The sequence below is a fragment of the Nevskia soli DSM 19509 genome (assembly GCF_000711955.1).
GTDB classification, from domain to species: domain Bacteria; phylum Pseudomonadota; class Gammaproteobacteria; order Nevskiales; family Nevskiaceae; genus Nevskia; species Nevskia soli.
Genome location: NZ_JONR01000009.1, coordinates 1 through 114479, shown reverse-complemented (window position 1 = coordinate 114479; position 114479 = coordinate 1). Strand labels below are relative to the sequence as shown.

The 114479-nt window shown below is 65.9% G+C and carries 104 protein-coding genes (1 of these 104 running past the window's edge); 66 read left to right on the top strand and 38 right to left on the bottom strand.

Annotation, left to right across the window (positions count from 1 at the left end):
- On the bottom strand, positions 1-141 hold the start of the coding sequence (locus BP26_RS0105880; RefSeq protein ID WP_029919647.1) for a tetratricopeptide repeat protein. The gene continues 1593 nt to the left of window position 1, outside the view; 141 of the gene's 1734 nt are visible here — the first part of the coding sequence; the start codon lies at positions 139-141; its stop codon lies beyond the left edge, outside the window.
- A 96-nt stretch (positions 142-237) separates the two neighbouring features.
- Here BP26_RS0105880 and hemA point away from each other — a divergent pair, with 96 nt between their 5' ends.
- The 5 genes from hemA (at position 238) to BP26_RS0105855 (ending at position 4621) form a co-directional block, all read left to right on the top strand.
- Entirely contained in the window at positions 238-1497 is a 1260-nt protein-coding gene (hemA, locus tag BP26_RS0105875; protein ID WP_029919646.1) for a glutamyl-tRNA reductase, read from the top strand.
- Positions 1498-1519: 22 nt separating this feature from the next.
- On the top strand, positions 1520-2602 hold the full coding sequence (gene prfA / locus BP26_RS0105870; protein ID WP_029919645.1) for a peptide chain release factor 1: 1083 nt from the start codon (positions 1520-1522) through the stop codon (positions 2600-2602).
- 69 nt (positions 2603-2671) lie between these two features.
- Positions 2672-3493 (top strand): peptide chain release factor N(5)-glutamine methyltransferase, encoded by an 822-nt coding sequence (prmC, locus tag BP26_RS0105865; protein ID WP_029919644.1) that lies wholly within the window; start codon positions 2672-2674, stop codon positions 3491-3493.
- Complete coding sequence (locus BP26_RS0105860; protein WP_029919643.1) at positions 3490-4242, top strand: HesA/MoeB/ThiF family protein; 753 nt, start codon at positions 3490-3492, stop codon at positions 4240-4242. The genes prmC and BP26_RS0105860 overlap by 4 nt, the downstream gene beginning before the upstream one ends.
- Positions 4235-4621 carry a hypothetical protein gene (locus tag BP26_RS0105855; RefSeq protein ID WP_029919642.1) on the top strand — a complete coding sequence of 129 codons (387 nt, stop codon included), beginning with the start codon at positions 4235-4237 and terminating at the stop codon, positions 4619-4621. Before BP26_RS0105860 ends, BP26_RS0105855 begins: the two co-directional genes overlap by 8 nt.
- A 125-nt stretch (positions 4622-4746) precedes the next feature.
- Here BP26_RS0105855 and BP26_RS0105850 read toward each other — a convergent pair whose 3' ends face one another.
- Positions 4747-6750: an APC family permease gene (locus tag BP26_RS0105850; RefSeq protein ID WP_029919641.1), complete on the bottom strand. Its 2004-nt coding sequence runs from the start codon at positions 6748-6750 to the stop codon at positions 4747-4749.
- A 253-nt stretch (positions 6751-7003) separates the two neighbouring features.
- Here BP26_RS0105850 and BP26_RS0105845 point away from each other — a divergent pair, with 253 nt between their 5' ends.
- From BP26_RS0105845 to BP26_RS0105815, 7 genes are all read left to right on the top strand, one after another.
- Entirely contained in the window at positions 7004-8704 is a 1701-nt protein-coding gene (locus tag BP26_RS0105845; protein WP_029919640.1) for a proline--tRNA ligase, read from the top strand.
- Complete coding sequence (locus tag BP26_RS0105840) at positions 8701-9324, top strand: lytic transglycosylase domain-containing protein (RefSeq protein ID WP_245611722.1); 624 nt, start codon at positions 8701-8703, stop codon at positions 9322-9324. The genes BP26_RS0105845 and BP26_RS0105840 overlap by 4 nt, the downstream gene beginning before the upstream one ends.
- 251 nt (positions 9325-9575) lie before the next feature.
- The gene (locus tag BP26_RS0105835; RefSeq protein ID WP_029919638.1) at positions 9576-10301 is read left to right on the top strand and encodes a TetR/AcrR family transcriptional regulator; all 726 of its coding nucleotides are present in this window, start codon (positions 9576-9578) and stop codon (positions 10299-10301) included.
- Positions 10282-11796, top strand: a complete 1515-nt coding sequence (locus BP26_RS0105830; protein ID WP_029919637.1) for an efflux transporter outer membrane subunit — start codon at positions 10282-10284, stop codon at positions 11794-11796. The genes BP26_RS0105835 and BP26_RS0105830 overlap by 20 nt, the downstream gene beginning before the upstream one ends.
- A 52-nt stretch (positions 11797-11848) precedes the next feature.
- Complete coding sequence (locus BP26_RS0105825; protein ID WP_036516200.1) at positions 11849-13066, top strand: efflux RND transporter periplasmic adaptor subunit; 1218 nt, start codon at positions 11849-11851, stop codon at positions 13064-13066.
- A 15-nt stretch (positions 13067-13081) separates the two neighbouring features.
- On the top strand, positions 13082-16156 hold the full coding sequence (locus BP26_RS0105820) for an efflux RND transporter permease subunit (protein ID WP_029919635.1): 3075 nt from the start codon (positions 13082-13084) through the stop codon (positions 16154-16156).
- Positions 16157-16423: 267 nt separating this feature from the next.
- Positions 16424-17230 (top strand): aspartyl/asparaginyl beta-hydroxylase domain-containing protein, encoded by an 807-nt coding sequence (locus tag BP26_RS0105815; RefSeq protein WP_051748412.1) that lies wholly within the window; start codon positions 16424-16426, stop codon positions 17228-17230.
- A gap of 936 nt (positions 17231-18166) precedes the next feature.
- On the opposite strand, the gene BP26_RS0105810 is transcribed toward BP26_RS0105815, so the two are convergent.
- Positions 18167-19894, bottom strand: coding sequence for an alkaline phosphatase family protein (locus BP26_RS0105810; protein ID WP_029919633.1), 1728 nt, complete (start codon positions 19892-19894; stop codon positions 18167-18169).
- Between the two features lie 828 nt (positions 19895-20722).
- Between BP26_RS0105810 and BP26_RS29225 the strand changes: the two genes are divergently transcribed.
- Positions 20723-21136, top strand: coding sequence for a hypothetical protein (locus BP26_RS29225; RefSeq protein WP_157572382.1), 414 nt, complete (start codon positions 20723-20725; stop codon positions 21134-21136).
- A gap of 500 nt (positions 21137-21636) precedes the next feature.
- On the opposite strand, the gene BP26_RS0105800 is transcribed toward BP26_RS29225, so the two are convergent.
- Positions 21637-22476 carry an oxidoreductase gene (locus BP26_RS0105800; RefSeq protein ID WP_029919631.1) on the bottom strand — a complete coding sequence of 280 codons (840 nt, stop codon included), beginning with the start codon at positions 22474-22476 and terminating at the stop codon, positions 21637-21639.
- 39 nt (positions 22477-22515) lie between these two features.
- On the opposite strand from BP26_RS0105800, the gene BP26_RS0105795 reads away from it, so the two are divergent.
- Together BP26_RS0105795 and BP26_RS0105790 are read left to right on the top strand one after the other, a co-directional pair.
- Positions 22516-23193, top strand: coding sequence for a TetR/AcrR family transcriptional regulator (locus BP26_RS0105795; protein WP_036516199.1), 678 nt, complete (start codon positions 22516-22518; stop codon positions 23191-23193).
- 773 nt (positions 23194-23966) lie between these two features.
- On the top strand, positions 23967-25592 hold the full coding sequence (locus BP26_RS0105790; RefSeq protein WP_029919629.1) for a sulfatase family protein: 1626 nt from the start codon (positions 23967-23969) through the stop codon (positions 25590-25592).
- Positions 25593-25807: 215 nt separating this feature from the next.
- Here the strand turns inward: BP26_RS0105790 and BP26_RS0105785 are convergent, their stop codons facing one another.
- Both BP26_RS0105785 and BP26_RS0105780 read right to left on the bottom strand, forming a co-directional pair.
- Positions 25808-26665, bottom strand: coding sequence for a CE1 family esterase (locus tag BP26_RS0105785; RefSeq protein ID WP_051748410.1), 858 nt, complete (start codon positions 26663-26665; stop codon positions 25808-25810).
- Positions 26666-26761: 96 nt separating this feature from the next.
- The gene (locus tag BP26_RS0105780; protein WP_157572381.1) at positions 26762-27673 is read right to left on the bottom strand and encodes a LysM peptidoglycan-binding domain-containing protein; all 912 of its coding nucleotides are present in this window, start codon (positions 27671-27673) and stop codon (positions 26762-26764) included.
- Positions 27674-27803: 130 nt separating this feature from the next.
- On the opposite strand from BP26_RS0105780, the gene BP26_RS0105775 reads away from it, so the two are divergent.
- From BP26_RS0105775 to BP26_RS0105765, 3 genes are all read left to right on the top strand, one after another.
- A complete protein-coding gene (locus BP26_RS0105775; protein WP_029919626.1) occupies positions 27804-28397 on the top strand; it encodes a hypothetical protein in 594 nt (197 codons plus the stop codon).
- 329 nt (positions 28398-28726) lie between these two features.
- On the top strand, positions 28727-29323 hold the full coding sequence (gene wrbA, locus BP26_RS0105770; RefSeq protein ID WP_029919625.1) for an NAD(P)H:quinone oxidoreductase: 597 nt from the start codon (positions 28727-28729) through the stop codon (positions 29321-29323).
- Entirely contained in the window at positions 29320-29652 is a 333-nt protein-coding gene (locus BP26_RS0105765) for a DUF2069 domain-containing protein (RefSeq protein ID WP_029919624.1), read from the top strand. Before wrbA ends, BP26_RS0105765 begins: the two co-directional genes overlap by 4 nt.
- 17 nt (positions 29653-29669) lie before the next feature.
- Here BP26_RS0105765 and hda read toward each other — a convergent pair whose 3' ends face one another.
- Both hda and BP26_RS0105755 read right to left on the bottom strand, forming a co-directional pair.
- The gene (gene hda / locus BP26_RS0105760; protein WP_029919722.1) at positions 29670-30383 is read right to left on the bottom strand and encodes a DnaA regulatory inactivator Hda; all 714 of its coding nucleotides are present in this window, start codon (positions 30381-30383) and stop codon (positions 29670-29672) included.
- Positions 30380-31558, bottom strand: coding sequence for an AI-2E family transporter (locus BP26_RS0105755; RefSeq protein WP_084182845.1), 1179 nt, complete (start codon positions 31556-31558; stop codon positions 30380-30382). The genes hda and BP26_RS0105755 overlap by 4 nt, the downstream gene beginning before the upstream one ends.
- Before the next feature lie 66 nt (positions 31559-31624).
- Between BP26_RS0105755 and purM the strand changes: the two genes are divergently transcribed.
- The 3 genes from purM to BP26_RS0105735 are packed head-to-tail and all read left to right on the top strand — an operon-like array spanning position 31625 to position 34055.
- Positions 31625-32677, top strand: a complete 1053-nt coding sequence (purM, locus tag BP26_RS0105745; protein ID WP_029919622.1) for a phosphoribosylformylglycinamidine cyclo-ligase — start codon at positions 31625-31627, stop codon at positions 32675-32677.
- A complete protein-coding gene (gene purN, locus BP26_RS0105740; RefSeq protein WP_029919621.1) occupies positions 32674-33333 on the top strand; it encodes a phosphoribosylglycinamide formyltransferase in 660 nt (219 codons plus the stop codon). The genes purM and purN overlap by 4 nt, the downstream gene beginning before the upstream one ends.
- Positions 33330-34055 (top strand): DUF3108 domain-containing protein, encoded by a 726-nt coding sequence (locus BP26_RS0105735; protein ID WP_029919620.1) that lies wholly within the window; start codon positions 33330-33332, stop codon positions 34053-34055. The genes purN and BP26_RS0105735 overlap by 4 nt, the downstream gene beginning before the upstream one ends.
- Here BP26_RS0105735 and BP26_RS0105730 read toward each other — a convergent pair whose 3' ends face one another.
- The gene (locus BP26_RS0105730; RefSeq protein WP_029919619.1) at positions 34056-34661 is read right to left on the bottom strand and encodes a TetR/AcrR family transcriptional regulator; all 606 of its coding nucleotides are present in this window, start codon (positions 34659-34661) and stop codon (positions 34056-34058) included. It abuts the gene before it with no gap.
- Positions 34662-34757: 96 nt separating this feature from the next.
- Between BP26_RS0105730 and BP26_RS0105725 the strand changes: the two genes are divergently transcribed.
- Both BP26_RS0105725 and BP26_RS0105720 read left to right on the top strand, forming a co-directional pair.
- Positions 34758-36098: a cytochrome P450 gene (locus tag BP26_RS0105725; RefSeq protein WP_029919618.1), complete on the top strand. Its 1341-nt coding sequence runs from the start codon at positions 34758-34760 to the stop codon at positions 36096-36098.
- Between the two features lie 61 nt (positions 36099-36159).
- A complete protein-coding gene (locus BP26_RS0105720) occupies positions 36160-36669 on the top strand; it encodes a GNAT family N-acetyltransferase (protein WP_051748406.1) in 510 nt (169 codons plus the stop codon).
- Here the strand turns inward: BP26_RS0105720 and BP26_RS0105715 are convergent.
- From BP26_RS0105715 to BP26_RS0105685, 7 genes are all read right to left on the bottom strand, one after another.
- Positions 36666-38030: an MBL fold metallo-hydrolase gene (locus tag BP26_RS0105715; protein ID WP_029919616.1), complete on the bottom strand. Its 1365-nt coding sequence runs from the start codon at positions 38028-38030 to the stop codon at positions 36666-36668. The two genes, BP26_RS0105720 and BP26_RS0105715, sit on opposite strands and share 4 nt — an antisense overlap.
- A gap of 131 nt (positions 38031-38161) precedes the next feature.
- On the bottom strand, positions 38162-38440 hold the full coding sequence (locus BP26_RS0105710; protein WP_029919615.1) for a hypothetical protein: 279 nt from the start codon (positions 38438-38440) through the stop codon (positions 38162-38164).
- 78 nt (positions 38441-38518) lie between these two features.
- Positions 38519-38752, bottom strand: coding sequence for a hypothetical protein (locus tag BP26_RS0105705; RefSeq protein WP_051748404.1), 234 nt, complete (start codon positions 38750-38752; stop codon positions 38519-38521).
- A gap of 82 nt (positions 38753-38834) precedes the next feature.
- Positions 38835-39953 carry a trans-sulfuration enzyme family protein gene (locus BP26_RS0105700; protein WP_029919613.1) on the bottom strand — a complete coding sequence of 373 codons (1119 nt, stop codon included), beginning with the start codon at positions 39951-39953 and terminating at the stop codon, positions 38835-38837.
- 43 nt (positions 39954-39996) lie between these two features.
- A complete protein-coding gene (locus BP26_RS0105695; RefSeq protein ID WP_029919612.1) occupies positions 39997-40308 on the bottom strand; it encodes a hypothetical protein in 312 nt (103 codons plus the stop codon).
- Positions 40309-40388: 80 nt separating this feature from the next.
- Positions 40389-41897, bottom strand: coding sequence for a D-alanyl-D-alanine carboxypeptidase/D-alanyl-D-alanine endopeptidase (gene dacB / locus BP26_RS0105690; protein WP_051748402.1), 1509 nt, complete (start codon positions 41895-41897; stop codon positions 40389-40391).
- A 152-nt stretch (positions 41898-42049) separates the two neighbouring features.
- Complete coding sequence (locus tag BP26_RS0105685) at positions 42050-43471, bottom strand: short-chain fatty acid transporter (protein ID WP_245611721.1); 1422 nt, start codon at positions 43469-43471, stop codon at positions 42050-42052.
- Positions 43472-43540: 69 nt separating this feature from the next.
- Between BP26_RS0105685 and BP26_RS0105680 the strand changes: the two genes are divergently transcribed.
- Both BP26_RS0105680 and BP26_RS0105675 read left to right on the top strand, forming a co-directional pair.
- The gene (locus tag BP26_RS0105680; protein ID WP_029919609.1) at positions 43541-43933 is read left to right on the top strand and encodes a group II truncated hemoglobin; all 393 of its coding nucleotides are present in this window, start codon (positions 43541-43543) and stop codon (positions 43931-43933) included.
- 54 nt (positions 43934-43987) lie between these two features.
- On the top strand, positions 43988-44230 hold the full coding sequence (locus BP26_RS0105675) for a CDGSH iron-sulfur domain-containing protein (RefSeq protein WP_029919608.1): 243 nt from the start codon (positions 43988-43990) through the stop codon (positions 44228-44230).
- On the opposite strand, the gene BP26_RS0105670 is transcribed toward BP26_RS0105675, so the two are convergent.
- Positions 44227-44517, bottom strand: coding sequence for a hypothetical protein (locus BP26_RS0105670; RefSeq protein ID WP_036516197.1), 291 nt, complete (start codon positions 44515-44517; stop codon positions 44227-44229). The two genes, BP26_RS0105675 and BP26_RS0105670, sit on opposite strands and share 4 nt — an antisense overlap.
- A 280-nt stretch (positions 44518-44797) precedes the next feature.
- Here BP26_RS0105670 and BP26_RS27390 point away from each other — a divergent pair, with 280 nt between their 5' ends.
- The 5 genes from BP26_RS27390 (at position 44798) to BP26_RS0105645 (ending at position 49149) form a co-directional block, all read left to right on the top strand.
- Positions 44798-45295 (top strand): BON domain-containing protein, encoded by a 498-nt coding sequence (locus BP26_RS27390; RefSeq protein WP_084182844.1) that lies wholly within the window; start codon positions 44798-44800, stop codon positions 45293-45295.
- A gap of 187 nt (positions 45296-45482) precedes the next feature.
- The gene (locus BP26_RS0105660) at positions 45483-46415 is read left to right on the top strand and encodes a bifunctional helix-turn-helix transcriptional regulator/GNAT family N-acetyltransferase (RefSeq protein WP_029919605.1); all 933 of its coding nucleotides are present in this window, start codon (positions 45483-45485) and stop codon (positions 46413-46415) included.
- A gap of 67 nt (positions 46416-46482) precedes the next feature.
- Positions 46483-47355: an SDR family NAD(P)-dependent oxidoreductase gene (locus BP26_RS26455; RefSeq protein WP_029919604.1), complete on the top strand. Its 873-nt coding sequence runs from the start codon at positions 46483-46485 to the stop codon at positions 47353-47355.
- A 48-nt stretch (positions 47356-47403) separates the two neighbouring features.
- Entirely contained in the window at positions 47404-48198 is a 795-nt protein-coding gene (locus BP26_RS0105650; protein ID WP_029919603.1) for a thioesterase family protein, read from the top strand.
- Positions 48199-48294: 96 nt separating this feature from the next.
- Positions 48295-49149 (top strand): N-acyl homoserine lactonase family protein, encoded by an 855-nt coding sequence (locus tag BP26_RS0105645; RefSeq protein WP_029919602.1) that lies wholly within the window; start codon positions 48295-48297, stop codon positions 49147-49149.
- A 60-nt stretch (positions 49150-49209) separates the two neighbouring features.
- Here the strand turns inward: BP26_RS0105645 and BP26_RS0105640 are convergent, their stop codons facing one another.
- Together BP26_RS0105640 and BP26_RS0105635 are read right to left on the bottom strand one after the other, a co-directional pair.
- The gene (locus tag BP26_RS0105640) at positions 49210-49695 is read right to left on the bottom strand and encodes an acyl-CoA thioesterase (protein ID WP_029919601.1); all 486 of its coding nucleotides are present in this window, start codon (positions 49693-49695) and stop codon (positions 49210-49212) included.
- Positions 49696-49745: 50 nt separating this feature from the next.
- Positions 49746-50672: an oxidoreductase gene (locus tag BP26_RS0105635; protein WP_029919600.1), complete on the bottom strand. Its 927-nt coding sequence runs from the start codon at positions 50670-50672 to the stop codon at positions 49746-49748.
- Between the two features lie 143 nt (positions 50673-50815).
- Here BP26_RS0105635 and dinB point away from each other — a divergent pair, with 143 nt between their 5' ends.
- The 11 genes from dinB to BP26_RS27385 all read left to right on the top strand — a co-directional run bounded on the left by dinB (position 50816) and on the right by BP26_RS27385 (position 66645).
- Positions 50816-51889: a DNA polymerase IV gene (gene dinB / locus BP26_RS0105630; RefSeq protein ID WP_029919599.1), complete on the top strand. Its 1074-nt coding sequence runs from the start codon at positions 50816-50818 to the stop codon at positions 51887-51889.
- Between the two features lie 699 nt (positions 51890-52588).
- Positions 52589-53449 (top strand): MerR family transcriptional regulator, encoded by an 861-nt coding sequence (locus BP26_RS0105620; protein ID WP_029919598.1) that lies wholly within the window; start codon positions 52589-52591, stop codon positions 53447-53449.
- Positions 53450-53676: 227 nt separating this feature from the next.
- Positions 53677-54849 carry an alkane 1-monooxygenase gene (locus BP26_RS0105615; protein ID WP_029919597.1) on the top strand — a complete coding sequence of 391 codons (1173 nt, stop codon included), beginning with the start codon at positions 53677-53679 and terminating at the stop codon, positions 54847-54849.
- A gap of 9 nt (positions 54850-54858) precedes the next feature.
- Positions 54859-55044 carry a rubredoxin gene (locus tag BP26_RS30530; protein WP_245611719.1) on the top strand — a complete coding sequence of 62 codons (186 nt, stop codon included), beginning with the start codon at positions 54859-54861 and terminating at the stop codon, positions 55042-55044.
- Between the two features lie 73 nt (positions 55045-55117).
- Positions 55118-57685: a DUF1302 domain-containing protein gene (locus BP26_RS26450; RefSeq protein WP_084182842.1), complete on the top strand. Its 2568-nt coding sequence runs from the start codon at positions 55118-55120 to the stop codon at positions 57683-57685.
- Positions 57686-57746: 61 nt separating this feature from the next.
- Positions 57747-59096, top strand: a complete 1350-nt coding sequence (locus BP26_RS0105605) for a DUF1329 domain-containing protein (protein ID WP_029919595.1) — start codon at positions 57747-57749, stop codon at positions 59094-59096.
- Positions 59097-59250: 154 nt separating this feature from the next.
- Complete coding sequence (locus BP26_RS0105600) at positions 59251-61866, top strand: efflux RND transporter permease subunit (RefSeq protein WP_029919594.1); 2616 nt, start codon at positions 59251-59253, stop codon at positions 61864-61866.
- Positions 61863-62906 carry a YCF48-related protein gene (locus BP26_RS0105595; protein ID WP_051748396.1) on the top strand — a complete coding sequence of 348 codons (1044 nt, stop codon included), beginning with the start codon at positions 61863-61865 and terminating at the stop codon, positions 62904-62906. Before BP26_RS0105600 ends, BP26_RS0105595 begins: the two co-directional genes overlap by 4 nt.
- Positions 62907-63120: 214 nt before the next feature.
- Positions 63121-64176 carry an aldo/keto reductase gene (locus BP26_RS0105590; RefSeq protein WP_029919592.1) on the top strand — a complete coding sequence of 352 codons (1056 nt, stop codon included), beginning with the start codon at positions 63121-63123 and terminating at the stop codon, positions 64174-64176.
- A 339-nt stretch (positions 64177-64515) separates the two neighbouring features.
- Complete coding sequence (locus tag BP26_RS0105585; RefSeq protein ID WP_036516195.1) at positions 64516-65385, top strand: alpha/beta hydrolase; 870 nt, start codon at positions 64516-64518, stop codon at positions 65383-65385.
- A gap of 249 nt (positions 65386-65634) precedes the next feature.
- Entirely contained in the window at positions 65635-66645 is a 1011-nt protein-coding gene (locus tag BP26_RS27385; protein WP_029919590.1) for a transglycosylase SLT domain-containing protein, read from the top strand.
- A 50-nt stretch (positions 66646-66695) separates the two neighbouring features.
- Here the strand turns inward: BP26_RS27385 and BP26_RS0105575 are convergent, their stop codons facing one another.
- Both BP26_RS0105575 and BP26_RS0105570 read right to left on the bottom strand, forming a co-directional pair.
- Positions 66696-67586, bottom strand: a complete 891-nt coding sequence (locus tag BP26_RS0105575) for a fatty acid desaturase (protein WP_051748395.1) — start codon at positions 67584-67586, stop codon at positions 66696-66698.
- 217 nt (positions 67587-67803) lie between these two features.
- Positions 67804-68343: a YaeQ family protein gene (locus BP26_RS0105570; RefSeq protein ID WP_029919588.1), complete on the bottom strand. Its 540-nt coding sequence runs from the start codon at positions 68341-68343 to the stop codon at positions 67804-67806.
- A 105-nt stretch (positions 68344-68448) separates the two neighbouring features.
- Between BP26_RS0105570 and BP26_RS0105565 the strand changes: the two genes are divergently transcribed.
- On the top strand, positions 68449-69165 hold the full coding sequence (locus BP26_RS0105565; RefSeq protein ID WP_084182840.1) for a phosphatase PAP2 family protein: 717 nt from the start codon (positions 68449-68451) through the stop codon (positions 69163-69165).
- 7 nt (positions 69166-69172) lie between these two features.
- On the opposite strand, the gene BP26_RS0105560 is transcribed toward BP26_RS0105565, so the two are convergent.
- The 6 genes from BP26_RS0105560 to BP26_RS27380 form a co-directional block, all read right to left on the bottom strand.
- Positions 69173-70231 (bottom strand): sensor domain-containing diguanylate cyclase, encoded by a 1059-nt coding sequence (locus BP26_RS0105560; protein WP_036516194.1) that lies wholly within the window; start codon positions 70229-70231, stop codon positions 69173-69175.
- A 273-nt stretch (positions 70232-70504) separates the two neighbouring features.
- Positions 70505-71965, bottom strand: coding sequence for a class I adenylate-forming enzyme family protein (locus BP26_RS0105555; protein WP_029919585.1), 1461 nt, complete (start codon positions 71963-71965; stop codon positions 70505-70507).
- Positions 71966-72044: 79 nt separating this feature from the next.
- Positions 72045-72848 (bottom strand): sulfite exporter TauE/SafE family protein, encoded by an 804-nt coding sequence (locus BP26_RS0105550; protein ID WP_029919584.1) that lies wholly within the window; start codon positions 72846-72848, stop codon positions 72045-72047.
- A gap of 42 nt (positions 72849-72890) precedes the next feature.
- Positions 72891-76343 carry a methylmalonyl-CoA mutase family protein gene (locus BP26_RS0105545; protein WP_029919583.1) on the bottom strand — a complete coding sequence of 1151 codons (3453 nt, stop codon included), beginning with the start codon at positions 76341-76343 and terminating at the stop codon, positions 72891-72893.
- Positions 76344-76509: 166 nt separating this feature from the next.
- The gene (locus BP26_RS0105540) at positions 76510-77280 is read right to left on the bottom strand and encodes an ion transporter (RefSeq protein WP_084182837.1); all 771 of its coding nucleotides are present in this window, start codon (positions 77278-77280) and stop codon (positions 76510-76512) included.
- Positions 77277-78863, bottom strand: coding sequence for an EAL domain-containing protein (locus BP26_RS27380; protein WP_169740650.1), 1587 nt, complete (start codon positions 78861-78863; stop codon positions 77277-77279). Before BP26_RS27380 ends, BP26_RS0105540 begins: the two co-directional genes overlap by 4 nt.
- 175 nt (positions 78864-79038) lie before the next feature.
- Here BP26_RS27380 and BP26_RS0105530 point away from each other — a divergent pair, with 175 nt between their 5' ends.
- From BP26_RS0105530 to BP26_RS0105515, 4 genes are all read left to right on the top strand, one after another.
- Positions 79039-79725, top strand: coding sequence for an MBL fold metallo-hydrolase (locus BP26_RS0105530; protein WP_029919580.1), 687 nt, complete (start codon positions 79039-79041; stop codon positions 79723-79725).
- A 146-nt stretch (positions 79726-79871) separates the two neighbouring features.
- Positions 79872-81221 carry an OmpP1/FadL family transporter gene (locus tag BP26_RS0105525; protein WP_029919579.1) on the top strand — a complete coding sequence of 450 codons (1350 nt, stop codon included), beginning with the start codon at positions 79872-79874 and terminating at the stop codon, positions 81219-81221.
- 38 nt (positions 81222-81259) lie between these two features.
- Positions 81260-81667, top strand: coding sequence for a YeeE/YedE family protein (locus BP26_RS0105520; RefSeq protein ID WP_029919578.1), 408 nt, complete (start codon positions 81260-81262; stop codon positions 81665-81667).
- A 13-nt stretch (positions 81668-81680) separates the two neighbouring features.
- The gene (locus BP26_RS0105515; RefSeq protein WP_051748437.1) at positions 81681-82148 is read left to right on the top strand and encodes a DUF6691 family protein; all 468 of its coding nucleotides are present in this window, start codon (positions 81681-81683) and stop codon (positions 82146-82148) included.
- 45 nt (positions 82149-82193) lie between these two features.
- Here BP26_RS0105515 and BP26_RS0105510 read toward each other — a convergent pair whose 3' ends face one another.
- Positions 82194-83702: a protein adenylyltransferase SelO gene (locus tag BP26_RS0105510; protein WP_051748387.1), complete on the bottom strand. Its 1509-nt coding sequence runs from the start codon at positions 83700-83702 to the stop codon at positions 82194-82196.
- The gene (locus tag BP26_RS0105505; RefSeq protein ID WP_029919575.1) at positions 83699-84997 is read right to left on the bottom strand and encodes an NAD(P)/FAD-dependent oxidoreductase; all 1299 of its coding nucleotides are present in this window, start codon (positions 84995-84997) and stop codon (positions 83699-83701) included. The genes BP26_RS0105510 and BP26_RS0105505 overlap by 4 nt, the downstream gene beginning before the upstream one ends.
- Positions 84998-85423: 426 nt before the next feature.
- On the opposite strand from BP26_RS0105505, the gene BP26_RS0105500 reads away from it, so the two are divergent.
- From BP26_RS0105500 to BP26_RS0105485, 4 genes are all read left to right on the top strand, one after another.
- Positions 85424-85702, top strand: a complete 279-nt coding sequence (locus tag BP26_RS0105500) for a DUF1244 domain-containing protein (RefSeq protein ID WP_029919574.1) — start codon at positions 85424-85426, stop codon at positions 85700-85702.
- Between the two features lie 196 nt (positions 85703-85898).
- A complete protein-coding gene (locus tag BP26_RS0105495) occupies positions 85899-86690 on the top strand; it encodes an outer membrane lipoprotein-sorting protein (protein ID WP_029919573.1) in 792 nt (263 codons plus the stop codon).
- 28 nt (positions 86691-86718) lie between these two features.
- Entirely contained in the window at positions 86719-87513 is a 795-nt protein-coding gene (locus BP26_RS0105490; protein ID WP_084182835.1) for an outer membrane lipoprotein-sorting protein, read from the top strand.
- Positions 87514-87522: 9 nt separating this feature from the next.
- Positions 87523-90252 (top strand): MMPL family transporter, encoded by a 2730-nt coding sequence (locus BP26_RS0105485; protein ID WP_245611718.1) that lies wholly within the window; start codon positions 87523-87525, stop codon positions 90250-90252.
- Positions 90253-90329: 77 nt separating this feature from the next.
- On the opposite strand, the gene BP26_RS0105480 is transcribed toward BP26_RS0105485, so the two are convergent.
- Entirely contained in the window at positions 90330-90890 is a 561-nt protein-coding gene (locus tag BP26_RS0105480) for a hypothetical protein (protein WP_029919570.1), read from the bottom strand.
- Positions 90891-91052: 162 nt separating this feature from the next.
- Here BP26_RS0105480 and BP26_RS0105475 point away from each other — a divergent pair, with 162 nt between their 5' ends.
- Positions 91053-91916, top strand: coding sequence for an SDR family oxidoreductase (locus BP26_RS0105475; protein ID WP_029919569.1), 864 nt, complete (start codon positions 91053-91055; stop codon positions 91914-91916).
- 31 nt (positions 91917-91947) lie between these two features.
- Positions 91948-92421, top strand: coding sequence for a transcription elongation factor GreB (gene greB, locus BP26_RS0105470; RefSeq protein ID WP_029919568.1), 474 nt, complete (start codon positions 91948-91950; stop codon positions 92419-92421).
- A 63-nt stretch (positions 92422-92484) separates the two neighbouring features.
- Here the strand turns inward: greB and BP26_RS0105465 are convergent, their stop codons facing one another.
- Complete coding sequence (locus tag BP26_RS0105465) at positions 92485-92853, bottom strand: rhodanese-like domain-containing protein (RefSeq protein ID WP_029919567.1); 369 nt, start codon at positions 92851-92853, stop codon at positions 92485-92487.
- 149 nt (positions 92854-93002) lie between these two features.
- Here BP26_RS0105465 and BP26_RS0105460 point away from each other — a divergent pair, with 149 nt between their 5' ends.
- The 9 genes from BP26_RS0105460 (at position 93003) to BP26_RS0105420 (ending at position 102101) form a co-directional block, all read left to right on the top strand.
- Complete coding sequence (locus BP26_RS0105460; RefSeq protein WP_029919566.1) at positions 93003-93785, top strand: SDR family oxidoreductase; 783 nt, start codon at positions 93003-93005, stop codon at positions 93783-93785.
- A gap of 2 nt (positions 93786-93787) precedes the next feature.
- A complete protein-coding gene (locus BP26_RS0105455; protein WP_051748385.1) occupies positions 93788-94582 on the top strand; it encodes an alpha/beta hydrolase in 795 nt (264 codons plus the stop codon).
- 83 nt (positions 94583-94665) lie between these two features.
- Entirely contained in the window at positions 94666-96831 is a 2166-nt protein-coding gene (locus BP26_RS30525; RefSeq protein ID WP_084182834.1) for a DUF3450 family protein, read from the top strand.
- Complete coding sequence (locus BP26_RS0105445) at positions 96821-97372, top strand: MotA/TolQ/ExbB proton channel family protein (protein WP_084182833.1); 552 nt, start codon at positions 96821-96823, stop codon at positions 97370-97372. Before BP26_RS30525 ends, BP26_RS0105445 begins: the two co-directional genes overlap by 11 nt.
- A 13-nt stretch (positions 97373-97385) precedes the next feature.
- On the top strand, positions 97386-97808 hold the full coding sequence (locus BP26_RS0105440; protein ID WP_029919562.1) for an ExbD/TolR family protein: 423 nt from the start codon (positions 97386-97388) through the stop codon (positions 97806-97808).
- Positions 97809-97810: 2 nt separating this feature from the next.
- On the top strand, positions 97811-98584 hold the full coding sequence (locus BP26_RS0105435; RefSeq protein ID WP_029919561.1) for an energy transducer TonB: 774 nt from the start codon (positions 97811-97813) through the stop codon (positions 98582-98584).
- A gap of 138 nt (positions 98585-98722) precedes the next feature.
- Positions 98723-101272 carry a DUF1329 domain-containing protein gene (locus BP26_RS0105430; RefSeq protein WP_029919560.1) on the top strand — a complete coding sequence of 850 codons (2550 nt, stop codon included), beginning with the start codon at positions 98723-98725 and terminating at the stop codon, positions 101270-101272.
- Positions 101273-101319: 47 nt separating this feature from the next.
- The gene (locus BP26_RS0105425) at positions 101320-101787 is read left to right on the top strand and encodes a CoA-binding protein (protein WP_245611717.1); all 468 of its coding nucleotides are present in this window, start codon (positions 101320-101322) and stop codon (positions 101785-101787) included.
- A gap of 95 nt (positions 101788-101882) precedes the next feature.
- Positions 101883-102101 (top strand): hypothetical protein, encoded by a 219-nt coding sequence (locus BP26_RS0105420; protein ID WP_029919558.1) that lies wholly within the window; start codon positions 101883-101885, stop codon positions 102099-102101.
- Between the two features lie 152 nt (positions 102102-102253).
- On the opposite strand, the gene BP26_RS0105415 is transcribed toward BP26_RS0105420, so the two are convergent.
- A complete protein-coding gene (locus tag BP26_RS0105415) occupies positions 102254-103162 on the bottom strand; it encodes an NAD-dependent epimerase/dehydratase family protein (RefSeq protein ID WP_029919557.1) in 909 nt (302 codons plus the stop codon).
- A 149-nt stretch (positions 103163-103311) separates the two neighbouring features.
- A complete protein-coding gene (locus BP26_RS0105410; RefSeq protein ID WP_051748383.1) occupies positions 103312-103989 on the bottom strand; it encodes a TetR family transcriptional regulator in 678 nt (225 codons plus the stop codon).
- Between the two features lie 169 nt (positions 103990-104158).
- On the opposite strand from BP26_RS0105410, the gene BP26_RS0105405 reads away from it, so the two are divergent.
- Entirely contained in the window at positions 104159-105727 is a 1569-nt protein-coding gene (locus tag BP26_RS0105405) for a flavin-containing monooxygenase (protein ID WP_029919555.1), read from the top strand.
- A 96-nt stretch (positions 105728-105823) separates the two neighbouring features.
- Positions 105824-106657 carry an SDR family NAD(P)-dependent oxidoreductase gene (locus tag BP26_RS0105400; protein WP_029919554.1) on the top strand — a complete coding sequence of 278 codons (834 nt, stop codon included), beginning with the start codon at positions 105824-105826 and terminating at the stop codon, positions 106655-106657.
- Positions 106658-106729: 72 nt separating this feature from the next.
- On the opposite strand, the gene BP26_RS27375 is transcribed toward BP26_RS0105400, so the two are convergent.
- Positions 106730-107161: an ATP-binding protein gene (locus BP26_RS27375; RefSeq protein ID WP_084182832.1), complete on the bottom strand. Its 432-nt coding sequence runs from the start codon at positions 107159-107161 to the stop codon at positions 106730-106732.
- A 110-nt stretch (positions 107162-107271) separates the two neighbouring features.
- Between BP26_RS27375 and BP26_RS0105390 the strand changes: the two genes are divergently transcribed.
- Positions 107272-107721 (top strand): FecR family protein, encoded by a 450-nt coding sequence (locus BP26_RS0105390; RefSeq protein ID WP_029919552.1) that lies wholly within the window; start codon positions 107272-107274, stop codon positions 107719-107721.
- Positions 107718-108305: an OmpA family protein gene (locus BP26_RS0105385; protein ID WP_029919551.1), complete on the top strand. Its 588-nt coding sequence runs from the start codon at positions 107718-107720 to the stop codon at positions 108303-108305. The genes BP26_RS0105390 and BP26_RS0105385 overlap by 4 nt, the downstream gene beginning before the upstream one ends.
- A gap of 19 nt (positions 108306-108324) precedes the next feature.
- On the opposite strand, the gene BP26_RS0105380 is transcribed toward BP26_RS0105385, so the two are convergent.
- From BP26_RS0105380 to BP26_RS0105370, 3 genes are read right to left on the bottom strand one after another with little or no spacing between them, the layout of a single operon-like run.
- Positions 108325-110493 carry a CHASE2 domain-containing protein gene (locus BP26_RS0105380; RefSeq protein WP_051748379.1) on the bottom strand — a complete coding sequence of 723 codons (2169 nt, stop codon included), beginning with the start codon at positions 110491-110493 and terminating at the stop codon, positions 108325-108327.
- Between the two features lie 18 nt (positions 110494-110511).
- A complete protein-coding gene (locus BP26_RS0105375; protein WP_029919549.1) occupies positions 110512-111486 on the bottom strand; it encodes an MBL fold metallo-hydrolase in 975 nt (324 codons plus the stop codon).
- Positions 111487-111488: 2 nt separating this feature from the next.
- Complete coding sequence (locus BP26_RS0105370; RefSeq protein WP_211254834.1) at positions 111489-111881, bottom strand: STAS domain-containing protein; 393 nt, start codon at positions 111879-111881, stop codon at positions 111489-111491.
- Between the two features lie 146 nt (positions 111882-112027).
- Here BP26_RS0105370 and BP26_RS0105365 point away from each other — a divergent pair, with 146 nt between their 5' ends.
- Positions 112028-113059, top strand: coding sequence for an isocitrate/isopropylmalate dehydrogenase family protein (locus BP26_RS0105365; protein WP_029919547.1), 1032 nt, complete (start codon positions 112028-112030; stop codon positions 113057-113059).
- Positions 113060-113123: 64 nt separating this feature from the next.
- Here BP26_RS0105365 and aceF read toward each other — a convergent pair.
- On the bottom strand, positions 113124-114479 hold a 1356-nt coding region (aceF, locus tag BP26_RS0105360), incomplete at its 5' end, for a dihydrolipoyllysine-residue acetyltransferase (protein WP_029919546.1).

Sequence of the window (114479 nt, the reverse complement as noted above, 5' to 3'; positions counted from 1 at the left end):
CTGGTCGGCCGCGGAACCGGCCGGTTTGACCGGCGCATCATCCGCCGCCGTGGCCGGGCTGGAAGGCGTCAAGGCACAGCCGCACAGCAGAGCCAGGGTCAGGCTCAGCGACAGTCGCAACTGGGTGCGAGGCGAATACAAGGGTGGCAGCCGGTGGAAGGTGACGAAGTATTGTACGCCTTGGGCGGGTATGCGGCTTGTGTAGTTCCGTGCATTCCTTGAAAATTATAAGCAGCCATGGCCCTACTCACGCTCGGACTCAGCCACCACAGCGCTCCGCTGGATACACGCGAGCGGCTGGCTTTCACCGACGCCGAGTTGCCGGCGGCCCTGACCCGCCTGCGCGCCCTCCCCGGAGTGGAAGAGGCGGCGATCCTCTCCACCTGCAACCGCACCGAAATCCTGGCCGTCGCGGCGCCCGAGGATGAAGGTCGCCTGGTCGAATGGTGGCGGCGCGAGCGGCAGGCGCTCGCCGGCACCATCGAGCCCCACCTCTTCGTGCTGCGCGACCAGAGCAGTGTCCTGCACAGCCTGCGCGTCGCCTCCGGCCTGGATTCGATGGTGGTGGGTGAGCCGCAGATCCTCGGCCAGATGAAGCAGGCCTACGCCCAGGCGCGCGAGGTCAACACCCTCGGGCCGGTGCTGTCGCGCCTGTTCCAGCATACCTTCGCGGTGGCCAAGCTGGTGCGCAGCCGCACCCAGATCGGCGCCCACCCGGTCAGCATCGCCTACGCCGCGGTGCAGCTGGCGCAACACATCTTCTCCGACCTCAGCACCCAGACCGCCCTGCTGATCGGCGCCGGCGACACCGTGCAGCTGCTGGCGCGGCACCTGAAGACCCGTGGCGTCGGCCGCATCATCGTCGCCAACCGCAGCATCGAACGGGCGCAGACGCTGGCCGCTTCCCTGCAGGGCTACGCCATCGGCCTCAACGACCTGCCGATGCACCTGGCCGAAGCGGACCTGATCATTTCCGGCACCGCCAGCCGCGGCTACATGCTGACCCGCGAACTGGTCGCCGGCGCCATCGGCCGCCGCCGCCGCAAGCCGATGCTGATGATCGACCTGGCGGTACCGCGCGACTTCGACCCGGCCATCGCCAAGCTCGAAGACATCTACCTCTACTCGCTCGACGACCTGCGCGCCGTCATCGCCGAAAACCTCAAGGTGCGCGGCGCCGCGGCGGAGCAGGCCGAAGTGCTGGTCGGCGACTACGCCCGCGACTTCGAGAGATGGCTGGAAAGCCGCGATGCCGGCGCCACCATCCGCCGACTGCGCATGCGCGCCCGCGCCAGCCGCGACGAAGTGCTGGCCAAGGCCCAGCGCAAGCTGGCCAACGGCGAGTCGCCCGAGGCGGTGATGGCGTTCGTGGCCGATACCCTCGCCAACAAACTGCTGCATGCTCCCAGCGAACGCCTGCGCAATGCCGGCGCGGTGGAGCAGGCCATGCTGCTCGACGCAGCCCACAAACTGTTCGATCTCCCCGACGAACAATAAGCATCAACCAGATAATTAAGATATGAGAGACAACCTGCTGCGCCGCCTGGAGCAGATGGCGGCCCGGCGCGAGGAAGTTGCGCGCGAGCTGTCCTCCCCCGAAGTGCTCAGCGACAGCGACCGCTTCCGCCGCCTGTCCCAGGAATACGCCCAGCTCGGCCCCCTCACCGAGACTTTCGGCGCCTACCAGTCGGCGCTGAAGGAAATCGAAAACCTGGAACAGCTGCGCAACGACGCCGAGCTGAAATCCATCGCCGAGGCCGAGCTGCCGGCCCAGATCGCCAGCCGCGACAAGCTGGAGTCCGAGCTGCAGGGCTTCCTGGTGCCGAAGGACCCGCTCGACAGCAGCAACGTCTTCCTCGAAGTGCGCGCCGGCACCGGCGGCGACGAGGCGGCGATCTTCGCCGGCGACCTGTTCCGCATGTACTCGCGCTACGCCGAAACCCTGGGCTGGCAGATCGAAATCCTCTCCGAAAGCCCCGGCGAGCACGGCGGCTACAAGGAGATCATCGCCCGCATCGCCGGCTTCGGCGCCTACTCTCGCCTCAAGTTCGAGTCCGGCGCCCATCGCGTGCAGCGCGTGCCCGCCACCGAGGCGCAGGGCCGCATCCATACCTCCGCCGCCACCGTGGCCGTGCTGCCCGAGATCGAGGCGGCGCAGGCGCAGGAGATCAATCCTGCGGACCTGAAGATCGACACCTATCGCGCCAGCGGCGCCGGCGGCCAGCACGTCAACAAGACCGAGTCGGCCATCCGCATCACCCACATCCCCAGCGGCCTGGTGGTGGAATGCCAGGACGAGCGCTCGCAGCACAAGAACCGTGCCCGCGCCATGAGCCTGCTGTCCTCGCGCCTGCTCGACATGGAGCGCAGCAAGCAGGAAAAGGACATGGCCGCCACGCGCAAGAAGCTGGTCGGCAGCGGCGACCGCTCCGAGCGCATCCGCACCTACAATTTCCCGCAGGGCCGCGTCACCGACCACCGCATCAACCTCACCCTGTACCAGCTCGACCGCATCGTCCAGGGCGATCTCGATCCCGTGATCCAGCCGCTGCTGGCCGAGCACCAGGCAGAGCTGCTGGCCGAAGCGGGCGAAGCCGACTAGATCGCAAACGCCGTGCACGCGCCCGATAATCCGCCCGTACCTCCGCCGCAGGGCAACGCCCCGGGCCGCCTGGCCGACTGGCTCGGCTGGGCCGCGGGGGCCCTGTCGGGCGGCGACAGCCCGCGTCTCGACGCCGAGCTGCTGTTGTGCGAACTGCTCGGCTGCAACCGCACCGGCCTGCTGATCCGCGAAGACGACACGCTCACCGCTGAAACCGCCCTGCGCTACGCCGCCCTGATCGAGCGCCGCCAGCTGGGCGAACCGGTGGCCTACCTCATCGGCCGCCGCGAATTCTGGAGCCTGGACCTGCAGGTCAGCCCCGCCGTGCTGATCCCGCGCCCCGACACCGAGTTGCTGGTCGAATGGGCACTTGAGCGCCTGCGCGGACTGAGCGCGCCGCGCATCGCCGACCTCGGCACCGGCAGCGGCGCCATCGCCCTGGCCCTGGCCAGCGAACGGCCCGATGCGCAGGTGTGCGCCGTGGACGCCTCCGCCGACGCCCTGGCCCAGGCCGCCCACAACGCCCGCCTGCTCGGTCTTGAGCGCGTCGAATTCCGCCTCGGCGACTGGTTCGCGCCGTTGGCCGGTGAATGCTTCGACCTCATCGTGTCGAATCCCCCCTACGTCGCCGAGCAGGATCCGCACCTCGACGCCCTGCGCTTCGAACCCCGCCGCGCCCTCACCGCCGGTGCCGACGGCCTGGCCGACCTGCGCCGCATCAGCGCCGGCGCCCGCGGCCATCTGAAACCGGGTGCCGCCCTGCTGCTGGAACATGGCGCCGATCAGGGCGAAGCCGTGCGCGCCCTGCTGCATCAGCACGGCTATGGCGCAGTCGAGACGCGCCGCGATCTGAACGGCCTCGAGCGTGTCACACTGGGAACCTGCCCATGAGCGACTTTGCCCGTTATTCCCGCCAGATCGTGTTGCGCGAAGTCGGCGTCAACGGCCAGCAGCTATTGCGCGATTCCTCGGTCCTGATCGTCGGCGTCGGCGGCCTCGGCGCGCCGGCCGCGCTGTACCTTGCCGGCGCCGGTCTCGGCCGGCTCATCCTGACCGACCGCGACCGCGTCGAGCCCTCCAATCTCCAGCGCCAGATCGTCTACCGCGGCAGCGACGTCGGCCGCTCCAAGCTCGATGCCGCCGCTGAAGCCCTGCGCGCCCTCAACGCCGAGTGCGAAATCGAAACCCTGCCGGGTCCGCTGGACGAAGCGGGCATGGGCGCCGCCGTGCGCAATGCCGACCTCGTGCTCGATTGCAGCGACAACTTCCCCACGCGGGTCATGCTCAACGCGATCTGCGTCGCCGCCCGCAAGCCCCTGGTCTCCGGCGCCGCCATCCGCTTCGAAGGCCAGCTCGCCCTGTTCGACAGCGCGCGCGGCAGCGCCTGCTACGCCTGCCTCTATCCCGATACCGGCGAGACCCAGGAAACCTGCGAGGAAGCCGGCGTGCTCGGCCCCAGCGTCGGCGTGGTCGGCAGCCTGCAGGCCCTGCTCGCCATCAAGCGCCTGCTCGGCCTGGGCGACGACGCCGGCCGCCTGCACCTGTGGGACGCCTTGCGCATGAGCTGGCGCACCCTCAACATCCCACGCGATCCCAATTGCCCCGTCTGCGGGGCCCGACCCGGAGCAGCCCATGGATAAGCCCGCAAGCCGCGAAACGCCGCTGACGATGCCGCGCCGCTTCGCCATCCGCCTGCTGCACGAGGCGCAACTGGCCGGCGAACACCCCTTCACCGGCGTGGTCGGCACCGGTGCCGAACCGGACCTGTACGTCCCCCTGGTCGGCCCCGCCACCTTGAATGACGGCGTCGCCCACCTGGAAGAACGGAAGCGCGCGCTCTGGGCGATCTACCTGCACCGGCCCGGCCAGCCCACCGCGCTGACTCCGGAAGACTTCGCCGACCGCCCGCAAACCCTGCGCCTGACCAGCTCGCTCGCCACCAAAGGTGTCTTGCAGCTGCGCGCCTGGACCTGCACGGATGGCAAGGTGCGCGAGCGCGAGTTGCACCTCAATGACTGAAAAAGTGATTAGTGGTCAGTGACTAGTGATTAGTAAAAGCTCGAAGCAAAAGCGGCGATTCGTAATCTGATGGCAGGTGGCTTTTCTTTTTACCAGTCACTAACCACCAGTCACTGATCACTGCTTCACTTGATCGGCATCCGCGACTCCGGCAAGGCATCCGGCACATGCACCGGCACGATCAGCATTTCCTGCCCGGCCAGCTGCAAGCGCCGCTGCATCGCCAGCGGCATCTGGTTGTGCAGCAGCCGCCGCCACAGGTTTTCCTTGTCGAAGAACAGCTTGCTGGCGAAGCAGATGCTGTTCGGGAAATCCTTCAGCACCTTGTGCGTCAGCTGCGTCAGCTCTTCCAGCGGATCGCCGCCGTAAGCCTGGTACGAGGTGGCGGCATGGCCCAGGCTGACGCAATAGCTGCAGAAGTAGCGTAGCGAGTTGTCGATCCGCGCCTGCAGCGACTTGATCGAGCGGGCGCTGTCGAAGGCCTGCTTGTCCACTTCGCCCACGGCGACGAAAACGAAATTGTGGAAGCGCCCGGGGAACTGGCGCAGCACCCATTGCAGCATGTGCATGCCGGCGCCGCGGTTGCTGCCAACGAACAGCACCGCGGTCTCCTTGGCCGGGTCGGGCGGCTGCGAAGCGGCGTCGTCGTCCCAGGTCAGCGGCAGCGAATAGCTGTCGTCGACCCGCTCCATCGCCGCCTGCACATCCTCGTAGTGCTTGCGCACGCCGATGCACACCGCCACCACCGTGCTGGTGATGAGCAGGGTGATCCAGCCGCCTTCGGTGAACTTCTCGGCCACCGTCACCATCAGGATGAAGCCGGTGACCAGCAAGCCGAAGCCCGACAGCATCAGCCGGTGCCACCAGCCCTTGACGAAGCGGCGCTGCTCCCACCAGTGCTTGCTCAGGCCGAACAGCGACAACGAGAAGGTCAGGAACACATTGATGCTGTACAGCACCACCAGCAGCGATACCGCGCCGTGGCTCCACAGCAGGATCAGCAGCGCGCCGCCGCCCATCATCAGCACGCCGTTCTGCGTCACCATGCGGCTGGAAAGCTGGCGGAACTGGCGCGGCACCCAGCGATCCGCCGCCATGTTCGCCATTACCGCCGGGCCGCCGAGGAAGCCGGTATTCGCCGCCACCAGCAGCAGCCCGCCCTCCAGTGCCAAGGTCAGCGCCAGGATGCCGGCGTTGAGATGCGGCGATTCGAAGCCCACGCTTTCGATGATCTGCTTGAAGGTCACCGCGTTGAGCGTCTGGCCTTCCACCGGCACCGCCTGCCACAGCAGGTACAGCAGGATGATGCCGCCGGCAGTGAAGGCCAGCGAAGTCGCCATGTAGAACATGGTCAGATGGCCGGTGCGCACGCGCGGCTCGGCCAGCATGTTGATGTTGTTGGATACGGCCTCGATGCCGGTATAGGTGCCGCCGCCGAGCGAGTAGGCGCGCAGGAACAGCGACACCGTGAACACCCAGCCCGACTGGTCGAACAGTTCGTTGGTCTGGCGCAGGGTTTCCGGCATCAGCGTGTCGATCAACTCGGACTTGTGGGCGATGCCGTAGCCGATCAGCAGCGCGTGGCTGACGAAGAAACCGAGGAAGATCGGCAGCAGGATCTGGATCGACTCCTTCATGCCGCGCAGGTTGAGCACGATCAGCAGGCCCACCAGCGCCAGTTCCGTGACGAACTTGTACATCAGCCAGTCCGTCGGCAGCAGGCTGAACACCGCATCCGCCGCGCTGGCCACCGAGATGGTGATGGTCAGCACGTAATCCACGATCAGCGCCGAGCCCGACAGCAGGCCGGCGTAGGGGCCGATCAGGCGCGTCGAGGCCTTGTAGCCGCCGCCGCCGGAGGGGAACAGCTCGATCACCTGGTTGTAGGCCAGGGAAATGACGAATACCGTGATCGCCGTGGCGGCGGCCAGGTACAGCGCCAGGTGCGTGTGCACCCCCAGCGCCAGGAAGGCTTCCTCGGGACCGTAGCAGGCCGAGGACAGGCCGTCCGCCCCCAGCCCGATCCACGCCAGGAACGCCACCAGCACGATGTGCTGGCGCGTATGGGGATTGAGCGGGTCGAGTTTGGCGCCGAGCAGCAGGCGGCGCAGCGCGCGGAGAGAGTTCATGAGTTTGCGGGTTGCCCGCTCAGCGTGCCTGGCGAGGCCGTGAATAGGCTGGCATCTGGTCATTATATCGTCGCCGGCCCGCCGCCGTCGCTCCGGTTCCCCTCAGCGGACCGGCGGCGCCGGCGATCCGCCGTGCGGATTGGCCGCAAAGACAGGCCGCGGCAGCGCCTGCATAAGCTAAAATCCGGCCATACCACCACACCCCATCCGCCTCGCCGCGACCCCATCGCCGCGGGGCTCAACAGGACCCTACATGCGTCTTTCCAAGTATTTCCTCGTCACCACCAAGGAAACGCCGGCCGATGCCGAAGTGGTCAGCCACCAGCTGATGCTGCGCGCCGGCCTGGTGCGCAAGCTCGGCGCCGGGCTCTATACCTGGCTGCCGCTGGGCCTGCGCGTGCTGCAGAAGGTCGAAGCCGTCGTGCGCGAGGAAATGAACCGTGCCGGCGCCCTGGAAGTCCTGTTCCCGCCGCAGGTGCCGGCCGAGCTGTGGCAGGAATCCGGCCGCTACGAGAAATACGGCCCGGAACTGCTGCGCTTCAAGGACCGCCACCAGCGCGACTTCATCCTCGGCCCCACCCACGAGGAAGTGGTCACCGACATGGCGCGGCGCGACATCCGCAGCTACAAGCAGCTGCCGGTGAATTTCTACCAGATCCAGACCAAGTTCCGCGACGAGATCCGGCCGCGCTTTGGCGTCATGCGCGGGCGTGAATTCCTGATGAAGGACGCCTACTCCTTCCACGTCGACGAAGCCGACCTGGTGCGCGAATACCGCAACATGCGCGAGACCTATCGCCGCATCTTCACCCGCATCGGCATCGACTTCCGCATCGTCAAGGCCGACTCCGGCGCCATCGGCGGCGACCGCAGCGAGGAATTCCACGTGCTCGCCAATTCCGGCGAGGATCTGCTGGCGGTGTCCGACACCTCCGATTACGCGGCCAACATCGAGGCCGCGGACACCACGCCGCAGGGCAGCCGTCCCGCCGCCTCGGCGCAACTGGAGAAAGTCGCCACGCCGACGCAGAAGACCTGCGAGGACGTCGCGGCCCTGCTCGGCATCCCGCTGCAAAGCACCGTCAAGCTGATCGTGGCCAAGGGCCGCGACGGTGGACTGGTGGCCCTGGCCGTGCGCGGCGACCACTCGCTCAACGCGGTGAAGGCCGAGAAGCATCCGCAGATCGCCGCGCCCTTCACCCTGGCCAGCGATGCCGAGATCCGCGCCGCCTTCGGCTGCGAGCCGGGCTTCCTCGGCCCGGTCGGTGCCAAACTTACCGTCATCGCCGACCACGCCGCCGCGGTGCTGGCGGACTTCGTCTGCGGCGCCAACGAAGCCGGCTTCCATCTGCGCGGCGTCAACTGGGTGCGCGACGCGGCCGAACCGGAGAGCGCCGACCTGCGCAGCGTCGTTGCCGGCGATCCCAGCCCGGACGGGCAGGGCAAGCTGTCCCTGGTACGCGGCATCGAGGTCGGCCACATCTTCCAGCTCGGCCGCAAGTATTCCGACGCCATGCACCTGAGCGTGCTCGACGAAGCCGGCAAGGAACTGGTTCCGGAGATGGGCTGCTACGGCATCGGCGTCAGCCGCATCGTCGCCGCCGTGATCGAGCAGCGCAACGACGCCGGCGGCATCCTCTGGCCCGATGCCATCGCGCCGTTCCGCGTCATCATCTGCCCCATCGGCCTGGACAAGTCCGCCCCGGTGAAGGAAGCGGTGGAGAAGCTCTACGCCGAGCTCGGCGCCGCCGGCATCGACGTGCTGCTCGACGATCGCGGCCAGCGCCCCGGCTCGATGTTCGCCGACGCCGACCTGATCGGCATTCCGCACCGCATCGTCATCGGCGACAAGGGCCTGGCCAACGCCCAGTTCGAGTACAAGCGCCGCGGCGCCGCCGAAGCCCAGATGATTCCCGCCACGGCGGAAGCGGTGCTGGAAAAGCTGGCCGCGTGATCCGCGCGGGGCGCGCCATCGTCCGTGGCGCGGGCAGCCTCCTGCTGCCCGCGCTGCTGTGCCTGCCGGCCCTGCTGCTGAGCACGACCGCGCAGGCCGGTCCCACCGGCGAGCCGGAACCCGAGTTGCGCGCCCGCCTGGCCCAGGCGATCAAGGAAAGCGACGGCTTCGACGACCGCTACGCCGCCGAAGTCTGGTTCGCCGACATGTCCGGCCGCATGCAGCGCTTCGTGCCGAAAGCCATTCCGGATACCGCCAGGCGGCTCGAATTCCTGCGCCTGGTGCATGCCGAGGCCGCCAAGGCGAAACTCTCGCCGGAGCTGGTGCTGGCGGTGATCAATGTCGAAAGCGGCTTCGACCGCCTGGCCATCTCCAAGTCCGGCGCCTTCGGCTACATGCAGATCATGCCGTTCTGGCTGCAGGAGATCGGGCAGGGCGGCGACAACCTGTTCCAGGCCCGCACCAACCTGCGCATGGGCTGCACCATCCTGCGCTTCTACCTGGACAAGGAGCACAACAACTACAAGCGCGCGCTGGCGCGCTATAACGGCAGCTACGGACGTGCCGACTATTCCTTCCTGGTGCTGCACCTGCTCAACAAGCGCTGGTCGCCGAGCTGAAGCCTTCCGCTTCCGGCCAAGGCACGAACCGCCCCGGCTGTTCCACGGCTCGTCACAAAGCGGCCACAAACCTCATTCAGGCTGCTGAATAATACCGGTGGGTACAGGCCGGCCTCGGATGGCGTGAAGAGATTTCTTATCAGGTGATTGATTTTATTTACAAATATGTCATTGTGCGGAGCAATAAAATTTACTTGCTCAAAATTTGAATCTAGTTCAAAATCCGCCCCTGATTCGTTCGGAGCGAGATTTTGGGGACCAAGGAACGCCGGGTACGCGAGGTTGCAGGGCGCGAGCACCTGTTCCTGGATGCCGCCCGCGACCTGATCCGGCAGGATGGCCTGCTCAACCTGCAGATGGCCCGCATCGCGGAAAAATGTGATTACGCCGTCGGCACGCTGTACCAGCATTTCGCTTCGAAGGAAGACCTGCTGGTGGCGCTGTCCGCCGACAATTCACAACACCGCGTGGACCTGTTCCGCCGCGTCGGTGAATGGAAGGCCGGCACCCGCGACCGCATGGTCGGGATCGCCGTCGCCGACCTGATGTTCGTCAAGCTGTATCCCGAGCACTTCCGGCTGGCCCAGCTGGCCTTCACCGAAGTGGTGTGGAAGGCCGCATCGCCGGAGCGCCGGCGCATGGCGCTGGAAGCCGGCGAACCGCTCGGCCAGATTTGCGACAACATCGTCGAAGAGGCGGTGCGCTGCGGCGACCTCAGGCTCAAGGGCATGACGCCGCAGGAAGTAGGGCTGGGGCCGTGGGCCCTGACCATCGGCACGCACACCATCGTCCATGTCGATGGCGTGCTCGAACAGGGTGACATCGGCGACCCATACCGGCTGATGACGCGGCATCTGCACTACCTGCTGAACGGACTCGACTGGCAGCCGCTGTTCGATCCCTCCGACGAGGCGGCGCTGGACCGGATGATCAAGGGAATCTGCACCGAGGTATTCAATGACATCGTCTGCCAATAACGGCGCTTCGCGCACACTGCGTCGCCACGCCGCCTTGTCGCTGGCCGCGGCCCTGGCCGCCGGCTGCGCCGTCGGCCCCGACTTCAAGCGGCCGGATGCGCCCCAGGGCGACAGCTACACCGCCACGCCGCTGCCGCCGAAGACCGCCGCCAGCGAAGGGCCCGCCGGCGTATCGCAGGCCTACGCCAACGGCGCCGACATCCCGGCGCAGTGGTGGACCCTGTTCCACTCCGACAAGCTCAACGGCCTGGTCGAGCAGGCACTGAAGTCCAGCCCGGACGTGGTCGCGGCCCAGGCCGCCCTGCGCCAGGCCCACGAAAACCTGCTGGCCCAGGAAGGCAGCTTCTTCCCCTCGCTCGACGGCAACGGCTCCGCCGCCCGCCAGAAAGTCTCTGGCGCATCCTTCGGCCAGCCCGGCGGCGGCGGCTCGATCTACAGCCTGTTCAACGCCACCGTCAACGTCTCCTACACCCTCGACGTGTGGGGCGGCATCCGGCGCGGGGTCGAAGCGCAGCAGGCGCAGGCCGACTACCAGAACTTCCAGCTCGAAGCGACCTACCTGACCCTGTCCTCCAACGTCGTCACCACGGCGATCCAGGAAGCCTCGCTGCGCGCGCAGATCGAAGCCACCAACCAGATCATCGAAGCCGACCGCAAGCAGCTCGAAACAGTCAAGCGCCAGCTCAGCCTGGGCGGTGTGTCGCGGCTCGACGTGCTGACCCAGCAGACCCAGCTCGCCAACGAAGTGGCGACCCTGCCGCCGCTGCAGAAGCAGCTCCAGCAGAACCGCGACCTGCTGGCCACGTTGCTCGGCCAGTTGCCGAGCCAGCAGCCGGACGTGCAGTTCGTGCTCGACGACCTGCAATTGCCGCAGGACCTGCCGCTCAGCCTGCCGTCGCAGCTGGTGGCGCAGCGTCCCGACGTGCGCGCGCAGGAAGCCCTGCTGCACCAGGCCAGCGCCCAGATCGGCGTGGCCACCGCCAACATGCTGCCGCAGATCACCATCAGCGGCGAGTTCGGCGGCACCAGCACCAACATCTCGGACCTGCTCAAGAGCAGCAGCAATGTCTGGAGCCTGACCGGCGGCATCACCCAGCCGATCTTCCACGGCGGGGAACTGATCCACAAGAAGCGCGCCGCCGTCGCCGCCTACGACCAGGCCGCCGCGCAGTACCGCGGCACCGTGCTGACCGCCTTCCGCAACGTCGCCGACGCCCTGCATGCGCTGAACGCCGACGCCGATGCATTGCAGCAGCAGGACCTCGCCACGCAGGCCGCGGCCGATACCCTCAAGGTCAGCCGCAGCCGTTACCAGTCCGGCTCGATCAGCTCGCTCGACCTGCTGGTGGTCGAACGCACCTACCAGCAGGCGCGCATCGCCCAGCTGCAGGCGCAGGCGGCGCGTTACGCCGACACCGCGGCGCTGTTCCAGGCGCTCGGCGGCGGCTGGTGGAATCGCAACGACACCGTCGCCCAGGCCGCCCCCAAGCCCTGAAGCGTCCGGTTTTGAAAGACACGGAATTAAAAGTTTGAATACGGAGACAACCATGCAAGGCTGGTTTTCGCGCAATAAAGCCTGGTTCATCGTCATCGCCCTGATCCTCGGGCTGGTGCTCGTGCTCGGCGGCATCAAGGGCTACAGGATCTACAGCATGATCCAGGGCTTCAAGGCCCAGGGCGTGCCCAAGCAGACCGTGTCCAGCATGAAGGCCGCCTTCGAGGACTGGCGCCCGCAGCTGACCGCGGTCGGCAGCCTGCGCGCCGAGCGCGGGGCCGACCTCAGCGCCGAAGTGTCCGGCATCGTCGACAGCATCCAGTTCAAGTCCGGCGACGAGGTCAAGGCCGGCCAGCTGCTGATGCAGCTGCGCTCCGCCGACGATGTCGCCCACCTGGAGTCGCTCAAGGCTTCCGCCGCACTGGCCGAGACCGTCTACAACCGCGACAAGGCCCAGTTCCAGGCCGAGGCCATCAGCCAGGCCGTGCTCGACTCCGACGCCGCCAACCTGCGCAGCGCCAAGGCCCAGGTAGCCGAGCAGCAGGCCATCGTCGACAAGAAGTTCATCCGCGCGCCCTTCGGCGGCAAGCTCGGCATCCGCGCCGTCGATCTCGGCCAGTACCTTTCGCCGGGCACCAAGATCGTCAACCTGCAGCAGCTCGACCCGATCTTCGTCGACTTCTACCTGCCGCAGCAGGCCCTGGCCCAGATCGTCATCGGCCAGAAGGTCGCCACGGTCAGCGACACCTTCCCGGATCTGACCTTCAACGGCGAGATCGCCGCCATCGACCCGCAGGTCGATACCGACACCCGCAACGTGCAGGTGCGGGCCATGGTGAAGAACCCCGAGCACAAGCTGCTGCCCGGCATGTTCGCCAAGGTCACCATCGAGGTCGGGGAACAGCAGCGCTACCTGACGCTGCCGCAGAACGCCATCACCTTCAATCCCTACGGCGAAGCGGTGTTCATCGTCACCACCGCCGGCAAGCTGCAGCAGGAGAGCGACGCCAAGACCAAGGCCGAGGGCGGCAAGCCGGCCGCGGCGGCGCCGGGCGCGCCCGCCACCGATCCGCAGCAGCTGGTGGCCAAGCAGGTGTTCGTCACCGTCGGTCCGACGCGCGGCGACCAGATCGCCATCCTCAAGGGTGTCGAGGAAGGGCAGGAGGTCGTCACCAGCGGCCAGCTCAAGCTCAAGACCGGCACCGCCATCGTCATCAACAACGCGGTGCAGCCCGCCAACGACCCGAATCCCAAGCCGGTTGAAGAATAACCGGGGCGCCAGGACATGAAATTCACCGATATTTTCATCCGCAACCCGGTCCTCGCCACCGTCATCAGCCTGCTGATCCTGGTGCTGGGCCTGCGCGCGCTGTTCGGCCTGCCGGTGCGCCAGTTCCCCAAGTCGGAAATCGCCACCGTCACGGTGACGACCACCTACTACGGCGCCAACTCCGACGTCATCGCCGGCTTCATCACCACGCCGCTGGAAGCCGCCATCGCCCAGGCCCAGGGCATCGACTACCTCAGCTCCACCAGCCTCAGCGGCGTCAGCACCATCACCGCCAGCCTGCGCCTGAACTACGACGCCAACCGCGCGCTCAACGAGATCAACACCAAGGTCAGCTCGGTCCTCAACCAGCTGCCCTCGGGCACGCAGCAACCGCAGCTCACCGTGTCCACCGGCGAGACCACGGACTCGATGTACATCTCGTTCTCCAGCGAGGTGCTGCCGGCCAACAAGATCACCGACTACCTGATCCGCGTGGTGCAGCCCAAGCTGCAGACCGTCCCCGGCGTGCAGCAGGCGGAAATCGTCGGCACCAAGCAGTTCGCCCTGCGCGCCTGGCTCGACCCGGACCGCCTGGCCGCCATGGGCCTCACCGCGGCCGACGTCTACACCGCCCTGAGCAAGAACAACTACATCTCCGCCCTGGGCAGCAGCAAGGGCCAGATGGTCAGCGTCGACATCACCGCCGGCACCGACCTGCACTCTGTGCAGGAATTCAAGAACATGGTGGTGAAGAACAAGGGCGACTCCATCGTCCGCCTGCAGGACGTGGCCAACGTCGTGCTCGGCGCCGAGGACTACAACTTCAGCGCCCTCATGAACGGCAAGCCGGCCGTGTTCATCGGCATCAAGGTGGCGCCCGACGCCAACCTGCTCAGCGTCATCGGCGACGTGCGCAAGGCCTTCCCGGACATCAAGCAGCAGTTGCCGGACGGCCTCAACGGCAGCATCGTCTACGACGCCACCGACTACATCAACAGCTCGATCAAGGAAGTGGTCAAGACCCTGGCGGAGGCCCTGGTCATCGTCACCCTGGTGATCTTCCTGTTCCTCGGCGCGCCGCGCTCGGTGGTCATCCCCACCATCGCCATCCCACTGTCCCTGATCGGCGCCTTCTTCGTCATGCTGGCGCTGGGCTACTCCATCAACCTGCTGACCCTGCTGGCCCTGGTGCTGGCCATCGGCCTGGTGGTGGACGACGCCATCATCGTGGTGGAGAACGTCGACCGCCACATCAAGGAGGGCCTCAAGCCCTTCGACGCGGCGATCCAGGGCGCGCGCGAACTGGCCGGCCCCATCATCGCCATCTCGGTGGTGCTGATCGCGGTCTACGTGCCCATCGGCTTCCAGGGCGGCCTGACCGGTTCGCTGTTCTCCGAGTTTGCCTTCACCCTGGCCGGCGCCGTGGCCGTGTCCGCGGTGATCGCCCTGACCCTGTCGCCGATGATGGCCTCGCTGTTCCTGCGCGCCGACCAGCACGAGAGCAAGCTGGTGCAGCAGATCGACCGCAATTTCGACCGGGCCCGCGGCTTGTATGAACGGATGCTGGGTGGCGCACTGCGCACCTGGCCCGCAGTGGTGGTGTTCGGCTTCGTCATCATTGGCCTGATCTTCGTCATGTTCAAGTTCTCGCAGGAGGAACTGGCGCCGCAGGAAGACCAGAGCTTCATGATCGTCTACGGCTACGCCGAGCCCAACGCCACCGCGCAGCAGATGGACGCCTACGGCAAGCAGATCCGCGGCATGGTCGACAGCCACCCGGAAAAGCAGAACCTATTCCAGTTCACCGGCGCCAACGGCAACAACACCACCCTCAGCGGCCTCATCCTCAAGCCCTGGAGCGAGCGCAAGCTCAATGCCGACGCCCTGCAGAACGCCATCCAGCAGCAGGTCAACACGGTGTCGGGCGCCACCGTCTACGCCTCGCAGCCGGCACCGCTGCCCACCGGCACCGGCGGCGTCAACACCGCGGTGGCCTTCGTCATCGGCACCACCGAGCCGTTCAGCAATCTCGACGAAGTCGCAGGCTCCATCCTCGACGCCGCGCAGAAGAGCGGCAAGTTCTACTACATCGACACCGACCTCAAGCTGAACAAGCCGCAGGTGACGGTGGAAGTGCAGCGCGACAAGGTGGCCGCGCTGGGCCTGGCCATGCAGGACGTCGGCTCCGCCCTGGGCGCCATGCTCGGCGGCGGCTACGTCAACTACTTCAGCATTGCCGGCCGCTCCTACAAGGTCATCCCGCAGGTGGCGCAGGTCAACCGCATCAACCCGGACCAGCTCAACAACTACTACATCCGTGCCGCCAACGGCGCGGTGGTCCCGGCGTCGACGGTGATCTCGCTCAAGACCGAGACCATTCCCACCCGCGTCAGCCACTTCCAGCAGCTCAACTCCGCCACCTTCAGCGGCGTGCCCTCCGGCACCCTGGGCGAAGCCCTGGATTACCTGAAAGGCCTGGCCAAGCAGATGGCGCCGCGCGGCTACAGCGTCGACTTCGCCGGCCAGTCGCGCCAGTACGTGCAGGAAAGCAGCTCTTTCGCGGTGACCTTCATGTTCGCCGTCATCATCATCTTCCTGGCGCTGGCGGCGCAGTTCGGCAGCTTCCGCGACCCGCTGATCGTGATGATGTCGGTGCCGATGGCGATCTTCGGCGCCATGGTGTTCATCTTCCTCGGCTTCGAGAAAGCCACCTTGAACATCTACACCAAGGTCGGCCTCGTCACCCTGATCGGCCTCATCGCCAAGCACGGCATCCTCATCGTGCAGTTCGCCAACGACGAGCAGCGGCGCGGCAAGCCCAAGCTCGAGGCCATCATGAGCGCGGCCGGCGTGCGACTGCGCCCGATCCTGATGACCACCTTCTCCATGGTCCTGGGCGTGGTGCCCCTGGTCATCGCCAGCGGCGCCGGCGCCGTGGGCCGCAACCACATGGGTTTGGTGATCTTCACCGGCATCTCCATCGGCACCCTCTTCACCCTGTTCGTGGTGCCCGCCATGTACCTGTTCCTCGGTGCCGACCACCACGAAGACCGCAAGGAATCGGCGCCGGCCGAACCCGCCGCGCACTGAAGGCCGCGACGGCGGCGCGGAACCCCTCGCGCCGCCGTTTCCCGCTATCGGCCGAAACCGGCCAGGGCGGGCACTTCCGGCCCGTTTTCATGGTCAAATCAGGGTGCGTCGAAGCGTACTGCCGCAAGCCTGTGCAGCCGGAATGCGCTTTCGGCCGCAGGGGGCCGCCACGGTGCCGCGGCTTTGACTAAAATAACGTGACAGAGCCGTGACGGCGCAGCGCATCGAGCGCCGGCACCGGCAATAGGAACCAGGACCGGGACTCCGATGCAAACCGCTGTCGAGATCAAGCAGACCATCGAAGCGCAGGCCGCAAAGCCTGACCTGCACACGCGCGCGCATACCCTGGGCGGCAAGACCGCCTTCGGCCGCTTCGCCCTGCGCCTCCAGGACCGCCTCGAACGCGCCGTAGCGCGCGTCTCGGTGCTGCCGGATTCGGCCGTCTACAATCCCGCCGACTTCCCCTGGACGCGCAACTTCGAAGCCAACTGGCGCACCATCCGCGCCGAGCTGGACGAAGTGCTGCAATACCGCGACCAGATGCCCAGCTTCCACGAAATCATCAAGGAAGTCGGCACCATCACCTCCGACGACAGCTGGAAGACCTTCTTCCTGCTCGGCGCCGGCATGGACTGCAGCGGCAACGCGAAGCGCTGCCCCGAGACCATGCGCCTGCTGCAAGGCATCCCCGGCGCCAGCACCGCCTTCTTCAGCATCCTCTCCCCGGGCAAGCACATCCCGGCCCACCGCGGCGCCTACAACGGCGTCCTGCGCTTCCATCTCGGCCTGCTCGTGCCCGAGCCGCGCGAGCGTTGCCGCATCCGCATCGGCAACCAGATCCACTCCTGGAATGAAGGCGAATCGCTGATCTTCGACGACAGCTTCAACCACGAAGTGTGGAACGACACCGACGGCTGGCGCGTCGTCCTCTTCGTCGACTTCGCCCGCCCGCTGCGCCAACCCTGGCACTGGCTCAACCGCTCCTTCATCGGCATGGGTCCCCTGGCGCCGTTCCTGCGCGAAGCTGGGCAGAAGCAGAAGGCCTGGGAAAAGAAGTTCTATCCCAAGGGCTGAGTCGATCGCCTGAATTGCCGGGCAAGTACGCTCTGAAAACGCCATGGATGGAGGTCAGCCAGGCGATTTCAACGCGTGTATGGGGCTGCCGGCGGAAGAAATGTCCGCATTGGAGAACAGGTGCGTTCGTCTGCTACCGCAAAGCAGTCAATCCCCAACGACTGCTTTGGGATAGGCTAACTCTGCGCTAGGCTCCACATTCTATGCAGCCTTACCTACTTCATCTGAAAACCAGCATCACTCCCAGTTGACCGATGACTGGCTATCTCTCGGGGCCCACGTCGATCTGTTCTATGAGTCGTATTCCGCTAGCCTGTGCACGAGCGAGATCGTAAGGCGATCGTCGTTTTGATTCGTGGGCTGACATCTGGAGTTTCGTTGACGATGCCAGGTGGCGCCAAGAAGTTGAAGGGCGCACTCCTGGCGCCTCAGGGTGGAATCGGCCCGAAGCGGCTCTCGCGAACGACGGCTTTAGAATAGCCTTGTGAAATGGGAGTGCGAATGGATCAGATAGTAAAGACCATCTATAGCACTGACGTCGAACGCGTCGTTTAGATTTTCCGGCGCCCGGATGGGCTCTCGAGCTCCGCGGAAGTCAAGCAAAATGAGATTCCTACCTCGGGTCGCCAATGGCGCCGCGATCTGGCGGGTGGCAGCAGGCGGTGCGGCTCATTGTATGATTCTGCCGATATAGCTGAGCGAGAAGCTGGAGCGATCGTTCGATGGTGAGTAGCGGAAGGGTCGTAATATATTCGGCCGAGTTCTGCCCACGGCGCAGGAATGGACAAGTCTCAAAAGCAGCCGCTGAGCGGCCGGCGCACAGTTCAGTGTGCCAGACGGTGCAAGGGAGGTAGCGGCGACGATAGCCTGGTTAGGCCGGCTGCATGAAAGAGTCTCGCCGGCCAGACGGCCGGCGAGACTATCATGCGAAAAAGCTCAGAACAGGCTGGGCAGCACCGCGGTGCCTTCCTTCTGCACCGCCTGCAGCTGCGTCGGATCCAAGCCCAGGGCCTTGAGGATGGTCGGCGCGACCTGTGTGGTGCTGACCTGAGCGGCGACGTTGGTGCTCTTCAGTCCGGTCATCGACACCAGCAGCAGCACATTGGTGTCGTCCACCGTGCCGCCGCCGTGCTCGGCGATCTTCTTCGAGCTGCCCGAGTAGATCACGCCGGCATTTGGCTGGATCACCACGTTCGGTGCCCGCGCCGCAGCCACCGGATCGCTGGAGGTGGGATCGCCGTAGATCGCAGCCAGTGCGGAACCGGAGTTGATGCTATTGGCGAAGATGGTGCCAGTCGGCAGTTTGTCGGCGAAGATCTTGCTCGCATTGCTCTGCAGCTGCGCTACCACGTTGGCCGCATTCGACTGAGTCTCCAGCCACAACAGGCCGGTGTCATCGGTCTGGAAGTGGCCATTGGTCGAATAGACACTGCCGCTGTTGGGGTTGGTGAAGCTCGACGGCGAATCCACGGTGGCATCGGCCATGGCAATAAAGCCGGAGGGATCCTGCACCGTAGCATTGCCGCTGCCGCCGCTTTCCATCGCCAACGTGGTCTTGTCGATTGGCGACTGGCCGTGCTTGGCGCTGACGATGATCAGCGTTGAGTCGAGCAGACCCTTGGCCTTCAGCTCGGCCACCATCTTGCCGATCGAGGCGTCGGTATGGGCGATGGCGCCATTTAGCACACTGTTGGGCGTGGCTTTGGCATCGATGTAGCCACCCACCGGAAGCTTCTCCCCGACGCTGACCGTCTGGAAGTTCATACCGAACACCTGCGGTACGCCGGGCGTGCCGCTGCCGTCCGACTTCTTGCCGTCGATCTGGTTGATGATTGCCTGCACCTTGACGTCGTCATAGGCCTCCACCGCCGGTACGCAGGTGGTGTAGTCGCTCACCTTCTTCACCGGCAGCGAATTCGTACCATCGCACTGCGCCAGCGTGGCCGACAGGTTGACGCCATTGACGATGCCGCCGTTGGTGATCAGTGAGTTGATCTCCGGCGTGTAGAGGTCGGCGATGCCGCTGCCGGAAGGGCCGTTGAGCAGGTCGTAGGCCGGGTGCTTGTCAGACCAGGCGGTCAGACCGCCGGCGGCCTTGACCACTTCGAATAGGGTATTGACCTTGACGAAGCTGTGCGGGTAGACCGGCGTGCAGTTGCCGGCGGAGTCCTTTTGCAATGGCAGGTTGGCCGGGTTGATCACGCCGGCCCCGTTTCCGGTGCCGCTGAACAGCTTGCTGTCGTCGAAGTCGATGCTCTCGTCATACACCGCCTCGATACCGGTGGAAGTGCCGGCGCACTTGCTGCCAGGCGCATAAAGCGTGCGGTCGTAGCTGTCGTCGTAATACACACCGGTGGTCTTGGGCGTGCCGCCGGTGACCATTGACAACATGCCGGGGAAGGAGTCCGACGGCGTAGTGGTGTGGGCGTTGGCGTAGACCACACCGGTACCGACCAACTGCGCCAGCGTGGACATGGGATTGGCGCCGATCCAGTAGTTGAGATCGGCCTGGTGGAAGCCGTCAATGCTGATGAGCAGCACGCGCTTGGCGCTCAGGCTGGCGCTGCTGCCATTGTCGTTGTTGTTGCTGCACCCGACGACGGCGCCGAGAACCAGCATGGAAAACGCCAAGCCGAGCGCAAGCCCGGATTTCTTTTGCATCATAGTGTTTCGTGCTCCGTGGTGGTTGTCGCTTTGTTTTTCACCGGCAAGCCTAACCACGGCATATGACGTTGCCTTTACATTAATTTACATTTTGCTTTCAACGGGCTCGCGACGATGAAATGCGACGGCTGCGGGGCATTGATGCATGTGGAGGCACTGAGCCCTTCGGCTTGGCGCCTGAGTTGCCAGTGCGGAAAATACAATGACACTCTCAAGGGGCTTTAACGGCCCAATCCGGCCGTTCGCCAACGGCCGCTTTGGAGTAGGCTAAGGTCCATGTTTCCTTGGTTAGACGCCGGCATGACGCTTCTTGTGAGCGTAGGGCTTGTCGGGGTTATGAGGCGCGCTCGTTCCCAGTCAAGAGGGGCACCGATTCTTCTGTTTCTGGGGATCGGCGCAGCGTCCTTGGCTGCGGGCGTGACGATGGACCCGTTTGGTTCATGGCAGTGCATTCCACTTCGTTACAGGAATGGCGTATTTGAGGGCATCGTGATCTGGCAAGTGATCTTTGCGTCCGCGCTAAGCGCGGGAGCGGCTTACCTGCGCACGGGCAGCCATAGGCTGTGGGTTCCCATCTGTGTATCCGCTCTGTGTTTCGTCGTGTTGAGTGTTCGAATTCAGACTGCCGAAAAGTCTTCGGCAACCTTCGAGTTGGGCACCACGGTAGCCCGTGTAGGTTGAGGTGAGTACGAATCTCGATATAACAATCGGCACCAACCGGCCCCTACCGGCCAGTCATGAACGACAGGTTCCGGGTGGTCTACCAGAGCGATCAGCTTTCGCGGGGATAGAGGCAGATATGGGATTGTCAACGGCGGGCATAACCCTGTGAAGAACAATGCCCTGGTCACTTTGTTGGCGCCACTCTTCGCAAGCTACAAGAAGCCAATGATTCCGGCCAGCGATGCAGCACTACGCAAGTTCAAGGTCATGGCCGCCGAACGAAATGTCCCCGCGGATGTTGTAGAACAGCTAACAGATTTTTATTCAGTCGTTGATGGCGTCCCAGGGCTTGATTCTCTATCTATTCACAAGTGCGCAGACATTATTGTTTTTGAGTGGTGGAGTGACGGCGAGCTTTGGCTAGGCCAGCGTGATTTTTATATATTGCGTTGGCACAAAAACAAGTATTGCGTGGGAAGCGCTGGCACGATCAGCTTCTCGCCTGCGCATGAGTTCCATACGCTAGCAGAAGGAGTTGGTCATATGGTCGGTCTGTACGCGCAAGGAAGCGCAGGCTAGCAGTCCTAGCCCACGATCGGATTGGCTGCTCAGCGCCTAGCACCCTTTCCACGACTGCACCGCTCATCTGGCAGCTTTTCGGCGGCGAATCTTAGGGGCCGACCGGCGGCTCTTGGCACTAACCTGCCGGTCGCCCGTCCACGGCCGGTTTGTGGCGGAGTGAGACAAAGCAGAAAAAACAATAAGCGGACATCGTTTAAGCGCCTGAATAGCCAGTGCTTCCGGTGGCGTGTTGCATGCCCGAACCAAGCCCTGCCATTCGCATCATCGACAGATTGTGAGGCCGTGCTTGAGTCAATTTGGAGTTGCGCTGAGCTTCGCTTGATTCATCGCATGCCAAGTTACTGATTACATGGACGTGCTTGCGTCGATGTCTGCTTTGAGGAAATCGCTCGCATGTCGCTTGCCGCCACGAAGCTACCGTCGCGGATGACTGCTTTCAGGAAATTGAACCGATGGCGGCTAAGCGGCCCCTGAGCGCCCCCGAGCTTGGGAAACGATTAGACAAAACTCGTGGAGCGCGACAGCGCCTCCCACGCATCGATTTCCGAGCCGACGCGCTGCAGTTTCTGCCGCACCAGTTGCAGCGCATCCTCGCCAAGAAACAGGCGTGAGGGCGGATTTTCGGACTCGACCAGGGCGAGCAGGGCCGCGGCGGCCTTGTCCGGATCGCCGGGCTGCCGGCCGCTTTTGGCCTGACGCGCCGCCCGGATCGGGTCCATCACTTCGTCGTAATCCGGGATGCTCCGTGGCGTCCGCGCCATGGAGCGGCCGGCCCAGTCGGTACGAAATTGGCCCGGGGCCAGCGCCGTGACATGAATGCCAAAGCGCTCGACCTCTTTGCCGAGCGACTCGGAGATGCCTTCCAGGGCAAACTTGCTTCCGCAGTAGAAAGCGATGCCCGGCATGGTGATGAAGCCTCCCATCGAGGTTACATTCACGATATGGCCGCGCCGCCGCGCGCGCATGCTGGGGAGGACTGCCTTGATCATGGCGACGGGACCGAAGACATTGGCCGCGAACTGCCGCTCGAGATCTTGCATGGACGATTCTTCCAGCACCCCCTCGTGCCCGTATCCAGCGTTATTGACCAGGACCTCGACCGGGCCGGCCACTGCCTCGGTGGCGGCCACCGCGGCGGCAACGGCGGCATAGTTGGTGACGTCCAGCATCAAGGGATGGGCGCGGTGCGGATCCAGGGCCGCAAAACTGTCTGCGTCTTCCTGGCGGCGCACCGTCCCGATCACGGTATGGCCGGCGGACAGCGCGCCGGCGGCAAAGGCCCGGCCGAGCCCGGAACTGACGCCGGTGATGAGGAAGGTTTTGGATGGCGCGGTCATGAATACCTCCTGATTATTTATATCATGATATAATTCCTCATGACTTCACGCAAGACCGCGAGCAAAAGCTCCAGCAGCAACGTTGAGGCTCAGCCGGTGCCCACCAATCGGGAGCGTGTGTTGGCTGCTGCGGAACGGCTACTGGCCCGTGGCGAAGCTGAGTTTTCGATGCGGGAGCTTGCGGGCGAGGCTGACCTGAGCTTCGCCACGCCATTCAACCTGTTCGGCAGCAAGCTGGCGATCATGCGAGCGCTCTCGGCGGAGCGGATAGCAACGATGGATGCGCAGTATCGTGCTCTCCCTCTGCGGCCTACGGCATCCGCGCGCGTGCTTGCCGCCGTGGACGTCGCCGCGAAGGTCATGCTCGCCCTGCCGGAGGTGAATCGCGCCGTGATGGGCGCGATCGGTGCGCCTGCCCAGGACGCCGGCGCCGTCTTGGATCAGTCGCGCGCGTTGTGGGCCGCCGCCATCGGAGACGGGGAAGGGCTTGCGCCCCGGACCCGGAAGTTGGCGCTTGACGTGCTGCCGACCCAGCTCGCGCTGGGTTTTCGGGGCGTGCTTTCTTTTTGGACGGCCGGGGAGCTCTCGCATGCCGCATTGGCAGCGTCTGCCCGCGCCATGGCGGCGACGCTATTGCTTGGTTTCGTCGATGAACGTGAGCGGGCAACCCTGTTTGCCGAAGCCATAGATACCAGTGAGGCATACGTTGGCGATTGACCAACGCCCTAAACGGGTAGTCAGCTATGTGGCGCTTACAGACCTATCGATGTCCACGTACACCGATAGCAGACGTTCCGAAAGGGCGTGGCGGAGCCAGGCTGCGCTTCCGCCTCGGTCTGTTGGTGTCCGAACCGCGCGGGCGCTGCCGCATCAGCATGGCCCATCTGGCGCCTTTCCTGTGCGAAGCGGGGCGCAAGCGGAAGGCCTGGGAAAGGAAGTTCTACCCCGGAGCCCTGTGCAGTCACTCAATCAATCGCGCTTTTGGCATGTCATTGGATGACTCCATCCGCGCTTTGAGCCGCACGGCAATTTCGCAAAACCCGGCATGGCCCGGATTGCGGTCACGGTACAAAGCCGTGTTGCCGGGCGTTCTCCCGGCCTCCTGCGCGCTCCATCCCTGAAGCTCCACCCTTAGTACTAGTACGCTGGTACTAGTACTAGTTTCCAACTGTCCTGCGCCGCGCACAGGCCTAGTATCGACCGCAGGCAAAGCAGTGCTCATCGGAACGAAAAGTACTGATGGATTGCGCCGGCGATGCGACAACGCATCGCATCGGCCAGGGAGGAGAAGCATGGGCCATTCGCAACAACCCGGGGCGCCGGCATCGCCGGCCGCCTTGTCGTGCCGGAGTCCGGCACAGCCGCACATCCACGACCGCCGCCCTTCCTCCGCACACCGCCTGGACTTCGTGTCGCGTCCCCCGGACGCGGCATTACCGTGGTAAGGCGCTTCACCGCACACATCGCTGTTGCCCATGGAGGGTTTGAACATGAAAGCTTCCACCGATCTGAAGGCGCTGTACAAGCAGAAAGGTTTGCCGGAAAAGCCCGATATCATCGTCATCCTCACTGACCAGGAACGTTACCCGGCCCACTGGCCCACCGGTTTCGTCAACTCGCTCACCGCCTGGAACAAGCTCAAGGCCAACGGCCTCACCTTCGAGCGCGCCTATACCTCGGCCTGCATGTGCACACCCTCGCGCGGCGTGATGATCACCAGCAACTACGCCAACCTCACCGGATTGTCGATGACGCCGGGCGAGTTGTCCTATGCCGATCCGCGCATCCCGCAACTCGCCGCGATGATGCAGGCGGAGGGCTACGACGTGATCTGGAAGGGCAAATGGCATCTGTCGACGCCGGCCGACGTCATGCAATGGTCGCCGTACGACATCGGCAACATGCAGCGGCAGTACGGCTTCTCCGACTGGAACCCGCCGGACGCCGGCACGGTCACCGGCTTTTCGACCTATGAGTCCTGGGCCACCGCCGGCTCCGGCACCCCGGGCCACGCCAATCCGGCCAACGACAAGCGCTACCTGCGCAAGTACGCCGTAGGCGTGGACGCCCACGGCTTCGGCGAGGACGCCCACGAATTCCTGAGGAAGCGGGCCGAAGGCCGCAACAAACAGGACGTCGCCGCCCAGAAGCCGTTCCTGATGTTCATGTCGTTCGTGAACCCGCACGACATCAACTTCTTTCCCGACGGCTGGCAGAGCCTCGGCTACAGCGAGGCGGATATCTGCGACCTGCCCATCGAGCTGCCGCCCAATGCCCACGACAGCCTGCTGGACAAACCCACCATCCAGTCCCACATCCGCAACATCATGAACCGGGGCACGCCGCTCCGCGGCCAGGACACGCTGGCCGAAGGCACCACCTGGCCCTCCGCGCAGGTGGACAAGGCCGACACCATCGAAAACTACGTCAAGTTCTATGCCTTCATGACGCTGTTTGCCAACGGCTGCGTCAACGAGTTCCTGGGCTACCTCGACAAATACGGCTTCACCGAAAAGTCGCTGATCATCCGCACCGCGGACCACGGCGAGATGGGCATGTCCCACGGCATGCGCGAGAAGGTCTACAACGTCTACGAGGAGACCATCCACATTCCGTTCGTCATCTCCAATCCCTTGCTGTTTCCGAAGGCGCAGACCACCCAGGCCCTGTACGCCCACGTCGACTTCCTGCCCACCCTGATCAATCTCGCGGGCGGCCACGCGACCCGGCTGATGAAGGGCAAGAGCCTGGTACCGGCAATTCTCGACCCGAGCAAGGAAGTGCAGGACACGGTGCTGTTCTGCTACGACGACGAGTCCGCGATGATCAGCGACCTGCAATACCTCAGCCATATCCGCGCCATCCGGCATCGCCACCACACCTATGCCGTGTATTTCTCGCCCAACCTGCCGGGCCAGTACCAGTACGAGATGTACGATCTGGATACCGAGCCCAAGCAGCTGGTCAATCTCCTGGCCCACGCCAAGCCGGCCAACCCAGAGGTCGAAAAGCTCTGGCCCCAGTTGCAGGACCTGCTCAACGAGAAGTTGATCGAAGCCGGCCAGACACCGTTCCCGCCCATCGTCGATGGTGTGGGAATGAAAGCCACGGGCTGATCCGGCCGGAAAGAGTTGCATCCTGACGAGGATGGCGGAGCGTCGCGCTGCGACGCTCCGCCCGTATCAACCCGCTCCGCGGTAATGCCTCGTTCCGCCCCCGCCAATTCCGGCGCGCGCACCGCATGCATGCCAACAAACAACCTTGGCACGCATGGCACACATGGTGAATTCCGGGGGTTATTGCGCCCCGTAACCGGATTTACCCAGGTGCTTCAGGGTTTGGGATGTGCGGCGAAGAATTCCCAGATCAGGGACGTCGCATTCAATTCCTGCGAAGGCTCGTCCAGCATCGCCAGCATCCGCTCGCCGCCCGGCCAGGAATGTCCGCCGCCGTCGATCAGATAAAACGCCACTTCGCTGCCGTTCCTGCCGCCACCATAAATGCTTTTCGCTACCTTCCCGTCCTGCACCAGCTGCGCCGGGCCGCAGCCGTTGAACTTCGCCCAGAACTCGATCGCCTCCATCACCGGCGGCTTCGGCGTGCGATCCAGCGCCTTGGCGCCGATGCCGCCGGGCAGGGTCACGTTCTGGTCGGCGCTGCCGTGAATGTGGATCACCGACACCGGCTGCGTCGGCTTGCATTCGAACAGCGTCTGCGTCGCGGCGACCACGCCGATGGCGGCGAAGGTTTCGCCCATCTCGCCGGCCAGGCGATAGCTCATCATGCCGCCGTTGGACAGGCCGCTGGCATAGATGCGCCTGGCGTCGATCGCGTACTCGCGCCGCAGATCCGCCAGCATGGCGCGGATGAAGCCGACGTCGTCGACGTTCTGCTGCACCGCGTAGCCGCAGCAGGTGCCGGCGTTCCAGGTATGGAAATGGCCGCGCCCCAGGGCATTGAGCAAGGGGCGCTTTTCGCCGGTGCCGTCGGGATGGACCACGATGAAACCGGAGCGGTCGGCTTCCTCGTTGAAGCCGGTCTGCACCGCGTTGCTTCGCGCATTGCCGCCGCCGCCATGCAGTGCCACCACCAGGGGAATCGGCGTGCCGGACACATAGCCGGGCGGCACATGCACGGTATAGCTGCGCCGGCGTCCGCCCCAATCCAGTTCCTTGCTGATATCGCTCACGCTATCCGTCTCCGCTGGGCCGGGCTGTTGAAAGGTAGGTCCGTATCTGCGGCACTGGCCGGAGCCGGGCGCGCTGCAATCGTGCAGCCAGCTGCTTCAGTTGCTTGGCGCCGCGCCCGGTGCTGCGCTGGTGGGCTCTGCGGCGGGGGTAGCGGCAGGAGCGGCAGGAGTGGGAGCAGGCGTAGCAGCAGGAGTAGCAGGCGCAGGAGCAGGTGCAGGAGTAGTAGGAGCAGCAGCAGTGGAAGTGGATGCCTGCGGATCCGTCGCCGGACGCATGCCTTCACCGCCGTTGTTCTTCGAGTAGGCCAGCGCTTCGGATACTTCCTGCAAGGTCGGATGCGCCGGTATGGTCAGGCGCAAGCCCTTGTACAGCTGGTAAGGCTGCTTGACCTTGTGCTTGTTGGCCTGCCACACCAGCGGCCACAGGTAGGAATTGCCGTAGACCTCCTGCTGCCCCGCCACATGCCACAGGCTTTCGTTTTCCTGCACCACGTAACTGCGCGTCTCGGTTTGCAGCTGCATATTCAGTTCCTGCAGCAGCAGGAAAGCCGTGCCGCTATCGCCGGCCGCAAGCTTGTCCTGTGCCTGCTGCAATTGCCCCACCTGTGCATCCGACAGACCGGTGCGGTCCTGCGCCTTCCTCAATTCCGCCTGCGCCAGTTGCGCCTGGTCGCCGACAGGAGCTTGCCCCGCGGCAGGATCGCTGACATCGGCGCGCGCAATCTGGGTGTTCGCTGCCGAGGCATCGGCCGGCGGCGGCCCCGCCAGCGAGGGCAGGTTGGGCAGTGGCATGCCGGCCACGGAATTCGCGTCCGCGGCGGGCGGCGCATAGGCGCGCGCGGCAACCGCCTGCGAGGTATCCGGCGCCGGCGGCGGAACGACAGCGGGCGCCGTGATCGCGGGCGTCGCCGCGGAGACCGCCGCAGCCGGCGCCGTGGCCGCTGTCGTAGCGGATGGCGGCTGTTGGGTTTTCGAATCGGCCTGCGCTGCTGTCGCCGCAGCTTTCACCGGTTTTGCTGGCCGGTTGTCCCGCGCGGCGATCGCCATTGGTGATTTGGCATCGTATTGCGGGACCGGGGCGCTGGAAGCGGCGACGGCGGGCGCCGTTGCGCCGGTCGTTTGAGGCGCCTGCACCGTTGTGCTGGCCTTTGCCGCGCTCGCATCGATGTTCTGCGTTGCGGCCGTTGCGACGACCGGCGTCGTCGCGCCGGCGGCGGATGCCATCGCGCCGCCGCTCGGATTTGGAGTCGCGGGAGTCTTCGGCGCCGGCGCGTTGTCGTCGCCCGCACTGCGGATCCTGGTGGCGATCACCTCCGTGCTCGAGTTGAGCATGGCCAGCGCCCCTTCGTGCGGAGGGGGAGTGGTCGGATCGCTGCTTGCGGTGCTGGCCTGGCGCGGCGGGCTCGGGGGCTCCGCTGCCGGACTACTGCCCTGGGAGGCTGCAATTCTGGATGCATCGCTGGTGGACGCGGCGGAACTGGCGGGCGCCGACTTGCCGGCATCCTGGGCAGCCGGAGCGGACACCGGAGGCGATACCGGTCGGGACGGCGGCGGGTTCGTGGCTGAAGTTGCCGCGGCGTTCGCCGTCCGCGTCAGCGGTATGGCAGCGAATGCCTCGCTCGGCGGCGTGGCCTTTGGCGCGGTAGGCTGGGCTGCCGCGGCGGTCGTCGCTTGTGGTTTCGATGTCGATGCCGATGTCGGAGCAGGGGCAGGAGCCGCGGCCTTGGCCTGACGGGGCTGGCTCGCGGCCGCTGCTGCCCTGGGCGGAGGCGTCGCCGCCAGGCCAGCCGAGGCACTGAAGGCGCCATTGCTGCTGTGCGTATCCGAATCGATGCGGTGCGGCACGGCGTCGCATCCGACCAGGCTCAACACCGCAAGCAGGCAGGGCAGGGAACTCGCGGACAGGCGCAAGGGCAGAAGCTTGGCGTTTGGCATGGACCGCAGCCTAGCGAGGCGTGGCGAGGCGGTCAAACGGCTAAACTAGCCCCGCCTGCAACGATCCTGTCACCTTGGCCTGATCCCGCGGGCAAGCCCCTATGCTTCCTTGAAAGTTCCCGGCGCATGACCGAAATCCTCGTCCTCTATTACTCCCGCAACGGCTCCACCGCCGCCATGGCCCGCCAGGTCTGCCGCGGCGTCGAATCGGTGCGCGGCGTCCAGGCGCGCCTGCGCAGCGTGCCGCCGGTGGCCGCGGTGACCACCGTCGCCGCGCCGCCGGTGCCGGAAGAAGGCGCCCCCTATGTGGAATCGCGCGACCTGCGCGAATGCGCCGGCCTGATCCTGGGCAGCCCCACCCGCTTCGGCAACATGGCCGCCCCGCTCAAGTACTTCATCGACTCCACCTCGGACCTGTGGCTGTCCGGCGCCCTGGCCGGCAAGCCGGCCGCGGTCTTCACCTCCACCGGCACCCTGCACGGTGGCCAGGAGAGCACCCTGCTGTCGATGATGCTGCCGTTGCTGCACCACGGCATGCTGCTGCTGGGCCTGCCCTATACCGAGCAGGAACTCTCCACCACCACCGCCGGCGGCACCCCTTACGGCGCCAGCCATGTTTCCGGGGTGGGCGCCAAACCGCGCCCGCCGCTCAAGGAAGAACTGAATCTTTGCGTGGCCCTGGGCAAGCGCGTCGCCGAAGTTGCCTTGAAATTGCAGTCGTGAACCGCCTGAGCGAGTGGGCGCGTATTGCCGCGCTGGCGTTTCATTTCGGCCTGATCGCCGGCCTCATCGCCTGGTGCGGCTGGCTGCCCGGGATATTGTTGAGCCTGCCGCTGCTGGCGCCCATCCCGGGGCTGCTGCGCAAGCGCACCTACACCGCCGGCTGGGCCACCATGCTGGTGGTGTTCTACGTTGGCGGCCTGCTGGCGGAAGGCGTGGCAGTACCGGGCCGGCGCGGCATCGGCACCGCGTTGAGCATCGTGGCAGCCCTGGATTTCGTCAGCCTGGTGCTGTTCGTCCGGCTTGCGGCACGCGAGAGGGAGAGACGCTGATCGCGTTTTAGCAGGCGCTAAACGCGATCAGCGTCTCTCCCCAGCACTTGCTGCGCAAAAGGAATCGTCAGGCGCCGCTGCGTCGTAAGCGAATCCTGGTCCAGCAGGTCCAGCGCGGCGAGCAGCGCCGTCACCGAGCGCGGCAGGCGCCGCAGCAGGAATTCGGCCACCTCTTCCGGCAGGTCCAGGCCGCGCAAATGCGCGCGCTTGCGCAGCAGTGCGCGCAAGTCCGCGTCGCTCAGCGGCTTCAGGCCGAACACCGCGCAGGCGGCAAGCCGGGTGCGCAGGTCGGGCAGGGGTGCCAGCGGCAGGCTGTCCGGCGGCGCCGAGGCGCCGAGCACGCAGCGGCCGCCGTGGGCGTGGATCGCGTCGATCAACCGCAACAGGATCAGGGCCCAGCGGCGGTCGAGCAGGGCGCTGTCCACATCGTCCAGGCATAGCACGTCGAGTGTCTCGAAACCCTGCAGCGCCGCTGCATCCTCGCGGGTGAATTGCGCCAGCGGCAGGTAAGCCGCGCGGCGCCGCTGCTGCGCGGTGGCGCGCGCCACCGCCTGCAACAGGTGGGTCTTGCCGCTGCCGATGGCGCCATGCAGCAGGATCGAAGCCTTGCCGCCGCCCTCGGCCAGCTGGCGCAGCGCCGCCGCCGTGGCGGCATTCGGCCCGGCGTGGAAATTGTCGAAGCTGGCCGCGTCGGCCAGCTGCACCGACAGGGTCAGCTGTGTGCCGATCACGGTGCCGGCGGTGCTTCTGGTTTGGCTGGCTGCACTGCGGCGCCGACATAAAGCGGGCTGCGCAGCCAGTGCTGGCGCGCGTGGCGCAGCAGCACCGCGAGCACCGCCGCCACCGGCAGCGCCACCAGCACGCCGACGAAGCCGAACAGTTGCCCACCGGCCAGGATGGCGAAGATTACCGCCACCGGATGCAGGCCGATGCGGTCGCCCACCAGCATCGGCGTCAGCACGCCGCTCTCCAGCACCTGGCCGATGCCGAAGACGATCGCCACCCACAGCAGCGGCGTCACTTCCTGCGTCTGCACCAGCATGGCGATGCTGGCCGCGAGCAGGCCGCTGATGAAACCCAGGTAGGGAATGAAGCTGACCAGGCCGGCGCCGATGCCGATCAGCAGCGCCACCTTCAGCCCGGCCATGGTCAGGCCGATGCTGTAGATAGCGGCGAGGGCGGCCATCACCAGCAGCTGGCCGCGGATCAGGGCGCTGAGCACGCCGTCGGTCTCGCGCGCCAGTGCTTCCGCGTGCGGCCGCAGCCGCGGCGGGATCAGCTGGTCGATGCGCGCCACCAGCAGGTCCCAGTCGCGCAGCAGGTAGAAGCTGACGATGGGAATCAGCAAGGCGTTGGCGATGAACTCCAGCAGCACCGGCGTCGACTGCTTGACCCGGTCCAGCACGGTGCCGGCGATATCGCCGGCCTGCGACAGGTTGTGGGTGACGGCATCGCGCAGCCCGCCCGCGTCGAGCCGGATGCCGGCCGGCAGGTGTACGCCGATTTTCGGCAGTCCGACGTCCTGCACCCACTTCAGCCAGTCCGGGATGTTCTGAGCGAAGGTGATGATCTGTTCCTCCAGCATCGGCACCACCAGGATCAGCGCCGTGACCACCACCCCGAAAAACACCACGAAAACGATGCACACGCCCAGGGTGCGCGACAGGCCGAGCAGTTCCAGCCGGTCCACCAGCGGGTCGCCGAGGTAGGCCAGCCCGGCGCTGATCAGGAACGGCGCCAGGATCGGTCCCAGGAAATAGAGGAGCACCAGCCCCGCCGCAGCGGCGGCGAACCAGCCCCAGTTCTGCCGCAGCACGCTGGCGGCCTCGGTTCCCAGCGGGTTTTCGCCCTCGGTTCCGGCCGGAACCACTGGTTCGGCAACGGGTTCGACGTTGGATTCGGACATGCGCGTGCGAGCGGCCGGGGGAGGTAAGGTAAAATGATACTTCTTCAGTCCGCCCAGCACACAAACATGCCCGTCAACGGCAAGACCCAGCCTTCAGTCCCCCTCACCTACCGTGATGCCGGCGTCGATATCGATGTCGGGGATGCGCTGGTCGACGACATCAAGAAAATCGTCCGCTCCACCCGCCGCTCCGAGGTCCTGGCCGGCGTGGGCGGCTTCGGCGCGCTGGTCAGCCTGCCGAAGAAATACAGGCAGCCGATCCTGGTCTCCGGCACCGACGGCGTCGGCACCAAGCTGCGCCTGGGCATCGATTCAGGCCGCGTCGTCGGCCTGGGGCAGGACCTGGTCGGCATGTGCGTCAACGACGTGCTGGTTTCCGGCGCCGAGCCGCTGTTCTTCCTCGACTACTACGCCACCGGCAAGCTCGACCAGCGTGTCGCCGCCCAGGTCATCAAGGGCATCGCCCAGGGCTGCAAGCTGGCCGGCTGCGCCCTGGTCGGCGGCGAAACCGCGGAAATGCCCGGCATGTACAGCGAGGGCGACTTCGACCTCGCCGGTTTCTGCGTCGCCGTGGTGGAAAAGAAGAAGATCATCGACGGCAGCAAGATCCGGCCGGGCGACGTCATGATCGCCCTGCCGTCCTCCGGCCCGCATTCCAACGGTTACTCCCTGGTGCGCAAGATCCTCGAGCGCAGCGGCCAGCCGCTGGATACCCCTTTCGGCAAGGGCACCCTGGGTGACGCCCTGCTGGCGCCGACCAATATCTATGTGAAACCGATCCTCAAGCTGCTGGAGCTGGGTCTGCCGGTGCGCGGCATGGCCCACATCACCGGCGGCGGCATCACCGGCAATCTCACCCGCTGCTTCCCCAAGGGTTGCGCCGCCGCGGTGGACGTTTCCGGCTGGAAGCGTCCGGCCGTGTTCGACTGGCTGCAGCAGCAGGGCGCGGTGGAGCAGGACGAGATGTGGCGTGTGTTCAACAACGGCGTCGGCTTCGTCGTGGTGGTGCCGCGCCTCAAGGCCGACGAGACCCTGGCTGCCCTGAAGAAGCAGCGCATCGCCGCCTGGATGCTGGGCGAAGTGGTGAAGGGCAAGAACGACGTCGTCCACTACGCTTGAAACGCCTCGTTGTCCTGATTTCGGGCCGCGGCCGTAACCTCCAGGCCTTGATCGAGGCGCAGCGCGCCGGGCACATCCCGGCGCAGTTCGCCGCGGTGATCAGCAATCGCGCCGACGCCAGCGGGCTGACGCATGCCCGCGAAGCCGGCATTCCCACCGAGATCCTGCCGCATGCGCAGTTCCCGGACCGGGCCGCTTTCGACGCGGCCCTGGCCGGGCGCCTGCGCGCCCTGCGCGCCGACATCGTGGTGCTGGCCGGCTTCATGCGCATCCTGACCGACGGCTTCGTGCGCGAATTCGAAGGCCGCATGTTGAACATTCACCCCTCGTTGCTGCCCAAGTACGCGGGGCTGGATACGCACCGCCGCGCCCTGGAGGCGGGTGATGCCGAACACGGCGCCACCGTGCACTTCGTCACGCCCACCCTGGACAGCGGTCCGTCCGTGATTCAGGGCCGATTCAGCGTGAACGCGGAAGATGATGCGGCCAGCCTGGCGGAGCGCGTGATGGAGCGGATCGAGTTGAAGATCTACCCGCAGGCCGTGGCCTGGATGGCGCGGGGCGAATTGAAACTGCAGGACGGCGCCGCCGTGCTGCGCGGCAGGCGGCTGGCGCAACCGGCGACGCTTGCAGACCTGGAGGAGGCTTTCCGATGATGACTGCCGCAACCCGTATCGCAACCCTGGCGCTGCTGTGCGGCGCCGGCGCTGCTGCATCCGCACAAGCCGACTCTGCGGCGCCCACTTCGTTGCAGAACCTGGACTACAGCTACAGCGCCTCCTGGGGCGGCATGGGCGTCGGCCAGGTGGAAGTCTCGCTGCGGCCGGAAGGCGCGGCCGGCTGCTACAAGTACACCAATACCTCCAACCCCAGCGCCCTGGTACGCGTATTGTACGGATCGCCCAACCAGATCAGCCTGTTCTGTCTGAAGGATGGCCACATCCGTTCGCAGCACTTCGAATCGATCCTGCAGGGCGACGACAAGCAGAGCTACAAGCTGGACTTCGACTGGAACAAGCACACCGTCACCGACGAGAACGGCCAGGTGCGGCCCATCCCGGACGATGCCGTGGACAGTTTCGCGCTGCAGCAGGCGGTGCGCCTGTGGGTGCAGGCCCATGCCGCCGACAGCACGCCGCCCACCGCCGAATTCACCATGGTCGACAACAAGAACCTGACCCATTACCAGTTCAAGTTCAGCGGCCACCAGAAAGTCGACACCCCCGCCGGCAGCTTCGACGCCCTGCTGATGGAGCGCATCGACAACCCCGACAAGCAGGGGCGCTTCTGGCTGGCGCCGGATCGCGGCTACATGCCGGTGAAGATCGAGACCAAGAACGGCGGCAAGCCGATGGTGTCGATGGTGCTGGTGAAATAGCTAGGGGGCGGCCCTGCGTTGCAGGTAACCCGCTGCCATTTCGGTCAACTCATCCATCAGCGTTTCCCGCGTGCATGGTGCCTGCGGCAAGCTCAGGTACTGCAGGATGGTGAAGACCATGCTGTTGGTGACCACGAACACCGCCACCGGCAGGTTGTCGATGTGCATCTCGCGGTAGTGGCGCAACGCGTACAGGCGGAACACTTCCTGCAGGTGCCGCTCCAGCGTGCGCAGGAAGCGCTGCGTGCTGAGCTGGTCCCAGTTGCGGGCCAGTTCCAGGTACAGCTTCTCGTTGCCGCCGACGAAGGCGAATCCCGCCTGCAGCAGACCGCGCACGATGGTGCGCAGGTCCGCGTCCAGCAGCAGCGGCAGGCCCCGGTCCACGGCCTGCCCCAGATCGTTCACCAGCTTGTCCAGCAGCGCCCCGACCAGCTCTTCCTTGTTGCCGAAATACTGGTAGACCGAGCCGACACTCACCCCGGCCCGCGCCGCGATATGGTTGGTGGTGGTCTGCGCCAGGCCGCGCTGGGCAATGGTCTGGGCGGTGGCCTCGATCAGGGCCTCCACCACCTGCCGCGAGCGTTCCTGGCTGGGTTTCCTTCTCATGATTCAGACGCGAGTAGAACGTGAGCAAGTATTCATAATAAGCTGCGCCTGAGTCGAGTGTCACCATTCGCCGCTGCAATGCAGGAGGAGATCACCATGACCCTGTCGGCATCGACCGCGGGCGCGGCTGGCTTGCGCGAAATACCGGGAGAGGCCGGCTGGCCCCTGATCGGCCAGAGCCTCGACTATCTGTTCCGCCTGGATACGGCGATCCACGAACGTTACCGGCGCTTCGGCGAAGTGTCCTGGGGGCAGGCGTTCGGCACGCGCGCCATCGCCCTGCTGGGGCCGGACGCGAACCAGTTCGTGCTGCAGAACCGCGGCGATGTTTTCGCCAGCAGTGCCTGGGAACACTTCCTGGCCAACTTCTTCCACCGCGGCCTGATGCTGCTCGACTTCGACGAGCACCGCATGCATCGCCGCTTGATGCAGGGCGCCTTCCAGCGTGAAGCCCTGGCCGGCTACCTGGGACTGATGAATCCGCGCATCGAGGCCGGCATCGCCGCCTGGCAGCCGGGTACGAAATTCAGCGTCTATGACCATCTCAAGGCGTTGACGCTGGACATCGGCAGCGAGGCTTTCATCGGCCGCCTGCCGGGACCGGAGGCGGCGCGGCTGACCCGTGCCTTCCTCGATACGGTGCGCGCGCCCACCGATCTGATCCGTTTCCCCCTGCCGGGCACGCGCTGGCGCAAGGGTGTAGTGGGGCGGCGGGTACTGGAGGAATTCTTCCGCCGCGAGTTGCCGGCCAAGCGCGCTTCCGGCGCCAGCGACCTGTTTGCGCGCCTGTGCGAGGCGCGCACCGAGGATGGCCAGTCCTTCTCCGACGAAGACATCATCAACCACATCATCTTCGTGCTGATGGCGGCGCACGACACCAGCACCATCACCCTCACCAACATGATCTACCGCCTGGCCAAGAATCCGCAGTGGCAGGAGCGCCTGCGCGAGGAAAGCCGGGCGCTGGGCAAGCCGGTGCTGGACCTGGACGACCAGCACAAGCTCACCGGCATGACCTGGGTGATGAAGGAGGCGCTGCGCATCTGCGCGCCGGTGCCGGGGCTGCCGCGCCGCGCGGTACGCGACTGTGAGTACAAGGGTTTCCTGATTCCCGCCGGGCACATGGTGCAGATCAGCGTCTGGTTCACCCATACCAACCCGGAGTACTGGAGCGATCCTCTGCGCTTCGATCCGGAACGCTTCAGCGAGGCCCGCGCCGAGGACAAGGCCCACCCGTTCCTGTGGATACCCTTCGGCGGCGGCGCGCACAAGTGCATCGGCCTGCATTTCGGCGAGATGGAAGTGAAGGCGATCCTGCACCAGCTGTTGCTGCGCTATCGCTGGAGCGTGCCGGAGGACTACGAGATGCGCCAGGACTTCACCAGCCTGCCGATCCCGAAAGACCGCCTGCCGGTCACGCTCGAACGCCTGCACTGATTTGCGCGAAGGCCGCAATCCGCTACCGTAAGCATCCCCAAACGGCTGCGGAAGGCGATCGATGGCGCTCAGCGAAAAGCTCCAGGCGGCGGGCGTCACGGTGCGGCATCGCTTCGAGCCCGGCGACCTCGGCTACCTGATTCACATCCACGGCCTCCAGAACCTGCGCGACTACGGCTTCAACGAAATCCACGAAGCCTATTGCGCGCGCATCGCCACCGATTTCATGCTCAACAAGGATCCCGGCCGCTCCCGCGTCTGGCTCACCAGGATGGCGGGCGTCATCAACGGTTCGGTTTTCATCTGCGAGCTGCCGGGCGACGTGGCGCAGCTGCGTCTGCTGTTCGTCGACACCGCCGCGCGCGGCCTGGGGCTGGGACGCTGGCTGGTGGAGGAGGCGGTGCGGTACTGCCGCGAAGCCGGTTTCAAGAGCATGTTCCTGTGGACCGTGGAAGGCCTGGACCGCGCCCAAACCGTCTACACCAGCCTTGGGTTCACGTTGACCGAAACCAAGCCGAATCGGGACTGGCGCGACGAAGCACGCGAGGTGCGGTACGACCTGAAGTTCTAGGCGGGAATCACGCCATCCGCACGCAGCTTGGTCAGATGGCTTTCGATGTTGATCTGCGCCAGCGGCAGCAGGCGTGGATCGACGCCCTGGTACACCTCCGCCAGCATTTCGTCCATGCTGCGGCCGGCGGTGAACAGGCTGCGGATCTGTTCTTCGCGCATGCGGCGGTGCTGCAGCGCCTGTTCGAGATAGTGCACCCCGCCCAGCGCCAGGCCGTGCGAGGGATAGATGACGCGCGGCGCGAGCGCGATGATTCGCTCCAGCGAGGCGAAGTACTTGCGCATATCGCCTTCCGGCGGCGCGATCACCACCGTGCCGACGCCCTGGATCAGGTCGCCGACGATGCACCAGGCGCGGTTGTCCGGCATCAGCGCCAACTGGCCCTCGTCATGTCCCGGTACCGCCAACGCCCGCACCGGCTGGCCCAGCCAGCCGGTCACGATATCGCCGTCGGCGTAGGTCCTGATGTCCAGGCCCTCACCATAATCCGGGCCGGCGCTGTAGCGCGCTTCGGCGGAGCGCAGGTGCTGCAGCGTCCACGCGCTCATGCCCAGCGGCACGCCGGCGCGGCGCGCGATCTCGTCGGCGTACTGGCGATGATCGGGATGATGATGAGTCAGGAATACCTCATCGAATCCCGCTTCGCTGGCCACGGCATGGATGCGTTCCAGTTCCTCGCGCGAATTGGGCGAGGGGTCCACCAGGATGCGCCGTGAGTCCGCATCGCCGATGAGGAAGCAGTTGGTTTGCGTCGCCGGCGGCAGGGTGTTGGAGCGGACGAAGAACTGGCGCACGCCGTGCAAGGCCTCCACCGGATGCAGCACCCCCATCTGGTTGAAGTCGAGGAAGCCCGCATCCGCGGTGGCCGGCTTCGCTTCCAGGGCGCGCAGCACCGCCTTGGTGGGTGGCGCCAGCAACAACTCGCCTTCCTCGTACTGACTCATCCACTGCCGCGCGCTGGCCCAGCTGCCATCTTCGATTTCCGGTTCGCACAGCGTGAATTCCGGACGTCTGTGAAGATCGACTCGGAAGAAAAAGGTGTTGAAACGGACCGGAGCCGCCTCCGGCGTCAGGGCGATGCCCATCATCTGGATCGCTTCGACCTGTCCGGCATTGGCGATGAGGTCGAAACCCAGTTCTTCTTCCAGTTCGCGCGACAGCGCGCGCATCAGGCGTGCTTCATGACCGGCGAACACGGCGTCTGGCAGCGTATCGCCGCTGTCGGTGCGGTCCACCTTGCCGCCGGGAAAAGCATAGTAGCCGGGAAACGCGTTCAGCTTGCGGTGGCGCCGCGCGAGGTAAAGCTCATCCTGGTGGATCAGGATGGCGGTGACGGCATCGAAAATCGGAGCGGGCTTCATCCTGGAGTGCGGCACCGGCGGGAAGGGAAGCCCATCTTACCCAGGCCAGCCTAGTAAGAGGGGTTACCGCGTGTTGCATGCGCGGTAGCCAGCGGCACGCAACGAGGTGCGATTCATTGTGTTACAGGCTCCTAGCGGCAGACCCGGTAGCCGTTTTCCCACCAGCAGCGGTGGTGGTAATACGGACGGTAGCCGACCACGGGCGGTCCGTAGATCACCGGGGGCGCGGCGTAAACCACGGGCGGCGGCGGGGCATAGATATAAGCCGGCGGGGCCGCATACACCACCGGCGGCGGCGCGTAATAACCGGGGCCGCCGATGTTGATGCCGACCGATACATGTCCGGCGAAAGCGGTCGACGGGATCGCCAAGGCGGTCATCAGTGCTGCTGCGGTCAATATGCGTTTCATGTCCCAGCTCCTGATCTTGGGCGCATCATCCGCCGGCGCGGCTGAATTGCAGCTTAACCGGCAGACGCTGGCCTGGCGTTAGCGCCATCCGTGATGGCCGTAGCCACCATGGTGATGGTAGCCGTCGTCATGATAATAGCCGCCATAGCCGCCGTAGTAGGGGCCGGGAGCCACGTAAACAGCGCCGGGGGCGTCGTAGTAGCCGGGGCCGTAACCGTAGCCGTAGCCGGGATCCACCACGCAGGCGCTGGCCGCGAGGGCCACCACCGCGATCAGGCCCAGCCGCCAGAAATTCCTTGATAAGTGACGCATGGCGCAGCTCCATTCAGGATGCGCCGCCAGGGTGCGCCGGGACGACTGAATGAGGGCTTAACCACGCCGAAGCCGTGGCTGCTCAGACCAGCGCCTGGTGCAGGTCCGCAATCAAGTCGTCGGCGTGTTCCAGTCCTACCGATACGCGCAGCAGATTCTCCGGCGTGGTGCTGTAAGGGCCTTCCACCGAGGCGCGATGTTCGATCAGGCTTTCCACGCCGCCCAGGCTGGTGGCGCGGGTGAACAGCTTCACCCTGGCGCTGACCGCCAGCGCCTCATCTCGGCCACCGTGCACCTGGAACGACAGCATGGCGCCGCCGGAGCGCATCTGGCTGACGGCCAGCGCATGGTCGGGATGCCCGGCGAGGCCGGGGTAGTGCACCGCGGCGACGCGCGGCTGCGCGGCCAGGAATTCCGCCACCCGCTGCGCATTGGCGGCCTGCGCCCGCACCCGGTAGGGCAGCGTGGCGATGGAGCGTTGCAGCAGCCAGCAGTCGAACGGCGCGGGAACCGCGCCGGCCTTGGCCTGGAAGTCGCGCACGCGGGCGAAAAACGCATCGTCCTCGCGCGTGATCACCGCGCCGCCGAGCAGATCGCTGTGGCCGCCGAGGTATTTGGTGGTGGAGTGCATAACCAGATCGGCGCCCAGGGTCAGGGGTTGCTGCAACACCGGCGTGGCAAAGGTGTTGTCGACCACGCAGCGCGCGCCACCGGTACGCGCCAGCTGCGCCAGCGCGGCGATGTCGCTGACCTTGAGCAAGGGGTTCGACGGTGTCTCCACCCAGACCAACCTGGTGTGGGGCCGCAGTGCCGCGCGCACCGCGTCGAGGTCGGTCATGTCGACCACGCTGTACTCCAGTCCCCAGCGGTGCAGCAGGTCGCGCAGCTGGGTGCGGGTGCCGTGGTACATGTCGTCCGGCGCCAGCACATGGTCGCCAGGGGCGAGCGCCTGGAACACCGCCATCGAGGCCGCCGAACCGGAGGGGAAGGCGGTGGCCGCCGCGCCCTGTTCCAGCACCGCCAGACATTGCTCAAGGGCGGCGCGAGTGGGATTGCTGGCGCGGGTATAGATATGGCCGTGCGGGTAATTGCCGTCGGTACCGCGTTCGAAGGTGGTGGACAGCACCGGCGAGGCTGCGACCGCGCCGCTGCCGCTATCGACGGCGCGGCCGGCGTGGATCGCCAGCGTTTCCAGTTTCAGCGGGTCTGGATTATTTGTGCTCAGCGCACCGGCTCCGGAATGCTTACTGGCACTTGCACTCGGGCGCGGTGACGCAGGACGCGCCCGGCTGCGGATTGATGGCCAGCCCCGGTTTGCACATCGCCGCGTGGCCGGTGGGGCAGGTCACGGCACAGGAGCCGCAGTTGCCGACGGCGGGCGAGGAGCAGGCCGACCCGGTATTGGTCTGCAGGTTGATGTTGTTGTCGGTACTCTGCACGCTCGGTGTGGCGATCACCACGGGCGCGTGCTGCTGCTGGGCGGAGGCGGTGGCCACCAGGCCCAGCAACAGGACCGGAGCCAGCCAGCGGGCTATGGGACGGGCGATTGATTGCATGATCGTACTCCTCGGGGTTACATAGGCTTTCCGCACTATAGACCGGCCCCTGATCGGCGTGTTGTGAGACAGTCCCGGTTTCAGTACTTGGCCAGGATCGAATCCACGTCGGCGCGCGCCGCTTCCATGGCCTTGTACAGCGGCACATGGCGCATGCGCTGGCCGCCGTTGACGATGGCGGCGAAAGCGATCCAGCCGCCGTCCTTCTTGCGGATGTAGCCGGCGATGCCGCAGACCGAATGCGGATCGTCCATGGTGCCGGTTTTCAGCGCCACGCGGTCCAGCCAGGCCGGGCTGCCGACGCGCAAGAACTGGAATGGCGCCTGGCGCGGCACCACCAGACCGCCGTAGAAGGCGGGGAAGTTGCGCGTGTTGCGGTACTGCGCGGCGAGCAGGCTGGTCAGGTCTTCCGCCGACAGTTCGTTTTCCGGCGTCAGGCCGCTGCCGCTGAACAGCGGCGGCGGCGTGGCCTTGCCGCTCTTGGCCGCGGTCTTGATGCGCACGATGAAATCCGACAGCGACTTCGCCGCATCGGACAGCTGCGCCGGCGCCTGCGAGCGCTGCGCGGCCGCCAGGTTCAGGGTCAGCATGTCGGCGACGTAGTTGTTGGAGAAGCGCAGCATGCGGCCGAGTTGTTCCTTCAGCGACAGGCCTTCGTTCTGCGCCAGCGGATAGGCGTTGATCGGCGGCGGCGTGTGCACCACGTCCACCGAGCCGGTGACGACGATGCCGATCTCGCGCAGCACCTCGCGCATCATCAGGCCGGTGCCCAGGGCCGGATCGGACATGGCGCGGTAGACACTGATGTTGCCGCCCAGGGGAATGTCGCCGCCGACGCGCAGCATCTCGCCGCTGGCGGTGGTGACGCGCTCGGCCCAGAAGGTGGGCTTGGCCGAAGGGCCGACGGTCTTGATGGTGCCGTCGACCGGAATCGGCGCCTGCGCGGTGCCGCAAGTGCTGACCACGGCTGGCGAGCCGATGCCGGTGGGGCGGATGTCCACGCACCAGTTGCCGTAGTCCACCGCCACCGCGGACAGCGGTGCGTTGTAGGCGGTGTCGCTGCGCTGCAGGGCGTCGCAGCGGTCCTTGGTTTCACAGCCCAGCGGGCCGAAGGGCGCGGTATTCACCACCAGGCGGCCATTGATGGTGGTGACGCCGGTGCCCTTGAGCTGGGCCGCCAGCGACCATAACGCCAAGTGATCCAGCGTGGAGTCGCCCATGCCCTGCAGCACCAGATCGCCGTCGATGCGACCGTCCTTGAACGGGCCGACGCCGAGCAGCCGCGTCTGGAAGGTCTTGTCGGCCGGCCATACGTCGAGCGCGGTGGCGGCCACCGCCAGCTTGGTCAGCGAGGCCGGCGTCAGGCGGTCGGCGGCGTTGAGCTGCTCCAGCACTTCACCGCTATCCAGGTCGACCGCCGAGGCGGTGACCACGGCGCCGCTATTTTCCAGGGCGTGCAGGGCCTGCCAGTCGGCATGGGCGGGAAGGCTGAGACTGAGCAGAAGCGGGATGGCCGCGCCGGTCAGGCGAATGGATGTGCAGCGGCGCCGGAGTGCGCTGCTCGCGGACTCCAGGAATAAGCCGGTCATGTTTGTAAGGGAATCTCGGTTGCGTGCAGCGTCGAATCGGGCGCCGGCTTGCCGCGCGCATCGCAGCAGGAAAGCCGGGGTGGACACCTCACGGCCGGGCCGGAAGCGCTGCCTATCATCGCCCGAACCTGCCTGTTTCGACTAGCTTTTTTTCAATGCGCGGCGGACATCAGCGGCGGGTGGTAGTTCAGCGTCAGGCCCAACAGCCAGAGCAGGAACAGCACCAGCGGCAGGTGCACCGCGAACTGCAGGAAGCTGAAGCCGATCAGGTCGCGGGCCTTGAGGCCGAGGATGCCGAGCAGGGGCAGCATCCAGAACGGATTGATCAGGTTGGGCAGGGCCTCGGCGGCGTTGTAGACCTGCACCGCCCAGCCCAGGTGCGCGTGCAGCTCATTGGCCGCCTGCATCACGTAGGGCGCCTCGATCAGCCACTTGCCGCCGCCGGAGGGCACGAAGAAGCCGAGCACGGCGGAGTACAGGCCCATCAGCACCGGGAAGCTGCCGGGCGTGGCGATGTGGGTGAAGAATGCGGCTAGCTGCTGCGCCAGGCTTTGTCCGTCGGCGCCCTTGGCGGCGGTGAGGATCGAGGCGATGCCGCCGTAGAGCGGAAACTGGATCAGCACCCCGGTGGCGCTGGGCACCGCGCGCGCCACCGCGTCGAGGAAACGGCGCGGTCGCCAGTTCAGCAGCAGGCCCAGCATCAGGAACAGGAAGTTGTAGGTGTTGAGGCTGGAGATGGCCAGCGCCAGGCCTTTGCTCGCGATCTCGTGCGCCAGCCAGCCCGCGCCCAGCGCGGCCAGCAGCAGGTTCAGCGCTGGGCTGCGTTCCAGCCATTCACCGGGGCGTGACAGCGGCGGCAGCGTCGTAGGCGCGGCTTGGACATCCACGCCCAGGGTTTGCGCAGTGCTCGCAGCGGCGCCGGTGGGTGCCGAGAACCAGGCGATGCCGACCGACACCGTGACAAGGATCGCGGTCAGCAGCAGCGATTGCCACAGGAAGATGGTTTCGGCGAAAGGAATCACGCCGGTGATCGCGAGCAGTGCCGGCGTCATGCTGGCGGGATTGGCCTGCAACTGGGCTGCGGAGGAGGACAGGCCCAGAGCCCACACCGCCCCCAGCCCAAGGTAGGCCGCCGCGCCGGCGGCGCGGTAGTCCATGCGCAGTTCCTCGCGCCGCGCCAGGGCCCGCACCAGCAGGCCGCTGAAGATCAGGCTCAGGCCCCAGTGCAGCAGGGCCACCAGCATGCCCAGCAAGGCCACCATGCATACCGCGCCGCGTCCGCTGCGCGGCAGCCGCGCCAGGCGTTGGATGGCGCCCGCCACCGGCGGCGAAGCGGCCACGACATAGCCGCCGACGATGATGAAGCATATCTGCATGGTGAAGGGGATCAGGCTCCAGAAGCCGTCGCCGAAGGCCGCGGCCGCCGCCATCGGTGTCGCGCCGCGGGCCATGGCCGCCAGCGCGACGAGGACCACGGCCAGTGCGGCGAAGACATAGGCATCCGGAAACCAGCGCTCGGCCCAGGCGCAGCTGCGCAGCGCCAGGCGCGTCAGCCAGGATTGCTTTTCCATCATCTCCCCCAACATTGTTTGCGCGAAGCTTAGCGCGGCCCTTACCCTGGCGCCCCTGCCGAAGAGATCACGATGGACCTGCACCCCAAACCCGTATTTGAAGCCATTGGCGGCGAAGCGCCGCTGCGCCGCCTGGTCGATGCGTTCTACGACCGCATGGACAGCGCGCCCGAATACGCCGGCATCCGCGCCCTGCATCCGCCGAGCCTGTCCGGTTCGCGCGACAAGCTGTTCTGGTTCCTCTGCGGCTGGTCGGGCGGTCCGGATCACTATGTCGAGCGCTTCGGCCATCCGCGGCTGCGCGCGCGACACCTGCCGTTCGCCATCGCGACCAGCGAGCGCGACCAATGGCTCGGGTGCATGCAGTGGGCGCTGCGCGAATGCGCACTGCCGGAGGATTTGCAGAAGCGCTTGCTGACCGCTTTCTTCCAGACCGCCGACTGGATGCGCAATCAGGCGGAATAGGTTTGCGCAATTCCGGCGCATCTTCCAGTCCACCAAATCCGGTCAGCTCACGCCATGAGTGATGTCCCGATTGCCGGCGACATGCCGTTCGCCGTCGAAGTGGAGAAGGGCAAGACCTACAACTGGTGCGCCTGCGGCCGCAGCCGGGCGCAGCCCTGGTGCGACGGTTCGCATGAGGGCAGTGACATAGTTCCGCGGCAGTTCACGGCGAAATACAGCGAGAAGGTCTGGCTTTGCGGCTGCAGGCGCAGCCGGCATGCGCCGTTTTGCGACGGCGCTCACAACCGGCCCGGCTAGCGCCGGATCGTCACCGGAATGGGGCGATAGGTGTTGCGCGTCAGCAGCCAGACCAGCCCGGCAACCAGCAGCAGGGGGAAGGCCAGGGGCAGCATCATCAGTCCGAGCAATGGCAGCATGACCAGGCTCACCACGCCCAACACCAGCAGCACGATGCCGCCCGCCAGCAGCCCGAACAAGCCGCCGACAAACCAGAAGGTGAGCCGGAACATCAGCCACAGCGCCGCGAAGAACAGCCACAGGCCGCCGAATACCGCCAGCAGGCACAGCATCAACAGCACGGCCATGGTGAGCTCCTTGGTTGCCCAGCCCGTTCGATATCTGTTAGATGCAAACTATGGGCGGCCGGATTAAAGCCAAGCGACCTCGCCCCCTCAGGTCGGCAGCCTTGACCCTATTTGAAAAATCCGGCATATCTGCTTGAATAAGTGATGTAAATCCGATCCTTGGCCAGATTCTTGCCGGATTTCGGAGCGGATTTTCGCCAATTTTTTTGCGCCCGGCACGCCGAACCGGCGAGCTTTGGGCCGTTGCGCGCGGTCATAATGATGCAGGGTTCAGGTGCCGATGCCGTTCGGCGTGTTCGAAAAAGGGAGAATTCCAGTGAACGTTAAGCCGTTGATGCTCGCCACGATGATCGGAATGGGAGCCGTGTCGATCGCAGCGTTGTCCGGCTGCGCCGCTCAGCCGGCGGATGATGTGGACGCAAAGGCAGCCGTCGCCGCGCGCGCCTCCGCCGATGCGCCGCCCGCTCCGCCTGTGGAAACGAAGACCGAAGATATCGTGGACCCGGCCGCCCTTGCCGCGGCTACCGCTCCCCCACCGCCGCCGCCGGTCGAATCCGTGCCCGAAGTGGTGGTTCCGGATGCGATTCTGGTTCCCCGGGTCAAGGCCGCCCTGGCCAAGCACAACGCCGGCCTGGCGCACGTCAGCGTCAGTTCTCACGACGGCGTGGTGCGCCTGTCCGGGTTCGTGCCCTCCAGCGTTCAGATCGACCAGGCGCAGTATGTGACCAGCGAAATCCCGGGCGTGCGTGAAGTCGACAACCGTCTGAAGGTCAAGTAGGGCCATGCCATCGCGCCGCCGATCGGCTGTCTGAAGCGAGGCCGATCGGTTGCAACGCTACCCCGAGGGGGTAGCGCCGGGTTCAATCCCAAAAGCAGCGACGCAATGAAGTTCCTGTTTCCCATTCATATAGTTGACTTAGGCAAATATATATTTGACCATGTCAATTAAGTGACCGGGAGCGTGCATGACCGACAACACCAGCAACGCCGCAGGCATCGCCGCCGTCAGGAGATTCAACCGGTTCTATACCCGCCAGATCGGAGTGTTGCGCCAGGGCCTGCTGGACAGTCCGTTTTCCCTGGCCGAGGCGCGGGTGCTGTACGAGATCGCGCACCGGCAACAGCCTACGGCCACCGAACTGGCCCAGGATCTGCAACTCGATGCCGGGTATCTCAGCCGCATCTTGCGCGCCTTCGAAAAGGGCGGGCTGCTGCGCAAGCAGGCCTCACCCACGGATGCGCGGCAGAGCCTGCTTTCGCTCACGGCGGCGGGCCGTAAAGCCCAGTTGGCGCTGGAGGCGGGCTCCAACGCGGAAGTCGGAGCCATGCTGGCCGCATTGCCCGCCGATTCGCGGTCCCGCATCCTGCAGGCGATGCAAACCATCGAGCGGTTGCTCGGCGCCCCGCAAGCCGCGCATGAGCCCTATCTGCTGCGTACGCACCGACCGGGCGATATGGGCTGGATCGTGCACCGGCACGGCGCCTTGTATGCCCAGGAATACGGTTGGGACGAAACCTTCGAGGCCCTGGTGGCGGAGATCGTGGCGAAATTCGTCCAGAATTTCGATCCCCGGCGGGAGCGCTGCTGGATCGCCGAGCGCGACGGGGAAATCCTGGGCAGCGTGTTTCTGGTCAAGCACTCCGCCAGCACCGCGCAGCTGCGTCTGCTGCTGGTGGAGCCCTCGGCGCGCGGACTTGGCATCGGCCGCCGCCTGGTGGAGGAATGCATCCGGTTTGCCCGGCAGTCCGGCTATAGCGACATCACGCTGTGGACCAACGACATCCTGTCGGCGGCCAGGCACATTTATGAATCCGCTGGGTTCAGGCTCGTGGGGGAAAAGCCGCATCGCAGCTTCGGCCATGATTTGGTCGGGCAGACCTGGGAGCTGCGGCTGTAGGGCCAATCAGCAAGGGCCATACGCTTGAGTATGCTAGGGTGGTCGCCAACCACCGGATATTCGAGCGATGTCGAAGCAAGCGCGCGCTGTTGAAGGGTTGATCATCGTCATTACGGGCGCTTCCAGCGGCATCGGCGAGGAGGCGGCGAAGCAGCTCGCGCGGCAGGGCGCCACCGTCTGCCTGGTGGCGCGGCGCGAAGAGGAACTGGCGCGGGTCAAGCGTGAAATCGACGGAGCGGGCAGCAAGGCAGCCGGCGCCAAGGGCAGGGGCAGGGCGCGCAGCAAGGCCTTCGTCTATCCGGCGGACTTGTCCGACAATGCCTCCGTCGAGGCTTGCTGCGATGCCATCCTGGCGCAGCACAAGTGCGTCGACGTGCTGGTCAACAATGCGGGGCGCTCGATCCGCCGTCCGCTGCGCGAGTCGCTGGACCGGCCGCATGACTTCGAGCGGACCATGCAGCTCAATTACTTCGCCGCCATGCGCATGACGCTGCGCCTGCTGGGGCCGATGCTGGAGCGCGGCAGCGGCCAGATCATCAATGTGTCCAGCGTCGCGGCGCTGATGAGCACGCCGCGCTTTTCCGCCTATATCGCCAGCAAGGCGGCGCTCGATGCGTTCTCGCGTTCGCTGCGCATCGAGCTGAACGATTCCGGCATTGCCGTCACCACGCTGAACTATCCGCTGGTGAAGACGGCGATGACCGAGCCGACCAAGATCTACAAGTACCTGCCGCAGATGGATGTGGCGGATGCCGCCGGCTGGATCGTGGACGCGGTGAAGACACGCCCGGCGCGCCGCACCACGCACATGGCGCGGGCCTTCAACATCGCCACGGCGGCGGCGCCGGGTCCGTCGCTGCAGGTGCTCGGCCAGTTCTACTCGCGCATGCTGGGACTCTTGCAGAAGCGCATCACGCGGATCGAACAGAAAGGCAGCTGAAGTACCGAAGCTGCCGCAGGATTCCAGAAACATTCAAAGGTGAAACGCATGCTGTATTCGGAAGTCCTGGACTCGGTGAAGGAGCAGGCGGGCGGCGGTTGGAGCGCCATGGTTTCCGAGGATTGGCTGCAAGGGCGCAGCGTCTTCGGCGGGCTGCAGGCTGGGCTGGCGCTGCGCGCCATGCGCTTCGTGGTGCCGGGCGGCGTGCCTTTGCGCTCTTTGCAGACCACGTTCCTTGCGCCGGTGCCGGCCGGGCCGCTGCATCTACAGGCGCGGGTGCTGCGCGCGGGCAAGAGCGCCACCCATGTCGAAGCCCAGTTGACGGACGGGCAGCAGACCCTTTGTACGGCCATCGGCATCTTCGGCGCGGCGCGGCCTTCCGTGGTGCAGATCGCTCCGGTGCAGCCGGCGGTGGTGTGCGACAAGCCGCTGACTTTCCCCTACATCGCCGGGCTCACGCCCGCCTTTACCCAGCATTTCGACGTGCGCTGGCTGCGCGGCGGGCTGCCGTTCACCGGATCGAAGGAGACGCGCAACGTGCTGGAGATCGGTCTGCGCGATGCGGGCGGCAGCCTCGCCAGCGAGGAGCATGTGCTGGGGATCGCCGACTTCATCCCGCCGATCGCGCTGTCCCTGCTGAAGAAGCCCTCGGTCGGCAGTTCCATGACCTGGATGATCGAATTCCTCGGCAACTACACCGGCGGCCTGCCGCTGCAGGGCTGGCGCATGGATGCCGAGCTCGTCGCGGCCGGCGATGGCTACACCAGCCAGAGCGGCCTGCTGTGGGGGCCGGACGGCAGCCCGGTGGCGTTGAGCCGGCAGAACATGGTGGTGTTCGCCTGAGTCCGGATACGGCAACGATTTGTCACATCGTCTGCATCGGCCTGCCGCAACTCCGCTAGAATCCGCCGGCTTTTCCAACTAGCCAGGAGACATCAGATGTCACGTTCAAGCCTGCTGCGTTGCGCCAGCGGTTCCCTGCTGCTTGCGGCTTCGTCGTTTTTCGCCTCGACCCATGCGGCCGACGCCGTCCAGGAAGTCCGCCTGTACGCGCTCGATTGCGGCCGTATCCAGGTCAAGGACATGGGCATGTTTTCGGATACCGGGGAGTACAACGGCAAGTCAGGCGTGCTGTCCGATCCCTGCTTCGTCATCCGCCATCCCAAGGGCGTCCTGGTATGGGATACGGGTTTAGGCGACAAGCTGGCGGAGACCAAGGGCGGCATCGATATCCCCGTCGGTCACATGCAGGTGGATGTGACCCTGCTGGACCAACTCAAGGCCATCGGCCTGACCCCGGCCGACGTCAGCTACCTGTCGTTCTCGCATACTCACTTCGACCATACCGGGAACGCCAACGAGTTCCCGGGAGCCACCTGGATCCTTAGCAAGGCGGAAATCGCCTGGGCCGAGAGCAAGCCTGGCGCCTTCGTCAATATCGACACCTTCGGCGACTACAAGACCGCCAAGACGCAGATGATCGACGGCGACTATGATGTGTTCGGCGACGGCAGCGTGATGATCCTGAAGACGCCCGGCCACACGCCGGGGCACCAGTCGCTGGAACTGAAGCTGAAGAAATCCGGCGTGGTGATCCTGTCGGGCGACCTGTTCCACCAGCGCGACAACTACAGGTTCCGCCGCGTCCCGCCGTTCAATGTCGAGCGTGCCGACACGCTGGCCTCGATCGATCGCGTCAACACCATCCTGAAGAACACCAAGGGCCGGCTGGTGGTGCAGCACGACGCAAATGACTTCAAGTCGCTGCCGAAATTCCCGAAGTACCTGGATTGACGGTTTGAATTACGGCCCCTCTTGCGCGAAGAAGAGGGGCCTTTCTCCAGTCTGACGGCGTCAGGCCGGACCCGGCTCCAGGAAGCGCTTCACTTCCTCGTCCAGGCTGCTGCGCAGGCTCATCAGCTTGCGGGCATAGCTTTCCAGGCCCTGGTCGTCGTCCGTGGCCGGTTGCCAGGGCTGGACCTTGCACGGCTTGCCGTCCTCGCCCATGGCGACGAAAACGATGACGCAATGGGTGGTCTTCTGGAAGGCGCCGCCCTCGCGCGGGTCGCCGGCCAGTACGTCCACCGCGATGTGCATGCTGCTGTTGCCGGTGTAGATCACCTTGGCGTGTACTTCCACCACGTTGCCGATGTGGATCGGGCGGATGAAGCGGATGCCGCCGACGTAGACGGTGACGCAATACTTGCCGCTCCAGCCCACGGCGCAGGTGTAGCCGGCCTGGTCGATCCACTTCATCACCATGCCGCCATGCACCTTGCCGCCGAAATTCACGTCGCTCGGCTCCGCCAGGAAGCGCAGGCTGATTTCACGTTTGCCGATCTGGGCCAAAACTGGTTCCTCGTGTGCGGGCTGGATGCGGGGTTCGCCGCTTAAAGATACTTCACGCCGGTCAGTTTTTCCGAGAGCGCCCACCAACGGCCCTGCAAATCCGGGTCGCGGGCCAGCTTGCGGCAGCCGACCTTGGTCGGGTAGCCGCGCATCTGCTGCAGGCCGTCGGGACCGATGTAGTCGCCGCCGGCGACGTCCGGCGAGGCCGCGGCATAGAGCGAGGGCAGGGCGCCCATCTCGGCCGGCTGGGCGAAGAGGGCATTGCCGATGTTCATGGCCAGCTTGCCGATGGCGGACTTGTCCAGCGCCGGGCCGACATAGCCGAGATTGGTGGCGGAGTAGCCGGGATGGGCGGCGGTGGCGATGACCTTGGCGCCCGCCTTCTTCAGGCGCCGGTCCAGTTCGAAGGTGAACAGCAGGTTGGCCAGTTTGCTCTTGCCGTAGGCGTCCCAGCGCTTGTAGGGCTTGTGCTCGAAGAAGGGGTCTTCCAGGTCCATCGCCTTGGTCCACTTGTGGGCCATGCTGGCGACCGTGACCACCCGCGAGCCGGGGGTGCCCTTGAGCTTGTCGAGCAGCTGGCCGGTGAGGGCGAAGTGGCCGAAATGGTTGGTGCCGACCTGCATCTCGAAGCCGTCCTTCGTCTTCGCATAAGGCACCGCCATGACGCCGGCGTTATTGCACAGGATGTCGAGGTGCGGGTACTGGGCGGAGAAGGCGGCGGCGAACCTGGCTACCGATTCCAGGCTGGCGAGGTCCAGGGCCATCGTCTCGACCTTGCCCCTGGGCGCCTTCCGCTTCACTTCCTCCACCGCCTTCGCCGCCTTGGCCGGATCGCGGCAGGCCATCACTACCGTGGCGCCAGCGCCGGCCAGGCCGATGGTGGTGTACAGGCCCAGGCCGCTGTTGGCCCCGGTGACGATGGCGATCTTGCCCTTCAACGAAGGCATGTCTGCGGTGGTCCACTTCATGGATAGCTCTCCCGGATGGTGCGGCTTTTGATGTTGTCCCCGGCCCGGAGACTAGCAAGTTTGTGTGAAGCCGGGGTGTAGGCGCCCGCTTCGGGTTTCGGCGCGGCGCGCTACGATAGGGCCTTACTTTCCACTGGAACCGCGTGCGCAAGATCGTTCACATCGACATGGATGCGTTCTATGCCTCCGTCGAGCAGCGCGATGCGCCGGAACTGCGCGGCAAGCCGGTGGTGGTGGCCTGGCGCGGCGGGCGCTCGGTGGTCTGCGCCGCCTCGTACGAGGCGCGTCGATTCGGCATCCGTTCGGCCATGCCGGCACTGCGCGCGGCGCGGCTGTGCCCGGATGCGGTGTTCGTGCCGCCGGACTTCACCCGTTATCGCGCCGTGTCGCGCCAGGTGCGCGAGATCATGCTGACGCACACCGACCTAGTGGAGCCGCTGTCGCTGGACGAGGCCTACCTCGACGTCACCGAGAACAAGACCGGGCTGCCCACCGCGACCCGGGTGGCCAAGGCGATCCGCGACCGCATCCGCGAGGAACTGCACCTGACCGCCTCGGCCGGCATCGCCCCCAACAAGTTCCTGGCCAAGATCGCTTCCGACTGGCGCAAGCCGGATGGCCAGTTCGTGATCCAGCCGCAGGAGGTGGACGCCTTCCTGCTGCCGCTGCCGGTAGGGCGCCTGCCGGGAGTGGGCAAGGTGATGGGGGAGAAGCTGGCGGGCATGGGGGTGGAGACGGTGGCGCACCTGCGCGAAATCGAGCAGCCGCTGCTGGAGCAGCGCTTCGGCCGCTACGGCCTGCGGCTGTACCAGCTGGCGCGCGGCATCGATGATGGCGCGGTCAGTCCGGAGCGGCTGACCATGTCGGTCTCGGCCGAGGACACGTTCGCCGAGGACGTGCTGCTGGGTGAGCTGGCGCCGATGATCCGGCGACTGGCGGAGAAGACCTGGGCGGCCGCGGGCAAGCAGGAGCGCATCGGCCGCACCGTGGTGCTCAAGCTCAAGACTTCCGATTTCCGCATCCTGACCCGCAGCCATACGCCGCCAGTGCCGCCGGCTTCCTGCGAGGAGCTGACGCGCATCGCCCTGTCCCTGGTGGACCGGGTGGGGCAGGGCGCGGAGGTGCGCTACCGCCTGGTCGGGGTGGGCCTGAGCAACTTCCACGAGGCGGACGATCCGCAATTGCAGCCCGAGCTGTTCGAGCCGGAAAACGGCTGAAAAACACCATGCGTGCCATGCGTGCCAAGGTTTTTTGTTGGCACGCATACAGGTGAAGGGCTGCGCGAATGACTCAATGTCATTCGCGGGGCCTGACGAATTCGCCTGGAGCGAATTCGGACCGCCGGAGGCGGCCCCGAAGGGCGCGTCTCAGGGATGAGACGCGCAACGCCCGGCCAGGGATGGCCGGGCCGGGGGTGGGAAATCTGCTGAGGTCTCGCCAGGGATGGCCTGGCTGGTTCCTGTCAACGATGCGCGTGCGACGCGAAATTCCTCCGGCGGGGCGGCCTGCTAAAATGCCGCAACGTTGCCGATGCGACGTGACAGCCGTCCACCGGACGTTGCTGTTTCCCGCTCACCCAAGGAGAACGCGATGGGCAAGAACATGGACACCAAGAAGGACGTCAAGAAGAAGCCGGCCAAGACCATGAAGGAAAAGAAGCAGGCCAAGGCGGAGAAGAAAGCCGCCAAGCGCTAGACCTGCCCAGGTCAGGCCTGCAACCGGGATCGGGTGACCGTCCCGGTTTTTTTGTGCCTGGAATCTTTCGGCCGCCACGACATCCGCCGTGGCATCGCGTCCGATGGGATGGTGCCAAAGGCACTCTGGAAGCTGCACGTTTGCGAAGGGAATCGCCGCGAATGTTGTACGGCAAAGTCGATCAGACCTAAACTGAAGTTCACATCAGGAGAGAGCGGACGATGCCTCGCGGGCGAATAAAAACGAAAAGCAACGCGCCATACCGCATCAAGGATCTGACCGAGATTACGGGGATTTCGAAGGAAGCCGTCCGCTTTTACATCACCCAGGGCCTGCTGCCGCCCGCGGTGAAAACCGCGCACAACATGGGCTGGTATTCCGACCGGCACGTCGAGTTGTTGCGCTTCATCCAGAAGCTGCAGACCGAGCAGTTCCTGCCGCTCAAGGCGATCCGCGCCCTGCTCAACGGCGACCAGAACCTGGATTTCACCGACGCGCAGGGGCGCGCCTTCGAAGACATGCGACGCAAGATCGCCGCCGAAAACCGCGACCTGACGGTTTCCGACGATCCCGCAAGGCTGGCGCAGGAGCTGGGCCTGTCGCGCTGGGAGCAGAAGGAACTGCGCGCGCTCGGCATTGCGGCCGGCGGCACGGTGAGCATCAGCGATGTCGAGATCACCCGGCAGTGGATCGCGATACGCGACGCCGGGCTTTCGCTGGAGCGGGGCTTCAGCCCGGCCAATCTTGGTTACCTCAAGGATATCGTCGAGATCGCGCTGCGCAGCGAGCTGCAGCTCTTCGCCGATCGCATCCGCGAGCTGGACAGCGAGGAAGCGGCGAAGGTCATCGATATCGTGATTCCCGCCCTCAATCGGATTTTCGCGCTGTTCCACGAACGCCGCGTGGAATCCTTCCTGAAGGAGTTGTCCCTGGGCCGGCTGGCCGCCGCGACCGTGACCGAAAGGCGGAAGCCCAGGGCTGCCGCCACCAAGCAGGCGCCGTCCGCCGCGGCAAAGGCGCCCAAGCCGCGTCGCAAACCCGCCGGCGTGAAAGCGGCTCCCCGGGCATCCCGCAACGCCTGAGCGGCGCCCGCGGCGGCAAGCTCAATGGTTGCCGCCGCAATCTGCATCACTGCACCGCAATAACCACTTCTCCTGGGAAGCCGGAAGGACGCGTGCGCGCGTCGTCGCGCGTCCCCTGGATGACAATCCTGGTTGATTAAGTGCGTAGTGCGTAGTATAACTACGCACTATTAGCGATCCGCTACGCGCATGCAGCGCGAATGGCGGGCACATCAGGAGGAGAGACCATGACGACCGCAATGTTAGAAGCCGTTGCCTGGAAGGACGGCAAACGCCACGCCTGGCTGATGGGGCTGCTGATTCCCTCGTTGCCGCTGCTCGGCTGGGCGCTGGTCGCCGCCACCGGCCTGTCGGTGTTCTGGTGGACCGGGCCGATCTTCTACTTCCTGATCATCCCGCCGCTCGAGCTGCTGATCGGGGAGGACCGCAACAATCCTCCGGACGGCGCGGTCGAGCGGCTCGAGAACGATCGCTACTATCGCTACTGCACCTTTCTCTACCTGCCGCTGCAATACGCCAGCCTGATCGGTTCGGCTTACGTGGTGGCACGCGGCGGTTTGTCATGGCTGGACGTGCTGGGCATCGCCTTGACCACCGGGCTGTCCAGCGGTGTGGGCATCAATGCCGCGCACGAACTGGGGCACAAGAAGCCGGCACTGGAACGCTGGCTGGCGAAGGTCGCGCTGGCGCCGACGGCCTACGGGCATTTCTTCGTCGAGCACAACCGCGGCCATCATGTGCGGGTGGCGACGCCGGAAGATCCGGCCAGCTCGCGTCTCGGCGAAAGCTTCTGGGCGTTCCTGCCGCGCACCGTGGTCGGCAGCGCCCGCTCCGCCTGGAATCTCGAAAAGGAGCGGCTGGGACGTTCAGGCCTGGGCCCGTGGACGCTGCGCAACGACGTGCTCAATGCCTGGCTGATGAGCGTGGTGTTGTTCGGCGGACTGATCCTGTGGCTGGGCCCGGTGATCATCCCGTTCCTGCTGATCCAGGCGGCTTATGGCTTCATGCTGCTGGAAGTGGTGAATTACCTGGAGCATTACGGCCTGGTGCGGCAGAAGCAGGCGGACGGACGCTACGAGCGCTGCCAGCCGCAGCACAGCTGGAACAGCAACCACGTCGTCACCAATCTGCTGCTGTATCACCTGCAGCGCCATTCCGATCACCACACCAATCCGACCCGGCGTTACCAGGCGCTGCGGCACTTCGAGCAGTCGCCGCAGCTGCCCTCGGGCTACGCCAGCATGGTTGCGCTCGCCTATATACCGCCGCTGTGGCGCTGGGTCATGGACCGCCGCGTGCTGGCCCACTACCAGGGCGATGTGACGCGGGCCAATGTCTATCCGCCGCAGCGCCGGAAGATCCTTGCGCGCTATGGCGCCGGCGCCGGCCCGCGGGACTGAGCGCGCAGCATGAGCGCTTACCGCTGCCCCGGTTGCGGCTACGTCTACGACGAAGTGAAAGGCGAGCCCCGCGAGGGCTTCCGGGCCGGTACGCCCTGGCGCGCCATTCCGGTTACGTGGTGCTGTCCGGATTGCGGAGTGCGGGAGAAGCCGGACTTCGAGCTGGTGATGGAGCGCACGCCACGAGGCGCATAGCTGCAAGCAATAAAAATTGACAAAGAGCGGCGAAAAAAATGCCGCGTGGATATCGGGCTTGGGGACTTGTGACATGCATCCGAAAGGAACTGGAAGGAGTGGTCTTGGCGTTTTGCTTCTTGCGATCGGTGGACTTGCCGTCTTGCTGCCGGGCAGCGCGGGCGCGCTTGGATTCAAGATTCCCTTCGCCGACAGCGATATCGATGTCAATTCCAACACCACCCTGATCGCGGGCGCCGCGGTCAGGACCGAGTCCCAACGCACCAGCGCAATCGGCAAGAATAATCTGAATCCGAATGTGTGCGGCAGGACGCCCGAGGGTGCGGTGTTCTACCAGGACTGCCAGGGCCTGTTCACCGCGCAGTCCTTCATGGCGGCGCATCTGGCGGCGGCCCCCGGATCCTTCAGCGACAACTTCGACCAGGGCGACCTGAACTACAACCGGGGCGACCTGACCCAGGCCGAGCTGCGCTGGAACCAGGACCTCACGCTCAAGTATGAAGGCTGGACCCTGTTCGCGAAGACCATCGCCTTCTACGATCCGGTCAACTACAACTTCACCGAATACCATCCGAACGAGATCACCAGGGAGAACTACCAGCAGGTCGGCTACCTGTCGACGCCGGGTACGGAACTGCTGCGCGCGGGCCAGAACCTGTCCCTGCTGGCGCCGCTGATCTCGCAGCTGCCGCTGCCGCCCAACATCATCACGCAGCTGCTGGCCAATCCGACGGCCATCCCGCTGCTGGGGCCGCGCACCGATTCCACGCCGTGCCCCGCCAACCGCAACCCGAGCGGCCAGCCTTGCGGCATCGTCTACGGACCCGGCGGCGTGGTCTATTCGAAGCGCAAGGATGCGCAGACCCTGCATGAAATCGGCCTCGGCATCCAGCTGCTGGACCTGAACCTGTCCGGCTCGATTCCGCTGCCGGGCGACCGCGGCCTGCAGGTCAGGGTGGGGCGCCAGCAGGTCATCTGGGGCGAGGCCACGCTGGAATTCTTCGACTCCATCAACGTCCTCAACGCGCCCAACCTGAACAACTTCTTCCGCATCGGCGGCAACGGCCTCGACGATTTCTATCAGCCGGTCAATGCCATCTCTCTTGGCTCGACCATCACTGACGATATCAATGTGTCGGGCTGGTACGCGCTCGAGTTCGAACCGATCGAGCTGCCGGCCGAAGGCGGATTTTATTCGCCGGTCAACCTGGGGACGAAGAACGAGGGACCGGACTATCTGACCATCGGCTTCGCCAATACCACGCCGGACCCCGATGGCATGGGCCGCAACCTGGACAGTCCGCTGTCGCTGATCACCAACACGACTTCGCGCGCGCAGCGCTTGCCGGACGACCGGCCGCCGGGAACTTCCGGCAACTACGGCGTCAAGGTCAACTACAACGCGGAATGGCTGAACAACGGCACCAATCTCGGCTTCTATTTCGCCAACTACACCTCGCGCATCCCCATCGTCAGCTTCTATTCCACCGACGAGAGCTGCGCCAAGAACACCCGCAACACCGCCGAGTTCCTGCTGGCCTGTCTGAACATCCCGCTGGTTCATGGCGTGTTGAAGCCGAATGATCCGGCTGGCGCCACCAGCAGTGCGCTGTCGCTGGACGGCCTCAAGTTCGAGCTCGATTATCCGCGCGCGATCAAGATGCTCGGCTTCAGCTTCAACACCAGCTTCGGCGATGTTTCGATGCAGGGCGAGGTGGCCTACCGGCCCAACGATCCGCTGCAGGTCGATATCGTCGACCTCGCGTTCGCCGGCCTGGGTCCGACCCTGAACAACTGCGATCACCCGCCGGGCTGCTTCGGCAGCACGGTCGGCCTGGGCACCAAGGCCGACGGTTCCGTGGGGCTCTACGGCAACAGCAACTACACCACCAAGAACGGCCCGGGCGCCTTCAACGATACCTATGACCTGATCGTCGGGCAGCTGCCCGGCGCGGGGCGCTCCTTCCCCAACTTCATCATTCCCTATCGCGGCGGGGTGCTGGGCGAGAATCCGCCCAATTCCTACATCCGGGGCTGGGAGCGGTTCCAGACCCTGTCGCTGGATTTCGGCGCGACCTACGTCGAAGGCAATACCGATTTCACGCCGCGGCTGCTGCATGCCAGCCAGGTGATCTGGCTGCCGGAAATCGGCGCGCGCGGCATCCTCAACCTGCCGCCGCTGGACCGGCTGGCGCTGGCCGTGCCCGGAACCTACACCAGCCCGACCGCCGGCGCCGACGGCTCCGGCGCGGACGGCTCGCGCCAGGCCTGCTCGAGCAACGTCGCCTGCCAGTACGGACCGGACGGCTTGCGCTTCAGCCCGCACCAGGCGCCTCTGGGCCTGTATCCCACCAAGTGGTCCGGTGGCGTAGGCGCGGTGATCCTGATCCGCTGGGAAGACATCCTGCCGAACATCAGCCTCGATCCGCAGATCATCATCAAGCATGACTTCTTCGGTCATTCCCCCGGCTACCTGTCGAACTATGTCCAGGGCCGCACGCTGTGGGACACCAATATCGAGGTGCGTTACCGCGACTATCTGTCGATCAATGTGGGCTATCAGCTGTGGGCCGGCGGCGGCGACGCGAATCTGTTCAACGACCGCGATACGGCGAAGTTTTTCGTGAAGTATTCCTTCTGACCCGATGTAAGGCATTGCCCGCTCAGGGCAATCGTGAGTGACGAAACGGAGCTGGAGAATCATGGGCAAGCATCTTTCAAGAATCGCAGGAACGGCTGTACTGCTGTTGTTCGCGCACGCGGCGCAGGCCAGTGTGCCGGCCGACCAGGCGGCCAAGCTGGGCAAGGAACTCACCCCGATCGGCGCCGAGAAGGGCGCCAGCGCGGACGGCCTGGTGCCGGCGTGGACCCCGGCCCAGCAGCACGGCAAGCTCTCCGGCGAATATGCCAGCAGCCCGGAGATCGAGGGCGACAAGCCGATCGCCACCATCACCGCGGCCAATATGGACAAGTACGCGGCCCAGCTCAGCGAGGGCCACAAGTACCTGCTCAAGACCTTCCCGGACTACAAGATGGTGATGTATCCGAGTCACCGCACCGTGGCCTGGCCGGACTTCATCTACAAGGCGACCGCGGTGAACGCGGTGAACTGCACGCTCAGCGGCACCGACGACCCGGATAACTGCAAGCAGGGCTTCCCCTATCCGATCCCCACCGACGGCGCCCAGGTGATCTGGAATCACCGCGTGAAGTGGCGCGGCAACTCGGTGCAGCGCAACAACGATGAAATGATCGTCGACCAGAACGGGCATTCCCAGCTGGCGCAGCTGGTCGAGGACGTGCAGTTCCTCTACGCCAACGAAAAGAACCCGGTGCCGATGGTCAAGGGCAAGGGCCTGTTCCTGTATTACCTGTCGCGCATCATCGCGCCGGCGCGCACCGCGGGCACCATGATCCTGGTCAACGAGAGCGGCGGCACCGGCGCCACCGGCCGCGCGGCGTGGCTCTATGCGCCGGCTCTCAAGCGCATCCGCCGCGCGCCGGCGGTGTGCTGCGACAACCCCTATGAAGGCACCGACGGCCAGGAGTTCTACGACCAGGTCGACATGTTCAACGGCGTGCTGGAGCGCTACACCTGGAAGCTGGTCGGCAAGAAGGAAATGGTCATTCCCTACGACAACTTCAAGATCGCCCGCGCCAAGTACGACACGCTGGTCAGCCCCAACCACTTGAACCAGGATCTGCCCCGTTACGAGACCCATCGCGTCTGGGTGGTGGAAGCGACGCTGCGTCCGGACCAGCGGCATACCTATGCCAAGCGCGTGTTCTATGTCGACGAGGATTCCTGGGACATCGTCATGGTGGACTGCTACGACGCCCACGGCGGCCTGTTCAATTTCCAGGAGGGCATGTCGGCGCCGCAGTACAACGTGCTGACCGCCTTCACGGTGCCGGAAATCATCTATCACTTCGATTCGGGCCGGTACTTCATCACCGCCCTGCAGGCGCAGGGACATCCGAACGACTACAGCGTGCAGTATCCGGACGGGTATTTCACCGACAACGCCGTGCAGCAGCGCGCGTCCAAGTAGTGGCTTGCGGGCGGCGGGCGTGCAAGCGCCCGCCGCCCAGCCGGCGCCCATGCGCCGGCGCGGTACACGCGGCTTCGCGTCCGCTGGATGCGGCTATTTCAATGTTTAGAGCCGGCCGGGATCGTTCCCGTCCGGCTGCTCTGGAGCAAATGCGATGCACGGTGATCCACGCGGCTGGTTTTCGCAGTTCTTTGTCAAGATCACCGAGCCGCTGATCTTTTCCAAACGGCCGCTCACGCTCAGCGTGATCGCCCTGCTGACCCTGTTCCTCGGCTTCGAAGCCTCGCAGCTGCGGCTGGATTCCGGCTTCGAGAAACAGCTGCCGAAAAATCATCCCTACATCCAGGTGCTGAAGAAGTACCAGGACCAGTTCGGCGGCGGCAATACGGTGCTGCTGGCGGTGTCGGAGAAGCCCGGCAAAGGGGATATCTACAACGGCCGCTTCATGGATTCCCTCAAGGTCGCCACCGATGCGGTGTTCTTCCTGCCGGGCGTGGACCGTACCCGCATCAGTTCCCTGTTCACGCCCAATGTGCGCTTCATCGAGGCGGTGGAGGGCGGCTTCCGCGGCGGCAACGTGATTCCCTCGGGATATCAGCCGACGCCGGAAGTGTTGCAGCAGATCCGGGAAAACGTGGCCAAGGCCAATGTCGTCGGCCGCCTGGTTTCCAATGATTTGAGTTCCGCCATGGTGGTGTCGGAGCTGGTCGACCAGAATCCGCGCACCCACCAGAAGCTGGACTATATCCAGGCGGCGCACCTGTTCGAGAACATCCGCGGCAAGCTGACCAGCCCGGAGCTGTTCGAATACACCCTGAAGGCCGACGACGCCCCGTTCAAGGCCGGCGCCGTCATCACCACCGTCTACCAGGATCCGCGCGGGCCGCTGTTTTCGCTGAAGCGGGTCCATGCCACCCTGATCGGCCCGAGCGGCGAGACGGTGGACCGGGACTTCCGCGGCAGCCAGCTTCAGGTGAGCCAGCGCAAGAACCCGGACTACAACCCCGACATCGACGTCGAAGTCATCGGCTTCGCCAAGGTCATCGGCGATGTGGCGGATGCCTCGCTGCAGGTCATCAGTTTCTTCGCCCTGACCGTGTTCCTGGTGTGGCTGGTGCTGTCCTACTACATGGGGTCCTTCGTGGTGTCCCTGTATCCGCTCAGCTGCGGACTGCTCGCCGTGGTGTGGGAGCTGGGCATCCTGCACCTGGCCGGCTACGGGCTGGACCCGTTCGCCATCCTGGTGCCGTTCCTGGTGCTGGCGATCAGCGTCTCGCACGGCATCCAGATCACCAGTTTCTGGTTGCTCGAGGTGTCCGACCGCGGGCTGGATAGTTTCTCCGCCTCGCGCGCGACCTATCGCCGGCTGGTCATTCCGGGCATCACCGCCCTGGTCACCAACATCATCGGCTTCGGCACCATCCTGCTGATCCCCATCGGCATCGTGCGCGAGATGGCGATCAACGCCATGTTCGGACTGCTCGCCGTCATCGTCTGCAAGAAGGTGTTGCTGCCCTGCCTGTTGTCCTACGTGAAGCTGCGCAATCCGCAACGCTTCCGCGATTACCAGCACCGGCGCGACGCCAGGCTCAAGCCGATCTGGCACAAGCTGGCCCTGCTGACGCGCAAGCCGGTGGCGGCGGTGGTCATCGTGCTGGCGATGCTGGCCTGGGGCGGCGCGGAGTGGATCTCGCGCGACCTGCAGATCGGCGAGCTGCATCCCGGCGTGCCTGCGCTGCGGCCGGATTCGCGCTACAACCTGGATTCGGACTTCATCTCGAAGAACTACTCCATCGGCGTGGATATCCTTCAGGTCTATGCCGCCACCAAGAGCAATGGCTGCATCGACTACGACATCATGAACCGGATCAGCCGCTTCGGCTGGTACATGCAGAACACGCCCGGCGTGGTCTCGACCACTTCGATGGCCCTGCTCGATAAAGTGGTGTGGGCGCAATACAACGAGAGCAATCCGCGCTGGCAGCAATTGCCGCGGTCGCAGGACGGCCTGGTGCTGGCGGGTCAGCAGTTCACCACCTCGACCGGCCTGCTCAACGACGACTGCAGCGTGATGCCGACCTATGTCTTCATGAAGGATCACAAGGCGACGACCATCGACGGGGTGATAGCCGCGATCGACCGGTTCACCGCAGGGGGCAAGGGCGACGACGCAGTCACCTTCCAGCTCGCCGGCGGCAACGTCGGCGTGATGGCGGCGACCAATGCCGTGATCAAGAAGACCGAATTCTCGGTGCTGTTCTGGCTTTACGCCGCCATCACCCTCTGCGTGTTCGTCTCGTTCCGCGGCTTCACCAGCATCGTCTGCATCCTGGTGCCGCTGGCGGCGGTGTCGGTCTTCACCTACGCCATCATGGTGTTCCTCGGCATCGGCGAGACCGTGGCGACGCTGCCGGTCGCCGCCTTCGCCGCCGGCATCGGGGTGGACTACGGCATCTACATCTTCAGCGTGCTGGAAGAAAACGTGAAATCGAAAGGCATGAACCTGCGGGAGGCTTACGCCGATACCTTGCACCAGACCGGCAAGGCGGTGCTGGTCACCGGCGCGGCGCTGTCCGCAAGCGTCGCCACCTGGATGTTGTCCGGGCTGCAATTCCAGATCGACATGGGCATCCTGCTGACCGTGATGTTCCTCGCCAACGCCGTAGCCGCGCTGGTCATGCTGCCGGCGTTCGCCGCCTTCCTGATGAAGAATCCCGCCGCCGCTGTGTCCAGAGCGGCCGGCATCAATGCCACCGGGGCCAAACCGTGATCGCCAAACTTCGTTTCATCGATGGCGGTGCGGGTCGCCGCTGGATCGCCCCGGCGCTGCTTGGCCTCTTCGCCGCAAGCGGGGCCTGCCATGCGCAGGGTGCCGATTCCGCCGCGGGCGCGGCCGCCGTGGCCGTCCCGGACTCTCCCCAGGTCAAGCCGACCGCCGCGATGATGGCCGCCCATGCCGAGACCGGCCTGCTGCTCGGCATCGTCGATACCGGTCAGCACCTGGTGGCGGTGGGCGGCAACGGCGATATCGTCACCTCGCCCGACGGCGAGCGCTGGACGCAGGTGCAGACGCCGGTGGATGTGACCCTGACCGGGGTGGCGTTCGCCGACGAGCATCACGGCTGGGTAGTGGGACACGACGCCCTGATCCTGCATACCGCCGACGGCGGCCAGAGTTGGAGCGTGCAGAGCTTTCAGCCGGATCTCAATGCACCGCTGTTTTCGGTGCTGGCGCTGGACTCGCAGCGGGCGCTGGCGGTCGGCGCGTTCGGCACCCTCAAGGCCACCGAAGACGGCGGCGGGCACTGGAGCGATGTCGATGCGCCGGTACTGACCAAGGACAAGCTCCACCTCAATGCCATTACCCGTCTTGCCAACGGCGATCTGTTCATCGCCGGCGAGCACGGCCTGGCGGCGGTCTCCGCGGATGGCCGCGACTGGCACCGGCTGTCGCCGCCCTATGAAGGCTCCTTCTTCGGGGCGCTGCCCTGGGGGAACCGCGGGGCGATCGCCTTCGGGTTGCGCGGCAATGTCTATGTCTCGGACGACGTGCGCGCGGACCATTGGCAAAAAGTGGACGCCCACACCACCAGCAGCTTCTTCGGCGGCCTGGTGCTGCCGCAGGGCGAGGTGGCATTGATGGGCGGCGATGGGGAGATCGTGATTGTCGACGGCAAGGGTGCCGGACGAGTGGTTCGCGACAGCTCCAGCGGGCAGGGACAGGCGACTACCTATGCCGCGGGGATCGACTATCGCAATGCCTTGATCGTGGTCGGCGAGGGCGGGGTTGCCCGCGTTTCCCTCAAATAGGGGACCCGACCGGTTTACGCCAGGCGGGTGCGAGGGTGGGAGGCCGGCCCATGATTTTGCAGGCTTAGGCAAGAGTCCGCGAGGATCGGGTGCCCGTGCCCGGCGGCCGCGGCCCATAATGCGGCGGGCCGTGATTCCTTCCTGCCTCACCCCAGTTGCACTTCAGCAGGTACCGGCGAACCGGCATTCCCCCACGCAATCCAGGAGTCCACGCATGCGTTACAGGAAATTCGGCAGCACCGGCCTGTTCGTTTCGGAATTGTGCCTCGGCACCATGACCTTCGGCGGCGACGGCCAGGTCTGGAGCCAGATCGGCAAGCTGCAGCAGGATGAGGCCGACGCACTGGTCGGCCGCTCGCTCGACGCGGGCATCAATTTCATCGACACGGCCGACGTCTATTCCGAAGGGCGTTCGGAGGTCATCACCGGGCAGGCCCTGCGCAACCTCAAGGTGCCGCGCGAGAAGGTGGTGGTGGCGACCAAGGTGTTCGGCGAGACCGGCGCCAAGGACATCAACTCGCGCGGGCTGTCGCGCTTCCATATCGAGGACGGGGTGAAGGCGAGCCTCAAGCGCCTGCAGCTCGACCATATCGACCTGTACCAGGTGCACGGCTTCGACCCGGCCACGCCGCTGGAGGAGACGCTGCGCGCGCTCGACAACCTGGTGCAGCGCGGTCATGTGCGTTATATCGGCGTGTCGAACTGGGCGGCCTGGCAGATCATGAAGGCGCTGGGCATCTCCGCGCGCTTCGGACTGGCGCGTTTCGAGTCGCTGCAGGCTTATTACACCATCGCCGGCCGCGATCTCGAGCGCGAGCTGATCCCGGCCTTGCGCAGCGAGGGTGTGGGCCTGCTGGTGTGGAGTCCGCTGGCGGGTGGCCTGCTCAGCGGCAAGTACGGCCGCGATGCGCAGCCCGAGGCAGGCAGCCGCCGCACTACCTTTGATTTCCCGCCGGTCGACCTCGAACGCGGTTACGACTGCATCGACGCCATGCGCAAGATCGCGCAGGCAAGGGACGTGTCGGTGGCGCAGATCGCGCTGGCCTGGCTGCTGCACCAGCAGGCCGTCACCAGCGTCATCATCGGCGCCAAGCGGCTGGAGCAGCTGGAGGACAATATCGCCGCGACGGCGATCGTACTGAGCGAAGCGGAGCTTGCCGCGCTCGACGCGGTCAGCGCGCTGCCACCGGAATACCCGGGCTGGATGTTCGCCTTCCAGGGCGGCTATCGGCAGAAGCAGCTCACGGACTCGCTCGCTTCCCGCGGCTGAAGACAGGCCAGGCATGCACCGCGCCGCAACGGCCGGTGCATTCCTGATGTGGACGGCTATTTGTTGTAAATCCTGGTGACGTGCCCCGCCACCGCTTTCCACTCGCCGTTGCGGCGCACCAGGATATCGTGAAGCGTACGTCGAGCTTGAACGGCTTGCCGCCCCCAGTTCATCGCACAACGAAGTTGAGTGGAACTGGATCCCCGCCTTCGCGGGGACGACGACGGGGGCGTGGCGTGTCTGGAACTTGTGAGGGATGCAGGGCATCTGTATACGGCTCCCGGCCGTAAAGGAAGCCAGGCGGTACGATGCCTCCATTCACAGGATCCAGGGTCGACGATGTCCCAGATGAAGCATGGTTTTGTCCTGGCCCTGATCGCCGTGTTGTTCGTGCTCGGCGGCTGTTCGGGGGCGCAGTTCATCAATGCGGTCACTTCGGACCGCGGTTATACGCAGACGAGCGGCGTGGCCTTCGGCGACCATGGTTTGCAGCTGGATGTGTATGCACCGGATGGGGTGGTGAATGCGCCGGTGGTGGTGTTCTTCTACGGCGGCAGCTGGCAGGCCGGCGATTCGCGTAATCGGGCATCCTACAAGTTCGCGGGGCAGGCGCTGGCGGCGGCGGGCTACGTGGCGGTGATCCCGGATTACCGGCTGTATCCGCAGGTGAAGTATCCCGATTTCCTGGCCGACTGCGCGCAGGCGGTGAAGTGGGCGCACGACAACGCGGCGGCCTACGGCGGCAGTCCGGCGAAGCTGGTGGTGATGGGGCATTCGGCCGGCGCCTACAACGCGGCGATGCTGGCGCTGGACCCGGACTATCTCAAGGCGGCGGGTGGGGATCGGGCCTGGCTGCGCGGCATGGTGGGGCTGGCGGGGCCCTATGATTTCCTGCCCCTGACCGATCCGGTGCTGCAGACGATCTTCGGGCCGCGCGAGCAGTGGCCGCAGACGCAGCCGATCAATCATGTCGATGGACACGGGCCGCCGCTGTTGCTGATGGCGGGGGACAACGACGACGTGGTGTATGTGAAGAACACCAATAATCTCTACGACCGTATCCAGGCCAGCGGCGGCAAGGCGGAGCGGGTGACGTATCCGTCGATGAGCCATATCAAGATCATCGCGCTGATGTCGGCGCGGTTGCCGGGGCATGCGGAGTTGATGGGGCATGTCACGGATTTCGTGGGGCGGGTGACCGCGGATTAGCGGCGCAGCCGGCGGAATCGTCGGGTTGCAGGCCAGATTCTTCACTGTGCTCGGTATGACGGATGGCGAGCCACCGGCTTTTAAAGTGGCATATTCATTGCTGCATATATTGGGAGTTGAGCGGGTCGGAGACGATCGCTCTTCCGGACACAGGCGTCCACGCCGTCGGCATCCAGCCGGCCGCGTGGATTTTTTTTGTCCGCGGGATTTTCCGGGATGTGGGTTCGGGAGCAGTGGAGGCACGGGCGCATGCATGCACAGGAGATTTTCCGCGAGCCGGGGGTTTTGCCCGCGCCGTCCGGGTGGCGCCTGCCGTCCGTAGGGCTATGCCTGCTGGCCACGCTGCCGCTTTGGGCGGGACTGCTGCTGCCCTGGCTGCCGGAGCAGTCGGCAGCGCAGGGCAAGCCCGGGGTGCGTGATCCATTTGCGCTGGTGTTCACCGACGGACATCGGTTGGTTTGCGAAGGGTGCCGCGGCCTGATGGGGCGGTTGCGGCAATGGGCATTGCCGGTCGGCGCTAAGCCCGCGCTCACTGCGCGTGCGCCGGCGCGGAAGCCGGCGGCGGCTGTCGCATCCGTGGCCAGGCATGATGTCGCCACGCCGGCTGTCGCCACGCGTCATGTCGTATCGCACTATTTCGGTACGGGCAATTTCAGCGACGATGTCGACGCGGTGCTGCCGCAGTATCGCGGCAATTTCGAGGAGGCAGCGCGGCGCAACGGCCTGGACTGGCGCCTGCTCGCCGCCGTGGGCTACCAGGAATCACGCTGGAATCCCGCAGCGGAAAGTCCTACCGGGGTACGCGGCCTGATGATGCTGACCACGGATACGGCGCAGGATCTGGGCGTGGATCGCGAAGATGGGCCGCAGAGCATTCTCGGCGCCGGCCGTTTCCTGCAAGGCTTGTACGGGCAGTTGCCGCCGCAGATCCGTGAGCCGGACCGCACCGCCATGGCGCTCGCCGCCTACAACCAGGGCATTGGACACCTGATGGATGCGCGGGATGTGGTGATCAACCGCGGCGGCGATCCGGACCGCTGGACCGATGTACGCGCGGCCTTGCCCCTGCTCAGCGATGCGGACTGGCAGAAGACCACCAAGTACGGTCCCGCCCGGGGCGGCGAGGCGGTGGCCTTCGTCGATGGCGTGCGCCAGTACTACGCCCGGCTGAGCGCGCTGGCGCCGTCCGGTGCCAGGGGCAACGGTCTGCCAGCGGCGGATTCCCGTACAGCGCGGGTGGAGGGCGGTGGAAAAACCTAGGGTGTCGCGCCGCTCCCGGCAAGGGTGCGCCGGTTTGTTCCTCGTTGCCGCTACGGCGTTTCCGCCATCGCGTCGGCTGCTTCGGCCGGTTCCGGATGCAGGCCATACCAAGGCACGACGTTGGCACCCAGGCGAATGAAGTCGGCGCTGTTGCGCCGCCAGATCTTCTGATAGCGGTAGAACGGCACGCTGGGGAACAGGTGATGGATCAGATGGTAGTTCTGATACAGGAACAGCCATTTCATCAGCGGCTCGCCGCCGCGGCGCACGTTGGTGGCGGCGTAGGGGTTGTGGCGCTGCTCGACCTGGTGCGGATGGTGCGGCAGGTAATTGAAGGCGAAGGCCAGCCAGAGGATGGCTAGGCGCGCCGGCAGCAGCCAGTACAGCACCGCGTCCCAGCCGTGGCCGAGCGCCACGCAAGCGGCGAAGACGCCGATCAGCAGGAGGACGCCGGCGATCATCTGCCGCCGGTCTTTCACCGGTATGGTTTTCCAGTCGCGCAGGATCACGACGCCGTAGTACAGGTCGGCGGTGGCGCAGTGCAGCGGGCCGCGGCCGCTCCACTGGTCGGGATCGTCGGCCTCGTTGGTCACGCGGTGATGCTTGAAGTGGGCGTAGCGGAATGCGGCGCCGACACCGACCAGGCCGAGGAAGCTGCCGGCGATGCTGGTCAGAATTTCGTTGAGGCGCGGGTAGCCGCGCAGCAGGGAGCGGTGCACGCCGTCGTGCAGGACGGTGAACTGCATGAAGGCGGCCACGGTCTGCAGCAGGATCGCCGCCAGCGGCGGGATCAGGCCGTGCAGCACGGCGGCGAGGGCGCCGAGCCACAGGGCCAGCGCCAGGACGAAGAGCAGCAGGGTCGGCCACGCGATCGGCGGGGTCTGGTACACCGGTTCCTGCGGGATGCGCGGGCGCTTGGCGGCGGGCACGGCTACGGACATGGTGTGGCCTGGATGTATTGAACGATCGGTTAATTTAGGCTGGCGAGAGGGTCAAGGTCAAGCTTTTTTTGTCGGGGTTGCCGGAGTGGTGTCGTGTCGCGCCAAGGATTCCGGCATTGGGAAGTCCGCGCTGCGGAACCCTGGATACCGGCTTGCGCCGGTATGACGTCATTTTGTGTTGCTCGTGTTGCGCAGACGTAGTTCCGCGCAGGCGGAATCAGACCAGGCTATGTTGCTCGATGACGGCGCTGAAGCTTTTGCCGTTGATGTCGAGGTAGAGCTGGCGTTCGGTAACGGACAGCGAGACGGTATTCCGGCGCTCGATGGCCTTGGCGGCGTCTTCGGCGAAGCCGCGGCCGAAGGTGTAGAGCGGGATGGTTTCGGCGCGATGGATTTTCTTGCCGGCGAGCTGGGCCAGCAGGTTGGCGGGATCGCGGTGGGTATAGATGGCGGCGCGTCCGGCGTGCTTGCTGCCGCGATGCAGGCGTTCGGCGTCCGGCGCGCCGACTTCGATCCAGGCGGTGATGCGGCCGGTGAGATCGCGCACCAGCACGGCCGGCTCGTCGACGGCGGCGACGCCCTCGGTGAAGGCAATGCCTTCCTGGTACTCCAGGCAATAGGCGAGCAGCCGGGTCAGCATGAACTCGGCGGTCTCGGACGGGTGCCGCGCCAGGCGCAGTTCCAGGTCCTGGTAGACCGCGCGGTCGATGTCCGCCAGCTGGACGGTGAAGTTGTGGATGGTTGCGCTGAGTGCCATGGGGGCAGGAGCTTACACCGTCCGGCGATGGCTGTTCAGCGCGGCGGCACGGCGCGGGCTTGGCGGTATCATAGGGCGCGCCACGATGGCGGCCCCAGGGAAATCATGCGCGACGAGGTGAGCATCCGGGATTTGGTCTGGTACCGGCAGTTGCTGCCCCGGCTCGGCACTTATTGGGTGCACAAAGGCGTGGCGCTGACCGGCTTCATGACGGTCTTCTTCGTCGCGTATTTTCTCTTGCTGAATTTTCCGGCCTATCCGGTGACGCGGATGCCGGTGACCGCGCTGGATCGCGGCATCGGCTTTCATCCGCTGACTTTGGCAATGTATTTCTCCCTGTGGGTTTACGTCTCTCTGGCGCCCAGCTGGATGGTGCGCCGGGAGGAGTTGCTGGCCTATTTCTGGGGCGCCCTGGGCCTCGCCGTGAGCGGTTGTGCGGTGTTCTATTTCTGGCCTACGGCGACGCCGCCGCCCGATCTCGACTGGACGCAGTATCCCAGCTTCGGCTTCCTCAAGGCGGTGGACGATTCCGGCAATGCCTGTCCATCGTTGCATGTGGCCTTCGCGATATTTTCGGGGATCTGGGCGCACATCGGGCTGCGGCAGATGCGCAGCCCGGCTTGGGCGCTTGCCGTCAACTACATCTGGTGCCTGGGCATTGTCTACTCGACCTTGAGCACCAAGCAGCACGTGGTACTCGACGTGGCGGCGGGAGCGGCGCTGGGGGTGGCCTGGTTCTTCATGCACCGTTACCTGATCCTGCCGCTGGTGCGCGGCGGCCAGAGGGCGGTGGCGCTGGCCGAGTACGAGGGCGGCGTCTAGCTGTTGCTCAGCCGGTCTGTTTCAGTCGCTGCTCAGCGCCGACGACGCGGTTGCGTCCCAGCATCTTGGCCCGGTACAGGGCGGCGTCGGCCGAGGCGATCCAGTCGCGGCTGCCGTGCATGTCCGCCCCGGCCGCGGCGAGACCGATGCTGACGGTGGAATGCAGGCGGCCGTCCGCTCCGAACGCGCCGCTTTCCACCCCGCAGCGGATGCGTTCGGCGACGACCATGGCCTGCTGCACGTCGGCGTCGGGGAGGACGATGCCGAATTCGTCGCCGCCGTAACGGCCGGCGGTGTCGATGTCGCGCACGCAGCCCTGGATCAGGCCGGCGACGCCGCGGATGACCTCGTCGCCGACCGGGTGGCCATGCTGGTCGTTGATCGGCTTGAAGCGGTCGATGTCGACCATCAACAAGGTGGCGGGGCGGCCAAGGCGCTGATGGCGCTTCAACTCGCCCAGCAGCGCGTCTTCCCAGTGGCCGCGATTGAGCAGGCCGGTGAGGGAGTCGATGCGGTTCAGCTCTTCCAGCTGCTTGTTCTGGCGGCGTACCTTGCGCGCCAGGGCGAAGGTCAGGGTGGCTACGCCGATGGGATAGGCCATGAGGAAGGGCAGGCACAGCAGGATCTGGGTCAACGAGGTTGCCGGCTCGAAGCGCAAGCCGTACAGCGCCAGCGTGGCCGCCGCGGCGATCAACTGGGCCGTGGCGGTGCGCGCCAGGAAGCGCCAGCCGCCGACGCAGATCTTGTCCATCGACAGCATCGCGACCAGCAAGGCGCTGGGCAACAGGTTGAAATGCATCAGCACGATCCAGACGCCGGAGGTGGCCGAGTCGATCACCAGGTTGCGCCGTTCGGCGGCGTACGGCTCGGGGCTGCGCCGGGCCAGGTACCAGGCCAGGTGCGGCCATGCCACGGCGTTGAAAACCAGAGCGGCCCAGGCCAACGGGTTCGCGCCGTTGTTGTAGAAGACGCCGGCCACGCAGAAGAATGCCAAGGCCACGCCCAGGCTGCGCAGCCCGCGCATGCGGTCGATGAAACGCAGGTTTTCGGCAGGGGAACCCTTCAAGCTGTTCCTTGGCGGCGGGAGGGGTGAAATGATGCAGCGGACTTTGGCGAGCGCGGCAATCCGGGGACATCCAGGTCCGGCGGACTCCAGGCCGCCGCCGGGAAAAGGATATCCGCTTCCCTGGCGAACCGGGGACATTTCACGGCGGATCGGGCCGCGGCTCCGACATTTCCGGACAAATGGGTGGACGCGCCGCCGTGGACGGTTGGGGATCGGGGAGGCATGGCCCTGGGCGCCGTGCAGCGCCATGACCGCCCAGGGGTAAAAATCCGGTCAGCGCGCCTGTTTCACAGGGCGGCGTGCCATGACCATGCGGCGCAATTCACCGCGCAGAACCTTGCCCAGTTCGTTGCGCGGCAGCGCCGGCAGCAGCAATACGCGTTCGTCGTAAAAGCCCAGGTGCTGCCGGCACCAGGCCGCCAGTTCCTCCACTTCGCTTTTGGGATCCGGGACCAGGGCGGCGCCGAGCCGGGCGCTGCCGTCCGCCGCCGCGATCGAAAATAGGGCTGCCTGCTTCACGCCGGGATGCCGCAGCAGGATTTCCTCGATGGGCCCTGGCAGCACCTTGTGACCGCCGATATTGAGCAGGTCGTCGTTGCGGCCTTCGATCCGCAACAGCCCGTCGGCGGCAATGCTGCCGAGATCGCCGGTGTGGAACCAGCCGTCGCGGAAGCGCCGCCGGCTGAGCTCTGCGTCGCGGTAGTAGCCGTGCGGCATGGGCGTGGTGATGACGCGGATTTCCCCGGTGCTGCCGGGCGGCAGTACCTGGCCTGTTTCATCGACGATTTGCAGGCGGACCCAGCTTTGCACCCTGCCGGTACTGGCTGGCGCCTGTGCGAGGGTTTCGGGCGTCGCGATGGCGACCACACCGAGTTCGGTCAGCGCGTAGGTGACCTGGATCTGCAGTGTCAGGCGGCGCTGAAGGATGTCGAGCTGGGCGGCTGTAGGCATGCCGCCGACCAGACGCAGCTGCTTCAGGCCGGGCAGCCCGCCCTGAGGCCGCAGCGCGGCGAGGGCCAGGGCGCTGGCGGGCGACTGGATCAGGTGGGTCACCGCCTGCTGCCGCACGGCGGCGATGAGGTCGGGGAATTCGTTGCCCCGGGGAAAGACCACCGTGCCGCCGCGGCACAGGGTGCCGAGCAGGGCGGCGGTCGCCACCGTCAGATGCAGTCTCGGCGGCAGCAGGTGGGTGCTGCTGTCCCAACCCGCGGTGGTGCGCAAGGCACGTTCCAGCAGCTCGCCGTGCGTGTGCAGGATGGCCTTGGGTTCACCGGTGGTGCCGGAGGTCAGCGCCAGGCGCGCCGGGGTGGCGGCGGTCGGCCGGAAGCCGGTATCCGGCTCGGCTTCGTCGGCGCGTGCGCTGAGGCCGGCCAGGCGCAGCAGGGGGATGTCGCCGGCTGGTTCGGCCTGGTTGTCGGTCACCAGCAATTGCACGCCGTATTTGCGCGCCAGCCGCAATCGTTCCGCGGGCGGCAGCGCCGGGCCGAGCGGCACCACCAGGGCGCCAAGGCGGAGCAGGGCCAGCAGCACGGCGCAGTGCAGGGGCGTCTGTTCCATCACGACGCCGGTCACCGTGGCGGGATGGACGCCGTGGTGGTGCAGGCTGGCGGCGGCGCTATGCAGCAGCGCCAGCAACTGCCGGTAGCTGATGAGCTGGCCGTCGTGAACCAACGCGGGCGCAGCCGGGTGGCGCAGGGCGCTGTCGCGGAATGCCTCGACGATCGACGGACTCATGGCGGCATGTTGCCACGCCGGCCGGATGCAGTGGCGTGAACCGGGCCGCATCGCGTCCGCAGGCTCAGTCCGCGGCGGTTCAGATTGCGGCGAGGCTTTTGACCAGAAGTCCGCAGGCGACGAGAGCCAGCACCAGGGCGAAGCCGTATTGCACCTGGCGCGCCGACAGGGTTTTCACCAGCCGCCGTCCGAGCAGCATGCCGGCGGCGGTGGCGCCCGCGAACCAGGCGGTGGCCGGCAGCGGCAGCACGGCGCCGTGCAACAAGGCGATGGCGACGCCGCCGCTGCTGACCGCGGCGATGACCATGAGGGAGGTGGCGACAACGCCATGCATGCTGACGCCGCTGTAGCGGCGCAGCAGGGGCACGATGACGAAGCCGCCGCCGACGCCGAGCAGGCCGGTCATGAAGCCGGTGACGGCGCCAATTGCTGCGATCAGCGCTGCGGTGGGCCAGGTCCAGTGGATGCGGCCGGTTTTGGCGTCGATGCGCGCCAGGGCCATGGAGGATTCCGTAGCCGGCTCGGCATTGCGCCGCGCGCCGCCCAGCAGGCGGGCGGCGACCAGCAGCATCACCGCGGCGAAAATGCCGATCAGCCAGCGCTGCGGCAACTGGTGGGCACTGTGCACGCCGAGGAAGGTGCAGGGAAAGGCGGCTAGGGCCATCAGCAGGGCGGCGCGCCAGCGCACCAGGCGCTTGCGCAGGCCTTCGACGGCACCGACCGCGGCGCCGCCCGCCACCGCGATCAGGGCCACCGGCGTCGCCTGCTGCATGGTCCAGCCCATGCCGAAGACCAGGGCCGGCACCGCCAGGATGCCGCCCCCTGCGCCGGTGAGGCCGAGCACTACGCCGACGAGCAGGCCGAGGATGGAGGAGACGATCATCCGTCCAGTTTGCCGAATCCGCGCCGGCAGCGCGCAATGCGCTTACATATTGCGCCGGTATTCGCCGCCGACTTCGTAGAGGGCGTGGCTGATCTGGCCGAGCGAGTTGTATTTCACCGCCTCGATCAGGCTCTCGAAGATGTTGCGACGGTCGCGCGCGGTCTTCTGCAAGGACTTGAGGCCTTCGGGGGCGAGGGCGTTGCGGGCGGCGCGGTAGGCAGCGACGTTGTCGATCTGCTGGCCTTTCTCTTCCTCGGTGGAGCGGATCAGCTCGATGCTGGTGGCGATCTCGCCGCCGTGCTCCTTGGCCAGGAAGGTGTTGACGCCGATCAGGGGCAGGGAGCCGTCGTACTTCTTGTGCTCGTAGTAGAGGCTCTCTTCCTGGATCTTGCCGCGCTGGTACATGGTGTCCATGGCGCCGAGCACGCCGCCGCGCTCGCTGAGCGCCTCAAATTCCTTGTACACGGCTTCCTCCACCAGGTCGGTGAGGGCGTCGATGACGAAGCTGCCCTGCCAGGGGTTCTCGCAGAAGTTCAGGCCCAACTCGCGGTTGATGATGAGCTGGATGGCCACGGCGCGACGCACGGATTCTTCGGTCGGCGTGGTGATGGCTTCGTCGTAGGCATTGGTGTGCAGGCTGTTGCAGTTGTCGAACAGGGCGTACAGCGCCTGCAGGGTGGTGCGGATGTCGTTGAACTGGATCTCCTGGGCGTGCAGGGAGCGGCCGGAGGTCTGGATGTGGTACTTGAGCATCTGGCTGCGCGGGGCGGCGCCGTAGAGTTCACGCATGGCGCGGGCCCAGATGCGGCGGGCGACGCGGCCGATGACGCTGTACTCCGGGTCCATGCCGTTGCTGAAGAAGAACGACAGGTTGGGCGCGAAGTCGTCGATCTTCATGCCGCGCGCCAGGTAGTACTCGACGATGGTGAAGCCGTTGCTGAGGGTGAAGGCCAGCTGGCTGATCGGATTCGCCCCGGCTTCGGCGATGTGGTAACCGGAGATGGAAACCGAGTAGAAGTTGCGGACCTTGTGTTCGACGAAGTACTGCTGGATGTCGCCCATCATGCGCAGGGCGAACTCGGTGCTGAAGATGCAGGTGTTCTGCGCCTGGTCCTCTTTCAGGATGTCGGCTTGCACGGTGCCGCGCACGGTGGAGAGGGTTTCGGTCTTGATCTTCGCATAGGTCTCGGCATCGATCACTTCGACGCCGGAGACGCCGAGCAGGCCCAGGCCGAGGCCGTCGTTGGTCGGCGGCAGTTCGCCGGAGTAGGCGGGGCGCTTCTTACCCTTGTAGATCTCGGCGATCTTCTTTTCCGCGGCGGCCCAGCGCTTGGGATCGGCCTTGAGGTGTTTCTCCACCTGCTGGTCGATGGCGGTGTTCATGAACATGGCCAGGATCATCGGCGCCGGGCCGTTGATGGTCATGGAGACGGAGGTGGTCGGGGCGCACAGGTCGAAGCCGGAGTAGAGCTTCTTCATGTCGTCCAGCGTGGCGATGCTGACGCCGCTGTTGCCGATCTTGCCGTAGATGTCCGGGCGGGTGTGCGGGTCCTCGCCGTAGAGGGTGACGGAATCGAAGGCGGTGGACAGGCGCGCCGCCGGCTGGCCGTGGCTCAGGTAATGAAAGCGGCGGTTGGTGCGCTCCGGCGTGCCTTCGCCGGCGAACATGCGGATCGGGTCTTCACCGGTGCGGCGATACGGATATACGCCGCCGGTATAGGGGTAGTCGCCGGGCAGGTTTTCCTTGCACAGGAAACGCAGCAGTTCGCCGAAGCTCTTGTAGGTGGGCGCGGCGATCTTGGGGATTTTCTGGTGCGAGAGCGAGTCGCGGTAGTTCTCGACCTTGATGACCTTGCCGCGCACCTCGTAGCCGCCGTACTCGTCGGTGATGCCCTTGAGGCGGGTGGGCCACTCGCGCAGCAGGTTGAGGGAGTCGGTGGAGAGGGTCTTCACCGCGTCCTGGTAGCGCTGGCGCAGGGTGGCGAGGGTGCGGTCGCCGGCTTCGTTCAGGGCATCGGAGCCGTAGAGATCGAGCTGTTTGGGTAGTTTGGCGTCGCCGACTTCCTGCAGTGCCTGCCAGAAAGCCTGGGCGCGGTCGGCGGCCTCCGCCTGGCGCTCAATCTCGCTGTTGATACCGCGGCCGTTCTCGGCGATCTCGGCCAGGTAGCGCACGCGATTGCCGGGAATCAGCACGGTGGCGCGCGGTTCCTTCAGGCTGGTGTCGAGGTCCGGAGTCCATTTTTCCGCCGGCAGTCCGAGCTTTTCGCGCAGCAGGCGGCACAGGTTGGTGAACATCCAGGTCACGCCAGGATCGTTGAACTGGCTGGCGATGGTCGGGTAGACCGGCACGTCCTCGTCCTTCAGTTCGAACTTGACGCGGTTGCGCTTCCACTGCTTGCGCACGTCGCGCAGGGCGTCTTCGGCGCCGCGACGGTCGTACTTGTTGAGCACCACCAGTTCGGCGAAGTCGAGCATGTCGATCTTCTCCAGCTGGCTGGCGGCGCCGTAGTCGCTGGTCATGACGTACATGGGGAAGTCGACCAGGTCGACGATCTCGGAATCGGACTGGCCGATGCCGGCGGTTTCGACGATGACGAGGTCGTAACCCTGGGCCTTGAGGAAGCCGATGCAGTCTTTCAGCACGATGCTGGTGGCGGCGTGTTGGCGGCGCGTGGCCATGCTGCGCATGTACAGGCGCGGGCTGCGCAGGGAGTTCATGCGGATGCGGTCGCCCAGCAGGGCGCCGCCGCTGCGGCGGCGGGTGGGGTCCACCGCCAGCACGGCGACGCGGATTTCGGGGAAGGCCTGGAGGAAACGCAGCAGCAGTTCGTCGACCACGCTGGACTTGCCGGCGCCGCCGGTGCCGGTGAAGCCGAGCACCGGGGTTTTCTTGCCGGCGAGGGCCCACTGTTTGCGCAGCTTGGCCAATTCGGCTTCGCCGAACAGGCCTTCTTCGATGGCGGATAGCATCCTGCCGATGCTGATCTCGTCGTCGAGCGAGACCTGGGCCGGCTCGGCGGTGGCGACCCGCGCGCCTTCCGCGCGCTTGACCAGGTCCTCGATCATGCCGACCAGGCCCAGCTTGGCGCCGTCGTTGGGATGGTAGATGCGCTCGACGCCGTAGTCGTGCAGGTCCTTGATCTCTTCCGGGGTGATGGTGCCGCCGCCGCCGCCGAATACCTTGATGTGTCCGGCGCCGCGTTCGCGCAGCATGTCCACCATGTACTTGAAGAATTCCGTGTGGCCGCCCTGGTAGGAGGACAGGGCGATCGCGTCGGCATCCTCTTGCAGGGCGGCGCGCACGATGTCCTCGACCGAGCGGTTGTGGCCGAGGTGCACCAGTTCCGCGCCCTGGGCCTGGATCAGGCGGCGCATGACGTTGATGGCGGCGTCGTGGCCGTCGAACAGGCTGGCGGCGGTGATGAAGCGCAGCGGCGCGGTACGCGCGGCATCGCCGGCTTCGGCGGGCGGGGGAGTGGGGACAGGGCGGGACATGAAGCGTCTCCAGTAATGGGTCTTACGCAGTTGGCCCCGATTTTAACGCTTTGCGACGCTACCACGGGGTAATCGGGCTTGTTTCACAGGCTCGTCCAGGGTTCGCTGCGCGCCGCGGGATGCCGGGCTGCGGCCGCAGCGGCGGGGACCAGGCCAAGCCGCCATTTCACACCTGATTGCGCGCCACAGCCTCCCGCAACTGGGTGATATTTTCGCGCAGCATGTCGGCTACCAGCTCGTCGGTGCGGGGATCGCGCAGGACTTCCTGCACCACGTCGAGGCCGGCGTCGACCACGCTGGCGACGATGTCGTCGTAGAACGGCAGGCGCTTGAGCCGGCCGGTGCGCGGGTCGGCGCGCAGCTTGTCGGCGATCATGGCGCGCAGTTCGCGGTGGTTCTCGTCGAGGGCGCGGGCGATGTTGCGGGTGTAGGTACCCTTCTGCAGGACGTCGGCCACTTCTTCCAGCACCGCGATGGTGACGGGACCGCTGATGGCGTCGACGATGCTGGCGGAGAAGCGGTCGACCAGGCGGTAGGTGAATTCGGCGCCGAGGGCGCGGTCCGCCGCCATGCCGAAGCGCGACAGCAGGATGACGATGCGCAGCACCCGGAACAGGCGGAAGCCGCGCAGTGCCGGGTGGGCGATGGGGATCATGCCGAGGATGTCGTACCAGTTGTGTACCAGGTAGCGCCAGCGCCAGCCGGCCTGGCGCCAGCGCCACAGGAATTCGGCGGCGAAGATGGCGCAGATCAGGTAGTCGCCGCGGATGATCCACCAGCGGTCGGCGGCGCTGACCGGCCCCCAGGTTTCGTAACCCAGCAGGCCCACCGAAAGCAGCGCCAGCAGCAGCATCGACCAGTCGAGCCAGCCGATGCCGCGCAGCGCCTGCCGCAGAGAGTGTGTTTCCGCAGGCGCTGTCGGTGCCGGTTCAGTCATGACCGCGACGAGGCGGCGCCGAGCATGTAGGACTTGTTGGCGGCGAAAAAGGCGTGGAACTGGTCCGCCGGCAGGGCCTTGGAGAACAGCCAGCCCTGGACGTAGTCGACCTTCAGTTCGCGCAGGTAGGCGAGTTGGGCGGGGGTCTCAACGCCTTCCGCCACCGTTTTCAGCTTGAGCTGGTTGGCCATGCGCACGATGGTGTCGACCAGTCCGGCGGTGACCGACTCGGTGCCGATGGCGTCGATGAAGGCCTTGTCGATCTTCAGGTAGTCGAAGGGGAAGCGGCTCAGGTATTTGAGGCTGGAGTAGCCGCTGCCGAAATCGTCGATGGCGATGCGGGTGCCCATGGCGCGGATGTTCTTCAGCACCTCCAGCGCCTTGTTGTCCTCGTTCATGATCAGCTGGTGCTCGGTGACCTCGAACGTGATCTGCCCCGGGGCGATATGCGGGCCGAACACGGCCTTGATGTCGGCCAGCAGCCGCGGGTGCTCGAAGTGCTGCGGGCTGAGGTTGAGCGAGATGTGGAGTTGCGGGTTTTCCTTCAGCAGCGCCGCCATGTCGGTGACGATGCGCCGCATCAGCCACTTGGTCAGGTCGACGATGAAGCCGCTTTCCTCGGCGGCGGCGATGAAAGTGTCCGGCAGCAGGACGCCGAGTTGCGGGTGGTGCCAGCGCAGCAGCGATTCGGCGCCGATGCAGGCGCCGTTAACGGTATCGATCATCGGCTGGTAGTAGACTTGGAACTGGCCATCGGCCAGGGCGTCCTGCACGCTGGCGGCGGCGGAGAACTGGCGCCGGGCGACGAACAACAGCAGCACGAACAGCAGGGCCGAGGTGAGCAGGCCGAGGCTGCCGAAGATGAGGGCATTGCGCCGCCAGTTGTGCAGCAGCCAGGTGGGGGAGCCGATGGCGACGGCCTGGATCGGATAGCGCTTCGATTTGAGAATGACGCGGTCGCCGCCGATCCGCGTCTGCGGCAGATCGGCGTTGAGGCCGAATTGGGACAGCGTGGCGCCGTCGCTGCGCTGCAGGATCAGGGTGACCTGGTCTTCGGTGGCGTATTTGCGCATCGGCTCGCCCAGCAATACCGGGTTCAGGTGCAGGCCGAACATGGCATTCGCGGTCGCCCGGTAGTGGATGATGATCGAGACGATATTGTTCTCCCGCGCCAGGGTCACCGGCGGCGAGATATGCAGGCCATGGTCCGGCACCACGGTGTTTTCCCGGTAGGTGATGGGCTGGACGGCCTTGCCGGTGCGGCTGCTGCAGATCACGGCGCCGTTGGAAATCAGCGTCGCCTCCTGGAAATAGATCGATTCGAACGCGGTGCGACGCAATGCCTGGTAGGTGGTGTTGTTGCAATGGATCTCCAGGGATTGCGCCATCCCGGCCAGGGTGAATTCTGCCGTGCCGAAAATCTCGTCGGCGCGGTCGACCGCGGTCGAGGCATAGCGCTGCAGCCGGTTATTGGCATCCTGCACGGTCTGGAACCACGAGATCACCAGGAAAGCGACCGGCGGCAGCAGGCCGGCCAGGGCGACCAGGGCCAACAGTAGTGTCTTGCGGCGACGCCCCCTCAAACCAAGCTCTCCCATGGCAGCAATATCATATTGTTATTGCGTAAAGCTCCAGCATAACGACAGGTATCGTCAAGCGGTGAGAATGACTTCATACGCGAGTGTCGTATATTTGAACTATTGAAGTTCCTTTATGAGCGGTTGCCGTCCCGCGGCACCGCGCCGGCCCGGTGATCGCATGCTGTTCCGCCAACTGTTCGATGTGGAGTCCTCGACCTATACCTACCTGCTGGCTTCGCGGGTGGGCGGGGAGGCGTTGCTGATCGACCCGGTGCAGGAGAAGACCCCGCTCTACCTCCAGCTGATCGCGGAACTGGGCCTGAAGCTGGTGATCGCAGTGGATACCCACACTCACGCCGACCATATCACGGCGCTGGGCGACCTGCGTAGCGCCACCGCCTGCACCACGCTGATGGGCGAGCGCACCCGGGCCGAGTGCGTCTCGGCACAATTCCGCGACGGCGAGATGGTGGGCTTCGACGGCGTGCGGCTGCGTGCCCTGTATACGCCGGGACACACCAACGAGTCGTTCAGCCTGGTCGGCGACGATCGGGTCTTCACCGGCGACGTGCTGCTGATCCGCGGCACCGGGCGCACCGATTTCCAGAACGGCGATCCCCGCGAATCCTACGACTCGATCTTCAACAAGCTGCTGCGCCTGCCCGACGAGACCCTGGTCTACCCGGCGCACGACTATCGCGGCTGCACGGTTTCGACCATCGCCGAGGAGCGGCGGTGGAATCCCCGGCTGCAGGTGCGGTCGGTGGAGGAATACGTGGCGTTGATGAATGGCCTGCGCCTGCCCAGCCCGAAGCTGATGGACGTGGCGGTCCCGGCCAACCTGCGCTGTGGACAGGCTGCCTGAATTGCCCTGAGCGGAAGCAACAAGCGGCGGCGCTGTTATGCCGTAAACCGTCTATTCATATCCCTATAAAGTCTCGGCCGGCTGTATTCCGGCGCCCTGCACCGCACCTATGATTGCCGCCGGCGAATAAGCTGGCGGGGCGCAGGATGTTGAACAGGCGATATGCGGCAGGGGTGTTGGCGCTACTCGGTGCGGCGGCCTTGCCGGCCCAGGCCACCAACGGCTACTTCATGCATGGCTACGGCACCGCGTCCAAGGCGATGGGCGGCGTCGGTTATGCCCTGCCGCAGGACTCGCTCGTGGTTGCGAGCAATCCCGCCGGATTGACCCTGGTGGGGGATCGTTATGACCTGGGCGTGGACTGGTTCACGCCGCGCCGCTCCTCCGAAATCCAGGGCAATACCAGCATCGCGGTGTTGCTCAGCGGACGCAGCGCCAATGGTGAATACGACGGCAACGCCATCAAGAATTTCTATATCCCCGGCTTCGGCTACAGCCGGCAGATCAGCCAGCGCTTCAGCGCCGGCATCGCCATGTACGGCAACGGCGGGCTGAATACCGACTACAGCAACAATCCCTTCGCCGCGTTCCAGCTCAGCGGCACGCCGCGCAATGCCGGGGTGAACCTGGAGCAGCTGTTCATCACGCCTTCGGTGGCCTTCCGCATCACCGATCGCCAGTCGATTGGCGTGTCGGTGGATGTGGCATACCAGATGTTCAAGGCTTACGGCCTGCAGGCTTTCGCCATGACCGGGTTTCCGGGACCGCCGCCCTTGAATGTAGTGGGACCATTCTCGATCTCGCCGGGCAATGTTACCGACAAGGGCTATGCGCGCTCCTGGGGTGTGGGCTATCGCATCGGCTACCTGGCGGAGCCGGTCGACGGGCTCACCATCGGCGGCAGCTGGCAGCCGAAGATCCACATGCAGCGCTTCCGCCAGTACGAGGGGCTGTTCGCCGGCCACGGCAGCTTCGACGTCCCGGCCAACTTCGGCGGCGGCATCGCCTACCGCTGGCGCAAGACCATCGTCGTCTCCGCCGACGTGCAGCGCATCATCTACAGCAGCGTGGCCTCGGTGGGCGACAGCCTGCAGCCCTTCGTCGACGGGGTGAAGCTGGGCGCCGACGGCGGCCCGGGCTTCGGCTGGCGCAACATGACCGTGTACAAGTTCGGCGCCGGCTATCGCCCGTGGAAGCCGTTGGAGCTGATGGCCGGCTACAGCTACGGCAAGCAGCCGGTGCCGCAGGACCAGACCCTGTTCAACGTGCTTGCCCCCGGCGTGATCACGCGCCACTACACTGTGGGCGCCTCGCTCAGCCTGGGCCGCGGCTACGAGGCGAACGTGTATTACATGCGGGCGCCGGAGAGCCGGGTCTACGGCCAGGGCTCGATTCCCAACAACGGCCTGCTGCCGCCGGGCAGTTTCGGCGGCGGCGAGGCGAATATCCGGCTGAAGGAGCAGGCCATTGGCGCTTCATTGGCGGTACGCTTCTAGGGTTGTCGTGGCTCCGGCCCGTTTGAAAGAGAGGAATCATGTACCTGCACGCGCTTGAAGGTGGCTTGCTGATCGGTTTTGCGGCTTCGCTGCTGCTGCTCGGCAGTGGCCAGATTGCCGGCATCAGCGGGATCGTCGGCAATGTGGTCGAGCGATGGCCCGGTGCGTGGCGCTGGGCTTTTCTCGGCGGACTGGTGGCGGCGGTGCTGATCGTGCGCCTGGCGGGAGGGGTGGTGCCCGGGCAGTTGGAGATGGGTTGGCCGCTGATTCTCGGCTCGGGCCTGCTGGTGGGATTCGGCACGCGACTAGGCTCCGGCTGCACCAGCGGTCACGGCCTGTGCGGTCTGGGCAACCTGTCGACGCGTTCGCTGGCGGCGACGCTGATCTTCATGCTGGTGGCGATGGTCACGGTGTTCGTGGTGCGTCACCTGCTGGCGGGAGGCTGAGATGAATCCGAACTTGCGCAAGGCGATTCCCTTCGTGTCCGGGCTGATCTTCGGACTGGGCCTGATTCTCTCCGGCATGACCGATCCGCAACGCATCCTGGCTTTCCTGGATGTGTTCGGCGCCTGGAATCCCTCGATGGCACTGGTGATGGGCGGGGCCATCGCGGTCACGTTGCCGGCTTACACCTGGGTGCGGCTGCGCGGACACAGCGTGGCCGGTGTGGCGGTGACGCTGCCGGACCGCAAGACCATTACACCGCGGTTGCTGGTGGGCAGCGCTTTGTTCGGCGTTGGTTGGGGCTTGAGCGGTGTGTGTCCGGGGCCGAGCATTCTGATTGCGGCCAACGGGCTGCTGGCTGGGGTGTGGGCGCCGGTGCTGTTTCTGCTTAGCGTGATTGCGGGGATGCTGCTGTATGCGGCTTGGTCGCGGCGCGCGGCACCGACAACTCTGCCGGGGTCGGCGCAGGCGAGCGGGCTTTAGATCTGGTAGTGCTGCGCCCGGTAAACGGCGGGTCGCGGACCCGCCCTATGATGAGCAGCTGACTTCGATGTGCCGGGCCGAGGCGGGGGGCTCTTCGGCGTAGCGTTCCATCTCCGGCTGTTCGTCGAACGGCCGGTTGATCAGCTTGAATAGCGTGTCGATCTCTTCGTAACTACCGCCCTGCGCCTGTTCGATCGCGGCCTGCAATAAATGATTGCGCAGCACGTACTTCGGATTCACGGCGTTCATGCGCACGGCGCGTTCCGTGTCGTCGGATGATTCGGAGCGCAGGCGCGCGCGGTAGTCGATGACCCAGGCGTCGAAGGCTTCGAGGTCGGCGATTTCGTCGCGGATGCCATGGGCCGGCGCGTCGGTGTCTGTGCGCAGGCGGGCCAGGTGGCGGAAGCTGCGGCTGAAATCGGAATGGCCCTTGTGCAGGATGCCGAGGAAGCGGTTGACCAGTTCCGGATCGTCCAGGCGCAGATCGCGCAGGCCGAGCTTGGCGATCCACATCGGGGTCATCGCCTGGGTGTACGCGGGCGGGTAGCGCTCGAGGATGCTGTTGGCGATTTCCACCGCCTGTTCGGGCTGCTCGGACAGCAGCGGCAACGTTGCCTGTAACAGGCGCGAGCAGTTCCAGTGGCCGATCATGGGCTGCTGGTCGTAGGCGTAGCGGCCGCCCTCGTCGGTGTGGTTGCAGATGTGATGGGCGTCGAAGGCGTCCATGAAACCGTAGGGGCCGTAGTCCAGGGTCAGGCCCAGGGCGGAGAAGTTGTCGGTGTTCATCACGCCGTGGCAGAAGCCGACGGCCTGCCACTGTGCCATCAGGCGGGCGGTGCGCTCGGTCACTTCGGTGAGCCAGGCCTGGTAACGGTCCTCGCGCCCGGCGAACTGGGGGAAATGCTCGTTGATGACGTGGTCGGCCAGCGGCTTCAGCTCGGCGTGCCGGTTCTGGTAGTAGAAGTATTCGAAGTGGCCGAAACGGATGAAGCCGGGTGCGGTGCGGCATACCACGGCGGCGGTCTCGATGGTTTCGCGCCGCACCGGCTGCGGCGAGCCGACCAGGCTCAGCGCACGGGTGGTGGGAATGCCCAAAGCATGCATCGCCTCGGAAGCCAGGTATTCGCGGATGGAGGAGCGCAGCACGGCGCGGCCGTCGGCGAAGCGTGACCACGGCGTCTGGCCGCCGCCCTTGAGTTGCAGTTCCCAGCGGTCGCCGTCGCGGCCCTGCAATTCGGCAATGAGGTGGGCGCGGCCGTCGCCGAGTTGCGGTACGAAGCTGCCGAACTGGTGGCCGGCATAGACCGAACTGATCGAGGCATAGTCGGGCCAGGCGCGATTGCCGGCCATCAGAGCGGTGAACTCCGGGCGCTGCGCGGCGGCGGCCTCGATGCCGATCTCTTCGGCCAGGGCGGCGTTGAAGTGCAGCAGGACCGGCTCGGGCAGCGGCGTGGTTGCCACCTGCGGCGCGTATGTGTCGCCGAGTGCGGCGTAGCGCCGCGTCTGCGGCAGCAGGGGTGGGGCGGTGAAGGGTACGGTGCCGTCGGCGCTCATGGCTGGTGGAGTTCCAGAGTCGAAGTAGCATCCAGCGCGGGGTCCGAGCCGACGATGAGGCGCGCGCCGCGGCTGAAGCTGAAGTAGTTGAACAGCCACTGCAGTGTCACCAGCAGGCGATGACGGGTGCCGATGAGGAAGTAGATGTGGGCCACGCCCCACAGCAGCCAGGCCGGGAAGCCCTTCATGCGCAGCCAGCCGAAATCGATGATCGCCAGGTTGCGGCCGATGGTGGCGAGGTTGCCGAAGTTCTTGTAGTGGAACGGCGCGGGTTTGGGCTTGCCGCCGACGGCGGCGAGGATCAGCTTGGCGGCGTAGGCGCCGGCCTGCTTGGCCGCCGGAGCGACGCCGGGAATCGGCTTGCCGTCCTGCAGCACCTGGGCGGTATCGCCGATGACGAGGATGTGGTCGTGGCCCGGCACCGACAGATCCGGCTGTACCTGCACGCGGCCGGCGCGGTCGGCCGGCGCACCGAGCCAGCGCGCGGCGGGCGAGGCGGCGACGCCGGCGGCCCACAGGATGGTGGAGGCTTCGAGGCGCTCGCCGGAAGCGGTAACGCCGTCCGCATCGCATTCCGTTACCTGCCTGCCGAGCCAGACTTCGACGCCGAGGCGTTCCAGTGCATGCCGCGCGTATTCCGACAGGGACTCGGGGAAGGCGCCGAGCATGCGCGGCGCCCCTTCGATCAGCACGATGCGGGTATCGCGGGGGTCAATGGAGTGGAAATCCGAAGCCAGGGCCTTCTTCGACAGCTCGGCGATGGCGCCGGCCAGTTCCACGCCGGTGGGACCGGCGCCGATGATGGCGAAGGTCATCAGGCGTCTGCGCTCCGCCGGATCTTCCGTGTTTTCCGCGCGCTCGAAGGCGAGCAGGATGCGGCGGCGGATCATGGTGGCGTCGTCGATGCGTTTCAGACCAGGGGCGATGGGCGCCCAGCGGTCGTTGCCGAAATAGTTGTGGGTGGCGCCGGTGGCCAGGATCAGCCAGTCGTAGGCGAGCTGCCGCCCGTCGGTGAGCCGCACCTGGCCCTGCGCGGTGTCGACGCCCTCGACTTCGCCCAGCAGTACCCGCGTATTGGCCTGGCGGCTGAGAATGCCGCGCACCGGCCAGGCCACATCCGAGGGATTGAGGGCGGCGGTGGCGACCTGGTACAGCAGAGGCTGGAACAGGTGGAAATTGCGGCGGTCGACCACGGTGATGTCGACCGGGGCCCTGGCCAGAGCCTGGGCGGCACTGAGGCCGCCGAAGCCGGCGCCGACGATCAGTACCTGGGGTCTGACGGATGATTGCGGCATAGTGGCCTGTGTGGGGGCGGACGGGCGGATCGCAAGTGTGAAGTGTGACGCAAAGCCGCCCTGACCGCTGCGCGGCAGACCTTGTCCGGGCGCGAGGCCACACGCAAAATCCGAATCAATATAATGACTTTGACCAAACCAGGCTTAGAGCCTGTAACAGAATGAATCGCACCTGCGTTGCAGTCCAAAATCGCGTCAGGCAAGGCGGAGGCCCCAGCCATGGTGATTCCATGGCTGGGGCTGACAACGCAGTCTGGCGCGATTTTGGGCGCAACCCTTCGGGACGGGGCCATTTTTTCGCATTGCTGCGCCGGCCAGAGCGCACCATGGAATCACCATGCCGCACTCTGTCCGACTTGCACTGCGCAAAAATGACCGCCGTCGCAGGCGCGATTCATTCTGTTACAGGCTCTTAGAAGAGGCATCATGGACCCAGCAAAGCAGGACAGCATCGACGCCGCGGTACTGCGGCGCCTGCTGGAACACCTGGACAGCCGCAAGGACGTGCAGAACATCGACCTGATGAACCTGGCCGGCTTTTGCCGCAACTGCCTGTCGAAGTGGTACGCCCAGGCGGCGCGCGAGGCGGGGGTGGAAGTGGCGGACGATGCCGCCCGCGAGCGCGTCTACGGCATGCCCTACGGCGAATGGAAGAAGCTGTACCAGAAGGAAGCGAGCGGTGAGCAGAAGGCGGCAGCCAAATGAATCGGCGGCGTAGCCGCCGACTAAAACCCCTCTACCGTGTAACGGGAGAGGGGAGGGCCGATCGCGGAGCGATTGGCGGGGTGAGGGAAGCCCCCAATCATCATTCTGTGCACAGGTCAGGTATGGCTGGGGCTTTGATAAAAACGCCAAAGCCTGATTCACTGCATTACTAGACCGGTAACAGGCAGGGGGAACGATGCGCGGCTATGCCATGTGGGGTTTGATGTTGCTGGCGCTGCCGGCCTGGGCCGATCCGGGGGGGGACAAGGCCGCCGTCGATAAAGTCCTGCAGTGCATGCGCGCCAATGTGCCGCCGACCCTGCGTATCCAGGAGATCGAGCTGCAGGCGACCGACCGCGCCGGGGCCAGCCGCACCATGCGGGGCAAGCTCTTCGCCATGCGCGACAAGGGTCTGCTGCGCGCCATGGTGCACATCGCCGAGCCGACCGACCTGGCCGGCGCCGCCTACCTGGTGCGGGAAACCGCCTCCGACGATCACGCCGACGAGATGTACATGTTCCTGCCGGCGATGAACCGGGTGCGGCGCATCACCGGGGCAAGCGCCGACGGCTCCTTCCTCGGCACCGATTTCAGCTACAACGACGTCAAGCAGATCGAGAACGCCTTCGGCGATACCGACGGCAAGCTGGAAAAGCCGGAGCAGATCGAGCAGCACCCGGTGCATGTGATCACCTTCAAGCCCAAGGCCGACCAGTCCTCGCGCTACAGTCTGCTGCGCGCCTGGGTCGACCAGAAAACCTGCGTGGCGCTCAAGGTGGACTTCTTCGAAGGCGATGTGCCGCGCAAGGAACTGAGCGCGCCGGTCTCGGCCATTCAGCAGTCCGGCAACTACTGGTACCTGTCGCAGGCGCTGATGCAGGATCTCAAGGACCATACCAGCACCCGGCTCAAGGTTGTCGGCGTGAGCAGCGGGACCGACCTTGCAACACGCTATTTCGACCCGCATTCCTTCTACCTGGGGAATTGACGGGCGGTCCGGCAGGGCGGGGGAAGACATGAAACGCTTGGGGAAGTGGTGCGGGCTGATGCTGCTGGGCGCGATGCCGGCGCGCGCGGACGAGGCCCTGCAGAAGATCTTCGACTGCATGCATGCGAACCTGCCGCCGACCCTGCGCGTGCAGCACATCGAGCTGGAGAACACCGACCGCAGCGGCTCCACGCGCATCCTGAAGGGACGGCTGTACGCGATGCGCGACAAGTATGCCGGCAGCGAAGGACTGATCCGCGCCATGCTGCACATCGACGTTCCGGATTACCTGGCCGGGGCGGCCTGGCTGGTGCGCGAGGGCAAGCCGGGCGCGGAGGACGAGATGTACGTGTTCCTGCCCTCGGTCAACCGGGTGCGCCGGGTCATCGGCGATGCCGGCTATGACTCCATGCTCGGCACCAATTTCAGCTACGTCGACTTCAAACAGCTCGAGAACGGTTTCGGCGGCGTGCCGGCGGCAACGCTGGAAGCGCCGCAGCAGATCGAACAACGGCCGGTCCACGTCATCTCGTTCAAGGCCCAGGCGGGGGCAACCGGCTACAGCGCCATCCGTACCTGGATCGATCAGAAGACCTGCGTCACCCTCAAGGCGGATTTCTACGACGGCAGCGCGGTGCGCAAGGAATTCACCGCGCCGGCCGCCGCGCTGCGCCAGTCCGGCGTCTACTGGTACCTGTCGCAGGGCCAGATGCATGACCTGCGCGACGGCACCACCACGCTGCTGCGCATCCTCGACGTGAGCAGCAGCGAGGAGCTGCCCACGCGCCTGTTCGATCCGCGGCTGTTCTACCTGGGCAAATAGAAAACAACCGTGTTCGCCTGGATCGCACGCCTGTCCCGTCATCCGCGCCTGCTGCTGGTGCTGGTCTTCGTCCTGGCCGCAGGCGCGGTGGTGCTGTGCGTCGACCCGCGCACCCTGAAGCCGCGCTTCCAGGTCGACCCTTCCGCCGAGGCGCTGCTGCCGGCACAGAACGCCGACCGCGCGGTGCTGGCCAAGGTGCGGCAGACCTTCGGCGAGGACGATCCGGTGATCGTGGCGGTGCATTTCGAGCCGAACGTCTTCACCGCGGAGAACCTGGAGAAGATCGCCAAACTGACGCAGATCTTGCGCCAGTTGCCGGGCGTGCGGGGTGTGTTCTCGCTGGCTACGGCGCCGAACCTGATGGCTTCCGGCGACGATGTCTCCATCACCTCGTTCACCGAGCAGGCGCGCACCGATCCGGGCCAGGTGGCGCAGTTCCCGGAACAGCTGGCGGCCAATCCGCTGTATCGCGGCACCCTGGTTTCGCCGGACGGGCATAGCGCCGCCTTCGCCCTGTCCTTCGGCGACAACGACCCGGCGCACTACGCGGCGTTCAAGCTGTCGGAGAAGATCCGCGCCGCCGCCGCGGAGGTGGCGCCGGGCTGCGAGGTGCGCATCACTGGCACCCTGCCGGTGCGTGCCGCCACCGCCGCGGCGCTGTCGCACACCCTGGCCTTCACGGTGCCGGCGGTGTTCGCCTTGGTGGCCTTGCTGCTGCTGGTGACCTACCGCAGTTTCCGCGCCATGGTGGCGGCGCTGCTCACGGTGGGCCTGGCGCTGACCTTCACCGTGGCCACGGCGGTGCTGCTGCATATCGAGTTCAACCTGGTCACGGCGATCGTGCCGCCGCTGGTCATCACCATCGGCCTGTCCTATACCATCCACCTGCTGTCGGCGTACTTCCTGTCGCGGCAGATGATTCCGCTGGCCGGCTCGCAGGAGCGGGCGGAGTGGGTGATGAACCGCATCGTTACCGGACTGAGCCTGTCCGGCGCGACCACGGTGGTGGGCTTCCTGTCGCTGCTGCTCAATCCCCTGCCGGCGATCCGCTCCTTCGCCCTGCTGGCCAGCATCGGCACCGCCTATGTCGGTTTGCTGACGCTGGTGTTCATGCCGCCGCTGCTCAATGCCCTGGGCAGCTCGCGCGAGGCGCCGCCGATCGGCGAGCGCATCTTCGCCGCCTGGGGTGTGCGCCTGGCCAACTTCGACACGCGCTGGCGCCGCCAGATCATCGCCATCGCCCTGGTGCTGATCCCGGTGGACATCTACTTCGCCTCGCATATCCGCACCGGCACCGAGTTCATCCAGAGCTTCGGCGTGAACTCGCCGGTGCGGCAGGACTTCGAGGCGATCAACCGCACCTTCAACGGCGCCAACCTGGTCAGCATCTATGTCGACACCCACGTCAACGACGCGCTGACCGACCCGGTGCAGATGCGGCCGCTGGAGCAGCTGGAGGACTGGCTGCACCAGCAGCCCGAGGTCGGCGCGGTGGTGTCCTACATCGACCACCTCAAGCTGCTCAACAAGGCGCTGAACCAGAACGACCAGGCCTATTTCGCCATTCCCGACAGCGCCGCCGCGGTGAAGCAGCTGCTGGTGTTCGGCGGCGGCGACGCCATCCAGCGCGTGGTCGATCCGCGCTTCCGCAGCGCGGTGATCACGGTGCGCATCAACGTCGACGGCTCCATCGCCATCGGCGATTTCCTCAAGCGCCTGGACGAGCAGCTCGACGCCCTGCCGCCGCCGCTGCAGGCCCAGGCCACCGGCAGCACCGTCATCGCCACCCGCGCCGTGGCCGCCATCGCCAGCGGCCACCTGGCTTCGATCGCCATCGCCACCGTCGCCATCTGGGCGCTGCTGTCGGTGATGTTCACTTCGATGCGCGCCGGGCTCATCGCCACGCTGCCGAACATCGTGCCGGTATCGGTGTACTTCGGCACCCTGGGCCTGCTGCACATCAGCCTCAACCCGACCACCAGCCTGATCGCCTGCATCGTGCTCGGCATCGCCGTCAACGACACCGTGCACTTCCTGGCGCGCTTCAACGCCGACGCGCGCGAGCAGGGCGGGGAGGCCGGGGCGATCCGCTCGGCGCTGTCGGCGGTGCTGCGGCCGATCACCCTGGCGACGGCGGCGCTATGCCTGGGTTTCCTGGTGTTCACCGGCAGCGAGCTGCGCAACCAGGTGCAGTTCGGCGCGCTGGCCGCCTGGACCCTGTTCTGCGCCTGGGTTGCCGACATGACGCTGACGCCGGCGCTGGGCTCTCGCCTGCGCATCGTCACCCTGTGGGACATGCTGCGGCTGGACCTGGGGCGCAGCCCGCAGCACACCATTCCGCTGCTGTCCGGGCTGAGCCTGCGCCAGGCGCGGCTGTTCGCCCTGATGTCGCGGCTGGAACAGGTGCCCTCGGGGGTGCGCATCATCCAGGAGGGCGATCTGGCGCGCGACGTCTTCGTGGTGATCGACGGTACGGTGGAAGTGGTGATCGACCGCAACCACGAGCGCAAGGTGCTGTCCACCCTGGGCCGCGGCGCCGTGATGGGCGAAGCGGGGTATTTCGGCCAACGCCGCACCGCCAGCGTCGATGCGCTCAGCACGGTGCGCCTGTTGCGCTTCGACTCGCAGGACCTGGAGCGCCTGCGCGTGCGTTACCCGAGCATTGCCGCCACCATCTACCGCAATCTCAACCGCATCCAGGCGGAGCGGATCGCGAGGATGACGGCGCTGGTGCAGTGAGGCAGTGGTTGGTGGCTGGTGATTAGTGGCCAGTGAAAAGCCAAGGCAAGGCGTTTTTACCAATCACTAACCACTAGTCACTGGCCACTGCTTTTCAGCAGGGCGTCGATCTGCGGCTTCTGGTCCAGCAGGGCGCTGCGCGCCAGCACCGGGTTGCCGGGCTGCGCACCGAAGAAGTGCCAGTCGCCGAACATCGAGGTGATGGCGCCGAACAGGCCGATGAAGCGGCGCTGGGTCAGCTCCGCCTGGAATTGCGCCGCGCGGCCGCTGGCCGGCGCGGTGACGTCGATGTCGATCTGGTACTGCTGGTCGCAGATCTCCGGCACGATGCCGGCGGTGAGGTAGGAGAAGGCGTAGTTGAAGCAGAACGGGCCGGTGGTCTTGCCGATGACCCGTTCGTCCACGGCGGAAATCACCAGGTCGGCGGGCGCGTCGTTGGCGCCGGACGGCACGAAGTTGGTGAACAGGCCGGTGTGCTTCAGTTCATCTTCCAGTTGCGCGCTGTCTTCCGGCGTGTGCGCCTGCACCTTGACGCGCAGGTCGTGCCAGTTGGCGGTGGATGGGACATCGGAGCGGATCTTGGTGGCGCCGCAGGCGCAGAGCAGCAGGGGCAGGGCGAGGCAGGCGAGTCGTTTCATTGTCCCGGGAGGCGATCTGGGGGAGAAAGGAAGGATTATGCCGGTTCGGGCGGCGGCCCGGTGCGGGCTTTACCTGTCGCATAGGATGGTAAGACCGAATACCCGATGGCTTCGGCTAGACTGTGCCTGACGACAAGCCACGTGAAGCATGAGGAGCGGAAGATGAGTCTGAAGGGTAAAACATTATTCATTACCGGCGGTTCCCGCGGCATCGGCGAGGCCATCGCCCTGCGTGCGGCGAAGGACGGCGCCAATGTGGTCATCGCCGCCAAGACCGCCGAACCGCATCCCAAGCTGCCCGGCACCATCCATACCGCGGTCGAGGCGATCGAGAAGGCGGGCGGCAAGGGCCTGCCGATCCTCTGCGACATCCGCGACGAGCAGCAGGTGATCGAGGCGGTGAAGCAGGCGGTGGACCATTTCGGCGGCATCGACATCCTGGTCAACAACGCCAGCGCCATCAGCCTCACCGGCACCCTGCAGACCGATATGAAGCGCTACGACCTGATGAACGGGATCAATGCGCGCGGCACCTATCTCAGCGGCCGGGTGTGCATTCCCCACCTGCAGAAGAGCGCGGCTGCCGGGCGCAATCCGCACATCCTGACCTTGTCGCCGCCGCTCGACATGCGTCCGCGCTGGTTCGGCCCGCACGTGGCCTATTCCATGGCCAAGTACGGCATGAGCCTGTGCACCCTGGGCTGGGCCGAGGAGTTCCGCCGCGACGGCATCGCCGTCAATTCGTTGTGGCCGCGCACCGGCATCGCCACGGCGGCGATCCAACTCATCGGCGGCGACGCCCTGATGAAGAAGAGCCGCACCGCGGAGATCATGGCCGACGCCGCGCACGTCATCCTGACGCAGCCCTCGCGCGAGTTCAGCGGCAACTTCTGCATCGACGACGTGGTGCTGCACCAGCTTGCCGGCGTGCGCGATTTCTCCAAATATGTGGCGGTGCCGGGCACCAAGGAATCCGAGCTGATGCCGGACTTCTTCCTGCCGGAGAACCTGCCCTCGGTGAGTTGAGGGCGATGCGGCATCGGCTAAGCTGTCGCCGATGAGCTCGCCATACATCACCGCCGAAGGCTACCAGCGTCTCAAGGACGAGCACGACCAGTTGTGGAAGGTGCGCCGGCCCGAGGTGGTGAAGGCCCTCAGTGCCGCCGCCGCCGAGGGTGACCGCTCGGAAAACGCGGAGTACATCTACCGCAAGAAGGAACTGCGCGAGATCGACCGCAAGCTGCGCTACCTGCAGACGCGGCTGCCGGACCTGAAGGTGGTGGACAAGCCGCCGACCGACCCGGCCCGGGTGTTCTTCGGCGCCTGGGTGGAGCTGGAGGACGAGGCAGGGGAGATCAGGGTCTACCGCATCGTCGGCGGCGACGAAACCGATGCCCGCGGCGGCTGGATCAGCGTGGACTCGCCGCTGGCGCGGGTGCTGTTGAAGAAGCAGGCGGGGGAGGCGGTGACGGCGCAGCTGCCGGGCGGCGAGGTGCACCTGAGCATCGTTTCGGTGCGCTACCAGCCTTAGTGCAATCGGGCCCCGCTCCGCTTGAGCCGACCTATGGTCTTGTCATTCAAGCGCAGCGTCCGTTTACTCGACCGGCAGGATGTCCTTCAGCACGCGCCAGCCGCCGTCGATGGAATAGACGTTGGTATAGCCCATCTTCTGCACATTGTCCGCCGCGATGGCCGAGCGGAAGCCGCCGCCGCAGTAGAGGTAAAGCGGCTCGGACTTGTTCGGGTGCTTGGCCTCGATGTCGCGTTCGATTACGCCCTTGCCCAGCCATTCGGCGCCCTTGATGTGGCCGGCGGCGAATTCGCTTTCTTCGCGCGTATCGATCAGGCGCGCCTTGGGGTCGGCGGCGAGGATGGAAGGGATTTCGCGGGCCTGCACTTCCTTGATGCGGCCGCGGGCGTCGGTGACCAGGGAGAGGAAACCGGGGGGGTGGGTCGAGGCCATGGGGTGTTCCGTTGAGCGGTTGTTGTCGATGCGGGAAATTTACTCGAAATGCCAGGGCCTGTCGTCAATCAATTTGCGTCACGCTCGAAACATGACACGCTCCTCCCGGCTCGGCTAAATTACCGCACAACAAGCAAAATCCTTCTTTCATGAGCCGCCCAGCGATCTTCATTACCGGTGCCGCCGCGGGCATCGGCCGCGCCACTGCGGAACTGTTCGCGGCGCGGGGTTGGCTCGTCGGCCTCTACGACGTGGCCGACGGCGCGGTGGAGGCCCTGCGGCAGCAGCTCGGCGCCGAGCGCTGCGTCGCCGGGCGGCTCGACGCCAGCGATGCGGAGGCCTTCGCCGCCGCGCTGGAGCAATTCTTCCAGGCTGCGGGCGGCCGGCTCGACCTGCTGTTCAACTGCGCCGGCATCCTCGCCACCGGTGATTTCGAGAGCATCCCGCTGGCGCGGCATCACCGCATCGTCGAGGTCAACCTGCGCGGGGTGATCAACGGCTGCCATGCCGCGCTGCCCTATCTGCGGCGCACGCCGGGGGCGCAGGTGATCAATATGGCTTCGGCATCGGCGATCTACGGCGCGCCCGCCTTCGCCAGCTATTCCGCCACCAAGTTCGCGGTACGCGGCCTGACCGAGGCCCTGAACATCGAGTGGGCGCGGCACGGCATCCGCGTGATGGATGTGCTGCCCCTGTTCGTCGCCACGCCGATGGTCAACAACGTGGCCAATCCTCCGGCCAGCGTCGGCCGCCTGGGCGTACTCCTCAGCGCCGCCGACATCGCGCGGGTGGTTTGGCGCGCGGCGCACTGGCGCTGGTGGCCGCGCGTGCATTGGTACCCGGGCTGGCAGACCAAGGCCTTCGCCTTCGTGCAGAAGTGCTCGCCGGCCTGGCTCAACCGCCTTTCCACAAAAATCGTTTCGGGATACTGATCGTGTCGCATCCGGTGGTGTTGATTCACGGCATGTGGTGCACCAGTGCCAGCCTGTCGCGCCTGGCGGCTTCGCTGCGTGCCCGCGGCTTCGAGTGTCATGTGCCGAACCTGCCGGCGCATGAGGCCGGCGTCAGGCATGAGGAGGTCGGCGGCCTGAGCCTGCTCGACTATGTACGCTACCTGGAGCAATACGTCGCGGAACGGCGGTTCAAGCAGCCGCCGATCCTGGTCGGCCATTCGATGGGCGGCCTGCTGGCGCAGTTGCTGGCGCCGCGGGTGGATGCCTTTGCCCTGGTCCTGCTGACCCCGGCTTCGCCCGCCGGCATCAATGCGGTGCGGCTGCGGCCGCTGCTGGCGTTCTCCAGCGTGCTGGGGCGGCCGGGCTTCTGGCGCAAGCCGCAAAAGCCGAGCCTGGCGCGCGCCCGTGCCAGCGTCTTCAACGGCCTGCCGCCGCCCAGGCAGAACGAACTCCATGCCGGCATGGTCGAAGAGTCGGGCCGCGCCGTGTTCGAGATCGCCTTCTGGCAGCTGGATCGCAAGCACGCCAGCCGCGTCGAGCCGGCCGCAGTGCGTTGCCCGGTCTACGTGGTTGCCGCCGGACAGGATCACCTGGTGCCGGCGGCGGTGGCGCGCAAGGTGGCGGCCCGCTACGCGCGGTCCACGCTGCGGTACTACCCGGGACGAGGCCATTGGGTCATCGACGACGGGGAAACCGACGAGATGGCCGGCGAGATCGCCGGCTGGCTGTTGCCGTACGAACAACGGGCGGCGCGCGGATTGCCAATGCGCGCCTGAACGTAGTCGGTCAAGATCGAAGATCGGGAACCACGGCCGCGGTCGACGTGCCGGGTTTCGAGTGCGACGGAGGAAGCAGGTCGATGAAACGAGCGCGCAGCGCCGTGGTTGCGGGATGGATGCCGGGCCTACTGTCGGGTCTGTTGCTGGGCCTGAGCGCCGCCGCCGGCGCCCAGGGCGGCGGCTCGCCGGCAGTAGATGCCACGGTCCAGGCCAACCGCGCCGCCGGCGCGGCGCAGCAGCAGATCAACCAGCTCGACGACCAGACCCGCGCCCTGCTCGAACGCTACCGCGCCGCGCTGTGGCAGACGCAGCAGCTGAACGTCTACGTGCAGCAGATCGGGCCGCTGCTCGCCACCCAGGATGGGGACCGCGCCGCCCTGCAGCAGCAATTGCAGCAGTTCGGCAGCAGTTCGCACGACCTGACGCCGCTGCTGCTGCGCATGCTCGACAGCCTCGACCGCTTCGTCGCGCTGGACCTGCCGTTCCTGCAACAGGAGCGGCGCGAGCGCGTCGGCGCGCTGAAGCGCCTGATGGGCGATGCCGGCACGCCGCAGGCGGAGAAGTACCGCCGCATGCTGGAAGCCTACAAGATCGAGGCCGACTACGGCCGCAGCTTCGGCGCGGAGCGCATGCAGCTGCAGCTCGGCGGCGGTACCAAGGTGGTGGACGTGCTGCACCTCGGCCGCGTCGCGCTCTACTACCTGAGCCTGGACGGTGCCGAAGCCGGCTGCTGGGATGCGCAGGCGAAGCAATGGATCGGCATTTCGGGCCGTTACCGCAGCGCCATCCGCGAAGGGCTGAAGATCGCCCATGAAACCGCGGCGCCGGAGGTGCTGGTGCTGCCGGTGCCCGCCGCCACGGCCGCGGCGAAGCCGCAGGCCGCGCTGACGCCGGGTTGGCAGCTGGCCGTGCGCAGGGTGGGGCGCGAGCTGCTCGATGCCCTGGTGCCGCCGGCCCAGGCGGCCCCGGCGCAAGGTGTGGACGAACTGCTCAAGCAGATCCGTGATTCGGCGCAGCAGAACGCGCGCATCGACCAGGAGCGCGAACAGCGTTTCATCCGCAATCGCGCCGACCAGCAGGCGCAGCTGACGCAGGCCGAAGCCGAGCAGCGCGCGGCGCAGGGCAAGTCCGATGCGATCCGCAGCCGTTACGAGGCCAACCAGAAGGCCATCGCCGACCTGAAGAGCCAGTTGCAGACCCAGGCGGGTGAGCTGGGCCAGTCCTATGCGGCGGTACGCGAGGCGGCGACGCAGTTCAGGAACGAGATCGCCGAGTCCTACGTCAGCGCGCAGTTCCCGGAACGCCTCAAGCTGCTCGATACCCTGGCCGACCCCAATACCCTGCCGAGTCCGAAGCAGCTCGAGGACTTCTGGTACACGCTGCAGCAGGAGATGACCGAGAACGGCAAGGTGGCGCGCTTCGAGGCCGAGGTGATCGGCAAGGACGGCCAACCGGGACGCATGCAGGTAACGCGCGTCGGACCCTTCATGGCTTTCTCCGGCGGACGCTACCTGGTGGTGCAGACCGGCGCGCGCCTGCAGGTGGCGGAACGGCAGAACTTCGATACCGGCCTGGCCAGTTCCTTCGAATCCGCCGGCAGCGGCTGGGCGCCGGTGCCGATCGATCCCACCTACGGCACCCTGCTCAAGCTGGCGGCGGAGCGCCCCTCATTGATCGAGCGCATCAACCAGGGCGGCGTGGTGGGCTACGTCATCATCCTGGTGGGCATCATCGGCGCGGCGCTGGCACTGTTCCAGCTCGCCTACCTGTTCACCGTGGGCGGCAAGATCAACCAGCAGCTGCGCAATCTCAACGCGCCCTCCAGCGACAACCCGCTGGGCCGCGTGCTGTCCTGCCTCAAGGACGACACCGCCACCCACGATCCGGAAGTGCTGGAGACGCGCATCTCCGAGGCCGTGCTGCGCGAAACGCCGAAACTGGAGCGGTTCCAGCCGTTCCTGCGCATGGTGGTCGCCGCCGGCCCGCTGCTCGGCCTGCTCGGCACCGTCACCGGCATGATCATCACCTTCCAGGTCATCACCGAGATCGGCGCAGGCGATCCCAAGGTGATGGCGGGCGGCATCTCGCAGGCCATGATCAGCACCGTGCTGGGCCTGCTCATCGCCATTCCGATCCTGTTCATCAACAGCGTGCTCGCGGCGCGCTCGCGCATCCTGGTGCAGATCCTCGACGAGCAGAGCGCCGGCATGTTGGCGGCGCGGCTGGAGCAGCAGCATGTTCGGTAGCCTCGGCGAGGCGCTCGCCGCGGGTTTCTCCGCGCCGTTCGAGTCGGTGGGGGATTTCTTCCACCTCGGCGGCTGGGTGCTGAAGTGGATCCTGCTCGCCGCGCTGGTGATGTGGACCCTGATCCTGGAGCGCTACTGGTACTTCGCCCGCATTCACCCGGGCGAGTTCCGCCATCGCCTGGCGGCGTGGATGGAGCGGCGCGAGCGCCGCTCCTGGCACGCGCACCGCATCCGCGAGCAGCTGATCTCCGAGCTGAAGATAGGCATGAGTTCGACCCTGCCGCTGATCAGGGTGATGGTGCCTCTGGCGCCGCTGCTGGGCCTGCTCGGCACGGTCACCGGCATGCTGGAGGTGTTCGACGCCATGACGGCCGTCGGCCAGTCCGACGTGCGCGCCATGGCCTATGGCGTCTCGCACGCCATGATCTCGACGCTGGCGGGGCTGGTGGTGAGCCTGTTCGGCCTGTTCTTCTCGGTGCAGCTCAGCTCGCGCGTGCAGGTCGAGTCCGAGCGCTTGCCCGACCTGCTGCTGCCGGAATAGGGAGACTGCCCACATGAAAATCCGCCGGCATACCCATCAGCAGGAAGACGTGCACATCGACCTGGCGCCGATGCTCGACTTCTTCCTCAACCTGCTCATCTTCTTCATCATCAGCACCGCCTTCGTCACCGAGGCCGGCATCAAGGTCAACCGGCCCAGCGCCAAGACCGCGGTGAAGCTGGACAACAGCAGCATCTTCATCGCCATTTCGGCGCAGGGCGAGATCGTGGTCGACCGCCAGCATGTGGACGTGCGCCTGCTGCGCGCCACGCTGGAACGCCTGCGCGCACAAAAACCGAAGGCGCCGGTGGTGATCCAGGCCGACCGCGATGCGCGCACCGGCCTGGTGGTGGACGCGATGGACCAGGCCAAGCTGGCCGGCATCGAGGATGTCGCCATCGCCGCCACGCCGGCCACCGGGCCCGGCACGCGCTGAACATGAACGCTTCCGCCGCAGCCGCCGGCCGCGGGCCGCCGCCCCGCGCGGCGGTGGAGCGCCTGCGCTGGGTGCTGATTCCGCTGCTGGCCGTCGCCATCGTGCTGTTGCTGGTGATCCTGATGCGCTGGATGATCCGCGCGCCGGAGGGTAACGGCGCCGTGCAGGCCCCGGTGGAAGGCGTGCAGATGGTCAAGCTGGAGAAGGACCAGGACAAGCCGCAGGACGAGCCGGCCGCGCCCGATGCGGCACCGCCTCCGCCGCCGGCGGCGCCGCCCTCGCTGGCGCGCGCCGACCTGCCGCCGATCGCCACGCCCTCGATTTCGATCACGCCGACGCCGGTGGAGATCGCCGTCGGCGGTGGACCGGTGAACCTGGGCACCTCGCTGGGGCTGGGCAGTTCCGGCGTGTTCGGCGGCTTTGCCGGGCGCGGCGGCAATGGCAACGGCAACGGGACCGGCGGCGGGGGAGGCGGCTTCGGCTCGGGCCAGGGTTTCTCCGGCAAGGAGCTGGTGCCGCTGTCCACGGCGCGGCCGCAGATGCCGGAGTGGGCCTGCAAGCAGAAGATCGCCGGCTGGGTCGAGGCGGTGTTCACGGTGATGCCCAACGGCCGCGTCAGCAACGTCAAGATCGTCGATGCGCAGCCGCGCGGGGTGTACGAGGCGGCGGCGATCGAGAGCATCTCCAACTGGATCTACAACGAGTCCAAGCAGACCCGCGAAGTGGACCAGCGCGTGCCGATGGATCCGGCCGACTGCCAGTACAACTGGCGTTAGGGAAAACAGTTGCCAGTGATTAGTGACCAGTGGCCAGTAAAAGCCAAAGCCCATGCATCAGACCGTCGGTGCCGGGCACGATCGTTTCTTTTCACTAGTCACTGGCCACTAATCACCAGCCACTGCGTTGCCGGCGCGATGGTGCTTCTGTTCACGCTGACTCTGCCTCCGGCAATCGCTGACCAATACCGCAGCCAGACCCGCGTCGGCCCGAACGAGCCGGCGCAGCAGCCGCAGGATATCCAGAAGCAGTTGCAGACCAATACCGATCCCTACGCCAAGGCCATGCTGCTGCGGGAGTTGGCGGCGGCGGCGGCGCAGAAGAAGGATTACGCGGCGGCGGCGAAGTACCTGCAGGATGCGCTGGACCAGCACGGCCTGTCCGGGCCGGCCGAGCAGCAGATGCGCAACGATCTGGCACAGCTGCGGGTGGGCAGCGGCGATCCGAAGACGGTGATCGCTTCGATCGAGCCGCGCTACAAGTCCGGCGCCGCCCTGAGCCCGGAGGAACTGGTCGCGCTGGGTGCCGCCTACCTGCGCGGCCAACGCTACCGCGAGGCGCTGGCGCCGTTGCAGAAGGGCGTGGCCGCCAGCCGCGCGCCGGACATCAGCTGGCGCCGGGCGCTGTATGCCGCCTATGTCGGTGTGGGCCAGGACAAGGAAGCGGCGCAGGTGCTGGAAACGGTGGTGCGCGACCAGCCCTCGGCACGCGACGACTGGATGCGCTTGTCCGCGTTGTATCTCAAGGGCGGAGACAAGGAGCGGGCGCAGGCGACGATGGAAGTCGCGAGCCGCCTCGGCTATCTGGAGACCGCCGAGCAGCGCATGCAGCTGGTGGGTCTCACCGCGCAGATCGGTGCGCCGTTCCAGGCCGGCTCCCTGCTCAAGGGCTGGATGGAGGCGGGCAAGGTGCCGCGCAGCCCCGACAACCTGCGCAACCTCGCGGCGCTGTGGGTGCAGGCGCGCGAGTCTTCCCTGGCCATTCCCGCCTTGCAGGACGCGGTCAGTGCCAAGCCCGGCAGCGAGCTGTATCTCCAGCTGGGCCAGATGCACCTGGATCGCGAGGAATACCGCGATGCGACGCAGGCGCTGTCGCAGGGCATTTCCATGGGCGGCAAGTCCGGCCCGGCCTACATGGCCCTGGGCGTAGCCCTATACCAGCAGGCGGATGTCGACGGCGCCACCAAGGCTTTCCGCGATGCCGCCAGTTTCCCCGCAAACCGGGCATTGGCCAACCAGTGGGTGAAGTACCTGGAATCCGGGCAGGCACGCGAGCAGGCGCTCACCGCCGCGGCGCAGCGGCGTGCCCGGGATACCTCGGCACCGACGCTGGCCACCGGCCTGCTCGGTGGTCCGGTGGCGGTGAACGATGCGGCGCAGCCGGAGTTGCCGCCGGCGGTGGCGCCGGGCGCGGCTTCCGGCAGCGGCGGCCTGACGCCGGTGGGTGCGGAGCAGGCCGGCAGCGCCGACGGCAGCATCCCGCCCTGGACCGGCGGTCTCACCCGCGGCCAGTGGCCGGCCGCCTACAAGCCGGGCGGCAAGCTGGCCGATCCCTTCCCGGGCGACAGGCCGCAGCTCACCATCACCGCGGCCAACTACCAGAGATACGCGGGGCAACTGGTGGACGGCTACAAGGCGCTGTTCGCCAAGTACCCGGACTACACCATGCCGGTGTACCAGACCCGGCGCACGGTGAGTTACCCGCAGGCGATCTATACCGCCACCCAGGCCAACCACGGCAAGTCCAGGACCATCGCCGCCGACTCCATCGCCGACGCGCACCTGGGCTTTCCTTTCCCGCAGCCGCAGACCGGTGTGGAAGTGCTGTGGAATCACCGGCTGCGCTACCGCGGCGACACGGTGACCTCGCAGTCCAGCCAGGCGGTGGTGGAAAGCAGCGGCTCCATCCAGTACCTGAAGCAGAGCGAGCGGGTCTATTACCGCTACGGCAACGTGAGCGATCCGGTGGATATCGCCAAGCACAACATCCTGCTCTATTACCTGACCTGGTTCGGGCGCGACAGGGGCGGCTTCGATTTCCTCGCCCTGGTGCACGAGACGGCCAACCAGCTCAAGGATGCCCGCGGCATCTGGGTGGTGCCGGCCAACGTGCCGAAGATGTTCCGCATTCCGCCGGTGGGTTACGACCAGCCCTTCCCCGGTTCGGGCGGCGTCTACTTCATCGATATGGTGGACATGTACAACGGCCTGTTCGACCGCTACGTGTGGAAGCTGGTGGGCAAGCGCGAGCTGTACATCCCCTACAACAGCTATCGCCTGGGCGACGGCAGCATCAAGTACGCCCAATTGCTCAAGCCCGGCCATTTCGACCAGGCGCAGACGCGTTACGAACTGCACCGCGTCTGGGTGGTGGAGGCGACGCTGCGGCCGGGCAACAACCACCGCTTCGGCAAGCGCCTGTTCTACGTCGACGAGGACAGCTGGAACGTGGTGCTGGTGGACAACTACGACCCCGCCGGCAAGCCCTGGCGTTTCCAGGAAGGGCACCTGCTGCCGTCCTACGATGTGCAGACCGCCAACTGCGCGCCGGTGGTGACCTACGATCTCAAGGAAGGGCGCTACTTCGTCAACCGCCTGTTCGCCGAGGATTCACCGCCGGTGTACAACACGCCGATGAAGGAAGGCGAGTTCCTGCCGGGGGTGGTACAGGGGCGTTACGTGCATTGAGGCGTATGCTGCAGGCTGCGGGATTTGACTCGGAACAGGAGTGGGGCATGCCATCGGATATGGGCGGAATGGAAGACTGGCGGCAGAATCTGATCGATAGTGTCCAGGGCATCCGCCAGATCGTGGAAGCCAGCACGCGCATCGCCGTGTTGGGTATCAAGACCGAAATGCAGTCCAACCAGCCGGCGTTCTATGTGCCGCGTTACCTGGTGGAAGTGGGGCTGGACGTGGTTCCGGTGCCGGTGTACTACCCGGAAGTCACGCACATCCTGGAGCAGCCGGTCTATCGCAAGCTGGTCGATATCCCGGGCGAGATCGACCTGGTCGACGTGTTCCGCCGGCCGCAGGACATTCCGGCCCACGTCGACGACATCCTGGCCAAGCGCCCGGAGGCGGTATGGTTCCAGCAGGGAATCCGCAACGAGGAAGCGGCGGAGCGGCTGGCGCGCGCCGGTATCAAGGTGGTGCAGGATCGTTGCCTGATGGTCGAGCACCGCCGTCTCATCGGCCGCTGAACGGTATTGCCGGGGCCAGGGCGGCGGAATGCGTTACCCTTGCTCCGCTCCGGGCGAATCATTCGCATCGGATCCGGTGCGGGTATACGGCAAGAATGAACGGCGAAAGCGACGAAATTGATGGCAACGACTGGGACAAGACCTATCCGCTCGGTTCGGTCTGGAGTTTTTCCTGGACCACGGAATACGTGGTCACAGTGATCGGCCATGCGCGCCGGGGGATCAAGGTTTCCTACAAGCGTCCGGGAACCGGGCATACCCTCAAGGCGGGGATTTATCAGCCGGAGGAGCTGGTCAAGCTGGCCAAGAAGTGAGGCCTTGCTGTTGACCTTGTATTGATCCTGCTTCGCAAAAATCGCCGGGATTCGCTTTGCTCATCCCAGCCTACGATCGGATTTGGTCGGTGTAGGTCGGCTCAAGCGTAGCGGAGCCGACTTGCCGCTTGAAACGACCTACACGTTCCGCTTCAAGTCCCGTCCCGATACTGCGCCACGATCTCTCCGACGGTGCGGATGACGTCGTTGCGCCGGTAAGCGAGCAGGGCGGTCTCCCCCGGCTCCGGCGCGTAATAAAGCGTGTTGCCGCGCCCGAAATAGATGGCGGAATCCGGCAGCATCGGGTGTTCCTGGTCGATCACCGGCGGCACCGGCCGGCCGACGGCGCGGAAGAAGGCGCCGAAGAAATCCTGGAAGGAGAGGTTCTGGTCGCCGACCAGGTAGGCCTTGCCGTTTTCGCCGCGGGCGAGGGCGCCTTCGATGGCCTCGGACAGGGACGTGGTGGAGATGAAGTTGACGCCGCCGGGCGGGGCGAATTCCGGCATCGGCGCGAACTTGCCCTCGGCATAGGCGGTATAGGCCTTGAACATGCCGACGACCAGGCCGGGCACGGCGCCGCAGACGAACGGCGCGTTGACGCTGATGGCGCGGAAGTCCTTGCTGGCCAGGGCGCGGACGCCTTCGTCGGCCAGCTTGCGCGAGCGGACATAGGCATTGCTTTCGACCAGGGCGGGGCGGGCCTGGGGGTAGAAGCTGCCGACGTTGACGGCATGGCGCACGCCGGCTTCACGGGCGGCGGCGAAGAAGCGCGGCACGCCCTCCGCGTTGGCGCGCTGCCAGTGCGCGGTCGCATCCTGTTCGGGCGGCAGGTGGCGGATGTCGTTGCCGGCGGCGAAGACCATTGCCTCGAAGCGTGCCAACACGGCGCGCGGCAGGTCGTTGGCGATGTAGTCGCAGCGCAGGAATTCCAGCTCGCCCAGAGGCGTGCCCGCGGCGGGCGGGTTGCGCCCGGCGATGCTGACCTCGTGGCCCCTGGAGCGCAGGTACAGCGCCGCATGGCCGCCGATCATGCCGGCGCCGCCCACCACGAGTATTTTCATTGCGCTCTCTCCATTCGTTCTTTTGGCCTAGGCTGCAATCGCCAGAGCCTCGATTGATTCGAATGGTGGGCGTGCAGCCCGTTCCAATCATCCCGCGAACGGACTACCTGGGACGGCGAGAAAGAGAAAGCCGGGCAATCGCCGTATGGCTATTTGCGAGCCGGCTTTTGTTTGGTCAACAGCTCTGCCAGCGAGTCCACCTTCATCGCCTGCATGGTCAGCGCGCCGGCGTAAAGCATGTCGATGATGCGCACGGTCTGCTGCATGATCTGGCCCCGCCGGGCCGGCTGTTCGATGTAGTCCAGGGTCTGGTGGAACACGTGTTGCACCACCACGCGCGAGACTTCGCGCAGGATCTCGACCTTCATGCCCGGGACGATGTTGAGGAACAGCACGTCCTCCACCGTTTCCTCGGCCACGTCGTCGATCATGCGCTGCAGGGCTTCGCGCAGCGCGGGGATGGCGCCGTGCAGCTCGCGCACGGCGACGATGAAAGCGTCCGGATTGCGCAAGGCGTAGTCGAAGACGTATTCGACGGTGCGCGGGGTGGCTTCGGCTACCGGGCTCTGCACGGTGCGGCGGATGCCGCGCAGGTTGGTGCGGATGTCGCGGCCGAGTTCGTCGATGATGGCCTGGTTGAGCTGTTCCAGGCTGCTGAAGTGGCGATAGAAGGTGTTCGGATTCAACCCGGCTTCGCGCGCCAGCTCGCGCAGGCCCAGGCCCTGCAGGCTGCGCTTGCTGGCGCCGATGCGCAGGGCGGCTTCCATCAGGCGCTGCCGCCCACCCGCGGGGCTGGGGTTTTCCTCGGTGGCTTTGGTGCGGCTCATGGTGGCGGTCCGGCCAATGCAGGGAATGATCTTGACATTCAGTATACGCTTGTCTACATTTAGTAGACAGTTGTATACAAAGAATGTCGAGCAAGACGTCGGGCCATGGGCTGAATCGCCCTGGCAAACGGCGCTTACCAACCAGATCAGTCCGCAGGAGAGCTGTGCAATGCCCAAGACTTCAGCCGCCAAATCCGGCGCCGCTTCCGCTGTGCGCAAGGAGCAGTCCGTGCGCATCGCCATCGTCGGCACCGGGTTCGCCGGCCTCGGCATGGCGATCCGGCTGAAGCAGGCCGGTGTCGACGACTTCCTCATCCTGGAAAAGGCCGGCGACGTCGGCGGCACCTGGCGCGACAATCACTACCCGGGCTGCGCCTGCGACGTGCAATCGCACCTGTACTCCTTCTCCTTCGCGCCGAACCCGGAATGGTCGCGCATGTTCTCGCCGCAGCCGGAGATCTGGAATTACCTGCGCAAGTGCACCGAGCAATTCGGCCTGCGCCCGTATATCCAGTTCGACTCCGAGGTGCAGTCGGCGCAATGGGACGAGAAGGCCGGCGTCTGGCGCGTGCAGCTTTCCGGTGGCCGCACGCTGACCGCGAACGTGCTGATTTCCGGCATGGGCGGCCTCAGCCGCCCGGCCTACCCGGTGGGGGTGAAGGGCCTGGAGAAGTTCCAGGGCAAGACCTTCCATTCGCAGGACTGGGACCACGACTACGACCTGAAGGGCAAGCGCGTCGCCGTGATCGGTACCGGCGCTTCGGCCATTCAGTTCGTGCCGCAGATCCAGAAACAGGTGGCGCGGCTCGACTTGTACCAGCGCACGCCGCCGTGGATCCTGCCCAAGCCGGACCGCAAGGTGTCGGACTTCGAGCACAAGCTGTTCAAGGCGGTGCCGCTGACGCAGCGCCTGTTCCGCGGCGCCATCTACGCCATGATGGAAACGCGGGTGCTGGGCTTCACCATCAATCCGAAGATCATGAACCTGGTGAAGCGTATCGCGCTGCGCCACATCCACCACCACATCAAGGATCCGGAGTTGCGCGCCAAGCTCACCCCGGACTACACCGTGGGCTGCAAGCGCGTGCTGATTTCGGATGATTACTATCCGGCGCTGGCCAAGGCCAATGTCGAGGTGATCAGCAGCGGCATCAAGGAAGTGCGCGCCAACAGCATCATCGGACAGGACGGCACCGAGCGCGCGGTCGATGCCATCATCTACGGTACCGGCTTCCACGCCACCGACCCGATGCCCAAGGGCGTGTTGTTCGGTCGCGGCGGGCGCGACATCGTCGACGCCTGGAAGGACGGCCCGGAAGCCTACAAGGGCACCACCGTGGCCGGCTTCCCCAACCTGTTCCTCATCGTCGGGCCGAACACCGGCCTGGGCCACAACTCGATGGTCTACATGATCGAGTCGCAGGTGAACTACGTGATGGACGCGCTGCGCAAGATGGAGACGCGCAAGCTGCGCAGCGTCGACGTCAAGCCGGACGTGCAGGCGCGCTTCAACACGAAGATCCAGGAGCAGCTGAGCCACGCGGTGTGGACGGCCGGCGGCTGCAAGAGCTGGTACCTGCATCCCAGCGGCAAGAACACCAGCCTGTGGCCGGGTTTTACCTTCAGCTTCCGTCGCCAGCTCAAGCATTTCGATCTGGGTGATTATCTCGCCGAGGCGGCGACGGAGCAGAAGCCGGTGCGGGCGGCCAAGTCGAAGCTGGTGGGCGAGGCGGCGTAATATTCGGGCGCCGCGGCGCCATGCGGACAAAGAAAATCGACCTCATCTCGGCTTGTGCCGATGTGAGGTCGTACTGATATCGAAGGGGAGAGTCACTTGAAGTCATTCGAAAACAAGGTCGCCGCCATCACCGGCGCCGGTTCCGGCATGGGCCGCACCCTGGCGCTGCGCCTCGCCGCGCAGAAGTGCCAGGTGGCCCTGAGCGATGTGAACGAGGCCGGGCTGGCGGAGACCGCGAGGCTGGCGGCACAGTCCGGCGTCAAGGTCACCAGCAAGAAGGTGGACGTGGCGGATCGCGCCGCGGTCTATGCCTGGGCCGAGGAAGTGGTGCAGGACCACGGCAAGGTCAACCTGATCTTCAACAATGCCGGGGTGGCGCTGGGCGCCACCGTCGAAGGCATGAGCTATGAAGACTTCGAGTGGATCGTCGGCATCAATTTCTGGGGCGTGGTGTACGGCACCAAGGCCTTCCTGCCGCACCTGAAAGCTTCCGGCGACGGCCACATCATCAACACCTCCAGCGTCTTCGGCCTGGCCGGCATCCCCAGCCAGAGCGCCTACAACGCCACCAAGTTCGCAGTGCGCGGCTTCACCGAGGCGCTGCGGCAGGAACTGGAACTGGCCGGCGCGCCGGTCAGCGCCACCAGCGTGCACCCCGGCGGCATCAAGACCAATATCGCCCGCGCGGCGCGCATGTCCAGCTCGCTGCGCGATATCGGCCTGGACGATAAACACGGCAGCGAGAAGTTCGAGAAGAATTTCATCACCACCGCCGACAATGCGGCGAAGATCATCCTCAACGCGGTGCGCGGCAACAAGCGCCGCGTGCTGGTGGGACCTGATGCCTACCTGATCGACCTGATGGTGCGCCTGCTGCCTTCCAGCTACCAGCTGCTCACCATGTTCTTTGCGCGCAAGTCGATGAAGTAGGTGTAGCGCTTCGATCCAGCGAAGGGGCCTGCAGGCCCCTTTTTCCTGTGCGCTCGACCGGGAGGCGCCGCTCTAGGGATTTTCCTGCGGATCGCAGCGCAGCCACACCCGGACCCGGTTGCGCTCCTGCACCCGCTCATACTGCATGCGCTCGGCGAAGGCGTCGACCAGCAGCACACCCAGCCCGCCGACCGGCCTTTGCGCCAGCGGCAATTGCAGGTGTGCGCAATCGCGATGGGATAGCGGATCCCAGGCCAGTTCGCCGTCCTCGTAGGTCAGCTCGATGTCCTCGCCGGCCTGTTCGATACACAGCGTCACCATCTGGCTGGCGCCGGCCGTCCGGCCGTGGCGGAAGGTATTGGTGAACAGTTCTTCCGCCACCAGTTGCAGGCGCAGGCTGGTGCCGCGCGGCAGGCCCAGAGTGCTGGAGCGCAGGGCGATGAAGTCCATCAGCGCTGGTAAGCTCTCGCTGCGGGCGGCAAAGCTCTGAATCGACAAGCTCATTCCAGCGTCAACCCCCCAGATGCACCAGCGCCTGCCACCTGCCTTGATCCGGAATTGATTATAGTGAAGCGCGGGTTGGGAGGAAGCGGTCCGGCCGGGGGGAGGCTGCGATGAAAGCAAAGCTGCTCGGATTCCTTTTGGTGGCGGGGCTGAGTGCCACTGCCGCGTCGGCCACGGCCGATGATGTCGCCGGCGTGTTCAAGGTGGTCAATGGCGGCGTTTCGGTCCTGCGCCAGGGCGCCACGCTGCCGGCCACGGTGGGCATGGCGGTCTACCAGTCCGATCAGATCGTCACCGGCTCCGACGGCAGCGCCGGCATCACCTTCGAGGACAATGCCCTGCTGTCATTGGGGCCCTCCAGCCGGCTGGCGCTGGATCGTTTCGCCTTCAACTCGACCACCCACGACGGCGCCTTCGAGACCACGCTCAGCAGCGGCAAGTTGGCGGTGGTGTCCGGCAAGATCGCGCACCACCAGCTCGATGCGATGAAGGTCCGAACGCCGAGCAGCATACTCGGCGTGCGCGGCACCAAATTCCTGGTCGAAGTGGGTGGCTCATGAACGCCCGCATGCTGTTGCCGGTGCTGGCCCTGCTGCTGGCCGCCTGCGCCGGTCCGGACCGCATCGTGCTGCTGCCGGACAGCGATGGCAAGGTGGGGAAGCTCAACGTCAGCAATGCCGGCGGCGAGACCCTGCTCGATTCCGCCTACGCCACCGCCAGCGCCAAGGGTGATCGCAAGGCCGATGCCGGACGCACCGATGCCGGCACGGTGAACCAGCAGTTCGGAGTGGTGCTCGCCGCGCTGCCGCCGGCGCCGGTGTCTTATACCCTGTACTTCACCAGCGACACCGACGAGCTTACGGCCGACTCGCGCGCCCTGGCGCCGGCCATCCTGGCCAAGATCGCCAAGTTTCCCGCGGCGGAAGTGGTGGTGATCGGGCACACCGACACGCAAGGCTCGGATGACTACAACGACAAGCTGTCGCTGGACCGCGCCAGGGCGGTGAAACGGCAGCTCATCGCCCTGGGCTTCGATGCGGCACGCATCTCCGTGGCGGGGCGCGGCAAGCGCGAATTGATGATCGTGACCAAGGACGATGTGGCGGAGCCGCGCAATCGGCGGGCGGAGGTCCTGGTGCGCTGACCGGCCTCAGGATGGCGCACTACATCCGCGCCGTCTTCGCCTCGATGGTCTGCGGTATCTCGGCGCCGACGCCGGCGCCATGCCAGCGCAGGGCCAGGATGGTGAGGTCGTCGGCCTGCTCGGCACCTTCGGCAAATGCCAGGGTATCGGTGAGCAGGCTTTCCACGATATAGGCCGCGGACTCGCCATGACTCAGCTTCTCCAGGCAGGCGACGATCCGCTGCTGGCCGTAGAACGCGCCTGACAGGTTCTGCGCGTCGCCAATGCCGTCGGTAAGCAAGCACAGGGCGTCGCCGGGCGACAGTTGCAGCGTCTCGCTGCGGTAGTCGAAGCCGTCCACGACGCACAGCGGCGGCCCCCCTTTGGCTTGCAGGCGGCGAGGAGCTTCGCCTGAGGCGGGCAACAGCCAGGGTGGTTCATGGCCGGCGCTGCACCAGTCGAAGCGGCCGCTGCCCAGATCCAGTACCGCGGCCAGCACGGTGACGAACAGCAGTTCCGGATTTTCCTCGGCGATGGCCGCGTCGGCATCGCGCAGGGTGCGGCCGGGATCGGCGCTGCTGCGTAGCGCGGCGCCCTTGGTCAGCGCCTTGGACAGGGCCATGAACAGGCTGGCCGGCAGGCCTTTGCCGGAAACGTCGCCGACGACGATGAACAGGTGCGACTCGTCGAGCAGGAAGAAATCGTAGAGGTCGCCGCCGACGCTGCGCGCCGGCAGCATCCGCGCCGCCACTTCCACCCGCGCTTCCTTGCCCAGGACCTGGCCGGGTTCCGGGAGCATGCCCATCTGGATGCGCCGCGCCGCCTCCAGTTCCCCTTCCATGCGGGCCCGGGCGACGTGGCTGTCGCTCAGCGCCTGGCGCAGGCGGCTGCGCTGGGCGCGCGTCTCGCTCAACGACAGGGCCAGCACGATGGCGAAGACGAAGGTGGCGCCAATGCCGGGATTGGCCACGTCGATGAGCAACCCGGCTTGCCGGAACAGCAGCACGCCGCCGGCGAAACTGGCGGCGAGGGCCAGGACGAAGATGCCGGCGGCGGTGAGCGGACGCAGCCAGGGCACCACCACCACGACCAGCAGCGACAGCGCGGTGAGCAGCGCCGCCTCGGCCCAGCGTGCCCAGCGCGGCCGGTTCAGCAGGCGGCCGTCGATGGCATTGTCCATGGCTTCGGCGATGGCGTCGACGCCGGGCATGCGGCCGCGCGGCGTGACGATCACGTCCTGCAAGCCGAGGGCGGTGTAACCGATCAGCGCGATGCGGCCGGAGAGCACATCGGCCGGCACCTTGCCCTGCATCAGGTCGGTCACCGACAGATGCGGGCGCAATTGCGGATCGGAAAAATGCAGCCACCAGGCGCCGTCCGGATCGGTGGGGATCGTGCGGTTGCCGATATGCAGACTGGTGATGCCGCCGTGATCGGCGCTGACGCGCAGCGCGGGTTCGCCGGCCACGAGGCGCAGGGTTTCCACGGAAAGCGAGGGCAGCAGTTCGCCGCCGACGCGGGACAGGGTGGAAAGATTGCGGGTCACACCATCGGCGCTGGCGGTGGGCAGTACGCCGTGGCCCGCTCCGGCCGCGTCGATGACTTCGAGATCGCGCAGCGCTGCGGGATAGCGCGGTGCGAACGGCTCCGGGTCGGCGCCGTCGCGCAGGATCGGGGTGCGGTAGGTGGTGCCCTGGGGCAGGCCGGCGTCTTCGCTTAACGCGCCCACGCCGAGAATCACCGGCGCCCGCCGGATCGATGCGGCGAACTGCTGGTCGTAGTCCGGCAAACCGTCAAGGATTTTCCCGACCTCGGCGAAGCCGGATTTTGCCAGCAGGGCGCCCTGTTGCCGCGGAGAGAGCCGGTCCGGCTCGGGGAAGATGGCGTCGATGGCAATGGCGGCCGGGTGTTGCGCGGCGATGCGGTCGATGATTTCCGCCAGCTTCGAGCGCGGCCAGGGCCATTGCCCCATGGCGGCGAGGCTGGCGTCGTCGATGGCGACGACGATCACGCCGTCGTTGAGGCGTACACGCGGCACCAGTTGCTGGTACAGGTCGAACACCTCGGTGCGGCGGTCGCGCTGCAGTCTTGTATCCAGCAGGGTCAATACCAGCACGGCGAGCGCCAGCAGGACGAAGCCGACCGGTCGGCCGCGCGCCAGGCGGAACCAGCGCAGCCAGCGCGGCCGATGCGGGCTTGTCGCGCGCAATTCCGCTGATCCGTCCACCTAAAGATCGATTTCCAGGCCGTCGTAAGCGGCGCTGATGGTCAATTGCGGCGCATCCTGCCGGGTCAGCGCTTCCAGGCGCCGCGTCTCCGCCTCGATCTCGGCGATCTTGGCGTCCTTGAATACCGGTTCATGGTGGAACAGCACCAGATGGCGCGCCCCGGCCAGCTGGCACAGCTCCACGCCGACCATGTTGGAGGAATGGCCCCAATCCTCCTTCACCGATACCGCGTCGGCCAGCGAGTACATGGCGTCGAAGATCACCAGATCCGCACCGAAGAAGAAGCGCACGAAGGATTCGGTTTCCTCGGCGCTGTCCAGCTTGTGTTCGGAATCGGTGGAATACACCACCACCTTGCCCTGGCGCTCGAAACGGTAGCCGTAGGAATCGCCGCCGTGCAACTGCAGTTTGGGCGTGACGCGCAGGCCGGCGATGTCGTAACGCTGACCCGGCTCCAGCTGGATGAATTCGATGTCCGCGCCGAGATAGTCGAAATCCACCGGGAATGAAGGCGGCGCCTGCTGGCGCCGGAAGGCCTCTTCCAGGCCGGAATGGCAGCCGTAGATGCGCAAGCGGTTGCCCGGGATGTAGGCAGGCGTGAAAAAGGGGAAACCCATGATGTGGTCCCAGTGCGGATGGGACATGAAGATATGGAACACATTGGGCGTTTTCGGTCCGTGCCGGGCCAGCACAGCATTGCCGAAGGGGCGCAGGCCGGAACCGGCATCGCACAGGATGTATTCGTGCGCATCCTTGCCGGGTGGCTGCAGCTCCAGCTCGACGCAGCTGGTGTTGCCGCCGAAGGTCTGCGCGGTGGTAAAGGGCAGGGTGGCGGCATAGGTTTCCGCCTCGGCCTGATCCTTGAAGCTGCGTCCCCCGGCCAGCAACAGCGCCTGGGCCACCTTGTGCTTCACCTCGGCCGCGGTCAGGGCTACCGGCAGCGAGCCGCGTGTTCCCCAGAAGCGCGCGCGCATGATCAGTGCCCCGCTGCCGGGTCGGCAAACGAAGCGAGGCCGGCGTTCACCGTATCGAACACCGGGAACACCAGGTCGAAGCGGCTGATCTCGAGAATTTCGCGCACCAACGCCGTCGGCGCGGCCACGCCGATCCTGCCGCCAGCGGGAATGGCGCGCTTGGAGGCCAGCATCAGGATGCGCAGGCCGGCGCTGCTGATGTATTCCAGGGAGGACAGGTCGAACAGCAGGCGCGGGCCGTCCTTGTTGCATGCCTCCACGTGGGGCGCGACCGCCTTGCCGAACGCGTCCGCGTTCAGGTGATCGATACGGCCGCGTGGCGCCAGCACGACGATATTGTTCTTCTGTGCCGCATTCAGCTCCATGACGGTTCCCTTGCGAACGTCTTCAAGCACGTGCCCCATTCTAGGCCGGGTGACCACCAGTTCGGCAATGTGCGGGTAAACATTGTTCCCGAGCCAATGAAACCACTCCCCGAGGCCGGTACAATTACACGATTCCGGCGCCCCCGCGCCGCGATTCCCCCCAACGAGTCCTATCCATGTCCATGCGCATCCCCGCCACCCTGATTCCCGGAGACGGAATCGGCCCCGAAATCGTCGACGCCACCCTGGCCGCCCTGGATGCACTGGAGGCGCCGTTCGACTGGGACAGGCAGATTGCCGGGCTGGGCGGGGTCAAGCTGGCGGGTGACCCGCTGCCGCAGGCGACACTGGACAGCATCCGCCGCACCCGCCTGGCGCTGAAAGGCCCCCTGGAAACGCCGTCCGGCGGCGGTTACCGATCCTCCAACGTGCGCCTGCGCGAGGAGTTCAAGCTGTACGCCAACCTGCGCCCCTCGCAGACCATCATCCCCGGCGGCCGCTACGACAAGATCGACCTGGTGGTGGTGCGCGAGAACCTCGAAGGCCTGTACACCGGTTACGAGCACTTCATCCAGATCGACAACGATCCGCACGCGGTGGCCATGGCCACCGGCGTCAATACCCGCCAGGGCGCCCGCCGCCTGATCGAATTCGCCTTCGAGCACGCCATCGCCACCGGGCGCAAGAAAGTCACCATCGTGCACAAGGCCAACATCATGAAGGCCTTGACCGGCATCTTCCTGGAGACGGCGCAGGAGATGTACGAGCGCAAATACAAGGACCGCATCCTGATGGATACGGTGATCATCGACGCCTGCGCCATGAAGCTGGTGCTGAATCCCTGGCAGTTCGACGTGCTGGTCACCACCAACCTGTTCGGCGACATCCTGTCCGACCTCGTCGCCGGCTTGATCGGCGGCCTCGGCATGGCGCCGGGCGCCAACATCGGCGCCGACGCCGCGATCTTCGAGGCGGTGCACGGCTCCGCGCCGGACATCGCCGGCAAGGGCATCGCCAATCCCATCGCCCTGATGCTGGCCGCGGCGATGATGCTCGACCACGTCAAGCTGACCGACAAGGCCACGCGCCTGCGCAAGGCGATCGATGCCACGCTCAACATCGACAAGGTGCGCACGGGCGACCTGGGCGGCACCGCCAACACCACCGCCTTCACCCAGGCGCTGGTGAGTCGCATCAAGAACGGCTGAGGCCGGATTTGAAAAAAGGGGCCGCACTGCGGCCCCTTTTTTGTGGATGGCGACAGCGGATGCGCTACAGCGCCAGCCTGCGCAGATCCTGCAACAGCTTCACCAGCAACACGATGAACCGTGCCGCATAAGCCCCATCGATGACGCGGTGATCGTAGGACAGCGACAACGGCACCATCAGCCTGGGCTGGAACGCCTTGCCGTCCCAGATGGGCTTGACGGTGGATTTGGACACACCCAGGATTCCCACCTCCGGCGCATTCACGATCGGCGTGAAATGACTGCCGCCGATGCCGCCCAGGCTGGAAATGGAGAAACAGCCGCCGCGCATCTCCTCGCCCTTGAGCTTGCCGTCTCTTGCTTTCTTCGCCAGCTCCCCGGTCTCCTGGGCCAGCTGCACAATCCCCTTCTTGTCCACATCCCGCACCACCGGGACCACCAGCCCATTGGGCGTATCCGCCGCAAAGCCGATATGCAGATACTTCTTGAAAATCAGGCTCTCCCCATCCGGCGACAGCGAAGCCGCGAATTCCGGATAGGCCTGAATCGCCTTGGCTACCGCCTTCATCACGAACGGCAACAAGGTCAGCTTGCCCCCGCCGGCCGCCACCAATTCATCGCTCTGGCTCTTGCGGAACGCTTCCAGCTCCGTGATATCCGCCTCATCGGTCTGCGTCACATGGGGGATATTCAGCCAGGCCCGGTGCAGATGGGCGGCCGACAGCTTGCGGATCCTGGCCAGCGGCTTGGACTCGATCGGCCCGAACTGGCTGAAATCCACCGCCGGGATGGCGGGAATCCCGCCCCCGGAGGGAGCAGAAACTGGTGCGGCCGGCGTGGGCGATGACAGCGCCCGTTTCACAAAAGATTGAACGTCATCGCGCGTGATCCGCCCACGCGGGCCGCTACCGGAGACTTGAGCAAGATTCACGCCCAGTTCCCGGGCGAACTTGCGCAGGCCCGGGCTGGCGTAGGGGATGGCGTCGCTTGAGGCTGGTGCAGCGGGGGCCGGAACCGGCGCTGAAGCGGCCGGAGCGGCTTCGGCCTTCTTCTCCGGAGTGGGTTTGTTTTCTTCCGCTGCGGCAGCCGGCTCGGCTTCCCCGCCACCGGAAACCTCCAGGGTGCACACCGCATCGCCCTGGGACAGCTTGTCGCCGACCTTGACCTTCAGGCCGCTGACGATGCCCGCCGCCGGTGCGGGCACATCCATGGTGGCCTTGTCGGATTCCAGGGTCAGCAGGGGGGCGTCTTTCTCGACAACATCCCCGTCCTTGACGAAGACTTCGATCACGGGAATGTGGTCGTAGTTGCCGACGTCGGGGATGGTGACGGCGAGCTTGGAAGGAGCAACGGCCTTGGCCGGCGCGGCTGGTGCCTTCTCCGGAGCCTTTTCGGCTTTGGGCGCTTCCTTCTTTGGTGC

Excerpts from the sequence above, each read along its gene's own strand:
- BP26_RS0105375 (WP_029919549.1), bottom strand. The coding sequence starts at position 111,486 with ATGCGCGCGCGCTTCTGGGGAACACGCGGCTCGCTGCCGGTAGCCCTG.
- BP26_RS0105460 (WP_029919566.1), top strand. The coding sequence starts at position 93,003 with ATGAGCCGCCCAGCGATCTTCATTACCGGTGCCGCCGCGGGCATCGGC.
- BP26_RS27375 (WP_084182832.1), bottom strand. The coding sequence starts at position 107,161 with ATGAGCTTGTCGATTCAGAGCTTTGCCGCCCGCAGCGAGAGCTTACCA.
- BP26_RS0105445 (WP_084182833.1), top strand. The coding sequence starts at position 96,821 with ATGTTCGGTAGCCTCGGCGAGGCGCTCGCCGCGGGTTTCTCCGCGCCG.
- BP26_RS0105795 (WP_036516199.1), top strand. The coding sequence starts at position 22,516 with ATGACTTCACGCAAGACCGCGAGCAAAAGCTCCAGCAGCAACGTTGAG.
- BP26_RS0105725 (WP_029919618.1), top strand. The coding sequence starts at position 34,758 with ATGACCCTGTCGGCATCGACCGCGGGCGCGGCTGGCTTGCGCGAAATA.
- BP26_RS0105615 (WP_029919597.1), top strand. The coding sequence starts at position 53,677 with ATGACGACCGCAATGTTAGAAGCCGTTGCCTGGAAGGACGGCAAACGC.
- BP26_RS0105390 (WP_029919552.1), top strand. The coding sequence starts at position 107,272 with ATGAAAGCAAAGCTGCTCGGATTCCTTTTGGTGGCGGGGCTGAGTGCC.
- BP26_RS0105800 (WP_029919631.1), bottom strand. The coding sequence starts at position 22,476 with ATGACCGCGCCATCCAAAACCTTCCTCATCACCGGCGTCAGTTCCGGG.
- BP26_RS0105825 (WP_036516200.1), top strand. The coding sequence starts at position 11,849 with ATGCAAGGCTGGTTTTCGCGCAATAAAGCCTGGTTCATCGTCATCGCC.
- BP26_RS30525 (WP_084182834.1), top strand. The coding sequence starts at position 94,666 with ATGAAACGAGCGCGCAGCGCCGTGGTTGCGGGATGGATGCCGGGCCTA.
- BP26_RS0105545 (WP_029919583.1), bottom strand. The coding sequence starts at position 76,343 with ATGTCCCGCCCTGTCCCCACTCCCCCGCCCGCCGAAGCCGGCGATGCC.
- BP26_RS0105685 (WP_245611721.1), bottom strand. The coding sequence starts at position 43,471 with ATGATGGAAAAGCAATCCTGGCTGACGCGCCTGGCGCTGCGCAGCTGC.
- BP26_RS0105860 (WP_029919643.1), top strand. The coding sequence starts at position 3,490 with ATGAGCGACTTTGCCCGTTATTCCCGCCAGATCGTGTTGCGCGAAGTC.
- BP26_RS0105570 (WP_029919588.1), bottom strand. The coding sequence starts at position 68,343 with ATGGCACTCAGCGCAACCATCCACAACTTCACCGTCCAGCTGGCGGAC.
- BP26_RS0105755 (WP_084182845.1), bottom strand. The coding sequence starts at position 31,558 with ATGTCCGAATCCAACGTCGAACCCGTTGCCGAACCAGTGGTTCCGGCC.
- BP26_RS0105720 (WP_051748406.1), top strand. The coding sequence starts at position 36,160 with ATGGCGCTCAGCGAAAAGCTCCAGGCGGCGGGCGTCACGGTGCGGCAT.
- BP26_RS0105670 (WP_036516197.1), bottom strand. The coding sequence starts at position 44,517 with ATGGCCGTGCTGTTGATGCTGTGCCTGCTGGCGGTATTCGGCGGCCTG.
- BP26_RS0105510 (WP_051748387.1), bottom strand. The coding sequence starts at position 83,702 with ATGAGCGCCGACGGCACCGTACCCTTCACCGCCCCACCCCTGCTGCCG.
- BP26_RS0105490 (WP_084182835.1), top strand. The coding sequence starts at position 86,719 with ATGAAACGCTTGGGGAAGTGGTGCGGGCTGATGCTGCTGGGCGCGATG.
- BP26_RS0105695 (WP_029919612.1), bottom strand. The coding sequence starts at position 40,308 with ATGCAATCAATCGCCCGTCCCATAGCCCGCTGGCTGGCTCCGGTCCTG.
- BP26_RS0105475 (WP_029919569.1), top strand. The coding sequence starts at position 91,053 with ATGAGTCTGAAGGGTAAAACATTATTCATTACCGGCGGTTCCCGCGGC.
- BP26_RS0105555 (WP_029919585.1), bottom strand. The coding sequence starts at position 71,965 with ATGAGTCCGTCGATCGTCGAGGCATTCCGCGACAGCGCCCTGCGCCAC.
- BP26_RS0105525 (WP_029919579.1), top strand. The coding sequence starts at position 79,872 with ATGTTGAACAGGCGATATGCGGCAGGGGTGTTGGCGCTACTCGGTGCG.
- BP26_RS0105465 (WP_029919567.1), bottom strand. The coding sequence starts at position 92,853 with ATGGCCTCGACCCACCCCCCCGGTTTCCTCTCCCTGGTCACCGACGCC.
- BP26_RS0105710 (WP_029919615.1), bottom strand. The coding sequence starts at position 38,440 with ATGAAACGCATATTGACCGCAGCAGCACTGATGACCGCCTTGGCGATC.
- BP26_RS0105425 (WP_245611717.1), top strand. The coding sequence starts at position 101,320 with ATGCCATCGGATATGGGCGGAATGGAAGACTGGCGGCAGAATCTGATC.
- greB (WP_029919568.1), top strand. The coding sequence starts at position 91,948 with ATGAGCTCGCCATACATCACCGCCGAAGGCTACCAGCGTCTCAAGGAC.
- BP26_RS0105530 (WP_029919580.1), top strand. The coding sequence starts at position 79,039 with ATGCTGTTCCGCCAACTGTTCGATGTGGAGTCCTCGACCTATACCTAC.
- BP26_RS0105565 (WP_084182840.1), top strand. The coding sequence starts at position 68,449 with ATGCGCGACGAGGTGAGCATCCGGGATTTGGTCTGGTACCGGCAGTTG.
- BP26_RS0105660 (WP_029919605.1), top strand. The coding sequence starts at position 45,483 with ATGACCGACAACACCAGCAACGCCGCAGGCATCGCCGCCGTCAGGAGA.
- BP26_RS0105575 (WP_051748395.1), bottom strand. The coding sequence starts at position 67,586 with ATGTCCGTAGCCGTGCCCGCCGCCAAGCGCCCGCGCATCCCGCAGGAA.
- BP26_RS0105820 (WP_029919635.1), top strand. The coding sequence starts at position 13,082 with ATGAAATTCACCGATATTTTCATCCGCAACCCGGTCCTCGCCACCGTC.
- BP26_RS0105845 (WP_029919640.1), top strand. The coding sequence starts at position 7,004 with ATGCGTCTTTCCAAGTATTTCCTCGTCACCACCAAGGAAACGCCGGCC.
- BP26_RS0105520 (WP_029919578.1), top strand. The coding sequence starts at position 81,260 with ATGTACCTGCACGCGCTTGAAGGTGGCTTGCTGATCGGTTTTGCGGCT.
- BP26_RS0105430 (WP_029919560.1), top strand. The coding sequence starts at position 98,723 with ATGGTGCTTCTGTTCACGCTGACTCTGCCTCCGGCAATCGCTGACCAA.
- BP26_RS0105410 (WP_051748383.1), bottom strand. The coding sequence starts at position 103,989 with ATGAGCCGCACCAAAGCCACCGAGGAAAACCCCAGCCCCGCGGGTGGG.
- BP26_RS0105365 (WP_029919547.1), top strand. The coding sequence starts at position 112,028 with ATGTCCATGCGCATCCCCGCCACCCTGATTCCCGGAGACGGAATCGGC.
- BP26_RS0105415 (WP_029919557.1), bottom strand. The coding sequence starts at position 103,162 with ATGAAAATACTCGTGGTGGGCGGCGCCGGCATGATCGGCGGCCATGCG.
- purM (WP_029919622.1), top strand. The coding sequence starts at position 31,625 with ATGCCCGTCAACGGCAAGACCCAGCCTTCAGTCCCCCTCACCTACCGT.
- BP26_RS0105735 (WP_029919620.1), top strand. The coding sequence starts at position 33,330 with ATGATGACTGCCGCAACCCGTATCGCAACCCTGGCGCTGCTGTGCGGC.
- BP26_RS26455 (WP_029919604.1), top strand. The coding sequence starts at position 46,483 with ATGTCGAAGCAAGCGCGCGCTGTTGAAGGGTTGATCATCGTCATTACG.
- BP26_RS0105385 (WP_029919551.1), top strand. The coding sequence starts at position 107,718 with ATGAACGCCCGCATGCTGTTGCCGGTGCTGGCCCTGCTGCTGGCCGCC.
- BP26_RS0105605 (WP_029919595.1), top strand. The coding sequence starts at position 57,747 with ATGGGCAAGCATCTTTCAAGAATCGCAGGAACGGCTGTACTGCTGTTG.
- BP26_RS30530 (WP_245611719.1), top strand. The coding sequence starts at position 54,859 with ATGAGCGCTTACCGCTGCCCCGGTTGCGGCTACGTCTACGACGAAGTG.
- BP26_RS0105815 (WP_051748412.1), top strand. The coding sequence starts at position 16,424 with ATGCAAACCGCTGTCGAGATCAAGCAGACCATCGAAGCGCAGGCCGCA.
- BP26_RS0105830 (WP_029919637.1), top strand. The coding sequence starts at position 10,282 with ATGACATCGTCTGCCAATAACGGCGCTTCGCGCACACTGCGTCGCCAC.
- BP26_RS0105645 (WP_029919602.1), top strand. The coding sequence starts at position 48,295 with ATGTCACGTTCAAGCCTGCTGCGTTGCGCCAGCGGTTCCCTGCTGCTT.
- BP26_RS0105500 (WP_029919574.1), top strand. The coding sequence starts at position 85,424 with ATGGACCCAGCAAAGCAGGACAGCATCGACGCCGCGGTACTGCGGCGC.
- BP26_RS27390 (WP_084182844.1), top strand. The coding sequence starts at position 44,798 with ATGCCGTTCGGCGTGTTCGAAAAAGGGAGAATTCCAGTGAACGTTAAG.
- BP26_RS0105540 (WP_084182837.1), bottom strand. The coding sequence starts at position 77,280 with ATGACTGAACCGGCACCGACAGCGCCTGCGGAAACACACTCTCTGCGG.
- BP26_RS26450 (WP_084182842.1), top strand. The coding sequence starts at position 55,118 with ATGCATCCGAAAGGAACTGGAAGGAGTGGTCTTGGCGTTTTGCTTCTT.
- BP26_RS0105850 (WP_029919641.1), bottom strand. The coding sequence starts at position 6,750 with ATGAACTCTCTCCGCGCGCTGCGCCGCCTGCTGCTCGGCGCCAAACTC.
- BP26_RS0105590 (WP_029919592.1), top strand. The coding sequence starts at position 63,121 with ATGCGTTACAGGAAATTCGGCAGCACCGGCCTGTTCGTTTCGGAATTG.
- BP26_RS0105855 (WP_029919642.1), top strand. The coding sequence starts at position 4,235 with ATGGATAAGCCCGCAAGCCGCGAAACGCCGCTGACGATGCCGCGCCGC.
- BP26_RS0105550 (WP_029919584.1), bottom strand. The coding sequence starts at position 72,848 with ATGATCGTCTCCTCCATCCTCGGCCTGCTCGTCGGCGTAGTGCTCGGC.
- BP26_RS0105635 (WP_029919600.1), bottom strand. The coding sequence starts at position 50,672 with ATGAAGTGGACCACCGCAGACATGCCTTCGTTGAAGGGCAAGATCGCC.
- BP26_RS0105620 (WP_029919598.1), top strand. The coding sequence starts at position 52,589 with ATGCCTCGCGGGCGAATAAAAACGAAAAGCAACGCGCCATACCGCATC.
- BP26_RS0105730 (WP_029919619.1), bottom strand. The coding sequence starts at position 34,661 with ATGAGAAGGAAACCCAGCCAGGAACGCTCGCGGCAGGTGGTGGAGGCC.
- BP26_RS0105705 (WP_051748404.1), bottom strand. The coding sequence starts at position 38,752 with ATGCGTCACTTATCAAGGAATTTCTGGCGGCTGGGCCTGATCGCGGTG.
- BP26_RS0105405 (WP_029919555.1), top strand. The coding sequence starts at position 104,159 with ATGCCCAAGACTTCAGCCGCCAAATCCGGCGCCGCTTCCGCTGTGCGC.
- dacB (WP_051748402.1), bottom strand. The coding sequence starts at position 41,897 with ATGACCGGCTTATTCCTGGAGTCCGCGAGCAGCGCACTCCGGCGCCGC.
- BP26_RS0105600 (WP_029919594.1), top strand. The coding sequence starts at position 59,251 with ATGCACGGTGATCCACGCGGCTGGTTTTCGCAGTTCTTTGTCAAGATC.
- hemA (WP_029919646.1), top strand. The coding sequence starts at position 238 with ATGGCCCTACTCACGCTCGGACTCAGCCACCACAGCGCTCCGCTGGAT.
- BP26_RS0105480 (WP_029919570.1), bottom strand. The coding sequence starts at position 90,890 with ATGAAACGACTCGCCTGCCTCGCCCTGCCCCTGCTGCTCTGCGCCTGC.
- BP26_RS27385 (WP_029919590.1), top strand. The coding sequence starts at position 65,635 with ATGCATGCACAGGAGATTTTCCGCGAGCCGGGGGTTTTGCCCGCGCCG.
- BP26_RS0105435 (WP_029919561.1), top strand. The coding sequence starts at position 97,811 with ATGAACGCTTCCGCCGCAGCCGCCGGCCGCGGGCCGCCGCCCCGCGCG.
- BP26_RS0105585 (WP_036516195.1), top strand. The coding sequence starts at position 64,516 with ATGTCCCAGATGAAGCATGGTTTTGTCCTGGCCCTGATCGCCGTGTTG.
- BP26_RS0105680 (WP_029919609.1), top strand. The coding sequence starts at position 43,541 with ATGGACCTGCACCCCAAACCCGTATTTGAAGCCATTGGCGGCGAAGCG.
- BP26_RS0105420 (WP_029919558.1), top strand. The coding sequence starts at position 101,883 with ATGAACGGCGAAAGCGACGAAATTGATGGCAACGACTGGGACAAGACC.
- prfA (WP_029919645.1), top strand. The coding sequence starts at position 1,520 with ATGAGAGACAACCTGCTGCGCCGCCTGGAGCAGATGGCGGCCCGGCGC.
- BP26_RS0105675 (WP_029919608.1), top strand. The coding sequence starts at position 43,988 with ATGAGTGATGTCCCGATTGCCGGCGACATGCCGTTCGCCGTCGAAGTG.
- BP26_RS0105790 (WP_029919629.1), top strand. The coding sequence starts at position 23,967 with ATGAAAGCTTCCACCGATCTGAAGGCGCTGTACAAGCAGAAAGGTTTG.
- BP26_RS0105810 (WP_029919633.1), bottom strand. The coding sequence starts at position 19,894 with ATGATGCAAAAGAAATCCGGGCTTGCGCTCGGCTTGGCGTTTTCCATG.
- wrbA (WP_029919625.1), top strand. The coding sequence starts at position 28,727 with ATGACCGAAATCCTCGTCCTCTATTACTCCCGCAACGGCTCCACCGCC.
- BP26_RS0105495 (WP_029919573.1), top strand. The coding sequence starts at position 85,899 with ATGCGCGGCTATGCCATGTGGGGTTTGATGTTGCTGGCGCTGCCGGCC.
- BP26_RS0105440 (WP_029919562.1), top strand. The coding sequence starts at position 97,386 with ATGAAAATCCGCCGGCATACCCATCAGCAGGAAGACGTGCACATCGAC.
- BP26_RS0105505 (WP_029919575.1), bottom strand. The coding sequence starts at position 84,997 with ATGCCGCAATCATCCGTCAGACCCCAGGTACTGATCGTCGGCGCCGGC.
- BP26_RS0105650 (WP_029919603.1), top strand. The coding sequence starts at position 47,404 with ATGCTGTATTCGGAAGTCCTGGACTCGGTGAAGGAGCAGGCGGGCGGC.
- BP26_RS0105715 (WP_029919616.1), bottom strand. The coding sequence starts at position 38,030 with ATGAAGCCCGCTCCGATTTTCGATGCCGTCACCGCCATCCTGATCCAC.